This window comes from Bacillus sp. CBEL-1, assembly GCF_004348885.1.
GTDB classification, from domain to species: Bacteria; Bacillota; Bacilli; order Bacillales; family Bacillaceae_H; genus Priestia; species Priestia aryabhattai_A.
Genome location: NZ_SBIM01000006.1, coordinates 172214 through 276348 on the forward strand (window position 1 = coordinate 172214; position 104135 = coordinate 276348).

Sequence of the window (104135 nt, forward strand, 5' to 3'; positions counted from 1 at the left end):
GGTTTTGTGATATGATTCAATGTGTGGATTCATTTAGAAACACGAAGTAGTTAGTAAATAGAAGTGCTTCGTAGATATACTTACTAAAATGATCGGGGAACGATATTATGTGGAAAAATCGCAATGTATGGATTTTACTGTCGGGTGAGCTAATCGCTGGATTAGGTTTATGGATGGGGATTATCGGCAACCTAGAGTTTATGCAAGCTAAAATCCCTTCCGATTTTATGAAATCAATTATCTTAGCCATCGGAATTGTCATTGGGGTGGCTCTAGGCCCTCTTGCTGGAAAGCTTACTGACCAAATACATAAAAAGAAAGTAATGCTAGCAGCAGGATTGCTTCGAACAATCAGCGTCTTATTTATGTTCCTTGCATTGGCAACTGGTTCGATTGGTTGGATGATTGTTTTCCTTATTTTAATTCAAATTTCTGCTGCGTTCTACTTTCCTGCTCTGCAGGCTACGCTTCCTCTTGTTGTGGATGAGAAAGAATTACTTCAGCTAAATGGCGTATATATGAATGTTTCTACGCTGTCTAGAATTTTAGGTACAGCATTGGGCGGTGCTCTTTTAGTTGTCTTACCCTTACACATGCTTTACCTTTTTTCATTCGCTGCTTATCTCGCTCTATTTCTATTAACTATGTTATTAAAAGTTGAAGATGATAGCGTGTCTAAGGTTGCAGATCGCGTTAAAGAAAAGCGGAATTTCAGCACTTTATTCCCAATAATTAAGCAAGAGCCACTTGTTTCAATTACGCTTATCATGCTGTTAATTCCTTTGTTATTTATTGGTGGATTTAACTTAATCGTTATTAATATTAGCGAGCTACAAGATAGTGCTGCAATTAAAGGTTGGATTTACACAGCAGAAGGCATCGCTTTTATGCTTGGTGCATTTACAGTTAAACCGCTCACTAAATATATGAGCCAAGTACACATTTTGTTTGTGTTTTCATTTTTTGTGGGCGTGTCGCAGCTCATGCTTTACATGGCCACAAGCTCTGTTATCACAATTACCGCCTTTACTATCTTTGGATTTGCCGTCGGCTGTTTCTTCCCAGTAGCAGCAACAATTTTTCAAACAACGGTCCCAAAAGATTTTCATGGCCGCTTTTTTTCGTTCCGTAATATGCTTGAGCGTATCGTCTTTCAAGTTGTGCTTTTAACAACAGGGTTCTTGCTAGATAGCATTGGTTTTCAGTTAATGACGGTTGCTTTTGGGATCGTGTCTATTGTTCTTACTATCCTATTTTACATTTGGTATCAACAAACGCGGCAAAAAGTCACCTTAAACAAGAAAAAAGCGCTCAGCTGAGCGCTTTTTATTTTTACGATAATACATTTACTGATTCACGAATAAATGCAGGTAGATCATCAGGCGTACGGCTTGTAACTAGTTGGTTTTGGCATACAACAACTTCTTTATCATGGAAGTTTGCGCCTGCGTTTTTCAAGTCAATTGCAATTGACTTATAGCCTGTAATATCGCGACCTTTTAACGTATCCGCATTAATTAAAAGTTGAGGGCCATGACAAATCGCCATTACTGGCTTCTTTTCATCCATAAATGCTTTTGTAAATGCAACAACATCATCGTTAGCACGCAGAATATCAGGTGAAAAGCCTCCTGGTAAGAATAAAGCATCAAATTCCTCAGGCTTTACCTCTTTAATGCCTTTATCAATGCTTACCGTTGCTTCCCCTTGCTTACCTTTTACCGTTTTTCCACCTTCAACATCAATCGTTGTTAACTCATGACCTGCTTCTTTTAATGCTTTTGCAGGATCTGTGTATTCCACATCTTCAAATAAATCTGTTACTAATACTGCGATTTTTTTACTCATCTCAACAAGCAACTCCTTTATTTCTATGTGTAATATCTTTTGTTCTATAAATAATGTACCCCTGTCCTTTCACCTTAAACATGGAATTTAAGAACGATATGTATAAAAAAAGCTTTGCTGATCGCAAAGCTTTACCATTTTGTCTTATATTCTTTATAAATTTTAACTACAACAGGGCTCAAAATGAAGAGCGCAATTACGTTTGGAAGAACCATTAATGCATTAAATGTATCAGCCAAGTCCCATACAAGCGTAACGTTTAAAGTAGATCCTAAAACGATAAAAAGTAGTACAAGCACACGATAAACGCTAATTCCTTTTTTTCCAAACAGATAATTGATATTATTTTCTCCAAAGTAATACCAACCTAAAATGGTTGTAAAAGCAAAGAAGAATAGACAAATTGCAATAAACGGATGGCCAAACTCGCCGAGACCTCTTGTGAAGCTTTCCTGAGTTAACTGGATACCATTTAAGCCCGTTTCATAGGATTTAGTCATAATAATAACGAAAGCCGTTAGGGTACAAATAATGACTGTATCGATTACAACGGCCATGATTGCCACTAATCCCTGTTGGGCAGGATGTTTTACGTTTGCCGCAGCGTGAGCATGAGGCGTTGAACCCATCCCTGCTTCGTTCGAAAATAGACCTCTTGAAACCCCATAGCGAATCGCTTCTTTAATCGTTGCCCCGATAACACCGCCAGTGGCAGCAGTGGGGTTAAACGCTGATTCTACGATTAATACAAATGCATCCACGATTCCAGAGAAATTTGCAAATACGATAACTAAGCTTCCTCCTATATAGAAGAGCGCCATAAACGGCACAACAAACTCAGCAATTTTTGCGATCCGCTGAATTCCACCAAAAATAATAAAGCCAATTAGCACTGCAACAACAATTCCTACAGCGACGCGTGGAATATTGAACGTATCAAATGATGCCGCAATGGAGTTTGACTGCACCATATTTCCGATAAACCCGAGCGCAATAATAATGGACACGGCAAAAAAGCCTGCTAACCATTTGCTCCCTACGCCCTTTCGGATATAATAAGCCGGTCCTCCAACAATCTGGCCATCTTTTTCTTCTTTATATTTTTGCGCAAGAACCGCCTCTGCAAAAATCGTGGCCATGCCGAAAAATGAGCTAATCCACATCCAAAAGATGGCCCCAGGCCCTCCAAGAGCAATGGCTGTTGCCACACCTGCTAAATTCCCTGTTCCAACTTGAGCAGCAACTGATGTTGCCAACGCTTGAAAGGGAGATATTCCATCTTTATTATCAGGGTTCTTTTTAAACATTCCGCCAAACGTTTGAACAAATGCTTGCTTGAGCATTGTTACTTGGATAAACCCTAAACGAAACGTATAAAGAATACCAATCCCCAATAAAAATGTAATCATAAATGGCCCCCATAAAAAACCATTTATGCTGTTTACAAATTCTGATATGTTCACTTTTTCTACTCACCTCAAATACTATAATGGTTAAATCAACATGTATGTTTTATCCACACTTCTACCTTCTACTTTGACATGACAAAGTAGAAGGTAGAAGTGTCGATGCGATAGACACCGAACCATATCCTTTGACAATACTGAGACAAAACTCCTGATTTATTGAACACAATTATGTCATTATACCGAAAAAAGATAAAAAGACAAAGTAAGTTTTTAACTGTAAACACTTACATTTTTCATAAAAATGAGGCTGGTTCATAGGTCTTTCATTCAATCATATATCTAAACGATTGAGAGTTATCTCTTTTTTTATAATTCCATTATTTGTTGACTTGGAAAACAAGTTTAAGAAAAGAGCGGAATACAGCGTAGGACATGCGACTTCTACGGGAACTAGAGGAAAAACTGAGACCCCGCATCAAAGCGAGGAGGATAAGGTTCCTCCCCGCGGAAAACGAGTGCCTGTAGTAAAATGAAACGAACGTGTTCTAACAACTTAACTTATTTAAAACAGTCCCGATCCTTCTTTAGAGAAGCATTGATGTAGTTAGGTCACACTCTCACTCAGGTAAATTGAATTGTTGAAAGGTCGTGTTAAAGGAAACAGGATAAATTTCTTTCCCCGCAATTGTATTAATGATACATTGATTGCGCTGAACAGATAACCCTAAGTTTGTTGCGCTTGAACCATGGGAGTGTTCAATATTTGTTAATGTAAATATGTGATGGTCACGAGGAGTTTTGAACTGCAAACGATAGTCTTTCATTACCTTAAAGAGCTTATCATCTTCCCACTCAATTTCATGATGAAATCTATCCATCCACTTTGGTACATGTGGCTTATAACCCGTTGCAAGAACCACTCGATCAGCTTCGTAAGAGAATTCTTTATTCGTTTGCTTTTGGCGGCAATGTAAGTGATAGCCACCTTTATTTGTTATTCCTTTTACTTCGATTGAAGCTCGGATCGTAACTGGAACCTCACCTTGAATTGAGCGATGATACATTAAATCATAAATGTGCTGAAGAGTGGAGGCTTCAATCCCATTTCGTAAAGGATTTAAATCTTCTAATGCTTGCATTCTTTCTTTAAAAGGTAGACTGTGAAAATGCTGAACATAATCTGGTGAGAATAGCTCTTGAGCAAGCTTTGACTGATCCAATTGCTGAAAGTTTGAAGAGCGGGTAAACCAGCTCAAATGATAGCCATATGTAGGCTGATTTTCTAAAAGATCATAAAAAATCTCTGCTGCACTCTGACCAGAACCAACGACGGTAATATGATGCCCTTCTTGCAAATGTTTTTTGTGTTGTAAATATGAACTGCTATGTACAACATCATTTCCCAAGGAATACTTAAGGCCTTTTGGTACGAACGGGACTGCACCTGTTCCTAGCACCACATGCTTCGCATAAAATAGCTCTTCTTTATTGCTCTTCGTCTGCTTCACCGTTACTTCATATCCATATTCGTGATCCTTTACATCAACAACTTCGTGTTGAAAATGGCACGAATTAAGCTGAGCTTCTACCCACTTAGCATACTCATTATATTCCTGCCTTGGAATATCAAATCGATTAAAATAGAAAAATGGATACATCCGCTTTTGCTTATGGATATAATTTAAGAACGTGTAGGGACTAGTCGGATCAGCAAACGTAACTAAATCTGCTAAAAATGGTACTTGCAAATCTGTTCCGTTGATTAACATACCTGGATGCCATTCAAAGTTCTCCTCTTTATCAAAAAACACTGCACTTATTTCTTCAACCGGCTCGATTAACGCAGCAAGTCCTAAATTAAATGGACCAATACCAATTCCAATCACATCATATACTTGTTCATTCATTCAAAAACTCCCTTTCACCAAAAAAGCTAACAGTTTATAGTCCTGTTAGCTTTTTACCCGTTCTACATAAATTTATTCAGCTATCGCTACGCTCATTTTAGGGGTAAAGGCTTCAAAATGAATGTTTTTCCTTTTCACTCCTATTATCTTTAAGCTTTTAATCATTTCTTCCATAAAGAATGGTGAGCCACAAATATAAAAAGAAGCTTCTGGGTCTTTGCACCACTTTTGTAAATCCTTTTGAGTAATACGTCCAACTTTTTGGTCATACGTTTTGTCAGCATCTACATCCCCACCACTATATGCTACATGGTAGCTAAACGGATGCTTAGCGAAAAGCTCCTGTAGCTCCTCTTTAAAAATATGCTGTTCTTTCGTTCTAGCTGCATGAATAAACGTAACATCTTGATGCTCTTCAATAGCTTTTTTCAGCATTGACATTGTTGGCGTTATGCCAACTCCTCCGCTAATTAAGACGATTGGCTGTCCTGCACTGCCTTCTAAAACAAAGTCACCAGCAGGCGCGCTCACTTCAATTTGGCCACCTACTTCTAAGTGATCATGTAAGTAAGCTGAAACCTTTCCTTCTTCTACGTGCAGCTCTCTTTTTACCGTAATGCGATAGTACGATTGCTCCCAAGTATGAGATAAACTATATTGACGAATAGACGTATATTCTTCTGAAGGTACTTGAACACGAATACTTACATATTGTCCTGGTACAAAGGAAGGTAACGGATTTTGATCCACTGGTTTTAAATAAAAAGAATACACATCACTCGACTCTTTAACTTTCTTAGCAACCTCAAACGGTTTATAATCACCCCATCCACCATCAGTTTGCTCAGCTTGTTTGTACATCTCTTTTTCAACAGTGATAAAAATAGCAGCAATTTCTCCGTATGCTTCTTTCCAAGCTTCCAAAATATCATCAGTTGCGTTGTCTCCAAGGACCTCTTTAATAGCACCAAGTAAAAACTCACCTACAATTGGATAATGCTCAGCTTTCACCCCAATGCTTCGGTGTTTATGTGCAATTTGCTTCACAACCGGAACCAATACGTGGAGCTGATCAATATGCTGTGCGGCTGCATACACCGTGTTAGCAAGAGCAGTTTGTTGACGCCCTGTTCTTTGATTTGTACGATTAAATACGTTTAATAACTCAGGATGAGCTTCAAATAAATTGCGATAAAAACAGGTTGTAATTTGTTCACCATACTGAGCTAAAATAGGAGCCGTACTTTTCACAATATCAATTTCATGCTGATTCATTTTGTTGTCCCCCTAAAAGATATATTTAATATATATGTTTTAAATTATAAAGATATATCAAAAATACATCTTTATAATAACCTAAAATTTTTGAAAAAAATAGCTATTTCTGAAAAGCGTAATAAATAATTCACAAATTAGTGATGTGTATAAAAAAGAGCAACTTGCTATTCCTCTCGCAACCAGGCATGATATGATTACTACAGTTGGTGAAGAAAGAAGCGTGAGACTATGAGGCTAACACAGTATACAGACTATTCATTACGTGTGCTGCTTTACTTAGCTGTTCGAGATCGTCAAAGCTTAAGCAATATTAAAGAAATTGCCGATGCTTATCAAATATCAAAAAATCACCTTATGAAGGTAACTCATGAACTAGGAAAGCTTGGATTAATAGAGACGATTCGCGGACGTAAAGGCGGCATTCGATTGGCAAAAAACCCTAAAGAAATTAATATTGGCGCCGTCGTGCGCCAAACTGAAGAAGACTTTCATATTGTTGAATGTTTTAACAATGAACTCAATAAATGCACCATTTCTCCTTCATGTAAGCTTAAACATGTGCTTTACGAGGCTATGCAGGCTTTTATTAAAGTACTTGATAGTTATACGCTTGAAGACTTAATCACAAATAAAGATGAACTAAATTTCTTATTGTTATCCCGTCAGCAGCTCGATTAAAAAATTGATTTCACCCCCTTTTTTCTTATTTTAAAAGATGTTACAATGGCACACAGATTGGAAAGACAAAGCTCTTCCATTCAAGCAGACAATGAACCTCATTCTGTTCAGCTGTGTAACTACAAATGAGAAGAAAGGGTGTTATAGGATGCACGTAGGAAGTAAAGGTTGGTACGTTGAACAATTAAAACGAAATGGTGTACGACACCATGAAGGACGTAAAATTGAAAAGTACAAAACGTATGTACTTGCTAATCTACTTGATAAGCACAAAAGATAAATATAACAATTAATTAAATATCTAAGGGTTTGTTTCATTCGCTAAAAATGAAACAAACCCTTTTTAATTTCTTGAATTTACTTTGGAATAAGATTATAATTACAAACTTGTGCCCTCGTTTTATGGTAAAACGAGGAATATTCTACTCGGAGGTATAACTCACCATGGAAAATTTCACTTATCACAACCCCACAAAATTAATCTTCGGAAAAGGCCAAGTACAAGCTTTGACAGAGGAAATCCCACACTATTGTAAAAATATCTTACTTGTATACGGTGGCGGCAGCATCACACGCAACGGATTATATGATCAAGTAATGACATTCTTAAAAAGTTTAAAAGTAAATGTACACGAGCTAGCTGGCGTTGAACCGAACCCTCGCTTATCAACCGTGCAAAAAGGTATTGAGATTTGCCGCAGCGAAAAGATTGATTTTTTACTAGCAGTTGGTGGCGGTAGCGTCATCGACTGCACAAAAGCAATCGCAGCTGGGGCAAAATATGATGGAAATGTTTGGGATATCATTAATAAACAAGTCGTAGCAGAAGAAGCACTTCCATTCGGTACGATTCTAACACTAGCGGCTACTGGATCAGAGATGAATCCAGATTCTGTAATTACAAATTGGGAAACGAATGAAAAATATGTATGGGGAAGCCCTGGCGTTACAAATCCAGTATTCTCTATTTTAGATCCAGTGAATACAATGAGTGTTCCACGTGATCAAACAGTTTATGGAATGGTAGATATGATGAGTCACGTATTTGAACAATACTTTCATAACGTGACAAATACGCCGCTCCAAGATCGTATTTGTTATTCTGTTTTACAAACTGTTATTGCAACAGCACCTCAGTTGTTAGAAAATCTTGAAAGTTATGATCATCGTGAAACGATTTTATATTCAGGCACAATTGCCCTAAACGGTACGCTTCAAATGGGGTACTTTGGTGACTGGGCATCTCATACGATTGAGCACGCTGTATCAGCTGTTTATGATATCCCTCATGCAGGTGGTTTAGCAATACTATTCCCGAACTGGATGCGCCACGTTGTTGATCACGATACAAAACGTATGACAGGCTTAATGCTAAACATGTTTGATATCGAGACAGAAGGAAAGACAGACAAAGAAATTGCTTTAGAAGGGATCAATAAACTAAGTGAATTCTGGTCAAGCCTTGGTGCACCATCTAGATTAGCTGATTATGAGATTGGAGAAGACCGCATAGATGAAATCGCTGAAATTGCAGCAAAAGAAATGAAGCATGGTGGATTTGGTAACTTCAAACCGCTGAACAAAGAAGACATTCTTTCTATCTTAAAAGCATCCCTATGAGAAAAATAAAAACCACGAGAAATCATACTCTCGTGGTTTTTAATATGGTTTTTTCTGATAAAAATAATTTGGTGACAGCACCTTGTTTTTATAAGGCTTGTGAAAAATATGTGTAGTTGCTGGTGAAACGGGTGGGATGAGCCACGTCCAGTTCCCCGTTACTTCTCGTCCATTTTTCTCTTCACGCTCTTCAAATAAGCGAAACTGCTGAGCAGCTGTATGATGGTCAACAATGCTGACCCCTTGCTCTTTAAAAGAAGACAAGACGGCCACATTTAGTTCAACAAGCGCTTTGTCTTTCCATAACGTTGCATTATAGCGAGTATCTAGATCCATAATAGAAGCCACTTTAGGAAGCATATTATAACGATCTGTATCCGCTAAGTTACGTGCACCAATTTCTGTACCCATATACCAGCCGTTAAACGGTGCTGCAACATATTCAATTCCACCAATTTCTAGCTTCATATCAGAAATCATTGGCACTCCATACCATTTAAGCTGTAGGTCAGCAAATTCTGCTATCTCTGGGTGTGTAATAATGACTTCCTTGACAAGTTCTTTAGGAATCGAGAACCATTGTGGCTTCTTCTCATCCACTTGAATAACTAAAGGAAGTAAATCAAAGTGCGTACCTGCCCCTTCCCAACCTAACTCTTGGCACACTTTTGTAAACTCATTGGATGCCGCATCACCAAGCTGGCCGTATTCCATTTCATAGCCCGCGTACCTCAGAAGCTGGTGATTCCAGATTCGTACCGGCTCTTTCTCACCTATTTTTGGTTTGAAAACTGTAATTGTTGAGCGAATTTTCCCATCGTTAGTTGCATACTCAATATGCTTAAAAAGAGCATCGCGTACTTCTTCAACAGTTGATGCTTCACGCTCATCAAACACATGAAGAGACTGCCAAAACAAGCGCCCAATACACTTATTACTGTTTCTCCAAGCCATTCGGGCACCATGTTCAAGCTCATCAAATGTATGAGTATACGTTCCTGTTTCTTCAATTTCTCTTTGAATCTGCGCTAAACGCTCAGCAGTTTCGTGGGTTCTATCAAGCTCTGTATAACAAAGGTGAATAAATTCACTCGCTTTTATCATCAAGTCTTGTTTGTTCAATTTTGTTCACTCCTAGAAGAACAACTTCTTGCTTTTGTTAAACCGTAAGCATTCTTCAGTATACCATTACCTTGAATTAAAAGCTTTTTACAATGTTTATTTTATACGTTAATATCCTCGATTAAGGTCTACTTTATTTTCTAAAGGTTTGTCCGCTTCAATTCTGTCTAAGGTGTCTAAGAAACAAGCAACTGCTTCTTCAGGCGTTGTAACAGCTGAAATATGAGGCGTGATTACGATGTTTTTATGCTCCCATAGCATATCAGATTCAGGTAGCGGTTCTACTTCAAATACGTCTAAAAAGGCCTTTTTAATTTTTCTCTTATTGATCGCTTCTATAAGTGCTACCGCATCAACTGTTGCGCCCCTTCCTACATTAATAAAGTATGCACTTTGTAAAATATTCATCCACTCCGCATTAAACATATGATTCGTTTCAGGCGTTAGCGGCAGTGTGTTAATAATCCAATCGGCTTCTTGTAAATACGATGCTTCATCACCAGCTGTCACAACTTGATGAAAGCGTTGATTTCTTGTGCCGCTTCGAGAAACTCCCGTTACGTGGACTCCAAACTGTTTTAACATCTCTGCAATAGCCTGTCCAATTTCACCAGTTCCATAAATAACAACTTTTTGGGTTGATAATAAAATGGGTTCCAATGGTTGCCATTTCTTTTTATTCTGCGCTTTTTGAAAAGCAGCATGGTACTGAAGTTCACTCAGCATATAGCTTAAACAATACTCGCTCATTCTCTCTCCAAATGAACAAACAGTGCGTGTCAAAAGTACATCTTCTTTCCAGCTATCTAATTGAACATAGCGATCCACACCTGCCCCTAGAGAATGAACCCACTTTAACTGATGAAAAGCAAAGTTTTCAACAGGATAAAAACTAACATAAGCATCTGCCCACCTTAAGTCCTCATCCTTTATATGTTTTTCATCAACATATCGAAAAGCTTTTCCTCGCTTATCTTCTTTTTCAATGATACTCTCTAATTCTTTATACATGCGGCTTGTGACCAAAATATTTTGAAGCTCCACTGTCCTCTCCCCTTTGCGTTAACCTATATTCATGCTTCTTATTATGAAGGATGAAATAGAAACAATCGAGTCCAAACCATTTATCTATTCTATTTTTCTAAAACAAGCATTTAAACACCGCATGTTACTGGATGTCATAATATTAGCATAGATTTCTCGCTCTAATTTCGCTATAATCGGGGGTGGATTACTGATAGATAAACAATCATCGATTGATTTTAAATAGAAAAGGTGTGTAAACATGAGCGTACTAACGGTTAAAAATTTAAGTCATGGCTTTGGTGATCGCGCAATTTTTAATGATGTTTCGTTTCGGCTGTTAAAAGGTGAACACGTAGGTTTAATCGGAGCAAATGGCGAAGGTAAATCAACATTTATGAACATTATTACAGGAAAACTCGAGCCGGATGCTGGGAAAGTTGAATGGTCTAGAAAAGTTCGCGTTGGTTACCTCGACCAGCACACTTCTCTTGAAAAGGGATTAACGATTCGTGATGTTTTAAAAGGCGCGTTTCAATACCTATTCGACTTAGAAGCACAAATGAACGGATTATATGAAAAAATGGCTGACGTCTCTCCTGAAGAACTAGAGAAGCTTCTTGAAGAAGTAGGCACAATTCAAGATTTGTTAACGAATAATGATTTCTATGTCATTGATGCTAAGGTTGAAGAAATTGCTAGAGGATTAGGTTTAGAAGATATCGGATTAGAGCGTGATGTGCAAGATTTAAGTGGTGGACAGCGTACAAAAGTCCTTCTTGCGAAGCTCTTGTTAGAAAAGCCAGAAATTCTTTTACTCGATGAGCCTACCAACTATTTAGATGAGCAACACATTGAATGGTTGAAACGTTACCTACAGGAATACGAAAATGCATTTATTTTAATCTCGCATGATATTCCATTTTTAAATAGCGTTATTAATCTTATTTATCATATGGAAAATCAAGAGTTGAATCGCTATGTAGGTGACTACGATGATTTTATGAAAATCTATGAAATGAAAAAGCAGCAGCTAGAAGCGGCTTACAAAAAGCAACAGCAAGAAATGGCTGATTTAAAAGATTTTGTTGCTCGCAACAAAGCTCGTGTATCGACACGAAACATGGCTATGTCTCGACAAAAGAAGCTTGATAAAATGGAGGTTATTGAGCTTGCTCAAGAGCGTCCGAAACCAGAATTCAACTTCAAACCTGCACGTACATCCAGCAAGCTAATTTTTGAAACAACTGATTTAGTCATCGGATATGACGAGCCTCTATCAAAACCACTGAGCCTTCGCATGGAGCGTGGTCAGAAAATCGCATTATCTGGTGCCAACGGAATTGGTAAAACAACACTCTTAAAGAGTATCTTAGGTGAAATCAAACCGTTGTCTGGTTCTGTTGAAAAAGGAGACTACCAGCACATTGGCTACTTTGAACAAGAAATCAAAACAGCCAACTATAACACATGTATTGAAGAAGTCTGGAACGAGTTTCCCCACTTTACGCAGTATGAAATTCGCGCCGCGCTTGCAAAATGCGGTTTAACAACGAAGCATATCGAAAGTAAAGTTGAGGTATTAAGTGGTGGAGAGAAAGCAAAGGTTCGCCTCTGTAAGCTTATTAACAATGAAACCAACATTCTTGTTCTTGATGAGCCTACCAACCACTTAGACGTAGATGCTAAGGAAGAATTAAAACGTGCTTTAAAAGAATACAAAGGAAGTATTCTGCTTATTTGTCACGAACCTGAGTTTTATGAAGACGTTGTAACGGACGTATGGAACTGTGAAACGTGGACAACAAAATTATTTTAATTTTTTCATCACCATGTGCATATAAAGGACAAAAGCGGGAATGCTATTAGTAAGTTCCCCCCCCTTTGTATCGAGTAACCATTTTCGGATGGTTACTTTTTTTAGTTTTTATGAATAAGCTATGTATAAATTTCTCTACATCCGACCATACTAGAATCATATTCTCCCCTAATTGGACAAGCCGGTTAGCTTTAATAGCTAGCCGGCTTATTTTTTCATATTCACCCAACTGTCAAAATGATGAATGCTGAAACGAGTGGATTTATCACCTACTATAGAGATCATTTCTTGAATTTCTTGCATCATAGTTGACTCGCCTTTAGAAGCAAACGAAATAAACTTCCCTTCTTTTGAAGGCATGGTTTCCAATCCAATTTCAATAGAAGTTGAAAGCAATGAGCCCCACCTACGCTCATTTTTTGTAAGCTCAATAAACCCATTTTCCCCTTTTGCTTTATTGCGGTAAGCCATTATTGTTACTTCATCAACCATCTTAATAACGGAGTAAGCAAGGCTATCTGATTCAGTGATTGAATCGATTTCATCAAACCAAAATGGAATATCAGCTCCTATTGTCATCTGAAGCGCTTTAGATCGATCAGCAGCGTCTTTTATCATGTCTTCGTATGCACGAACAATTTTCGTCTGATTCTCTTTCCAATTTGACAATAAATACGGCTCAACATCTAGATGAACGCCTTTAAAGCGTTCATCAACTGCTACTTCTTCTTGGTAGCGTCCAACCCAGTCCCAAAAAGCTTCATAATCTAACTGACCTGATGTTGCCCATGTACGACCACCATCTAAAGCGTAAATAGTTATTCCGCTACTGCTTGCGGCTTTTATAAAGCGTTGATAGGCCAAGATAGGTACCTCAGGGTTAATTTGCAGATATACACGATTTACTCGCTTTTCTTGAATATCTTTTACTAGCTGCGCTGGATCCTGTTCAATCCGTGTCGTATCCCACAGCCATGTTGAAAAAGAGGAATCATATATTTCTTCATCACTACTAGCAGCACAACTCATTGAACTCAATAAAGCGAACATTCCTACAAGTAAACCAACAACTTTTCACTTCACACTTATTCCTCCCTTTTATGATCTTCTATTAAGTAAGCCTGCTTTGGATGGTTAGGCTGTTCAGGATATTTAAGCTGAAGTTTACCTTTGCGCAACATTTTAGATAAGTAATTGTTTCTTACTCCATCAGGCGTTCGATCTAGTAAATGAGCCAAATCTTTCAGCATAAGAGGCTGTTGTTCACAAAGAGAAACAATTACTTCTTCCATTTTGACTGGGCTTAGACGCTTTTTACGCCTTGCTATTTCAGCTAGATTCCATAAAACACTATTTTCATCTTCTAAACTTGAAATTGAAACCTCTTCTTTATTATAGGAGTATTTGTTTTTATTATAGGACTTAAACTCTTTGTTATAGGGGTTATCTCCTTTAATAACAGGACTAACTCCTCTATTTATTCTTTCTGACTCCTCTATTAAAGGCGTTATATCTTTATTATAGGAGTTTTCAACTTTATTATAGGAGCTTCTTTTTTCAACAAATTCCACGGTCGATTCGACATCTTCTGTTTTATTTCCCGAATTGCTATTAAACGATAGAGTTGAATTCTTTAGATTTTTAATCTCTTTTTGTCCTTCCAGAAAAGACATAGGTAAAGTAAGTGTTGTCCTCTTTAGATAGACATCTTGATCAATGGTTGGAAGCTTGTAGCCATATGATTTCCATTTATCGTGAAGAACCGTTAAACCACTGCCAGAACGTTCACATAAATTTAGTAGACGAAAGAGCTTAAATAAATGTGGGTTTCTTAAATTACTCATCTTGGTTATAAACACTTTATCCACAGGGATTCGAAATAAGCCTGGATTAGAGAATACACAGCTATGCTGATTGTATTCGAATGTTAATCCACCTTCTCCATTATAGTCTGCATGCAGTAACATATTCGTCACTACCTCAACTAATGAGGAAGCGATCTCACTATTTTGCTGGTGTTTATGAATCTGCTCTGTAACATAAAAGTAGAAGTCATATAGATTTCCAGACCACGTACCGTCTTGGGACGTAAATCGCTCATTCCATCCACCTTGTGCATCGCTTTCTCGATACTCTAAAAAGTATTGTGGTAAAACTTCTGTGATCATTCTTTCTTCACTAAACATAAGCAGCCCCGCAAGCGTTACACCTTCTTTATGAGTGTCTCTCGCTTTCCCCCATGCCCCTATCTTATAAAGAAACTCTTTAGTCTCAAGGACGTTCCAAGGATGATTCGGCTTTACTGCTGCAAACTTATCTCGATAGTTTTTAATTGTTTCAAAGTTCAGCTCATTTAATCCATAATGCTCTAGGATGAGGTTATCTTGTATCATTTTTTACTCTCCTATTGTATATTTATTCATATTCATCCACTTCTTTTGTGGATAACTAGGCACTTATTCAGTTTATACTTCTTATGTGACTTATAAAAACGAATTTAGTACGATTGTGATTATGCATAAACTGACTACTAGCAGTTATATAAGTTAGGCACATATCCTTTTTATTTTATCACTTTTTTCTTCTTTACTCTTCCGCATTCTCAACTATTCATAGCTAACTGTTGTTTGCTACATAAATTCTTCCTCTCCAACAACCTATTAGGTAAATTAATTATTCGCTCTATGAGCTCCGTTTTGTTATAATACAGAACATAATTATAAAGAGAATGAGGGATTTATATGGAAAAAGCAACATTTGCAGGTGGATGCTTTTGGTGTATGGTTACACCCTTTGATGAACTAGAAGGCATTCATGGTATTGTATCAGGATACACAGGTGGTACCGTAGATAACCCAACTTATGAGCAGGTAAAATCAGGTACTTCCGGCCATTATGAGGCTGTACAAATCACTTTTGATCCGAACGTATTTCCTTATAAGCGCTTATTAGATCTTTATTGGCCACAAATCGATCCTACTGATACAGACGGTCAGTTCCAAGATCGTGGTCCTCAGTATCGAACAGCAATTTTTTACCATACTGAACAACAACGCATTGAAGCAGAAGAATCAAAGCAAGCCGTTGCTAACAGCGGTCGCTTTAAAGATCCTATCGTGACAGCGATTCTTCCTGCCTCTGAATTCTACGCAGCGGAAGATTATCACCAGGATTTTCATAAGAAAAACCCTAAACACTATAAAGAAGATCGTGCTAAATCTGGCCGCGATGAGTTTATTAAAGAGAATTGGAAATAAAATCAAAGCACCCACGTTAAAGCGTGGGTGCTTTGATTTTTACCAGTTATTCGTATATGTTGTAGATGTTCCTGGGACATTCCAATACTGCTGGGTTGGTTGCCATGATTTTACTGAGCCATCTGATCGCTTGATAATCGCTTTGAACTGAACGCTTCGATCGGCTGGGAAATTAACAGTTCCTCTCCAATCTCCGTACGTTGAGTTGTAAGAGAGCTTAATTGGATAAGCAGTTGTGTCCCACTGTCCAAGTTCAGGACGATCTCCGACGATGTAAACACTCTCTCCAGGCGCTGTAGGTGCATTTTTAACAACCATGGTCTGTGCAATCGGTTTTATATTTAAATACTGATTAAACTGACTCATACGTGTTGAGTTATTAATAACATCATAGAATCTTAAAAGCGTAAAGCCCGCAAAGTTATAGTTAAATGTCATTTCAGCTGCGCGTTTATACTGCTCTTCACTTCCGATACTTAAAGCATTTTCACCATTTAACACAATCCCTTTTGCATTTGCTAGGCTTGCAACTTCTTTTACCAACGTTTTTGGCATTGAATATTCAGGATATGTGCCGCTATCGACCATTTCTAAGCATGTAAACGTTAAATCTAGCTTGGCTGTTTTAAATGAGTCTAATAATGTACTGTAGTTATTATAACCCGCTGGCTTTTCAGCAGCATGAGGCATTGTTGGGTTATTATATTGCCAGTGTATTCCTGCTATTTTAGCTCCTACAGGTACATTAAACACCGGATCAAATGCTTGATGAGCTAATGCTCCAATACGCTTTGCATGGTCTTGCAGAACTCCTTGATACCATTCTAGAAAATCTTTTCCATAGTTTGTGCTATATCCATCCTTTAAAAACTGATTTCCATCTGAAGGCGGTAAAATTTGCGATATAGATGTTAAATTTAACCCCCATGCTTGGTTTACACCTGCTAACGAACCATACTTGTTAACAGCCCACGTTTGGAATTTTGATTTTGCAAAATTAGTATATGCTTGAAATTTCCCTCTAGAAGGATAGCCTGTGCCATCAGCAGCTGTGTATGAAGGGTAGCGAAGCTCACCAGCTGGTCCCCCTGATAAATAAATCTTTGGAATAACGTCTTTATACGGTGCTAACGCTTGCGCAAACGCTGTGTATAGCTCCCCGTACTGTTTTGTAATCACATCTGTCGCTAATGGATTTACTGTTTCTTTGTTTACTGTACCTGTCTCTGATTTGAAATATAGGCTATCATCCGTTTTGGTATTCCAAATCCATGAAGGAAGAGGTGTGTTACAGTCATCTCCTACATTTCCACCACATTGGTGTGTCGAGATAATCGGCACCATTTTTATTCCAGCATTTCGAGCTGCCTGTGCAAATCTCTGTGCATAAGAGAAGTCAAACTGCTGGTCACCGTTTTTCTCCATATCTCCCCACCAAAAATCTACTGTCACGGCGTAAAACCCATTTTGCTTTGCCTTGCGAAGGTCATTTTCAAAAGCTTCCCACGTAGTAAACTCCGTTACTTTCTTTAGCGGTGCCATCAAGTAGGTCTTGTAATTCGAGTTAAACGACTGTCCATTTACCGCCGCTTGGCTATTGGTTGGCGCTAATATGAAAGCGGTAACAAAACTTAACAAAACAATAAGTGATGCAAACTTTTTAATTGGCTTGTACATACAATTCCCCCTATTTTTTAAATCCAATAGGTTATATTCGGCTTCTTTTTTTTAAATCCTGTTGCTAAGAAAAATAAAATCAGTGCATGAAGAGTCATGCACTGATTTCTTATCTTGTTAGTTCCAAATAGCGCTTACCCATTCAGGATGGTCAATAAATGGATTTCGATTATGCTGATAATCTGAGTAGATAATCTCATTACGACGGCGCTCTGAAGCATCTACAGGATCCTGCTGATGCCACTGTAACAACACTGATAGCTTCCCATGATACGGAGCACTTCCATTGTTCACTAAGTTGTTTAACTCTAAATCTGGTTCGTCGCTTATATCCCCTTCATAACGGACAGCCATATAAAATAGCATACGTGCCACGTCACCTTTTACTGCATCGCGGGGCTCCCATGAATCGCTGTCATAATAGTTGCCTAGCGCTTCAGTATGCTCTTTGCCGCCATTATCAAAGTCTAAATTGTTACGCGTGCTGTTAACCGTAACATCTGTTGGACGTAGATGATGAATGTCTGTTCCTGCTCCCATCGTTGTCCCAAAGTCACCATGTGATTTTGCCCACACATGCTCGCGGTTCCAATCATTTATCCCTGTACCATTTGTAAACTTCCCTTGAGAACGCCCAGTATAAAGTAAGATTACATTATTTGAGTTATTAGGATCTTCATCTGTTTTGCGAAGTGCATCCCATACTGCTGAATATGAGATTTCTGTATGGTCATCAATGATATTATGTAATGCTGATTTCAATGCAGTACCCGTCTTTCCTTCAGCAGATGAATAGTATTCTTCAACCGACGAAGCAGGTGGATTGGTTGGTTCCGTTGGATTAGTCGTACCGCTTGTTTCCTTTGACATCATCGTTACATTTTTTAAGCCTGGATGTGAAAAATAAGCTGTTAAATTCCCAGTTGCTGAAATTTTCTTTCCCTTTAGCGTTGGATTCGTTTGGAGTCCAAAGCCTGAACGAAACGTAGAAGGAATTTGAACATAAAGCATTTTAGCTGGATTGGTTTCAGTTGGTGTATCCGCAATTGCTAGTGCATAGTCGTTTGGATAATTACTAGTTAAAACTGTGGTTGTACTAGTTGGTTGCCCGACAACGTATCCTTCTACTGTTTGAATTGCGTTATTTTGTAATGAGACAGCTTGTGAGACGCTAATCGCAGTAGCAGCCTTTGAATGCTGCAGTGGCAGACCGCTAATAACTAGTGCTACTAATAGAGTAACTAGAAACAGTACCTTGTATAAAGGAGCTGAACTTTTTTTCAACATTTTTTCCCCCTATAGAGTTATTATTTGACTCTTTTTATTATAAATTTCAAACGTTAAAATTTTTGTAGGAATTTGTTAAATTTTCTAGGGAAAAGGAATCAATCTTCTTTACAAGTCTTTCTTCTCATAGAAAAGGTCTGCGTCTTTCAAATGAAGTATGATATAATCAACCGAATGTAGAAATTATAGACTAGACAGTCTAATTTGAAATGAGGTTAATGAATGCTTACTTTTGACGAAAAACTATCCGTTATTACGTCTTTCTCTGAACTAGAGCGTAAAGATGTTTCGCTTGGACGCGTAAATTTTCAATACAATGAAAGTGTTTATGATAAAAAGAATGTCGTGTATCACTTGCATCCAAACGGAAACGGATTTGTATATGCTGGTCACCTTTCTGACTACGACACAAATGATAAAGGGCTTGTAAACATCCGTGATTTTTCACAAGAAGAGCTACGTACAATTATCGAGCAGTCAATTAATAGTCTTTCACACCGTCCTGAGCAGGAAATGATTGAAGAGGCGGTAATCGGAGATGGGCGCGAACAACGCTGGCACGGTCCTGAAGGAGCTACATTATTACTTGTACATGAAGATTCATTATGGAATATTTATGCAGGCTTGAATTTAGAAGCTGCGTTTGAGTCATATGAAGAAGCAGAAGACTATTTAATGGATGAAGGATTTAGCCGCTTACGAGGTTAATTTATAAATAAAAGACGCCACGTTCTTTTGATAGAGAACGTGGCGTCTTTTATTTATTCTTCCCATTTATCTGAGCTGGTTTTAATTTTGGAATAAGCACTGTAAATAATAAAACCAATCCAATTCCAATCAATAATAGATATACCCACTGTAGTTTTAATCCTGTTTCCTGCGGTACATCTTGTACTGGTGAAGACCGAACAGGTGACTCAGGTGACGCAAACAAACCATATTTATCAACTTGAGATTGAATGGAGTGATTTGTTGTTGAATCATTTAAAAATAAAGAGCTCTTTAGAGAAGGCTTTTTCTCTTCATTCGTAAATGGAATTCCCATTATTTCCTCAGGAATGTTTTCTACTTCTCTTTTAGTTTGACCAAGAGAATCCGGATTAAGTTTTATCTTCTCATCTTGAAAGATATTCGGTGCTACATCTTGAACTTGTGTTTGCGTATCATCCGCTGCGTATGCACTTGACGTAGATAGAAAGAGAAGAATCGCTATAAATGCGATTCTTCCGATTATATTATGCTTCATACGTTTCATCACTCTCTGCTTGTTTATCCTTGGATGTGAGCATGCGAATGATAAACGGGATAACTGTTAATACAGCAGTTAGTCCAAGCAGAATAATAGTCGCTTCTGCAAATAGAGAAGTCGTTTCGTACTGGATTGACATATATACTTTTGAAGCCGGATCTTCATAATTAAAATTCGGCATTGCTAGATTTAATAGCGGCGTGATAAAGAATAAAATCATCAGCACTGTTATAATCCAACCTACGAAATTACCAATTAGGAAAGCTCCTCTTACAAGAGTTGAAGCTAATAGTAACAGTACAATCGTGAAGATAGACCATTCCATTGCCCTTTCTCCTGACAGTGAGTAAATATTTAAACTAAACGTACTAATCATTAAACCAACAATCATCACCAGTAGCCCAAAGAGTGATCCTCTTACTAAAAGGGGTGCATTTTTGTAGTAATGACTGAAGTAACCTATTAATAAACTGCTGATAAGAATAATAACAAGAAGCACAACCGGTGGAACAGTCTTTGTTTTTTCTGCTGGTACTTCACCGCTTACCTGTAGCGGATTTGCTAAGTAGTCATAAACATAGTCATTGTTTTGACCATCTACTAATGTATTATTCAATAGGCGATATACTTGGCCACGCACAAGCTTCGTTGAATCTACGTTTTGTGACCATTTATTATTAAGCGTATCTGCTTGATCTTGTACTTCATTAACCTTCTCTTGCAGTTCACCCGTATACTCCACAACGCTTGATTGACGTTCACCAAGAGTTGAAATCAAATCATTCATTCCTTTTAACTCTTGACCCATACTCTTTTGAAGAGTCACAAGACTCGAAACATCTGCATTCTCTTGTGTTGGAGCTTCAACTGCACTTTCAGAAGCTACGCTTTGAATCGTCTCATTCATCGATCCTGCCTTTTCTTGAAGCGCTGATAAGCTTTCAACAATAGATGCTTGCTCTCTTTCAATAAGCTGGCCATAAGAATCCGTAAACTCTTGCATAGATGAAGAGAATGAATCTAGTCCTTCTGCTGTTGATAATAAGTTATTTTGTAGCTGCTTACGGATAACGCTTGGTTGCTCATCTCCATACAAAATTGCTTGAATGCGCTGACGGGTACCTTCATCTTGTAACACAGCGTCTTGAAGATCTCCGTTATTACCTCGATTTAAGGCTAGTTCATACTGTGAAAGGTCTCCATAATATTGGAAAAGCTTTGACATATTCTCTGTTTGAATACCTGGAGCAAACAGCTCAGCCAACCTTTGTTTTCTACTTTCGGATAGTTGACTTGACGATAAAATCTTGGCTTCCTTATTAGTAATCATGCTAACAACAGTTTGCACATCACCATTAGGCTGATTGTTTATTTCTTCTAACTGCGCAACTCTTTCTCTTAGCGCTTCATTGACAGCTAACAGCTCTTTGATTTGCTTTTGCAGTTCTTCTTTTCCATTATTGTCATTGTCTGCTTTCGGAACTTCAACCGTGACGTTTTCCAACTGGTCACTTACGCCCTGTAAGCGTGTAGAGAAGTCTGCAATTTTTCGTTGTGTGTCGGCCACACGTTCATTTTGCTCCTCTTCCGGTAACGCAGCAAGATTTTCATTCCACGCTTGAAGGTCGTCTTTTATTCCTTGAAGTTGTTGACGTTGATTCTCTAAATCAACAGGAACCGTTGTATAAGAGTCTTCGCTATCTTCTGGGGGCGCCTCACCCTCTTCATCTTCAGGAACGACCGGATTATCTTCTATCGGCGGTAGGGTCTCACCCTCTTCCCCTTTTGAAGGTGGTATCTCTAGATCTTTTCGAAGCGTAGACAGCTTACTTTGCACTTCATTTAGCGTTGTTTGCTCAGTCACTTGGCTGTATTGGCTGAGTAAATCCTGATTTAAACGATTAAGTTCATCTTGCTGTCCAGACGTTTTATCTTCTGTCGCTTCCTGCAAGTTATCAACCATTTCTTTGTTCTCATCAATTTGCTGCTGCACGGTTGAAAGCTTCCCAAAGACTTTTCCTGCTTCACTCTCAAACTGCTCGCGATCACCATTTTGCCCTTCAGAAATTGTTGCAATTCCTTCTTGAATATCGCCCACACTTTCCGTTTGAGCTTTTAACAACATTTCTTTTTGTTTTTCTTGATACACTTTGTATTCTTCAACGTATTCAATGAAATTTGTTAAGTTTTCTTCAACCTGCTGTACATCATTTTTACGTTCACTTGAGCCTTCTTGCGCACTTTTTACGTTTGTTTGAATTTGCTCAAGAATTTTCTTTTGATCATCAATTTCACCAGCTAGATTTTTAGAATTAGGTTTATAGAAAGCTACCATGGTGTTTTGGAAAGCAATCTCTTTTTCTAAAATTTTATCGAATTGGCCTCTAACCTTTTCTACTTCTTGCGATACGTAACTCCAATACAGAGAAGACATATCATTATTTACTTTGGCCGTCGCATCCTCTAGTTCACGAACAACTTTTTCTTTATTAACTGCATTTAATTGATTTTGAACTTTGTATTGGAATGTGGCTTTCTTCGGCTTCTCTTGATCATACGTTAAAATATTCTCTGAGAAGTTCGATGGAATATAAATTACCGCATCATATTTACCACTTTGTAATCCATTTGCAGCTGCGCTTCGACTTAGGACTGTCCAATCGTAATCTGAGTCCTTATCTAATATGGCTGCTACTCGTTGTCCAAAACGAATAGGCTCTTCACCTTTTTCTTCCTCCACACCAATATCCTCATTTACAACAGCTATGGCTCTTGTTGCGTTTTCAGTTACTTTCAGCGGGTTATCACCAATATATTGAAAGAAAAGGGAAGGAAACCCTAAGATGAAAATGACAGCTACGATCACTTTAAGCATATATTTTCGCTGTTCCGTCATATTAGAACCTTCCTTTCACTCATACATAAGGGAATTTGAATACGTGTTGCTTTATTGTCTTTTACATAGTATCCAAAACCTGGGTTTACATCTGCTTCTTTACGGTCATAGTTTAGGTTAATCAGGTTTTGCTCTGACTTTTTCATTAGTAACACAGCTTGACGTATTTGCTTCATTTCAGTCGTTAATACATCAAATCCTTTAGAGAAGTCATTTTGACTTCCTGATGCAACGATATTAAAGCCAACATGGCTGTAATTTTTAATAAGCTTTGTAATACGATCTTGCATCAAGGTATCAATGGTTTGCTGGAACCGTCCAAATCCATCAATTACAAGAAGTATCGGTGTAAACGTTAGCTCACCAACGGTTCCATCATGAATCGCTTCCAAGTAGCGCTCTTCTCGTTTTTTGAGCCGTACTTCTGCTCCTTCTATCCACTGCATAATCTGCTCTTTCGTCTCAATGTATGCAATTTCATCTTCCGTAGCATAAGAAGAAAGGCCACGGTCAATTGCGTCAAATAAACCAATTTGATGAATTCCTTGTGCAAGGGACGTTTGTAGCATCACTTTAAGCACGTTTGTTTTGCCTTTTTGTGTCGGCCCCAGAATGAGACAATGTTTATTCTTGACTAGGTTTAAGTGAACTGGACGAACAAATTCTTCATCTAACCCAAGCGGTATAACACCGCTTTCTCGTACGATACGACGATCGGTCATGAACTCATGCAGTACAAGCTTAGGTTGTAACATTGGCACTTGTTCTGGTGGTGCAATATCTGCATATTTCTCTTTCAGAACCTGAACTTGATTTTTAATGTTATCAAGAATCGTGAAGTCATCTTCACCTTCAGCTGGCAAGAACATTTGTGAGAAATAAGACGTATCTGTTTTAATAACCGCACGCCCAGGTATCGCTTCTAGCGCATAAGGAATGCGCCCTAAAATCGTATAGGATTCCGAACTATCCATTAGATAATGAACAACCTTTGTTTTTAAGTTATTCATAAGCGACTGACGAACTGAGTTGATTCGTGTGGCTGTAAAAATCATGTAGACGCCAAGCGACTGGCCGTCGCGTACAAGCTGGGTAAACTGCATTTCTAAATCTTGCATTTCTTCCTTTACAAGATCAAAGTTATCAATTGTTATAAAGATAAGCGGCAGCTTCTCCTGACTAATTCGGTTATACATTTTTATATTGCTTACTTCTCTGTTTTGGAATAGCTGCTTGCGCTCGGCCAGCTCTTGCTTAATAATCTTCATGAACTTTTCAATTTTGCGTCCTTCGTCCATTAAGAAATAATCAGCCGTGTGTGGAAGCTGGCGTAATGGAAGCAGCGTACCATTTCCAAAGTCAAAGATATAGTAGTGTAGCTCATCTGGCTGATAACACTCTGCAAAGCTAAGCATAAGCGTCATCGCAGTGAATGATTTCCCATAACCTGATGAACCGAAGACGCCGATATTGCCGTCTTCCATCATTTCGTATGCATATGGCGTTTGGCTCTGTTTTTCAGGCTCATCTACTAAGCCAATATAGAATTTCTCTCTCTCTTCTATTTTGAAAGCAGAGCGATATAAACGATTCTCTAACGGTGGTAGCCATGGGCTTCTTAATCGATTAATCCCTAAGTTATGCTGGACTTCTTCGATTCTTTCTACGATTACGTCAATCTCTGGCTGAGCGCTTTTCTTTTTCGTTTGCTGTGATGATACGTCAGAGAGTGGAATTAATCCTAAGTCTGTTACAATGGCCACTTCATCTTCCGTTCCATATACATCATCTTGCTGATAAGGTGCCCCGCTCCAAGCAGATTGGAATAGCTCATATACTTCGTTATTACCAACCTGTAAATAACCTCGACCTGTCACAGTAATTGAAGCCGCATCAGCATTTTTTAAGATTTCTTTACTATCTGTTGCGTCCTGTACTTTTAAAGCCACTTTAAACCTTGCGTTACTCCAAATTTGCTCATCGATGACTCCACCTGGCTTCTGTGTGGCCAAGATTAAGTGAACGCCTAAACTACGGCCAATACGAGCAGCACTGACGAGTTCTCGAATAAATTCTGGCTCTTCACTTTTTAGCTCAGCAAACTCATCCGATATCAAGAATAGATGTGGCAGCGGCTCTTCCGCATCGCCTTGCTTATACAGGTCTGTATAGTCGTTTATGTGATTGACTTCATACTGATCAAATAAACGCTGGCGCCTTTTAAGTTCACTTTTTATAGACGCCAAAGCACGCGTACTAAAGTTTTTACTACCTTCTATATTCGTGATAGTTCCAAGTAAATGTGGCATGTTTTTAAACGGCTGCGCCATTCCTCCACCCTTATAATCGATTAGTAGAAATGCGACTTCATGAGGATGAAAATTGACTGCTAACGATAGGATATATGTTTGTAAAAATTCACTTTTACCTGAACCTGTTGTTCCAGCTAGTAGCCCGTGTGGACCGTGTGCTTTCTCATGTAGGTTCAGCTCCACAAGATCCTCTTTGCCTTTTAAACCGATTGGTACAGCCAAAGACTTGGCCGACTCATTCGTATACCAGTTCTTCTCAATCGGCAGATCATCCACTTCCTTTGCTTGGAATAGCTCAAGAAAGGACACACTGTCTGGAATAGAATTAGTCATTCCTATTTGATGATCTAACGTCCGCAGCATGCGAGCAAATGCTTCATTATCTTCGTTGCGGTGTTCATCAAGCTGAAATGGAATATTAACGGCCTTTTTCTTTTGAATTAAAATGTCTCCCTCTTGTTCATTAATATAGCGAATAAGAGTGTGAACATTATCAGATAAACTTTCCTTTGTTTCGGCTCCAAAGATTGTAGAGAAACCAAGGTGCGGATGCTCTCCTTCGAGATATTCTAAAATCACATGATCTGCAATAAGCTGCTGATTCGTAACAATGAATACTAAGTGAGGTAAAAACGCACCAGTTCCTTTCTCTTCATCCAAATCTCGCTCACGCAATAATTCATAAATAGACGATAAAAGCTGGTCTCTTGTTTTTTCATTATAAATAAAGCCTTTCGCAAACGAATGAGGCAGCTGAAAATGTGGAAGCCACTTCATCCATTCCCAATCCTTATACTCGCTTTCATCAAAGATAAAGATAAAGCGAACATCATGATAGCTATGAGCAAAGGACAGCTGACCAATTAACTGATGAAGCTCACGCTTAACTGTTTTTGATTTACCAATTAAGCCAATAGCTCCGTTTTCTAATTTCGCAGTGATTGGAGCCTGAGAAACTTCGCGGTATACCTTTTCCATGTGCTGAGACTGTTCAAGTAAATCGTCAATTTCTCTATTAGCCATATCTCCTGTATTTAAGGAAATTTCATAGCTAGAAGGTACTGTACCGGTACCAAGACGCATTTGAAGAAAATCGCCACTATCTAGCGTTCGTTCCCAAATACGATCAGAAATATGATTAGTTAGATACTTCATTCGCTCAAATGTTGGAAAGTGATAATGAAGAACTCTTCCCTGTGATTCAGCTAGCTCTTGAAGCTCCGTACGTTTATTTTCTAAATACTGCGTGTAAATACGGCGACGACGTTCTTGACGCTTTTTACGCTGCTTTTTATCTCTGAAATACTGCACCGTTGAGACAACAAGCGTCGTCGTAAACATCATCACGGAAATAATAATAAAGATTCCACGTGGCTGAATAAGGGCTACAGTCCCCATAACGAGGAGCATAACAAGTGGTGGTAAGATTGTAAGCCATAGGCTCCTATTATTATCATCGGTATCCTGTGCTGGAAACGATAAGTGGACTTTTTCATCGGGAAGTTCATAAATCATCCGCGGTGTGCGACGATAAATAGGATATTTCTTTTTCATTTCGGAAATAGGCTGTTTTGACTTAGAAAGTTTCGTGAAAAATTCAGTAAAGCTATGAACCTTTAATAAATCATGTTCTATTAATTCAATTGTAACAGCTCCCCACATAATCACATCACCAAGTTTTAGCTTGGTCACACTTGAAATATGCTGGCCGTTTACAAATACGTCACCGCCTTTTGGAATGATTCGCCACATTGCTTTAGTTTTTAGTAAAGAAAATTCCTTGCTGTTATGTACAATTAGATTTTCGTTAGGCTGATAGATATCGGCTGTATCGTCAACGGTGGAAAAGTTAATCTCATGATAATAATCTATATAGTACGTATCTTCGTGCAACTTTTCCGGACTTAGTACAAACCGAAGATTTTGATCGCTTTCTTGGAGCGTAATCGAGTCGTAATAACTCAGTTGACTCAGTTCGTTATTACCTTGGGAAATAACTATTTTTCGATCTTTTGTTGTTGATATAGTAATGACACCTTTTTCAAATGGATAGGAGAAAAAAGTCACCGTCTCTTTCGAACTATTACCTACAGTTGCTTGGCGAAAATTACCCCAGTTAATCGGCAACTGCTGATAAGTGGTTCCACTAAAAATCCATAAAATACTCATCTGTCCACCTCCTAGGATGCCGGTTTATCCGACGAATCTGAGTTAGGAGCAGGGGTTTCATCTGATTTGTCATCTTTATTTTGCTCAGCTTCCTTTTCGGACTGCTTCTTATCTACAGGCTCAGGCTGCTTTTCGCTCTCCTGCTGCTCCTCTTTGGCTGACTCTTCTGCTTGCTTCTTCTCTTCTTCAATCTGTGATTCAAGTTCTTCAATTTCACTTTGAACCGGGTCTAGCTTCTCTTTTCTTTTATCGCTCGCAAGATTTTCATCTGCTTTTAACTGATTTTCATATTTATAAAGGCCATATAAAATTAAGCTTCGATCTTCTAATAAGCGTGCTTCTTCTAAAGCCTGTTCATTTTCACCTCGACCGATATGAATCCAATAGCTTAAATATTTATCGTCTGATTGAAGCGTAACTGTATTTTGAATCACTTCTTTTTGTTCTTCACTTAATGATTCATTCGTTAAGTAAGCTAAAGCCAGTTCGTACTGAACAACCTTTGGCATTTCTTTTACTTTATAATCTTCCAACTGCTCAATGACCCCGCTATACTCCTGCTGTAAAAAAGCTTCATTACTACTTACAAAAGCCTCTTGCTTTGGCTGCAAGAAAAATGTGGAGTAAAATGTATAAATTAAAGCGGGAATTAAGAGCACTGTGACACCAATTGATGCAAAGCGAAAAATAGTCCACTTTTTCTTTGGAACGGTGATAACGGTTTTTCGCGCTTCTTCTACTGTTTTTAGCTGTTCTCGAATAATCGTTAAAAGTTCACTTAAGTCGTTAGCCTTCATTAGTTTGGAAGCAACTTCTGATAGCTGAATTGTTTCGTGCAATTTTAAATACTGAATAAAGCTATATTTCGAATCAACAAGTGAAGCAATTGTCGCTTTTACTTCTGATAGCTCACGAGCCGAGTCATATTCGTATGGTGGAATGCTTTCTTTAATTCCATAGTGTAAAAAAGCAGGTGTTAAGCTTGCATCAAACATTAAATTTTCCGGACAAATTACAAGGTGAAATCTTGTAAAAGCATGATTTTGTACAGATTTTACAAGCTGATACGCAAACTGCCACTTTTGCTCTTCCGTCTTTTTCTTAAAAAAGGAAAATGGAACGAAAGCTTGGGACGGCTGAATTTTCACATGGAGCTCATCTTCATTTACGATGATTTCACGAGTGAAATCTGGATGCATCTCCTTTAACATATCGACTTCTATGCCATCATTTAGCTTTATCTTTTCCTTTTGAAAAATAAACGTATAGCCTTCTTCTTTATCACGAATAATAGACGCTTCTAATAAGCTTTCTAAGTAAGTCGGTTTCTTTTCTGCCATTTTAGTAAGCTCCTTCAAAGAATTTCAATGCAATCACCGCTTGAAATACCACATTCATTTAATTTTTGATGGCCTGCAAATACTACGTTTTTATTCGGAACGCGAACCCAGTATCCTTCTTTTGGTGTACTTGAAATTCTTTTAGCTTGCCATGCAATTTCAATCACTTTTTTTACAGAATGATAGTCTGATAGTCTTAAATCAAACCGCTCACCCGTATAGTGTTTTAGATCGATGGTCACTTCAATATACATATGATCTCACCTCAAAACATAGAAAAAGCGCCGTCATCTAAAAAAATGGGGCGCTCTTTTTATCTTATCACTCTTTGTATGAGCAAATTAACCGCGAATTTGGCTAGCGATTTGGTTGTCTGTATCTTCAAGAACGGTTGCAGAATCATCAAGCTGTTTAGCAATTTTGTTTAACAGATTCGACATTTCTACGAAAGATGGCTTTAGCTCTTCATATTGAGCGATAAATGCTTGGCTAGAAGCACCTTCCCACATATCTTGTAATTGATTTCTCATCATATCAAGGCGGCCAACTAGGTCTTGAACTTGCCCACTTTCATTATTATAGCGAGCAGCCATTTCACGAAGTTCTGCTGGAGTAACACGAATGATTCCTGACATCGATTTCTCTCCTTATGTATCGTTATAGATTTACTTTAATTGTAAGAAAGAATAGGGTTGAAGGTCAAAGAGAACTTGTAAGAACCAGAAAAAATAAGAATATATATCTACATATACCCCTAAAAAATTACAAAAAACCCTATAAAACAATGATTTTTATCACAGTAAATATGGCATAAACAGAGACAATTATACCTGCATAATCGAAATATGTTCATTTATCATACAAAAAAAGCTAACAATTGTTATAAAGTTTGTTAGCTTCTATTTAAGATGAAAAATAATTAAAAAGATTTTTATTTTCTTTTAGCATTTTTAATTCTTCTGGAATAAGAAGTTTTGAAAGCGGGGTATCTGGATTTAGTAAAATTGCCGTATTCTCGTTTATCTCTTGCAATAAATCAGAGAATTTAATCACTGCAGCTCTTTCTTCTTTTAGCATCTTCTCAAATGGATAATTAGATGAAAAGGCAGGTAAATATATTTTCTGATTCTTTTCCATTACTCGTACACGCTTGTAAAAGTCAGCAGACTTTTCATTACCTGATACTTCGATACATAACAGGTTGCTTTTCATTAGTTCTTCATAGAAATGTCCAATTTCTCGATTATCTTTCATTGCTTCAATTAAAGCTTTTTCTAGTGAATTAAAAGAACTACCCATATTTTTCAATTCCATGCTGTATATTTTTTGAGTCGTTAAACGGCTGTAAGAAAGAAACTTGTTGATTAGTTAACAGTTTTTTGTACAGACCGCCTTTTTCTCGTTTATTCATCTGATCTTATTACACCTCAAACTTCATAAATTTTCAATCAATTACATCACGCTTTCTTTGCATGGAGCGCAGTAACTATTCTTCTTCGCTCCAAGTTTTCATAAAGGAATTCTCACTCTCTCTTTTATTCCCCTGCAAAATCTAGATTTTGAGCTGAATTTGTTCTTTCTTCTATTTTTTGAAGGCCTTTACCACCCAATATGCCTAAACCCATTTGGATAACACCGTATGTGAAAAACTCTGTGCGAGTATGCAAATCACCGCTTGCTACTTTTTCTTCCCATGAATTCGAAAGTGATGCCCACATCATGTCTAGCGTCTCTAAAGGTTGCGTAATTTCAGCTCGCATCGTTTCAAAAGTTCCCCATTCCGAAAGAGACTTAATCCCTTCCCATGTATCCTTAACCCCCGTTGTGGCACCGTCCCACACGCTGCTCCAAAACTCTGTCCAACCACCGGATAGCTCATCTGCTTCTTTTAGTTTTTCAGCTGTTTCGCTAACGAGGAGATAAGCACTTTCAGTTAACGATTCAATTTTCCCAATAATTTGCTGAATTTCCTCTTGTAAATTTAGAATAGACTCAACGTTTGCCACGGATAAAAAGTGCAGATTCGTGGATTCCCAGCTTAAACGCTGCAACGCATCTTCTGCTTCTCCTCTCGAGTGCTTAATGCGCTCTGAAAACCGCTCCAAGTCTTCAAAATTCACTTTAATTTCCATGTATACACCCTCTTTCCTATCGATATGTTTCATTTACATATATTAAAAGCCTACTAGATAGCCTCTGCTTCTTCTCTTAGCCTCAACATTTCGTGATGCAATGAGCGGTATAGCTCGTCTCGAACGTCATATAACCGATAAGCTGTCTGTAAGATTTCATTATTAACATTCTCATAAGAGTCTTTCGAACGGCCAGACCATTCAGAAGTATACTGTTGATGAGCATTTTGAAGGGCATATAGCATTTCTTCAAAACGATTAATAATTTGTTGGACCGTCTCTAAATACAGCTCAAGCTTTTCAACATCTCGATTATATTCCATTCGCTTCCTGTTGCGATCCATATCGTCAAAGAAGTCATCCATCGCATCAATCAAAATATCCCACGTCCTTATTCCTTTATTATTAGAAGTCTCTTAAAGTAATGTTAAAATAAGGTTATCCAAAACAAAATGCATCGTTTAAACTATTTTCAATAATAGGATAATATATCTATATGATTTTTTACCCAAAAGAAAGCAACGCCCTTTAGCTTATAGACGTTGCTTTTTAAACTCTTATTACTTTATCACAATCAAAATTCTTTTGAAAAGCAAATAAAGAGATTATTTCTTTTTACTATGTTTATGAGAAGATGTTTTGTTATTTGTCTTTTTTCTAGGCTTGTAACTTTGCCTTTTTTCTTGCTTTGTACCTTCTTCTACAACTTCACCCATATACAGTTCTTTCTTTGCTAGTTCAATTTTCAACTCGCGTGCAATTTGCTTTAGCTCTCTCTCTTCACGCTCTGTTACAAGTGAAATGACCGTTCCCTCAGCCCCAGATCTTCCCGTACGTCCTGATCTGTGCACATATTGTTCAACACTTTGAGGAACATCTACATGAATAACGTGTGACAGCTCTTTAATATCAAGGCCACGTGCCGCTACATCCGTCGCTAATAAGATTGGAAACTCGCCTTTACGAAATGACGTTAAAACCTTTGAGCGATCAAGCTTTCGCGTTTCGCTATGAAGCGACCCTACGTTAAGCTTCTTAAACTTCAGCTTTTCTTCAAAAGTAGATAACGTTTCAATCCCTTTGAAAAAGGCTAGAGCTTTCATTGGTCCCTGATGCGCAAGCTTACGAAGTACTTCTACCTTATCTCTACCTTCACTTACGATATACATATGCTCAACTTTTGGAGCAGGAAGTTCATCTCTATTTACTTGAACGAAAAGAGGGTCATTCATTAATTCCTTAGCTAATATTTGCGTATGCTCAGATAGCGTGGCTGAAAACACAAGAAGCTGACGGTCACTTGGAGCCATTTTAACAATACCTTGTACCGTTTGAATATGTTCAGACACAAACAACTGGTCGGCTTCGTCAATAACGATTGTTTTCACTTCATGCATCTTCACTTTTTTCATTTTAATCAGCTCTTGAATGCGGCCAGGTGTTCCAACGATTAGGTTAGGACGTTTTTTCAACTTTTCCACTTGACGCTTAATGTTTGCTCCACCAATAAGCGCTGCGCTAGAAATTCCGCTTCCTTGCCCCCATGTTTGAATTTCACTATGAATCTGCATAACAAGCTCATGAGAAGAAGCTAAAATCACAGCTTGAATGTGAGATGGTCCCGGCTTAATGTCATGTAAAATTGGTAGTAGATAAGCAAGAGTCTTACCTGTACCTGTTGGTGATTCTCCCATTACATCTCTTTTATTTAAAATTTCTGGTATAGCTTTTGTTTGAATAGCCATTGGTTGTTCAAAGCCTGCCTTCTTCCACGCTTCTTGCAAGAACGGCTGTAGTTGTTCGATAAATTGACTCATATCTTTTCTCCTTTGTCGTTCATCTATTATAAATGCCTAAAGCATCCGTTTCATCTTCAATAGAAGTCCCACCTATGATACACTATTGATTCGTTGAAATACAATGCTTCGTGTGAGTATTCATAAGAAAAGCATTGAAAACGCGTCAAAACAATGCATTTTCAATGCTCTTTTCTTGGGACTATCTTAAAATTGGAAGCCTCATTGTAATGGTAGTTCCTACACCAGGGGCGGACCTTACAACAATATGGCCACCATGGAGCTCACAAATGGCTTTGGCAATGTTCATTCCAAGACCCGATCCCTCTTTTTTTTCACTTGTATTTGTTCCCCGGTAATAACGCTCAAAAAGATTTTCTAGTACGGATTTATCCATACCTACTCCATCATCCTTCACTTCTATAGAAATAAATTCTGTTTCTACAGAAATTGATAGGTGAATAGTTATGTGAGGCGGATTATGCTTGATTGCATTAAAAATGATGTTATCAAGCATTCTCTCAAACCAACGCTTATCTACTTCGACTAAAACCTTCTTATTTAAAGGTTGATAAACAAAGTGAACATCTTGAATCGTTCGGTCATTTACAAACTTCAATACTACATTTTGAAGAAATTGATTGATTTCTAAAGGTTTCGTCTCTAAAGGAATAGCCTGATTTTTCAATTTGAAGGCTAACGAAAAATCCTCTACCAGCTCAACCATATACTCTCCTTTTTGACGGAGCGTCTCACCGATTTCTTTCAGCTCTGCTTCTGTCCACTTATATTGGCCACTTTCAAGCATATGCCCATAACCTTGAATGGTAGAAATTGGAGTTCTCAAATCATGGGAGATGCCTGTCATCCACTCTTCTCGCGTCAATTCAAGCTTTGTTCGCTCTTTTTCGGTGGCGCTGAGTTTTTCTGCCATCTTATAGAAAGCCTTTATGACTTCTTCATATAACCGGTATTGGAATCGAACCTTTCCATTTTTACGAAATACGCGCTTTTTTTCTTTATCTGTTAACACTTCAGAATAGTTACCATTCCCCATTCTTTCAAGCCAGCTGGTAAACAATAAAAGCGGACCCCCGTATCGAAAAGCGTTCCATACAGCAAACGAAATGGTGGCCAACAATACAGTGACTGCAATGACAATAACTACAATAATAATTTGTTTAATAACAGATGCATTCACAATATCCGTATGCTGGCGGTTAGGAGTATGAAAAACCCACGTGCACCCCGTCTTTTTATCATAAAAATTAGTGGTGGTTGTATCATATTTACCTGGTTCAAACTTACGATCGATTAACTCTAAAGGACGATATCTTGCTTCTCGTTCTTCTCTAAATGAAACAACGATATGGCCTGTTGAATTTAAAATTTGCAGACTCGCATTGTTTTTCACTATTTCCTGCGTAATATCCTTTTGTTCTTTTTCATTCGGCAACTTTCCTTGATACTTTTCATAGATATTCTGTAATTCATCCCGTAAGTCATTTTCATAACCTAGAACATAGTAAGAAGGTACATCAAAGAGTTTCTCAAACGAAGTAACAAGATGATACTCTTTTATTTTCTTTGTTTCTTCCATTTGTACAAGTTCAGCTAATGAGTATCTATCTGGAAAACCTTCCGGAGTATTCACTTCACCAATGACCTTCCCACTTTCATTAATAACTTGATACCACATATTTTCTTTTACAATTTGCTTTTGAATCTTTTCTGGTATCACTGCATGATCTTCTGTAACTTCGGTATCTGTCACCAGAAGGCTAAGAGTACCTGAAGGAAAGTCATGTTTAACTTCTTCGTTTGAAAGATAAAAAGCAAGGATAAAAAACACTGCACATAGTAGCAGTAATATGCAAATAAACAGGGAAATAAACTGAAAAGAGAAATGGAAGGTTAGTCTTCTTTTAATCGATTTCACGATGTTTTTCCACGGACCAGCTTATACCCAAGACCTCGTACGGTAAGAAGATGCTTTGGGTTTCCTGGATTCTCTTCAATTCGCTCTCGAATCCTACGAATATGAACAGTGACTGTGTTTTCATCAACAAACTGATTGTATCCCCAAACTGCTTCTAAAAGCTGTGACTTAGATAATACAATGTTGACGTTTTTACAAAAATGAAGCAGCAACAAAAAGACTTGAGCTGGACAAGCTACAACCTTTCCATTGACAATTAATTCTCCTGCTGTTTCATCTACTATAAAGTGATCAAACGTATAGCGCTTCACCATTGAAACAGATTGACCATGGTTTGGTTGTTCGAGAAGTGCTTCTTTCCGCCTTAATCTTGCTTTTATTCGAGCTGCAATTTCTAATGGGTTGAACGGCTTCGTCACATAATCATCTCCGCCAATCGCAAATCCAGTTAGTACATCTAAATCCGATACTTTTGCTGTTACAAATAAAATATAGGCGTTTGATAACTCTCGAATTTTAGGACAAATATCAAAACCACTTTTATCAGGCAACATGACGTCTAATAAAATAATATCAATTAAATGCTTCTGTAATAAGTCTAGCGCTTCTTTAGCAGTATGGGCTGTATATATATGTTGAAAACCCTCTTTACGTAGTACCGTTTCCATCATTTTCACAATGGCCACCTCATCATCTACTAATAAAATAGATGCTTCATTCATCTTAGTCACCTCTTTACCTTGTCATCCGCTTTCGATTTTATCATAGCAACATTACGAAAAGATTAACATTATTGGAAAATATTAATGAAATGATAATCTGGCGTTTACGTTCTTGAAAATATGCCTACATATACTAAATACATAGATTAACAGAAAAGGGGCTTTTGATATGAACACAAACCGCGTAACGCTAATCGATAGCATGAGAGGCTTTAGTTTATTTGGCATCTTACTCGCCAATATGCTCATTTTCCAGTACGGAATTTATGGAAAAGATGCGATTCACTTATTTTCTTTATCGGAAAGCGATATGGGTGGATATTACTTTTTAAAAGTAGCTGTTGAAGGCAGCTTCATGCCAATTTTCACTTTTTTATTTGGGTATTCAATGGTCAAAATGCAAGAGGGCTTAAAGCGAAAACAGCTGAGTGTGAAACGTCACTTTTCTCGACGTTTTATCTTGCTTTTGGCAATGGGTATGTGCCATGGAATTTTCCTTTGGGAAGGTGATATTCTTGCTTTTTACGGGATGATTGGCTTCTTTTTATTATTTTTCTTTTTAAACCGTAAGCCAAAAACGCTGCTACTATGGGCTGCACTGTTATTTCTTTTAGTTGGGGCATCAAGTTACGGATCGTTAAATGAAACAACTGAATTCTTAATGGATAAGGATAATTTAGCAACTTACGTCAAAGAATCTATTTCAATCTATGGTTCTGGAACCTATACAGAAATTAGCGATTATCGTAATAACTCCGATGAGCCGTTAAACATTGACGGAACCAAACTGGCATTGATCTTTTTACTAGCTCCATTTGCTACAGCACCTTTATTTCTACTCGGTATGTATGCAGGAAAGAAAGGTTGGTTTCAAAGTCCAGCACTGCATCAAAAGCGTTATGGACGCCTGGCCGTCATTTTAATCCCTATCAGTTTACTTTTTAAAGCTACTGCGCATGTGTGGCCAGATGCTAGCTGGGCAGGTATTCCAAGTGCTTTTGGATTAAATCTGCTATCGCTCGGCTATATGTTTGGGTTTGCATGGGTTTATTGCAAGCTTGAGAAATCCACTCTGATGAAGGCTTTTGAAAGCGTTGGCCGCCTTTCACTAAGCAACTACTTGTTCCAAACGGTGATCTGCACCACTATTTTTTATGGATATGGCCTAGGGCAGTTCGGAACATTTGGCATGATTAATGGCATTGCACTATGTACAACAATCTATTTCATTCAGCTCGTTTTCAGTTTGCTTTATTTACGTAAGCTTAAAGTTGGCCCTGTCGAACAGCTGCTTCGTATGTGGACGAATTTATCATGGAGTGGCAAAGCAACCATGAAGAAAACATTTATAGATAATAGTAACAAATCTGTGATTTAATCGATTTTCATAGGAGGATTTATTGATGTGGGCTATTAGTACAAAAGAGTTTCAAGGGTTATTTAAAAGTATTCGATCTATTATTATTATTCTATCTATTCTTGGAGTATCCTACGGATTAGCTCATCTCATGGAGCAATTTGAAACCCAATTAACGCAGACACAGTTTAAGGATGGCGCCAATAGCGGGATTATCATAATGCTATTAGTATTCGGCCCGCTTTTTGTTTCAAGCCTCTCTCACGGCTTAATAAATCAGGAAGTAAAATCCCGAACAATGAGATTTTTAGCTACAAAAGCCTCTAGAGAACACATTATTTTAGGAAAGTTTTTAGGGGTTTGTCTCTTTTGGTTTACGTGTATTACGGCATCATTTTTCTTAATTGCGCTTGTTTCACACAGCTTTTCTTTGTCCATATTTTTCGAGTGTATCTTGTTTTCCACTTGTATCATCTCATTAGTTCTCATGATTTCAACATTAATTTCTAATCCAGCTCATACGATGTTTTTTACAATAGTTTTATCTGTCGCTTTACCAGCAATAAGCATTTGGAGCATATTTTCATCTAAGCTATATATTACATGGTTTAAATATATAACCCCATACTATTATATCTATCTAGGAAAGGGCTATATACTGATACTCTTAGCATTTGTCGGCTTGTTTATAACAATCAGCTTGCTTCATTTTAAAAGGAGAGAACTATGATGTATGCAATTGAAACATATAACCTAACTAAGCAATATGGTGATAAAATCGCTGTTAATCATATTAGTTTAAAAGTTTCTTCAGGAGAAATCTTTGGATTTCTAGGTCGAAATGGAGCTGGTAAATCTACTTTTATTAACATGTTAACAGGTATTTCTTTACCTTCTCAAGGAGAGTTTAAACTTCTAGGCAAGCCAATGAGCCAAAAACAAAGAAAGCAAATTGGGGTACTCCCTGACTATTCAACTTTTTATAACCATATGACAGCTTTACAACACTTGCGTTACTTCTCAAAAGTACAAGGAATTAAGCTATCTATAGAAGAAGCTTCTACCTTTCTAAAAAAGGTCGGCCTTTTAGGCTCCCAACATCAAAAGGTAAAGAATTTTTCATTTGGAATGAAAAAGAAATTAGGTATTGCTCAGGCCATTTGTTCCAACCCTACGCTCATTTTTCTGGATGAACCAACTTCAGGAGTCGATATGGAATCCGCACTTTCTATTCATGCACTTATTAAAGAGCTACAGGCAGAAGGAAAAACTATCTTTATGACCTCACATAATTTACATGAAGTAGAAAAGATTTGTACTCGCATAGCCATTATGAAGGACGGCGAGATTGTAACAGAGGGGACCATGGAAGACCTTCGCTCTCAACATCAAAAAAAGAAAAGGGTTGTAATTAAGCATGACCCTTACCCAACAAATCAATCTAAGTCAATTAAGCAACTGTTTCGTACTCTAAGCCCTAAGTTTGAATGTGGACATACGGAGACAACGGTTATGTTAACAAGCAGAAAGAATATTCCGTTTCTCATTCGTGAGCTTACACAATTAGATGTCAATCTTTATAAAGTAGAAGTGGAGGAACCTTCTTTAGAAAATATATTCTTGCAAGAAAACACCTCACCAACTTTACATGTAAACAATTAATAAAAAGCCCCCGCCTTTATCAAAGCGGGGGCTTTACAAGTACTATTCATTAGCTAAAGGCAATGATACTGTTACCAATGTTCCTTTTCCTTTTTCACTCTCAAATTCAATTTCACCTTGGTGACGTTCAATAATTTTAAAACAAACGGCTAGCCCCAGTCCTGTACCTGCTTCTTTGGTTGAATAAAAAGGTGTACCAACTTGTTCAACTCTCTCTTCACTCATGCCAATTCCTGTATCCCTAAACTGAATAACGGCAAAACCTTCTTCTTCAGCTAACGTTACAATAATCTCACCTTGATTAATTATTGCTTCAATACTATTTTTAATAATATTAATAAATACTTGTTTTAGCTGATTAGGATCTGACATAACGTACAGGTCTCTCTTTGAGTCATAATGAGCAATTAAAGAAATGTTATTAAAATTTGCTTGAGCTTCCATTAAGATTAACACTTGCTTTAACACTTCGTTTAAGTTGGTTACCTCAAAAGCTACATGCTGTTTTTTACCTAAAATAAGCATCTCACTAGAAATTAAATTAATTCGATCAATTTCAGCCATCATGATGTCCAGGTAACGTTCATCTACTTGCTTTGTAGCCTGCATGACTTGTACAAACCCTTTTAATGAAGTAAGCGGATTTCTTACTTCATGAGCAACGGCGGCTGCCAGCTGACCGATTACGGACATTTTCTCAGAAGCAATCATAAGCTCTTCATCTCGACGATAATTCGTAATATCCCTGGCAATCATAAATACACCGACAACTTGACTATTAACGACGATTGGTAAAAGTGAACTTCTTAATAAGCGTACTTGGCCTTTTTGATTAATAATCTTTAATTCATACTTAGCACTCTCACCTTTTAAAACATTACGAAAATGTTCATGGCAAATATTTTTATTTTCTTCAGCAATTAATTCTGAGGTTTTCATCCCTTTTAGCTGTAATCTTGAATAACCTGTTATTTTTTCACCTTGAGGGTTAGTAGAGAGAACTTGACCTTCTTTACTAATCTCAAATACTGCATCCGGGTTATGTTTAAATAACGATTGATAGTGTTCATGGCTAGTTAGAAGTTCATAATCCTTTTTGGATAACTCATCCTGTGATTGAAGCAAATGATATGCATGACGATAGACTAACCCGTATAGAATAATACCTGTCGCCAACATGAAGAACCAGCCTTTATACTGTTGAAAAAAGATATATAATTCAAACTTATCTTGAGCAAGGATACGAGAAAACTTATCAGAAATAAGAATCCATAAGGCTCCCGTTATAACGTACATTACTGCAATCTTCAGTGCTGCTTTACGAGCATCTTTTATCAATGTTTATCCACCTATTATTTTTTATAGTTTTTGATGTCAGAGCAAAAAAGTAATTTACTTTTCATTAAACCCACTTCTTTATCCTTTATGTTAAACGTTTGCAACTAAAAAAACACCTGTTTTTTAGTTACAAAGTGAAAATACCAGACAATGGCTCCTGGACTACTATGATAGGTAATTACTTAATATATGTTTTTGCTTTTCATTATAAATGTAAGCATAAACAGGACGGCCAATCGTTCCATAGGTCATTCGTTCTCCAAGAACACCAATATCGGTCAAAAATTTTAAATATTTGCGAACCGATACTCTAGAAATGCCTGATTTTTCAGCAATATCATCCGTTGAAAAAGCCTCACCACTAAATTCTTCTATTTTCTGAATAACAACTTCAAGGGTACCCGTTGTAAGCCCTTTTGGTAGGGTTTCTGCTTCAACTTCATCTGCACTATGTGAAGTGAACAACTCGTCCACTTCCTGTTGGTTCATCCTAGACTGCGATTTCATTGTATAGAATTTATTTTTATATGCGACTAATGCTTGTTGAAAACGGCTGAACGTAAACGGCTTAATTAAGTATTCAATTGCGCCATTTCGCAACACTTGTTGAATTGTTTTCATGTCGGAAGCAGCTGTTATAGCAATAACGTCCACTTCTTTCTGTTCTTTCCGAATATATGTCAACAGCTCTAACCCATTTTGGCCTGGCATAAAAATATCAAGCAAAATCAAGTCAACGTGCACTTCTTCTAATTGACTGATTGCATCCTTCACGGAATGAGCGACACCCGCTACTGAAAATCCATCAATATCTTCAATATACTTTTGATTAAACTGCGCTACCATCGGATCGTCTTCTACAATTAAAATGTTAATCATGTTGCTCTACCCTTCCTTTATATATAAGGTTTATTGAAAATGTTGTTCCGCTATTAACAAATGAGTCAATCATTAGCTCACCTTGTAAGGCATCAATGCTTTGTTTCACTAGATATAATCCAAAGCCTCGATTAGCACCTTTTGTTGAAAAACCTTTTTCAAATATCTGAGTGAGCTTATCTGATGACATTCCATAGCCATTATCTGAAACCTCAATTACCAAACGTTCATTTTCATACTTTAATACTACGCCTACTTTTTTTGATTTTTTATTATCTTTAACGGCATCAATTCCGTTATCCACTAAGTTGCCAATAATGGTAATAAGATGATGTGTAAGCTGTGAATCTTGGGGCTCTGGAATTTGATTAATCACTTCCATGCTTAACTGCACTTGTTCTTCCCTAGCATAGCTCATTTTCCCCATTAAAAAGCCAGCTAATGCTAGATCTTTTATTTGTTTCGTTACCGAATTTACTTCCCCGTACCTGTGATCAACAAGTTCATGAATATATTTTGAAAGTTCATCATGATACCCCATTTGTACCATTCCTAAGATAACATGTAGCTTATTCATAAACTCATGGGACTGAGCACGTAACGCTTCAACATACGTTTTAACACCTGTAAGCTGCTCAGCTAGCACATTCACTTCCGTTTTATCACGAAATGTTGATAAAGCTCCTACCCCTTCACCATCTACAAGCAGCGGTACGCGGTTTACAACGATTGAAATACCATTGACTACTTGCTCTTCGTCATAATGAGATTCGCCTGTTGACAATACTTCCTCCAATCGTGAGCCTGGCATATAATCAGCAATCTTTAAGCCGATTGGCCGCCCCGATAAGCCCGCTTTTTTAAATAAGCGTACGGCCGATTTATTGGCTAGAGTAATCGTTCCTTCCTTATCAATCGCAAGAACACCCTCTCGAACGGACTGTAACATCATGCTTCTTTCCTCAAGGATTTTAGCAATGTTTGATGGTTCTAAACCGAATAACGTTCGCTTAATATAGGTTGCTAATAGGACAGCACCGATAATTCCAACTAATAATCCGAAAAGAGAACCAATTAAAATGCGTCGATGGTCTTCCTGAACAGCTTGCTCGACCTGAGCTAGCGAAATTCCTACAGCCACCGCACCAATTTGTTCACTGCGTTCATTATAAACAGGTACAAATGCTCTTAACGATTCATCTAACGTTCCTTTTGCAACTGATGTATACCGTTCACCTTGTAAGACCTTTTTCTCATCTCCACCTTCAAAGTGCTTTCCAATTTTAGCTTCATTGGGGTGAGACTGACGAATTCCATCCATATTCATGACTACAATAAACAACACACCTAGCTCTTCTTGAATGGAATTAGTATATGCTTGAATGTCTTCTGAATTTTTTTCTGCTAATCCTTTTCTTACCTCACTGGAGTTTGCAACAATTTTAGCCACATCGGTCGCTTTTTCTGCTTTTTGATTCCGAACGTTTTCCTCCGTTGAGTTACTGACTAACAAATCGGTTAATAATAATGACATTAAAACAACGATACATACAAGTAAAATGATGACTGATCGCAGCTTCATTCTTAATCCTTTGACCATTCGCATCAACCCTTTCTCTTTTTATAGTACACCAAAAAAGCCTTATCCACATGTGGATAAGGCTTTTTTGAGCAATTTGATGTTTATAACTTAGGACCTTTTCGATATTTAAACCAGCCCATTTTGTAAAAGGCAAAAACCATAACGCCTACCAGACCAACCATAATTCCAAGTACAATAAAGTAATTATATTTACCAGCGAGCTCTGGCATATATGAGAAATTCATTCCATACAAACCTGCGATAAACGTAAGAGGCAAGAAGATAGCTGACATCAGCGTCAGCGTAAACATAATGGAATTCATTCTGTCTGAGTTAATTGACATAAAGCTTTCTCGAATATCATTTGATAAATCTCTACTGGCATTCATGATTTCAATCATATTTAACAAGTGATCATAAATATCGTTAAAATAACGCACCTGTTCTTTTTCTTTTAAAGCATTTGTGGACATAATGCGGTAAATTAAATCACGCATTGGATTTAAAATTCTGCGCATTCGCGATAAATCACTGCGAATGTCATATAGATTTCTCATCAGTTCATCCATTGTTTCATTCTTTGCATTGTCTTCGATATCATCAATTTGATCTTCTAATCGGTAAAGTGTGGGGAAGTATTCATCTACTGTATGATCAAGCAGCTCATAAATAATTTCCCACGGATCATTCTCTACAACGTTTGGGTCCTTCTCTACAAGGTTTGTCACCCTAGCTACGCTTTTTAGCTTATCGACATGATACGTAACGACAAAATTATCTCCAATAAACGCTGACACCTCTAGGTTTTCTAATTCTTCTTTATGTAGCGCATAATATACTAAGAAATAGTGCTCATCATAAATTTCAAATTTTGCTCTTTGACCTTGATTTAAACAATCTTCAACGGCAAGTGGATGAAAATCAAACTTCTCTTCAAGAGCTTGCTGCTCTTGTTCTGTTGGATTATAAAAGTCAATCCAGTACCAGTCAATTGAAGGGTGAGCCTGCAATTCGTCAATTGTTAAATTGGTCAAAAGCTCTTCTTTTGTTTTGGCTAAAATTTTAATCATATGAAAACCTCTATTAGTTCTTTGTGAACATTACTCATTACTTTTTACCTTCAGTACTGATATTACCCTGCTTTTATTGCATTCAAACATGCTAGCACCTTCCAAATAATTCAATTAAAAAAGTGGCACCCATTGAATGGTACCACTTTTCTGCATCACATCATTTAGAGAATTCATCTTTGACTTTTTGCAAGAGCTCTTTATTTGTTAGCAAGTCATATCCTGTTAACGCCATGGTTTTTGCCCCTAGAATAAGCGCTTCTTGTCCTTGTGGACTAAGAGCCGCTTCTCTAAATTCATGAGTATGACAAACAAAATATTCGTCACATATCTTAATGTATGGATGAATTGAAGGCACCACTTGGCTCACATTCCCCATGTCTAGTGAACCATGATCGCCTTGATCTTCAAAAATTTCTTCCGTTGACACGCCTAGCATCTGTAGATTTTGTGTATAAGCTGTTGATAATACTTCATTTGTCACCATATCATCATATGAAAATTCATAGTTTGAAATTTCCAATCGTGCTCCTGTGGATAAAGCTGCACCTTGTGCACAAGCTTTTACTCGCTCTGTTACCTCATTAACATACTTTCTATTAGATGCTCGCACATAGAATTGCGCTGTAGCATAGTCGGGTACAATATTAGCAGCCTTGCCTCCTTCAGGGATAACACCATGGATTCTGACATCTGGCTTCACATGCTGACGAAGAGCATTGATTCCATTAAATGTTTGAATAACTGCATCTAGCGCATTGATTCCTTCATGAGGTGCTGCTGCTGCATGTGCTGATTTTCCAAAAAATTCGAATTGAATAGCGTCCATTGCTAGTGATCTACCGCTTTTTTGGTGGCAATAATATGGATGAACCATCATAGCTGCGTCTAGATGGTTAAAAACACCCGCATCTGCCATCGTTACTTTACCACCCGTTGTTTCTTCTGCAGGTGTCCCGTATACATATACTTTACCGCCTGTCTCACTCAAAACTTTGCTCAATCCAATCGCTGCTGCAATGGCCATTGTACCAATCAAGTTATGGCCACAAGCATGTCCTAGTCCCGGTAGCGCATCGTATTCTGCCATAAAGCCAATTGACGGTCCTGGCTTATGACTATCATACACAGCCGTAAAAGCAGTAGCTAAATCACACGTCCCTATTTCCACCTCAAAATTATGCTTAGCTAACTCATTTGTGAGTGCTGTACAAGCTTTTACTTCTTCATGGCCAAGTTCCGGGTTATTTCCAATATATTGACTAATATCATAAAATGTTTGCTGTAACTCATCGATTGCTGAAATAATATTTTCCTTCATCACGCATTCCTCTTTCCTTTAGCCTCATTAAATATAAATACATACGATTTTATTATACATGTCATTCTAATGAAAAAAGCTCACTTTTTCAAAGATTGAAAAAGTGAGCTTGAAATTATGAAACTTGATTTTCATCTTTTTTGTATTCAGTTTCCCAGTAGTCTGCATTTTTGATTCCAAGCTTAACCGGATCAAATACCGGATCTAGCCCTTGCTTTTTCTGAGCTTCATAGTCTTTTAACGCCACAAGCGCTGGTTTTGCTAAAATTAAAATAGCTATTAAATTCAACCATACCATGATTCCTAGACCTGCGTCGCCAAGAGCCCAAGCAATATCAGCTGTTTTAACTGCTCCGTAAAATGTTGCACCTAATAATACAAACTTTAATACCAACATAGCCCACTTACCATTTTTTCCTCTTGTTAAATATGCAATGTTTGTTTCAGCGATATAGTAGTACGCCATAATCGTTGTAAATGCAAAGAAAAATAGTGCGATTGCTACAAACCCAGCTCCAAATCCAGGAATAAAGGAATCAATTGCTGCCTGTGTATATCCAGGACCTGCTTCTACACCTTCTAAATTTGAAACGATAAATGCACCATCGGGTGATTGTGTGTTATACATCCCCGTAAATAAAATCATAAACGCTGTTGCTGAACAAACTAGTAATGTATCGATATAAACGGAAAACGCTTGAACAAGACCTTGTTTCACTGGGTGAGATACCTCAGCTGCAGCTGCAGCGTGAGGGCCTGTTCCTTGCCCTGCTTCGTTGGAATAAATTCCACGCTTAACTCCCCATGAAACAGCTAAACCAACAATTCCACCAAAAGCTGACTCTAGTGCAAAAGCACTCTTGAAGATTAACGAAAGAACTGCTGGTAATTCAGTAATATTAATTGCAATAATAACTAAAGAAAGTGCGATATAAGCTAAAGCCATAAACGGCACAATAATTTGAGCTACTCCCGCGATGCGCTTAACTCCACCAAAGATAATCCCAGCTAATAAAATAATTAAGCCGATAGCTGTTACCGTTGGGCTAATGCTAAATGCATTATCTAAGCCTGCTGCGATAGAGTTAGATTGAACTCCAGGCATTAAGATGCTCATCGCTACCAGTGCTGCAATCGCAAAGATAACACCATACCATTTCATTCCAGTTCCTTTTTCAATATAGTAAGCTGGCCCCCCTCGATATTGGCCATCTTGCTTTACCTTATAAATTTGTGCCAGTGTTGATTCGATAAATGCACTTGAAGCACCAATGAAAGCTACGGCCCACATCCAAAACACTGCGCCCGGTCCACCGAACGTAATGGCTGTTGCTACCCCTGCAATGTTACCTGTACCCACACGCCCAGATAATGCTAATGCCAGTGCTTGAAAAGATGATACCCCTGCTTTTGAACTCTTCCCTTCAAACATGAGCTTAACCATTTCCTTTAGATGTCTAACCTGTAAAAAGCGAGTGAGAATGGAAAACAAAAGCCCGATCGCAAGACAACTATAGATAACCGGTGTACTCCATAGTACGTTATTTAAGCTTGCAACAAACTGTTCCAATAAAAATCCCCCTTATAACTTGCTAATTTTCTGTTTTTTTAAAATTATAAGTTATATTGTTTATTTTAACAATATAACTTTGATTATTTATTTTAAATTTAGTTATTTTATACAAAAATAAATAGTTTTTATAGATTCTATAACTATCTTTCATAAAAAAAGAGCGATATCATTCTTTTATAACTCTACGCATATTTTTATTCTCACGCCAATTCTCTAAGAGAAACAAGCACCAAAGTTCCATTTTTTCATAAGTTGAGAGAAAAACGTTTATTAGAGAAAGTGGGCTTAAATATGAAAATTGAACCTTTGTTTTATCGACCGCTTGCCCTAGACCTTCTTTATATGTGTGTACTAAGCTATCAACAATATCAGCAAGCAGGTACGTTCGAGGTCCCAAAAGGGTATCAATTTATTAAAGCATTCCAAGCATCTGTCCTTGGAAAAAAAGAATGGTTTGGGTTTATTTTAGAATCAGATGAGGCAATTGTTATTGCGTTTCGAGGAACCCAATCAGAAGCAAATTGGATTGCAGATGCTCAAATCCACCAGCGGCCTTACCCTTATACACAAAATGCCGGCCTTGTTCATGAAGGATTTTTAAAGATTTATGAATCATGTCGAGATGAGATACTATCCACGTACGCTACCTTACCAGCCAAGCCTCTTTATATTACCGGGCACAGTCTTGGGGCTGCCCTCGCTACGCTGCATGCTCTTGACGTTGTGACCAACACAAATTTCCCAGGCGTCACCATGTACAACTACGCATCTCCACGAGTTGGAGATTTAAACTTTGTTCGTACTTATACAAGCTTAGTACCTGAGAGCCGATCGTTTATTAATACAACGGATATCGTCCCAAAACTTCCTCCTAAAGTATTTTATAACCCGTATACAAAAGAAACGATGTACTATGCAGATGACCCTTTAAAATTGTTATTTACGATTCAAGGGGGAAGTACGGTAGAAAATCATAGTCCTAAAACCTATAGCGTGGGTATCTGGACGATGTCTGATTATCCGATTCTTTCTCCAAATTAAAAAAGCAGGTGGAAGCACCTGCTTTTAGTTCATTTCTGCCTTTAACTCTTCAATCTGTAAAAGATGTCTCTTTTCATGATAACCTACAAACTCAATCCACTGAGCTAAATCCATATCACCAAAGATTGGATGAGGGAACGACTTTTTCTGTAGTTCCTCTGTCGCTACACGTTTAGTAATATCTTCTAGCTTCGTACGCGATGTTGCAAGCTTCATCTTCATTTCCTCTAACGTCTGTGGTTCTTCTGAAGGAGTGACCTGTGGAGGTGCAGGTACTTTCCGAGAACGATCCGTCGTTAAATGAAACGGCTTCTTTTGTGCTGGCTTGTCCTCTCCATTTTGCAACTGATAATACACGCGAGCTACAATCATCTCTTCCATTAGATACAAGTGTTCCAATACCTGCATAATACTCCATTTTTCTTCTGATACTTTTTGGTTTAATTCTTCATATGACAAAGTTGAAACAGTTTCTAGTAGTTCTTCACGAAAGGCTTGATTCGTATTCATAATGTCACTCCTTTATTATCTTTTTTTTATCGTATCAAATATTACTTTGTTCGAAAAATAATATCCTTTACCACAAAAATATTTTTAAAATCAAAAACATATCCTTGACTTTTAAACTAACATTGCGTAGAATTATGATTCTAACTTCAAAAAGAAGTAACTTGAGAGGATGTATTGTAAAATGCAAGGTAAAAATACTGGCATTCTACACATGTTTTTAAAAACAACTTACTCACACTGGATCGGCTTCGGAGCCGTAAGGATGCAAGAGAGGTAGGGCTTGCGTCGTTTAGGTTAAACGATCGTGTGGAATTGATGAACCGCGGCAATGGATAAATCCATATGAGCAGACACAATCAATGCTAATTGTGTCCACAACAGCAGAGAAAATTTAAATCCTTATTAGTATGGGTTTAATCATAAAATGAATTTGTTTTTACACTTGCACAAAGGCAAGTTACTTAATATGAAAGCTAAAAAAGCGAGCAGGGATTTCCTTGCTCGCTTTTTTCATTTGAATAAATAGTTTTTACTTACCTCTTATTTCTCCGCTAAAACGTCCGCAAATGCTTTTGCATACGGTGGTAAATCTGGTGGACGACGACTTGAGATAATGTGGCCATCAACTACAACTGCTTCGTCGTGCCAGATAGCACCAGCATTCTCCATATCATCTTTAATACCAGGCGTACTTGTAACGTTACGGCCTTTTAAAATCTTTGCTGAAATCAATACCCAGCCAGCATGACAAATTTGGCCAATTGGCTTCTTGTGCTCGTCCATATGTTGAACCATTTCAATAACTTCTGGATAGCGGCGCAGTTTATCTGGCGCCCATCCTCCTGGTACTAAGATGGCATCATAATCGTTTGCTTTCACATCGGAAAACGCATAGTCGGACATAGCGGGCACTCCGTATTTTCCTTTATATGTTTCCTTAGCCTTTTCACCAACTAAATGCACCTCAGCTCCTTCTTCACGAAGTCGCATGACAGGATACCATAACTCTAAATCTTCAAAGTCTTCGCTTACAAGCGCAATTACTTTTTTATTTTCTAAACGCATCTCGACACCTCCACTGTTCAGTATAGCATGTTCCGATTATCCCTTGAAAATGTAAGCTTCTAGTGTGAAAGTGTATTCGACGTGGATTGATTCTTTCTTTTCGATAAAATCCAAACTGTTAGAGCCATCAATACAATTGCAAGTAAGAGCGTTGCAACATGACCGAAAATACCAGCAATTAAAAAAGCTATAAATGCTGAACCTGCATTTACTAGTGCATATGGAAGCTGTGTTTTGACATGATCAATATGGTCACAGCCCGCTCCAGTAGAAGAAAGCACAGTTGTATCTGAAATTGGGGAACAGTGATCTCCAAACATACCTCCCGATAGAACAGCACCAATGCAAACAAGCAGTGAAGCATCAAGCTGAACGGCCATCGGAATTGCTAGCGGCATCATAATCGCAAACGTTCCCCATGATGTTCCAGAAGCAAGTGACATGACTGCCCCAATGGCAAATAGTAAAGCTGGAATTAGAAAAACTGGCAAATTGCCATCAATAACTTCCACTATATAATTAGCTGTTCCCATTTCCTTCATTACCGTTCCAAGCGCCCAAGCTAATACTAACGTCGCTGCCACAACCATCATTTTTTGCATACCGTGAAAATAAATGTCCATCGTTTCAGCAAATTTTTTCACTTTTGAAATGACCAAAAATCCAATTAGCGTAACAGAAGCAAATAAGTACCCCGTCGTTAACGCTATACGAAACGCACTACCCTCCACTTGTTTAAAAGGAAAGCCTAACGAAATCAAAATTCCAAACAGCGTGATAAACAAAACTAGCAAAGGAACAATAATAAAACTCGCCTTGCTCTTTGTCTGCTGAATTTCGTTCATTGCTTCTGATTTTCGCAGTGGAATCGATGTATCCCAATATAGCTTGCCGGTTGTTTGTACTCTCTCTTCTGCTTTCTTCATTGGTCCAATATCAAGCTTTGTCATAACTACCAAAGGTACCATAATAACCGTTAAGATTGAATAAAATTGGAATGGAATAGCTCCCACAAAAGCTTCCCAGTCTGTCATATTTGTTACGTTTGAAGCGTCAAATTCTTTTTGAATAAGTCCCATAATATACACGCCCCAACCGATAAACGGAATTAAAACAGCAACCGGGGACGACGTTGAATCAATAATCCATGCAAGTTTCTCACGTGAAATCTTCATCTTATCAAATACTTTTTCAAAAACTGGGCCTACAATTAAAGGTGTGCCCAAATCTGAGAAAAAGATTAAAATACCGCCTAGCCAAGCGGACACTTGGGTCTTCACACGCGTATTTAACACATGTATGACCTTTTCTGCAAAAGCACCTGCTCCTCCAGATTTCTCTACAAGCGCTACAAATCCACCGATAAACACAAGTAATACTAACACCCCAGCGTTATAACTATCCGTTAACTGAACGAATAAGTAATCACCAATGAATGTTTGAACTGATGCAATTGGTGCTCCTTTTTGTAAAATAACAATCCCGGATAAGGCACCCATGAATAAAGATAAAATAACATTTTTACTAATAAGTGCAAGAACAACAGCTATAAAAGCTGGTATTAACGAAATCCAACCCATGTGTTCCATAAAAAATCCTCCTATATTAATGAATAAATATATAATTATATTAATTATTATTCATTAATAAAAGATATAAATCAACCTTTATTTGAAAATCTATTACTATTTTATTAAAAACAGCTTGCCACTTCTTTTCATGCTATAATGTACGCAATTACATACTACTGTTAAGGAGGCCTATCGTGAGCAAAGGAAAGATTTTAATTGTTGAAGATGAAAAGAAAATTGCAAGACTTATTCAACTTGAACTGGAATATGAAGGATACGAAACTGCCACTGCTCATACCGGTGCAGACGGGCTGTCGTTATTTCAAGGTCAACAATTTGACTTACTTATCCTTGACGTCATGCTTCCAGGATTAAGTGGGCTTGAAGTATTAAGAAGAATACGAGCGAACAACCAGTTCATCCCAGTTATTTTACTAACAGCTCGCGATTCACTTCCTGATAAAATTAGCGGACTTGATTTAGGAGCAAACGATTATATGACAAAGCCATTTGAAATTGAAGAATTGCTCGCCCGAATTCGCGTCTGGCTTCGTCATCAGTCTACTACCGTTGAAGAAAATTCAATTCTTCAAATTGGCGACTTAACCGTTGACGAAAAAACACGGATAGTCATAAGAGAAGGAAATACCATTGAACTCACGCCAAGGGAATACGATTTACTTGTTTACTTATTAAAAAATAAAAATCAAGTTCTTAGTCGAGAGCAACTTCTGACAAATGTGTGGGGATTTGATTATTATGGAGATACAAACGTAGTAGATGTGTATATTCGCTATCTTCGCAAAAAAATTGATGCACCTTATTCAAACCCTTACCTTCATACGGTACGTGGCGTTGGCTACATGCTAAAGGAATAAATAAGATGAAGCTAAAAACGAAAATTACGTTATTTACAACGCTCCTTCTTATCCTGTTGCTTCTTGTAACCAATAGCTCAATCTATTTTATCTTTAAAAAAACCATGACAGACCATGCCATAGAACGCTTAGATAGCCAAGTTAATGATATTGCAGAAGGCTTTAACAGAAGTGGCTCAACCGCTGTTGAACCTCGAAATTTATTCAATGCTTATGTTCCTTTAAACGGGATGATTCGCATTATTGATGAAAATAACAAAACCTTACTAACAACTTTAAAGGATGAGCTATCGCTTCGTAGTTTAAACGCAACCTATCGAACAAACGAACACACTGATGTTACACAGAAATCAGGCGCCATTTATGCAAGTGCATCAATGCCTATTATCTGGACAAACGGTAATGTTGTGAGCCTGGAACTTACCGAGCGATTAGTGGATGTTGAGCAGTCTTTAAGTATTTTACGTATCATTCTAATTGTCGCTTCTTTTATCATTTTAGTTCCAACCGTTATTGGTGGTCGCTTTTTAAGCAAAGTGGTTTTACAGCCAATTCAATCACTTATTTATACAATGGAAGATATTCAGACCTCACGTACCTTTAAACGAATTGCAACGAAGTCATCCTCTAAAGATGAACTTGATCAAATGGCTAGTACGTTTAACAATATGATGGATTTACTTGAAGAAAACTATAAAAAGCAGGAGCAGTTCGTATCCGATGCTTCTCATGAGTTAAAAACACCGCTTACAGTCATTGAAAGCTATGCCAATATGCTCAAGCGCTGGGGAATGAAGCGGCCTGATATACTGGAAGAAGCCGTTGAATCTATTCACTCAGAGTCAATGCGGATGAAAGCTTTAACCGAGCAAATGCTTGTCTTAGCAAAAGATGACTCCCAGCTGGAATTACACATACAGCCCACTGATATTAACACCCTATGTATTGAAACCGGTCGTAGTCTGCAGCAAGCATTCCAGCGAACGATTCATGTAAAGCCTTCAATGCATTCGATTCAAGTTAGTAGTGATGAACAAAAGCTTAAGCAGCTTCTTTATATTTTATTAGATAATGCAATTAAATATAGTGAAGAGTCAGTAGAATTAATCGTCAATGCAGTAGATAAAACATGCCTTATTACCATAATAGATCATGGAATTGGCATTCCAAAAGAGGACTTGACACACGTTTATGAACGCTTTTTTCGTGTTGATAAAGCAAGAAGTCGAGAAACTGGCGGTTCTGGTCTAGGTCTAGCTATTGCATCAAAAATTGTTAAAGCACACCAAGGTACCATTGAGATTGAAAGTGAAGAAGAAAAAGGCACAACTGTACAAATCCGCTTACCAATTCATTTCTCATGAAATTTTAATCTTATTTTAACTTCATTATCATAAACCAATGAGATAATCAGCTGGAGGTGATACTATGAAACGAACACTGATTATGGTTTTAAGCGCGCTTGCTGTGGCCATCGGAATTTGGTACTGGGTAACAGCTTTAAACAATACCAGTGCTTCTTCTTTATCAGAAAGCGACGTACAAAGCCTCGTTAAGCAAAAATACGAAGGTCAGATTGATCGAATACAAAAAGTAGACAATCAGTTTCACGTACAGCTTACCAATCAAAACAATACGTATGAAATCATGGTTGATAGAGCTTCTGGTGACATTATCGATTTTTCAAAAGTCAGTGAATCAACGAACGAAGAGAAACCTCGTGCACAGCTCACTCAGGAGCAAGCAAAAAAGAAAGCAGCGGAACGTGTACAAGGTACTGTGGAAAACGTAAAAGAAAGCAATGACCACTATGATATAACAATTAAGAATAATGGCGGCACTCATATTGTGAAAGTCAATCGTTCAGATGGTTCAATCGCAAACGTCTCTACTGCTCAGGAAAATGAACAGTTAACCACTCTTATCAGCAAAGAAGGAGCCAAAAAAATTGCGCTAGAAAAAGTAAAGGGCACCATTTCATCGGTGGAGCTAGAAGATGATGACGATGAGCTTTTATATGAAGTAGAAATTGATCAAAGCCCAAGTGAAGAAGCAACTGTACTTATCGATGCCTATTCTGGTGAAATCGTATCAATTCAGTTTGAGACAGACGATGATTAAAGGCTTATCCTGCTAGTTTTGTAGCACGGATAAGCTTTTTTCTATGAATTATGAGAGCATTTCCTCAAAAACTATCCGATTTCTCATCAAATTCTAATCTTTCTCTCCTTTTCCTTTAATCTTCGCTGGATAAGATAAGGATGTAAACAAAACAAGGAGGTTATTGATTATGAAACTTGCGGCAACGTTATTAACGGGAACTTTAGTTTTAGGTGGATTAGGCGCTGGTGCTTACGCTATGACAGATAAACAGCCTTTACAATCCGTATCGGCCAACTCAACAACGATTTCAGAAGAGCAAGCAAAAGAAATTGCGCTAGAACAAACAAATGGTGGTAACATTACAAAGATGAGCGTGGATACAGATGATAGAACGAAAAAATATGAATTTGAAATTATAAATGGTGAGTTGGAATACGATGTGGACGTTGATTTTAACTCTGGAAAAGTAGTAGAGTTTGATCAAGAACGCTTAGATAGCGATGATGACGATGACCGTGATGGCGAGATAAGCATTGAAGAAGCTAAATTTTCATTAGAGGAAGCAACAAAAGTAGCACTAAAAGAGCAAGCTGGAACCATTGTTGAAACAGAGTTAGACCGCGACGATCATCAGCTGCACTATGAGATTGAAATTCACACTGACGATAACCGTGAAGTCAATGTTGATATTGACGCTATTAACGGAAACATATTAAAGGTTGAGTGGGACGATTAATCCCTCTTTTATATAGAAGCGCGCTTAGTTTTATTCTAAGCGCGTTATTTTATATCTTCAGGCCTTAATTGAAAATGAGGATAATCCTTAAATCCTTGCCAGTCTCCTCCCCACTCAAAGCCAAGTTTTTTACCAATTTCAGCTACTTCCATCCAGTCAGATTTACCATTACCATTGCCGTCATACTCCATGTCCCAAATAATATCGCCATTATCGACTCGCAACGCAAAATCAATCGCTAAACCGTAGTTATGATAAGATTCGCCACCTTTTGAGTACGTGACAATCTGCCCTTCGGTCGTTCGGCCACGGGCATAAAGTTCGTCTTGTTCTTCAAATGAGCGAAAGCCATCCGTAATGACAACATCTATTCCCTGTGCTTTTGCTTTTTCGATAAGCTGATCTCTTTTTTCGGCTACATCGGGATGAAGGTCTGTTGCGTCTTTAAACTCACTTAAACTGGGACCAAAAGGAGAAATAGGCCAATTTTTTTGAACAAAAAAGATTAATCCATACGCAATAATGCCGATTAATAGCAACTTAAGAATTGTCTCTACCGCATTCATGTTTTTATTTATGCTCCTTGCCTATACATGTAATAAATTAAGAATAAGCATAGTATACTCAGCAACGAATGAAAAGAAATTCACTCTTGGAAATATGCTCCTCTCATCTTTTTTAAATCTTTTTGCTACTTTCACCATTTTTTCACTATTGCTGGTTACATTATCAAATGTGAACAACATACTTCTCATATGTTGTTCCTTCATCGGGGAACTTAACATAAAAAGGAGTGAAAAAAATGAACAAGAAGTGGCTTGGCTATGTGTTGGCCAGCAGTTTAACTCTCGGCGCAGTAGCAGCGGTAAACACACCTGTGTTTGCGGCAACAAAAGACAATGTGGGCGAAAATACAATCGTTCAGCGAACAAATCACTATAAAGAAGACGTTCAGCTAGATGCCGAAACGCAAGAAAAAGTCGATGTAGTTATGAACGAGGCAAAAACAAAATTAGAAAAGCTCGGTGTGGTATTTCCCGAGAAAAAAGATCACCCTTTCCACAACTTAACGAAAGAGCAAAAAGAACAGTTTCACAACATTATGGAACAAGTAAAAGATGGTTCTTTAACAAAAGAAGAAGCCTATACTAAGTTAAAAGAGCAAGGTATTAACCTACCTAAAAAAATGCATAAACACCCGCTTTCTAATTTAACTGAAGAGCAAAAAGAGCAAGCGAAAAAGATTATGAATCAAATTAAAGAAGGTTCCATTACGAAAAAAGGAGGTATTGAAAAGCTTAAAGAGCTTGGAATCACTTTCCCAGAACGTGAAGGGCATCTATTACAAGGATTAACAGATGAACAGAAAGTAGAAGCAAGAGCAATTTTACAAGAAACAAAAGAGAAAGTAGAAGATTTAGGTGGAAACTTTCATCATGAAAAGCATAAGCATTTTGTCCAATCGTAAAAACAGAGGCTGATCAAGCCTCTGTTTTTTACATCATTAAGGACCGTACGACCTCTTGGGCTGAGCACTCTTTTACTTTATTGTGACCAATACCCGCCCAAAGGGAAAGATAATTTGCCTCCCCTTGCTTAGCAGCCTTTTTCCGAAGCGGCTGGGTCATATAGTGAACGTGCGGATAGGCTGCTGGAGCGGAGTCAGTATGGGAAAGCAAAAATGTATTTGCCAAACCTCTAGCACGCCTGCCTGTAAAAGCTCGGGTAATGGCCGTCTCTTTGTACGTTTTATTTAATAATGCTTTCTTATAGGTAGAGTTCGCCCCACTTTCCTTACAACAAAGAAAAGCTGTTCCTACTTGAACGGCACTAGCCCCAGCATTCAATACTACCTCTACACCATCTTTGTCCATAATTCCACCGGCAGCAATAAGCGGCAAGCTAGACTGCTTTTTTACAAGATCTATGAGCTCTAAAATTCCATAGTCTTCTTCTTTCCCTTCTTGATTGTTAAAGCTTCCGCGATGGCCACCCGCTTCAATTCCCTGCAAGCAAAGTGCATCCGCCCCTGCTTCAGCTGCCAGCTTCGCTTCTTTTGGTGTTGTTATCGTTACGATAACGACGGTTCCTTTCGTCTGCAATGTTCGAATAACATTTTTTTCTGGACAGCCAAACGTAAAACTAACTAATGGAACAGGATGATTTGCTAAGAGCATAAGTTTATCCTTCCATTCATCGTCATGGTATCTTGGAACACCTATTTCTTCCTGCAACGTAACTGCCGTACTTTTTATACGCTCTTCATACTGTTTGAGGTCATAGTTTCCTTCTTCTTCTGGTACAAATAAATTAACGCCAAATACACCGGGTTGTTGCTTTTGCAGCTGTTCTATTTCTTCTTTTAAAGCAGATGTTGTTTTATAACCTCCGGCAAGAAAGCCCACTCCTCCAGCTTTGCAAACAGCAGCAGCCAGCTTAGGTGTAGATACTCCTCCTGCCATCGGTGCCTGAATTAATGGATATTTGCTGTTAAACATTAATCATTTCACCCTCTCTCTAACGTTACACTCTCCATGTTCTTTACTATCCTCTACGTTTCCTGTTGATAAGCAGAAAAACCTATCTGCTTAAGCAGATAGGTTTTTCAAAAAACAAGTTAATTTATACATTTAAAAACTTTACGCAAACCGCGTATGGTACATCAACAATTGAGTCTACGAACGTTAACTTGCCAGTTTCTTCATTTCGTTCAAACAACACTAAGTTTCCAGTCTCTTGATTAGATGCCACAATAAATTGTTCCGTTGGATCTAATACGAAATCACGTGGCCAGTCTCCTTTTGTATCCGTCCACTCAACAAACGTAAGTTCATGGCCGTCGTTACTAACAGCAAACGTTGCAATAGTATTATGCCCACGGTTTCCAGCATAGACGAAACGGCCATCTGATGAGATATGAACCGCACTTCCTTGGCTATTTTCAGTAAAATCTGCTGGTAAGGTTGCAATTGCTTGTAGTTGTGTAAAGCTCCCATCTTGCGCGTTATATTCTAACACTAACACTTCATTGCTTAGCTCTGTCATCACATACGCATACTTGCCATTTGGATGGAACGTTAAATGTCTTGGTCCAGCGCCAGGTGACGTGTTAAACGTTTGAGCTTTTGTTAATTTCCCTTCTTCTCCAACAGCATACGTGATGATTTCATCTGTGCCAAGATCCACCGCTACAGCGTACTTACCGTCTGGCGTAAAGTCTGAATAGTGAGCGTGTGGCTTTTCTTGACGATCTTTGTTCGGGCCTTCTCCTTCATGTTGCATAACTGAAGCAGCTGGCCACACTTCTCCGCTTTGAGAAGAAGTTACGTATGATTCAATACTTCCTCGATGATAATTAGCAGTTAACACCTGGTCATTGTTATCGTTAACTGCCACATAACACGGTGAAGGTCCTTCAAGCATTTGGTTATTAACAAACGTTAAATCGCCGTTTTCAGGATTGATTTTGTAAGAAGCTACGCCTCCTTTATCTCCCTCTTTTACAACAGCATATAAGTATTCATTGTTCTTGCTAATATTCACATATGTAGGGTTATCAATTTTAGCTACTGCTCGTACATCTCTTAATTCCTTTTTCTCTGCATCAAATGTAAATGTGTAAACTCCTTCACTTGAACCTTTTGTATACGTTCCAACGTAACCGGTAAACGTTTTTCCTCGAGTCATCGCTGCATACCCTCCTAAATTATTGATTCTATCTTTTAACTATATCATAACTATAGCGCAAGTCTCATTTTTACTCTCCCCTGAATGATCTTTTTACAAACATGAAAATCAAGCGGGTTTCTTGCTTTTTTAGTTTAGGGAGCGTTATCATAAAATTTGGATTAAACTTAGTTTGGATTTTTAAATCCATTTTAGATATAGAGAATGTACACTCAAAAGGAGGAGTTTACTTGATTTCATTAAAAAGTGAACGCGAAATCAACTTAATGCATGAAGCAGGTAAGTTATTAGCTCAATGTCATAAAGAGATTGAACAAATGATTAAACCAGGTATTACAACGCATCAAATTGATCAATTTGTTGAAAGCTTTTTAGAAAAACACGCTGCTACGCCAGAGCAAAAGGGATATAAAGGATACCAGTTCGCCACATGTGCATCGCTGAACGATGAGATTTGTCACGGCTTTCCAACGAAGCAACCTCTAAAAAGTGGAGATATTGTGACTATCGATATGGTGGTTAACTTAAATGGTGCTTTAGCCGATTCAGCATGGACTCATAAAGTCGGGGAAATCTCTGATGAAGCAAAGCGCTTGATGGATGTAACGTACAACGCATTATATAAAGGTATAGAGCAAGCACAGGTAGGAAATCGCACAGGTGATATTGGGTATGCTATCCAATCTTATGTGGAAGGAGAAGGCTTTTCCGTTGTTCGTGACTTTACTGGACACGGCATTGGTAACACAATGCATGAGGAACCAACCATTTTTCACTATGGCAAACCTGGGAAAGGACCTCGTTTAAAAGAAGGAATGGTTATTACAATTGAACCAATGGTAAACGTAGGAACTTGGCAATCCAAAATGGATAAAAACGGATGGACAGCGCGTACAACAGATGGAAAACTATCTGCGCAGTACGAGCATACCATTGCAATTACGAAAGAGGGGCCGGTTATTTTAACCGAACAATAAATTAAAAGACTGCCTGAACATCAGGCAGTCTTTTAATTTATTGGCAACGTCAGCATAAACGTTGTTCCTTTTTCAGATGTTTCCACTAATTCAATATCTCCACCGTGATTTTGAAGAATTGTCTTTACAATGGTCAAACCTAATCCCGTGCCGTTTTCCTTCGATGTATTAAACGGATGAAAGATATTCTTTTGAACCTCTTCTGGGATGCCCGTGCCACTATCTTTTAGATAAATGCAGTATTGATTTCTCTTCACCATTCCGGTGATTTCCATCCTACCGGCCCCGTTCATAGCTTCTAAGCTATTTCGTAGCAAATTATGAACCACTTGCTTTATTTGTTTATCATCAATCCAAACCATTGCTTTTTCCATCTGTACTTGAACCATAAAGGATTGATTATTAGCGGTAATGAACGAAATAATCTCTTCTAATACATAATCAATTCTCTTTGCTTTCATAACGGGTGCTCCTGGTTTTGCAAGCATCAGCATTTCTTCTACAATTGAATTAATTCGCTCAAGCTCTTTAAGCAATAGCTCAACCTGAAACGACTTTCGATCCTCTATAGAAAGTCCGTGGTTCATAAGTGATAAAAAGCCATGAATAACCGCTAGTGGATTACGAATTTCATGAGCTGCTCCTGCAGCTAATTCTCCTACTAATGCTAGTTTCTCTGATTGATGCATTCGACGTTCTAACTGCTGCGTATCAGTGATATCAATGAAATGAAAAATCCGACCGACCACATTGTTTTCATCATTCACTAGCTGTGATTGAGAAACCAGCAGGCAGCGTTCTTCTTGGTTTAGCTGGTACGTTACTTTTTGATGTCTTTTTACTTTTTTCTCACGTAAAATACGCCAAAATGCTTCGTTCTCGTTTCCTTCATGATATAAAGCATGCTGAACATCGCTTAAGCTAATCATTAACATCTTTTTTACTGCTCCATTTAAGAAAAGATGATTATTGTAATGATCAACTGTAATAATACCAACAGGCAATGAGTTTAATATTTGCTCACGGTATGTCTTCTCTGACGTTATCTTATGAAAAGACTCAGAAAGATTTTGAGACATCTTGTTGATTGATTTGCTTAGTCTAAGAAACTCGACTTGCTGCTCTTCTTCTAGTCGTAATCCGTATTCACCATCAGCAATCCGATTGACTCGTGCAGCCATGCTTTCCACAGGTTTGGTCAACATTCTGCTCATACGGTAGGAAATAAAAATTGACAAGAATACAATGACAACCATTGAAATTAATAATCCAATTAGTGCATTCCGAATAATAAGCGGCAAATCACTGGACAGTTCACCTAAGGAATTTGATACATCTTTCTTTTGATCATGAATCTCACCTTGTACTTTATATAGCTGAGGCAAATAAACCTCTTCAAGATAAGTGGAAACTGCTTCTTGATCTCCGTAATCAATTAACCCTGCAACATTATTATTCATTTGAAAATCAAGCAGTTCAATTTGCTCTTTCAATTGTTGGAGCGATGCTGGAAAAGCCAATTTATCATTTTCTACTTTTCTTATTGCGTGATTACCATATTGCTTATATTCTGTTACTACGCTTGCACAGCAATTATCTCTTTCTAGATTGTTTGAAACAATATATTGCTTAACATGAAGCTCTTCGTCCCAATGAGAAAGCCAAACTAACTCTGGAATTTCTTCATTTTTTAATCTTTGGCTAACATGACTCAAATCATCGATTGAATATACAAAAATAAACGACAGGCTGCTCAACAACAAGGCAATAACCAAGAGTGAACTCAGGATTTTACTCCGAAACGAAAGCTTACTTATCACATTCTTCATAATCATCTCTTTCTTTGTATACTTTCTATATTGCTAGCTTCCTGCTACTATTCTTCTATGCTATTCTCGATTGCTCTCTTCTCTTTTTCTGTGTACATAGGACCAAAAGGAGCAAGTCGGTACACACCATCATTCTCATCTAATACGACCGTGCCTGATGGTAAACCGCTTTCGCTAAAATAATCCTCCATAATGGAGCTATAAGACTCTGGTACATCATTAATAACGCTTGTTAGTACTTGATTCTCTCCCATATACGATTGATCATCAAGATAACCTATAACATAAATTCCTTTTTCTTTAGCTGTACTAATAATATCTCGATTATATGAATTTCCTTTAGCATAAATGACGTCGACTCCTTGGTCTACTAATTCATTCATTAACTCAACAGCCTTTTTACTATCATCTCGGCTATTTACCACTCGGTAAAAGAATTCAATATCCTCATCCGCCGTCATCAATCCATTTTCAAAGCCTTTGTTTTTCTCACGAGCTTCAAATGCATCGATAAGGCCTACCTTGTTACTACTTGTTTTAAAACTAGCCGCAACTCCTGCTCCATATTCAGTTTGATATTGATCAAACGTATAGACTGTTTGGTTGGAATGTTCAGCGGTACCGTGTATTGTAACGAAGTGAACATGTGGATAAGAGGTTGCTAATTTATTAAAAAAAGGAGAGAACTCTCTTCCATGACCAATAATGACTTCGGCTTTTTCTTCAACTGCAGCCTGAACAGCATTTTCTACCTTTTGTTTACTATCAAGCTGACTGTAAACATTTGCAATGACGGGGAATTCATTCTCAATTTTCACTTTCCCTTTATAGGCTAAACTTCCCCAGCTCTGATCTATAATAGCATCACTAGTTAAAATCGCCACATGTTTTTTTTCAGCTGGTTCTGCACCTTGATTATGTAAAATCCCTTGTGCTTTTAGCATAATAACAGCAAAAAGAATGAAAAAGAACAGCACCGCAATAAAGATAATTATTTTTGATTGTTTTGCTTGTTCCAATATAATTCTCCTTTTTCAACTTCTTCCTTTATTATACAAAAAATAAACCCTTAAAAACTACATTTTCAGTCATTTTTTTTCTTTTTTCGACATTTTTTGCGCATATCAGTACTAAAATGCTCCTTTTTAGTAGCTGAAACGTATTTAATCATCTTTGAAAAGAGTGAGGACTAATCTTCGTCTTTTACATCCATGTCTTCTGGAATAGGCTCACTTAAATATTCTTCCATCTGCTTTTTATATTTTTCAAGCTGTTCAAAATGCGTATTAAATTGTTCTTTGTTTATTACGTATTGTTCACCGTCAAAAACAGTACGAATCTTCCCCTGCTGAATAAGACTTTCAATATATTGCTCAGGTAAGGATAAATATTCAGCTGCTTCTGTTATTGTTAAATACATTTTTTATTCCTTCTTTCAAATAATAACTTACTTCTAGAATACCACGTTTAAAAGGAAAGAGCTTCAATAAGTCATTGAAGCTCTTTCAATAGTTCATTTAATTCTTGCTGGGACAGCTCTCTCCAAACCCCCGCTTCTAAATTTCCTAGGTGAATATTCATAATACGAATCCGCTGCAGACGCTCAACTCGGTAACCTAATGCTTTACACATTCTTCTAATCTGTCGATTAAGTCCTTGAGTTAAAATAATTTTAAACACATTGTCACTTATTTTTTCGATTTTGCACGGCTTAGTTATGGTATTTAAAATCTCAACACCGCTTTCCATTTGTAACACGAACTGCTCTGTAATTATTTTATCCACTGTAACAACATACTCTTTTTCATGACCATGCTCTGATCGAAGAATCTTGTTGAAAATATCACCGTCATTTGTCATTAAAATAAGCCCTTCGGAAGCTTTATCCAGGCGGCCAACAGGAAAGATTCGCGTTGGATAATTTACAAAATCAATAATATTTCCTTCTACTTCTTTAGCTGCTGTACACGTAATACCCACCGGCTTATGAAGCGCTAAATAAACCGACTGTTCCTTACAAGGAATAGGTCTTCCATCAATCAAAACTTCATCATGCTCTGCTACCATTGTATTCTTATCACTCACGGTTCCGTTAACCGTTACTCTACCTTCTATGAGTAAGCGATTTGTTTGCCTTCTCGAACAAAAACCTGTTTCGCTAATATACTTTTGAATTCTCATCTTCTACTCGCTTTCTCTACCTTTTTCTTTATTTTAGAGAATTTCTCGATGGAAATCACCAATCTTTCAACAAAAAAATCCCGGGAAATAAATTCCCTAGGATTTTTCCACGTGTATAATTAGCCGAATCGACCAGTAATATAATCTTCCGTTCGTTTATCTTCAGGAATTGAAAAAAGTTTATCTGTAGAGCTGTATTCAACTACCTCACCATTTAAGAAAAAGGCGGTTTTATCTGAGATACGAGCAGCTTGTTGCATGTTATGAGTAACAATGATAATTGTATAATCTTTTTTCATCTGAGCAATTAGCTCTTCTACTTTTAAAGTAGAAATTGGATCTAAAGCTGAAGTTGGTTCATCCATTAAGATTACATCCGGCTTCATAGCGATAGCACGCGCAATACAAACACGCTGTTGCTGCCCGCCTGATAAACCAAGTGCTGAAGTCTTTAAGCGATCTTTTACCTCATCCCAAATTGCAGCGCCGCGCAAGCTCTCTTCCACTATTTTGTTTAGCTCTTTTTTATTTTTAATCCCGTGCATTCTTGGCCCATACGCCACATTATCATAAATGCTCATTGGAAATAGGTTTGCTTTTTGAAACACCATTCCTACTTTTGTTCTTAGCTTAATTACGTCGCTTGACTCATAAATGTTTTCGTTATCAATAATTACTTCTCCGTTAATTTTTACGCTGTCTATTAAGTCATTCATCCGATTTAATGTACGCAAAAACGTTGACTTTCCGCACCCAGATGGACCGATAAATGCGGTAACTTCTTTTTCTTTAATATCAAGAGAAACAGAGTAAAGTGCTTGTTTTTCTCCATAAAACAAATTTAAATCCCTTACGCTAATCTTTGTCTTCTTATCAGAATGACCCTCGTTTCCTAACACCTTTGTTTTGCTATCCTTCTGACGATCAATAGTTATATTCATCATTCGACTCCTCTCTTAATAGTCGGCTTTATTTAGCTTTTTAGATATAAAAGTCGTTGCAAAGTTCAACACTAAAATGACCACAATCAATACAATTCCAATTGCTGCGGCAAGCTCAATATCTCCAGATTCTTGCGTAACTAAGTACGAGTGAACGGTTAATGTTCTAGCTGAAGAAAATATACTCTCTGGCAGTGCAGCTACCGTTCCTGCTGTTAAGAAAATTGCTGCTGACTCACCAACGATACGACCGATCGAAAGGATGATACCAGATAGTATACCGGGCATAGCGCTCGGTAAAATTACTTTATATAAAGTTTGTAACTTTGTTGTACCTAGAGCTAATGATCCTTCGCGATATGAGCGTGGCACAACTTTTAATGCTTCTTCCGTTGTTCGAATAATAACTGGTAAAACAATAATGGTAAGCGTTAAAGAAGCCGAAATAATCGACATACCTAGCTTTAACGTCGTCACAAAGAATACTGCACCAAACAAACCGTAAATAATGGACGGGATTCCCGTTAAGCTTTCCGTAGCAAAGCGAATGACTCTAACTAGCTTTCCTTGTTTTGCGTATTCCTGTAAATATACAGCAGCCAAGATTCCAATTGGTGTTGCAATTAGTAATGAAATAACAATTGTATAAATTGTTGCGACAACCATTGGCCAAATCCCACCGTCATGTCCTGAAGGTGAATAATCGCCAAAGATAAAATCAATGCTAATTAAGCGATAGCCTTTATAAAAAATATATCCAACGATAGTAACTAGGACGGCAACCGTTAAAAAAGCTGAAAACCAAAGCAGTCCATTTAGTAGATTATCTTTAAACTTCCTCAACTTAGTTACCTCCTTTTGAGCTGATCTTCGCTAATACAAAATTTAATAGTAAAATAAACGAAAACAACACAATCCCTGTAGCAAACAACATCTCTTGATGTGTACCTGCTGCATATCCCATCTCTAGCGCAATGTTAGTTGTTAACGGGCGCACGCTGTCTGTTAAGCTTGATGGAATGATTAAGCTGTTCCCTGCAACTAGTATAACGGCCATTGTTTCTCCGATTGCTCTCCCCATTCCTAGTACGACAGCCGTCATAATACCTGACTTCGCTGCTGGTACTACCACTTTAAAAATCGTGCCAATCTTAGAAACTCCCAGAGCTAGCGACCCTTCACGATACGTTTTTGGCACTGCACGGATTGCCGTTTCAGCTACTGTAACAACCGTTGGTAACATCATAATAGCTAAAACTAAAATGACCGCCAATAAGCTTTGACCTCGAGCTAGCCCCAAATTATTTTGTAAAAAAGGCACAATGACGGCTAATCCAAATACTCCATATAACACAGACGGAATACCTGCTAGGAGCTGAACAGCAGGCGAAACAATTTTCGCTAAGTTTTTAGGTGCAATTTCAGCTAAAAAGATAGCGGTAAATAAAGCAATTGGTACACCAATAATGAGGGCTCCAATCGTAGCAAATACAGATGCTACAATCATAGGAAAGATTCCAAACTTATCTTCACTAGGTACCCAATCTACTCCAAAGAGAAAGTCAATAAAACTGTATCCTTGTGTAAAGAAAGGATGAAACCCTTTATAAAACACAAATCCTATAATTAACACTAGACTGGCTACTGAAAGGAGGGCACAGAGCATAAATAGCCTTCCCGACAACTTCTCTAGCATATACTTCATTCGATTCGATTTTTCAACTTCTTGATTTTGCTTTTTAATAGGTAGCGTTGACATACTTCATTCCTCCAAAATTGCTTAAACGTACCGTTTTATTTTAATGGTATTACGCCCGCATCCGATGCAATTTTCTGACCTTCTGGACTTAAGATATAATCAATAAATTTCTGACCTTCTTCACTTAAGTTTTCTGGTTTGTTCACAAACAAAAAAGGTCTTGATAAGCTGTATTTTTGCTGTAACACATTATCTGCTGTTGGCTTTACTCCATTAATATTTAAAGTAGCAACAGACTCATCAATATACTCAAACGAAACAAAGCCTACAGCGTGCTCATTTGTAGCAACTGTCGTTTTAATGTTTCCATTTCCACTCGCAACAATGGCATTTTTGATTAGCTCTCCAGAAGAGTAGCCCACAATTTCTTGAAACGCATCCCTTGAACCTGATCCATCTTCTCGAGAGACAACAACAATTTCCATATCATCTCCACCAAGCTCTTTCCAATTAGTAATTTCACCTGTGAAGATTTTCTTTACTTGTTCCATTGAAAGGTTCTTGACTTTATTTGTAGGATGCGTAATTACCACAATCCCATCGTAAGCAATGATATGTTCTTTTAAGCCGGTTGCTTTTTCTTCTTCTTTTAAGTCACGTGAAGACATCCCAACCTCCGAAACACCGCTTGTTGCGTTGGTAATTCCCGCGGAAGAACCAATTTGATTTATCTCTATGTTAATATTATTTTTCTCTTCATATTTAGCTGCTAGCTTCTCAGCTAAAGGACCAACGGACGTTGAGCCGGAAATTGCTAGTGTGTAATTGCTACCTCCAGATGAATTCTCTGAACTAGTATCAGAAGAACCACACGCTGCCAAAGTAGTAACAAAAGATAGAACAAGTAATCCTATCGCTGTCTTTCTTATAAGCTTCATCTCTAAACCTCCAAGACACTCTATTCGTATTTCTTATAGAGTAAACTGCGCTTGTAAATTTTTATTTCGATTTTTGTAAACGTTTTGTAAATCCTTTAATTAGGTGTAAAAAGTCTAAAAAAATTGTTAATTTTACATTGAAAAATTAACAATAGATATACAAAATATCCATATATTTGATTTTTATTTTAAAGATGAAAAGATTTTCTTATGTCTATCTTTTTTACGAGGTAGATTTTTTATATTATTATCTGTGATGCGGAAAATGTTCATATAAAGTCTTAGAGAAACGGTCTATAAAAAAAGCTCAACATCTGTCTTTATTAAATCAGATGTTGAGCTTTCTACTTTATATGAGTTTATTAGTGACTGAGAGACTTTGGAGTCTTGAATTGATGGTGAATCATACGATAGTAGACCCCTTCTTTATTCATCAACTCATCATGATTACCTTTTTCTTTAATGTTGCCATTTTCAATAAACATAATTGTATCTGCATGACGAATAGTGTTTAATCTATGGGCGATAATAAAGCTAGTTTTCCCTTGTAAGATGGTGCGTAGTGCCTCCTGAATGTACAATTCGGTTCGCGTATCAATATTACTGGTTGCTTCGTCCAGTATAAGCATTGATGGATTTGAAAGCAGCACTCTGGATATAGCAAGCAGCTGCTTTTGCCCTTGGCTCAGATTATCACCGTTTTCCGCTAGCTTAGTCTCATACCCTTTTGGCAGTTGATTAATGAAGTAATCTGCATTCGCTACTTTAGCCGCTTCTTTTACTTCTTGTTCACTTGCTTCTGAATTTCCGTATCGAATGTTGTCCATAATGGTTCCTGAAAATAAATATGTATCTTGAAGCACGATACCAAAGCATTTTCTCAGACTTTCTCTCGTGTAGTTCCGAATATCGATTCCATCAATTAAAATTTGCCCTTCAGAAATCTCATAGAACCTTGTGAGTAAATTAATAATAGTTGTTTTTCCAGCTCCAGTTGTTCCAACTAAAGCCGTGCTACTGCCTGCTTCTGCCCTAAAGCTAATATTTTTTAAAATAAATGCATCATCGCTGTAACCAAAGCTCACATTTTTAAATTCCACAATCCCTTTTGGGTTTGTTAAATCAATGGCATTCTTAGGGTCTGCATCTTCTTCTTTGCTATCTAACACGTCAAATACTCGTTCAGCACCGGCCACGCCAGACTGGAGAGTGTTAAAGATATTCGCAAGATCATTTAACGGACGTACAAATTGGCGCGAGTAGGTGATAAAACTTGCAATTAAGCCTACTGTAATGAGCTCATTAATAGCTAAATATCCCCCCACAACAGCAATAACCATAAAGCCAAAATTATTAATTACGTTCATCATCGGCATTAAAAATCCTGACCATATTTGTGCCTTTATACCAACTTCTCTCAGTCTCGTATTCACTTCTTCAAAGCGATGAATGGACTTTTCTTCATAATTATAGGCTTTAACAACCTCCAAACCAGTGATCATCTCTTCAACATGCCCATTAAGCATGCCTAGCTCTTTTTGTTGCTCTTTAAATAACACTTTCGTTTTTCTAGCAATCGACTTTGTTAAAAGAAACATTAAAGGAATAGTAATAAGACTTGCTAGCGTGAGTAACGGACTTAAGACTAACATCATCACTAATGACCCTATTAAAATAATTACACCAGACATGAGCTGCGTAATAGACTGAGAAATTGACGTGCTGACGTTATCAATATCGTTTGCTAATCGGCTCATCATTTCTCCATGTGTGCGTGAGTCAAAAAAGGCCACAGGTAGACTTTGCAGCTTACCAAACAAATGCTGTCTTAATCTTTTAACCATTCGTCCAATAATTCCGGCCATCATCCAGCCCTGTGAAAAATTTAATAGAGAGCTTGTGATGTACGCAACCAAAAGCGTCACTATCATGGTATTGAGCACGCTAAACGAAACAGATTCCGTCAGCGCCATCGTATCTACCGCTTTCCCAATTAAAAATGGAACGAACAGCACGATGATGGAGTCCATCATCGTCAACAGAAAAACAGTCGCCAAAAGCCCTTTATCTTCTCCAAAATAAGACCAGAGCCTCTTCATCGTTCCTTTAAAATCTTTCGGTTTTATCACTGGCCGTTGAAAGCGAGCCGCTCCTCCGCCACCCTGGCGGCCAGGCATAAGAGGTGCGCTATCCTTTTTCACTTCTTGATTGGTTCTTTGCGCCAAGTTAACGCACCTCCTTTTCAAACTGTGATTCGTAGATCTCTTTATAAGCTTGACACGTTTGTAATAGCTCCTCATGCTTGCCGTTTCCAACAATCTCACCGTTATCAACTACAAGAATTCGGTCTGCATCTGCTACCGTTGAAATTCGCTGTGAAACAAGAATGCACGTGATGTCATTAGCATATCTCTCCAACGATTGTTTAATCTTTGCTTCAGTCGCCATATCCACCGCGCTGGTGCTATCATCTAAGATTAAGATTTCAGGCTGTTTAATTAGCGCTCGAGCAATCGAAACTCGCTGCTTCTGGCCACCCGATAAGTTAACTCCACCCTGTCCAATTTCCGTTTCATAGCCCGCTTTTGACCTTTGAATAAACCCATTTGCATCAGCCATTTCAGCTGCTAGCTGTACTTCTTCTTCAGACGCATCTTCTCGTCCCCAGCGGATATTATCACCAATCGTCCCCGTGAATAACATCGCTTTTTGAGCAACAATCGCAATTCTTTCACGTATGGCTTTTGGCTCAATCTCCCGAATGTCGCTATCGTTTAGTTTAATTGTTCCGCTCGTTGCATCATATAAGCGTGGAATTAAACTCACAAGACTGCTTTTTCCCGCACCCGTTTTTCCGATAATACCAAGAGTTTCTCCAGGCATACACGTAAACGTAACGTTTTTTAAGACCGGTTCTTGCGATGTTGCATTATATGAAAAAGACACATTTTCAAACTCGATTTTTCCTCCTTGATTAGAAACAAACTGTTCCTCTGTCCACGTCATATCGTTTTTTTCGCCTAGCACTTCACCAATGCGGCCAGCTGACGTTCTCGCTCGGACAAACATATTAAATACCATAGAAATCATCATAAGTGAAAAGAGAATTTGCGTCATATAGTTCGTAAATGCCACGACGTGTCCCACTTGAATTGTGCCGCTTTCTACTCCATGACCGCCAATCCAAAGGACGGCCACAATTCCTACGTTCATCACAAGCATAATAATTGGACTAAAAATAGCAATGACTCTTGTGGCCGCAACCGATTTATCCTGAAGCTCATCGTTAAACCTGCTAAATTTTGCTGTTTCATAATTGAATCGATTGAATGCTTTTACTACGCGAACACCTGATAAATAGTCTCGCATCGATCCATTGACTCGGTCGAGTGCATTCTGAAGCTTTGCAAAGCGCGGAATACTGAGTTTAATATTCGTAATAAGCAGAACCACAATTATCGGTACCACTACTATAAGTACCACAGATAAATGAATATTTAACGTGGTTGCCATAATGAGGCCACCAATTGCTAGTAAAGGCGCTTTAATATAAATCCTCATCAAACCGTTCACAAATAGCTGCACCTGTGTCACGTCATTTGTTAGTCTCGTAATTAACGACGCTCGGTCATAGTTATTAATTCGTTTAAAAGAAAGAGTTTGAATTCTTCTAAACAAATCAAGGCGCAGCTCAGCCCCAAAATTTTGAGACGTGATGCTTGCTAAAATGCTACGTGTCGAAGCTGCTACTCCTCCAAGCAGCGTCACGCCAAGCATCACCGCTCCCATCCGAAGCACATAGTCTAAATCCCGATTGGCTATTCCAACATCAATAATTTTTGCCATAATCGTTGGTTGCATCAAGTCACAAATCGCTTCTAGCATTAGGAACAAAAGTGCAATGCTAAAAGGCTTATAGTATTTTTTTATGTATCCTCTGTAGTTATCCATACATCACCCCACACTTAGTTAATAGACCACCAACGAACAGCTCGTATAGTTTTATTATATTTAAATGATTAAACAATTTACCATCTTTTTACGTAGAAAGCAGTTTTGAGAAGATAAAAAAAGCTCAATTCCGTTTGGATTTGAGCTTTTTGTGTACTTTGAACTCTAGTTTAGCCAGCCTGAGCAACATATCTATACTGATACACCTTTACTAAGTGACGATGAGTCAAAGCTAAGGATAACATAAATATAACTTCAAACAGGTTTATCACAGCTGTACTTGGAAGAGAAAAAGGAATTGCGCTTCCTACAATCATCACTGCTACGCCAATCATCATGATTCTCCAATTCATGTGCTTGAAGATTGAGATACCGATAAAAAGTAAGATAAGCGCTACAACTATTACCATAATAGGTGGACCAGATGTTCCTACAATTCCATAGCGAATAATGCCATACTCACTTATAGCTGCCACATCATGACTAATTGTCTTTACTACTTCATAACTAATAAGGATTGCTGTGCTTATCAGAAACAACACCTTAACAATTGGCTTATTAGCCCAGCTAATATTGGCATGTTTTGCGATTCCATATCCAAACAGAATAAGTGTTGGCGTAAACAAAGCATGGAGCCAAAAGCGGAGCAAGCTAAGAGCAAAGAGTGTATTCCCCTCGCCAATAAATGAACCTATAAAGATAATTAAATTATCATAGATTAAGCCTATGATTACTAAAGGAAAGGAAAGCATATAAAACGATAATGCTTTTTTCTTAATTAATTTAATACTGAATATAAACAATGCTACGTAGAAAATAGTAAATAGTAGATAGAGAATGGTATCAATCATTTTTGCTCCTTTTGATAAAAACAATTCTTTTAAACATAGTGGCTATCACGGTTTGTTCGAATTTCTAATCATTTCTTTTAATTTTGCTTGATTACGATGTTTGGCTTTTCTAATGCCTGTGAAAGTGACCATTCGGCACGGTCATCCTTTTTTACTCGTACTTTTTCAACCCTAATATTTTGCTTTTTTAATGCTTTAATGATCATATCAATTGAATTCATACGACTCACTCTCCAAAGAAATGCTTAGTATTTGTTTCCTTTTATCCATGTCAGTGTAGTCTGTGCCATTTCATCCTGCTGCTTTTTAACGGGGATAGATGCTTTCATATCTCCTTTTTGCGGTCCATAAATTCCAAATTGAGCATGATTTCCACCTTTTATTTCATGCATTGTTGCATTCTTGGAAAGAAGCTGCTGCGTGTCTTGAATCTTATCTTTTGTAGATAGGCCGTCTTTTTCACCATATATAGACAAAATAGGAAGGTTAGTGTTTGAGAAATCAGATGCTTCATCCGGATAAGAACCTAAGAAAAACAAACCAACCACTTCTTTTGGATGAGAATGAGCAAATTTAGATGCCGCAACGCCACCTAAAGAATGTCCACCTACGATCCACTTGTTTACTGATGAATAACTATCCATTACCTCTTGCGCTTTATTTGAGTCAAACAAGGCAAAGTTAAGGTTTACATTGGGTATTGCAACCAGATAACCTTCGTCTGCTAATTGTTTACCGTAGTAACTGTAAGCTTCAGGTTCTACTTTTGCACCTGGATACAACACGATCCCGATTTGGTTATTCTCTTTAGGATTAAAGATAACCCAATCTTCTTCTTGCTTAATTTCTTTTTTATCTATGAGCGTATAAAGCTTTTCAGATGGTTCATATGTTTGCTGTGACCATATAAAAAAGCCTAGAAACCCCAATACTAGTAGAACGACAATACTAGCCAAAAGGTAGCCTATTTTTTTCTTCATCTATAAACCCTCTTTTCCTTGTAATTAAATTTGTTTGATTTACTTAAATCCATTAAACTAATATTAGATCCTTTAAATAATTATATATACCAAAAGGTTAATTAATCAACTAAATTAATATGTCTATTTTTTGAACTAGGAGGCTCCCTATGAGTGATAACATACCGAAGAAAAAGCCTGGAAGACCGAAAATAACAATTGAAAAGAATGTAACGAGGGAGCAAATCTTGAAAACTTCAGCTCATCTCTTTATGACATATGGATATGAAAGTGTCTCAATGGAACAAGTCGCAGAAGCAAGTGACGTAACAAAAGCAAGCGTGTACTATTACTTTAAAAATAAAGCAAATTTATTTACGGTATCCGTATCAAGTATGTTTGAGCGTATTACAATCCAAACAGAGCGACTGTTACAAAGTTCAAAAGGATTAAAAACTCGATTGTATGAAGTCACGTTAAATCATCTTCAAACACCGCATATCGACTTTGAAACACTATTAAACGAGGCTACTTCTTCACTTACAGAAGATCATATAAAAAAAATCCGTGGAGCAGAGAAAGAAGTTCATCAAGCACTGGAAGATATTTTCAAACAAGCGATGGAAGACGGTGATATCGTTCAGAGTAATCCCCTTCTCCTTGCCCATGCATTTTCAACAGTAACTATGATTCGAAATAAAAAAGAATTAATCAATGAACTCGGAGGGCCCGAAAAAACTGCTCAGTCGTTAGTAGATCTTTTTTGGGAAGGCATTAGTCTCAAGTGAAGGAACTATCCTTTTTAATAAAAAAGACAACTAACCTTATAAGGTTAGTTGTCTTCTTTTAAAATAAGCTTTGCCACTGATTCCACATGCGTCGTATGCGGAAACATATCAACGGGCTGCACTTCCACCGTTTGATAGCCGCCTTCTTCAAGAATCTTGAGATCACGCGCCAGGGTTGCCGGGCCACATGATACGTAGACGACTTTCTTTGGCTTCATTTTAAGAATCGTTTTTAATAATGCTTCGTCACAGCCTTTTCTTGGCGGATCAACGACGATGACATCCGCTTTAATACCTTGCTTGTACCAGTTAGGAATGACAACTTCAGCCTCTCCTACTTCAAACTCAGCGTTATCTATATTATTCAGCTTAGCGTTGCGCTTAGCGTCTTCAATCGCTTCAGGAACAATTTCTACTCCGTATACCTTCTTGGCTTTTTGCGCTAAAAACAGAGAGATTGTCCCAATTCCGCAATATGCGTCAATGACCGTTTCTTCTCCTGTTAAATCTGCATACTCAAGCGCTTTGTCATAAAGTACTTTCGTTTGCTCTGGGTTTACCTGATAAAATGACTTGGCTGAAATAGCAAACTTAACGTCGCCGATATAGTCATAGATATACTCTTCACCCCAAAGTACGTTGGTTTGATCACCCAAAATAACGTTTGTGCGCTTTGTATTGACGTTTTGAACAATTGATTTCACGTTTGGTACGGCTTTAACGATTTCTTCAATGATGTGCTTTTTGTTTGGAAGCTCGCTTGTGCGAGTAACAAGCACAACCATAATTTCTCCCGTCGTTAAGCCGTAGCGAGCCATGATATGGCGAATCGTTCCTTTGTGCTTTTGTTCATGATAAGCGGGAACATTGTACTTTTCAAGAATGCTTTTAACAACTTGAACAACGTCATCGTTTTCTTGCTGTTGAATCAGGCACATGTCCATATCAATGATGTCATGGCTGCGTTGCTGATAGAAGCCAGCCACTAAGCCACCTTCTCGACTTGCAACAGGAACCTGAGCTTTGTTACGGTAGCGCCAAGGATCTGTCATACCTATTGTTGGTAGCACCGGAACGTTTGGCAGGTTACCAATTCTTTCCATTACCCCTTGAACCTGCTTTTGCTTGAACGACAGCTGACCTTCGTAACTTACGTGCTGCAGCTGACAGCCGCCGCACTGCTTATACACAGGACAGGGAGGTTCTACGCGCGCTTCGCTCACCGTACTGTGATTCATAAGTTTTCCAAACGCATAGCCTTTTTTTACTTTTATTACTTTTACTTGGCCGCTTTCGCCAGGCAATGTGTTCTGAACAAAAATTGGAAAGCCGTTTACTTTGGCTACGCCTGAACCATCATGTGTTAAATCTTCAAACGTAACATCTATATAATCATTTTTTTCAACTGGTGGTGTTAACTTTTCCATTTATCGTACATCCTTTGTATTTAAAAATGCTGAACTGATTGTACCACATCAATTCTCTTTACACAAAAGTCGGTCACATGAAAAAAGATCGCAGTTAGGCGATCTCATTTTTCTCCATTAATTTTGCTGTCTCTTTTGGGACAAAAACTTCTACATGTCGATATAAATTGACAAATTCCCCAGGCAATAATCCACCGTATTCTCCATCAAGATTCAGCTGCATCTTATCGCTTGTATGAATCTTAACGCGATTTGCTTTTGTATAAATAATGTGAGGGTCATTGATGTGCTCTCCGCGTAGCGCTAATGTTGCAATACGAATAAACTCAGCTAAGTTAGCTTTTTTCAAGATAATTAAATCAAACATCCCATCATCTAAAGAGGAATCTGGCGCTAGCTTCTCAAAGCCTCCAACAGAATTTGTTAAAGATACTAAAAACATCATAATATCTCCGCTAAAAAACTTACCATCATACTCAATTTCCACCGTGGTTGGCTTAATTGAAGGCAGCATTTCCATTCCTTTTAAGTAGTAAGCTAGCTGACCCAGCATAGTTTTTAATTTACTAGGCACTTCGTACGTCAACTCTGTTAAGCGGCCACCACCTGCAATATTCACAAAGTGATGCGTTTCCCCTTCATTGGTAACTGCACCTAGATCTATCGCTTTTGGTACACCGTTAATGATAACATCAACCGCTCCTTCAATCGTACGAGGAACGTTAATTGCACGAGCAAAGTCATTGGTTGTTCCTACTGGAATAATCCCTAGCTGCGGACGATAGTCTTGTCCAGCAATGCCATTTATAACTTCATTAATCGTTCCATCACCGCCAGCAGCAATGACGATATCAAATTTGCGCTCCACTGCTATCTTGGCAGCTTCTGTCGCATCACCAGCACAGGTAGTCGCATGACAAGACGTCTCATAACCAGCTTGCTCTAGCTTTTGAAGTACCTCTGGTAAATTCTTTTTAAAAATTTCACGCCCCGATGTCGGGTTATAAATGATTCTCGCTCTTTTCATTTTCATCATCCTAATAATGATAATTTATCAAAATCCAAACCAATTCAATATCTACATTATATACATATGCATAATCTCTATTCCAAAATAAGACCCCCTCTTAAAATAGCAGCTACAATTTTACGAGGGGGCAATCATCACATGATGTAAAGAAATTAACTTACGCTAATTAGCGCTTTTTAATTTCTTCTAATAAAATTTTGTTAACCATTGGAGGGTTGGCTTGACCTTTTGACGCTTTCATAATTTGCCCTACTAAGAATCCAATTGCACGATCTTTACCGTTTTTGAAATCTTCAATTGATTGAGGATTTGCATCTAACGCATCCGTTACGAACTTGCGTAGCGTTGCATCGTCAGAAATTTGCACAAGGCCTTTTTCTTTTACGATTTTTTCTGCGCTTCCACCATTTTCAATTAACTCTTTGAAGACTTTTTTCGCAATTTTAGATGAAATTGTGCCTTCTTGAATTAATTTAATCATGCCAGCTAAGCCTTCTGGAGTTAATGCCACGTCGGCTAACTCTTTTTGGTTTGAGTTTAAGTATGCTGATACTTCACCCATTAACCAGTTAGAAGATAATTTTGCGTCTCCACCAGCTTCAATCGTTGCTTCAAAGAAGTCAGACATTTCTTTTGTTAGCGTTAATACCATTGCATCATAAGCCGGTAACCCAAGCTCTTCAACATAACGTTTCTTACGAGCATCTGGAAGCTCTGGAATTGACGCACGGATGCGCTCTTTCCACTCATCATCAATATGAAGTGCTACAAGATCTGGCTCTGGGAAGTAACGATAATCATCCGATCCTTCTTTTACACGCATTAAGAGTGTTTCACCTGTTGATTCATCAAAGCGACGTGTTTCTTGCTCAATGATTCCACCAGCTAGTAATACTTTCTCTTGGCGCTTTTCTTCATGCTCCAGACCACGACGTACGAAGTTGAAAGAGTTTAAGTTCTTTAGCTCTGTTTTTGTACCGAACTTCTCTTGTCCAACTGGACGTAGAGAAATATTGGCATCACAACGAAGTGAACCTTCCTCCATCTTACAATCAGATACGCCTGTGTATTGGATGATAGATTTTAATTTTTCTAAATATGCGTAAGCTTCTTCCGGAGAACGCATATCTGCTTCTGATACGATTTCAATTAAAGGCGTACCTTGACGGTTAAAGTCTACTAGAGAGTAACCATCACCTGTATGCGTTAATTTACCCGCATCTTCTTCTAAGTGAAGTCGGTTAATACGAATACGCTTTGTTTCACCGTTTACTTCAACTTCAATCCAACCGTTTTCACCAATTGGTTTATCAAATTGAGAGATTTGATAAGCTTTTGGGTTATCCGGATAGAAATAGTTTTTACGGTCAAACTTTGTATCTGTTGCGATTTCACAGTTTAATGCAAGAGCTGCTTTCATCGCGAAGTTAACCGCTTCTTTATTTAGAACTGGCAGTACGCCAGGATATCCCAAGTCGATAACGCTTGTGTTCGCATTTGGCGCTGCTCCGAACGCGTTTGGACTTGCTGAGAAAATTTTAGATTGTGTCTTAAGCTCAACGTGTACTTCAAGACCGATAATCGTTTCAAAGTTCATCTTCTTCTCACCCCTTACAGTGCTGGTTTCGCTTTATGATGCTCAGTTGCTTGTTCGAATGCATGAGCGACGCGATAAATTGTGCTTTCATCAAAATGCTTACCGATAATTTGCAACCCTAATGGTAATCCGTTCGCAAGGCCACAAGGCACAGAGATACCTGGTACACCTGCAAGGTTTACTGGGATTGTTAAAATATCATTTGCATACATTGTTAACGGATCATCTGTCTTTTCACCAATTTTAAACGCTGGTGTTGGCGTTGTAGGACCAATGATAACGTCATAGTTTTCAAATACAGATTCGAAATCTTCCTTAATAAGCGTACGTACTTGCTGCGCTTTTTTATAATAAGCATCATAATAACCTGAGCTTAACGCAAATGTACCAAGCATGATACGACGCTTCACTTCGTTACCAAAGCCTTCGCTACGCGTTTGCTTGTACATTTCAAGTAAGTTTTCAGCATTATCTGTGCGGTATCCATAACGTACACCGTCAAAGCGAGATAAGTTTGCAGAAGCTTCTGAAGAAGACAGTAAGTAGTATGTTGCTAAGGCATACTTAGAGTGTGGTAATGAAACCTCTTCCCAAGTTGCGCCAAGGCTTTCTAATACTTTTAATGCATCTAGTACTGATTGACGAGCTTCTTCGCCAACGCCTTCACCTAGATACTCTTTTGGTACAGCAATTTTAAGACCTTTAATATCACCAGTTAAAGCAGATACATAGTCCGGAACATCTACGTTTGCAGAAGTTGAATCCATTGGGTCAACACCTGAAATTGCTTGAAGTAAATATGCATTATCTTCAACTGAGTTTGTGATTGGTCCGATTTGATCTAAAGAAGATGCAAATGCAACAAGACCGTAACGAGACACGCGTCCGTATGTAGGTTTTAATCCAACAACACCGCAATAAGCCGCAGGTTGACGGATTGAACCACCCGTATCAGAACCCAGTGAGAATGGTACTTCTCCAGCTGCAACAGCCGCTGCTGAACCACCGCTAGATCCACCTGGTACATAGTCTAAATTCCATGGATTGCGAGTTAATTGTAGGCCAGAGTTTTCAGTCGAAGAACCCATTGCGAACTCATCCATGTTTAATTTACCAATCGTTACTGCTTCAGCTGATTGTAGCTTTTGAACAACCGTTGCGTCATAGATTGGATCAAAGTTTGCTAGAATTTTACTTGAACACGTTGTGCGTAAGTCTTTTGTTACGATGTTATCTTTTACACCGATAGGCATACCAAATAACAAACCAAACTCATCTTTCGTTTGTAGCGCTTCGTCTAGTTGTTTTGCGTAAGCACGAGCGTTGTCCTCGTTCAGTGCTAGGAAAGCACCCACTTTATCATCTACTGCGTTAATACGCTTATACGATTCTTCTACTAGGTCTTGTACACTTACTTCTTTGCTATGAAGAAGCTTATGTAATTCTGAAAGTTTACGATTAAATAATGACATCGTAAAGCCTCCTTTCTTATTCTAAAATAGTTGGTACGCGTACGTATCCATCTTTATGGTCTGGCGCGTTTTTCGTTACGTCTTCAACAGGTAATCCTTTTGCTGGCTTGTCCTCACGCATTACGTTTTTCACGTCTAATACGTGTGAAGTTGGCTTTACATTTGTAGTATCCAATTCGTCTAATTGCTCAGCGTATGTAATGATTGCATCTAATTGCTTTGTAAATAAAGCTGCTTCTTCATCTGTTACAGCTAATCTAGCTAAATGTGCAACATGTTTTACTTGTTCAACAGAAATTCTTGACATGTTCGTTCACCTCCGAATATTCGTCCCACTACAATATACTGATAATACCAAACTTCACTAGCATCAAGCAACATTTCTGAGAGTAGTTCCATAAATATAAAATCTTCCTTTTAAAATGATAGGGGTTACACTCTATATTCCTCTAGAAAAGGGATTTTTCTCCTGGATTTATTTAGAGTTTTACTCTTTTCTTCTAAATGAATAGCTCTTTGACATATATATTAATAACCTCTTCATAAGCTTCTTAATCAGAAGTATAAGGGTAAATAAAAAGGTCGAAAATGAATATGACCGCTAGTAAGGAGTGTGAACACATTATGAATCCATTACTCATTTACTCGACTATTCATAAGCGTCCTGTCTACCAAGAGTGTCTAAACTGGTTTGTTCTCGATGACGAATTTTCATTTAACTTGCATCAGCTGCAAAAGGAAGTTTTCTCTTGTCTAAACCGCCAATTCACAACCCCCGTTGTGTTTTGTGACTCTTGTGAAGCAAATAAAATTGTGTCTGAACTTGAAGAAGAAGAAGCAGAATTTCTTCAATATGCTTCCGCCGTCTATTGGAGAGAAGTTGGAATTATTTTCATATTTAAATTCGAGGATTATTTACCTTTGGTTGAAACGCTGTTTCACGAGTTGCGTCATGTCATGCAAGAGGATATTCCTTTTTTCAAAAAGCAATTTGAGTTTGATAAAAAGCTTCCATATGAAGAGCGAAAAACTGAAAAAGATGCATTTCAGTATGCCAAAAGCCACCTGCAAAAATTTATGAAATCTCATCAAAACACACCCTTTGTCTCACAATGAAAAAGCCGCTCATCTGAGCGGCTTTTAACTTAGTTTTCGTAAATATGCACGGTTGGCGTTTCTTGATCAGGTTTACGGATAATTAATGCTTCCGGACCGTTTACAGACGTGATGGAAATACTTGTTTCCATATAGTCTGGGAAATGATCAAGCATTAATCCAGCAACGTACTGAGTAAACCCAACAATTTCACCTTTTCCGTAAAATTGAATTGGAATTTCAATGGACATTCTCTGCATCTGACCATCGATATAATGACCTTTCCCTACTACGCTTGTAAAGTTCGGGAAGTAATCTTCAATTTGTGCTTTGAATTCATTAAACTTCATTGCATCATCGCGATAGTCTTTATCGGCAGCAGATGACGGGAATAGGTAATACTTCTCATCAACTTTATCCCACCCGTTCACTGAGTTACGCCCTTTGCCAGCTTGGCCAACGCTAATAAAGTTACCAGGTGTTAAAGAAGATTTTGGATTTTGCTTAAAGATTGCCACTGTGATTGGTACTTGTTCTAGTCCCTTCTTTTTACGCATACGATCCACGATGGTATTTGCTATCTCTTTGCCTCGCTCTTCAATTTCTTTATCATCGAGCTTAACTTCACGAGCGTATCCATCTTCTTGCGTATAGTAGTGGACAGAGTTCATGGCCAGACCAATAACTACCCCGCCAAGCGCAACTTTATCGTCACCGTCTTGAACTAAGTAGTTTTGCTCCGTAATATGGGCCAAATACATTGGGCTTCTTTCATTTCGTGCTTTTAAGTCTCCATCACCTGTATCGGCTGGATTGAGACCTTCATTCTTTAATGAATCACGATCATTTTCCTTTGTCTTATCCTTTAGTTCTTTAAACTGCGCGTCTGTTTTCTTACGGCTTAACCATGAACGAATCGTCTCTTTGTCTAGATATTGTCCTTCTTGGAACACATATTTGTCAGGTGAAAAATCATCTTGTGCTAGACGCATTAATCCTGTTTCAAACTCTTGAATATCAAGGCGATTATTCATATTCGCTGCTACAAGGCCTCTCGCTACTCCCGGTTTATAAGGAAGAATTGTTCGGTAATATTCATCTGAAATGCTGTATTTTGGGATAACAGCTTTTTCATTTTTATCATCTGTTTGTTGAACAATCTCTTCCTCTTTCGAAAAATTAGGTGCACATGCTGAGGTTATAAGCATGACCATAAGAGACAGTAAAAATATCTTTTTCAACTATACACACCTCTTATTTGTTTAATTCAATAAGTAACCTCGCTTCGTCCCATACTTCAATGCCAAGCTCATTTGCTTTAGCAAGTTTAGAACCTGCGTCTTCCCCCGCAATGACAAGGTCTGTTTTCTTACTTACACTACCTGTTACTTTTCCGCCTAAAGCTTCAATCTCCGCCTTTGCTTCGTTTCTGCCTAGCTCTTCTAATTTACCAGTTAACACAATCGTTTTACCAGCAAAAACAGAATCAGAATCTCCTACATTGACGGGTTTTGGACCTTTATAGGTCATGTTAACGCCGGCTTCTTGAAGCTCGCGCAACAGCTCTTGCACTTCCTCTTGTGAAAAGTATGTAACGATTGCATCGGCCATCTTGTCACCGATCTCATTAATTGTCACTAACTCATCATACGTTGCTTTTTGCAACTTGTCCATCGTATCAAATTGCTGTGCTAGAGTTTTTGCTGCTTTAGCACCTACGTGACGAATACCTAAGCCGAATAACAATCTTTCAAGAGAATTTTCTTTAGAAGCTTCAATCGCTTTTAAAAGATTATCTGCTGATTTTTCACCCATTCGCTCAAGCTCAATTAGCTGCTCTTTTGTTAGTTCGTAAAGATCTGCTACGTCTGTGATTAACTCTTCTTTAAAAAGTTGAGTAATTACTTTCTCTCCAAGACCATCAATATTCATGGCATTGCGAGACACAAAATGAATAAGACCTTCACGAATTTGAGCAGGACAGCTCGGGTTAATACAGCGAAGCGCTACTTCCCCTTCTAAGCGGACAAGCTCACTCTCACATTCCGGACAGTGGGTTGGCATCGTAAACTCTTGCTCGTTGCCTGTTCGCTTTTCAGTAATGACATTCACAACTTCTGGAATAATATCACCGGCTTTTTTAATAACTACTTGGTCGCCGATGCGAATGTCTTTTTCACGAATCAGGTCTTCATTGTGTAAAGATGCGCGCTGTACGGTCGTACCTGCAACCTGCACTGGTTCCAAAATGGCCGTCGGCGTAATAACACCTGTACGTCCAACCGTTAGCTCAATATTTTTTAGAGTTGTTACAACTTCTTCTGCCGGAAACTTATAAGCTATTGCCCAACGCGGGCTTTTTGCTGTTGTACCGAGCTCAACCTGCTGCTCAAACGCATCGACTTTAATAACAATCCCATCGATATCATAGGCAAGAGATGGGCGTTTTTCCTGCCAGTTTTCAATGTAAGCAAGAACTTCTTCAATGGTAGCACACTTTTGACGCTCTTTATTTGTTTTAAAACCAAGATGGTCTAAAAGGTCTAAACTTTCACTATGAGCTTCTACATCCTGTTCTCCAACATCCGTCATTGCATACACAAAAATATCAAGATTTCGTTTCGCTGCAATTTTAGGATCTAATTGACGCAGTGAACCAGCAGCAGCATTACGAGGGTTTGCAAACGGAAGCTCTTCATTTTGAATCTTAGCTTCATTTAACTTCTCAAATGACTTTCTCGGCATGAATGCTTCTCCGCGCACTTCCATCGTAACAGGCTCTTTTACACGAAGAGGAATTGAGCGGATAGTTTTTAGATTCTCGGTAATATCTTCACCAATCGTTCCGTCTCCGCGCGTAGCTCCGCGTACTAGGTAGCCATCCTCATAAAGTAAAGAGATTGCTAAGCCATCAATTTTCAACTCGCATACATAGGAAAAATCATCTCCTACCGCTTGGCGAATACGCCGATCAAAATCACGCAAATCCTGCTCATTAAATGCATTTCCTAAGCTTAGCATCGGCGTGCGGTGCTCAACCTTTTGAAAAGCATCAAGCACCTGGCCGCCAACGCGCTGAGTAGGAGAATCCTGCGTTTTTAACTCTGGAAATGCTTCTTCTATTTTAATCAGCTCATTCATTAAGCGGTCGTATTCCGCATCGGGAACGGTTGGCTGATCTAATACGTGATACTCATAGTTATAGCGGTTTAACAGCTCATGCAATTCTTGAATTCTTTGTTTGCTCGTTTCAAGATCCATATCCTTACTCCTTCTTCACACATTATACTTTTGTTACGGGTGCAAATTTAGCTAACAGACGCTTTACTCCCACTGGGCTTGGAAACGCAATGTCCAATTCTTTTGAGTCGCCTTCTCCTTTAACGCTAACGACTGTCCCGATACCCCATTTTTTATGCTCCGCTTTGTCGCCAACACCCCAACCAATCGATTCGCCACCGGTAGAAGTGAGCGTTGTTTTCGCAACGGCAGCTTGTCTGCGAGCAGCATACGGTGATGTGCTTCTTCCACTTGGCTGCATCGGCGATTTCTTCGCTTCGTTCAACGACTCGATTAGCTCTGATGGAATTTCGCTAATAAAGCGCGATGCCGGATTAACGTTTGTCTTACCGAATAGTGTACGCATTTGTGCATTTAATAAGTAAAGTTCTTGTTCCGCACGCGTAATTCCAACGTATGCTAAGCGACGCTCTTCTTCCATTTCCATATCTTCAAAGAGCGAGCGACTGTGTGGAAATACGCCTTCTTCCATACCAAGTAAGAAAACAACTGGGAACTCAAGCCCTTTTGCAGAGTGAAGAGTCATTAAAATCACTTGTTCATTCTCATCTTCCTCTTCATCAAGCTGGTCGATATCGGCCACAAGCGCCAAGTCCGTTAAGAATGCGACTAGGCTCTTGTCCTCACTTGCTTCTTCAAAGGTTTTCGTAACAGATAAAAACTCATCAATGTTTTCTAAGCGACTTTGAGCTTCAATTGTTTTTTCCGTTTTGAGCGCTTCTCGGTAGCCCGTTCGCTCTAGCACTTCTTCTACAAGCTCTGTTACGGACATGTAATCCTGCATTTGAGCTAGGTTGTCAATCATTGCTTGAAAATCTCGCAGCGTACTCGTTGCTTTACCGGTTACGCCAATTAACTCCACTTCATCAAGTGCTTTAAAGATTGAAATATCATGGGTTAGTGCATAGTTTGCCACCTTATCAACAGACGTTGCTCCTACGCCTCTCTTTGGTACGTTCACAATGCGCGTTAAGCTGATGTCATCATCTTGGTTTGCAATTAAGCGTAAATAAGCCAGGATATCTTTAATCTCTTTACGATCATAGAACTTAATTCCGCCAACGATTGTATAATTAATATTTGATTTTAGTAAGACTTCCTCCATCACACGCGACTGGGCGTTCGTACGATATAGAATGGCAAAATCGCTATATTTACGTTTACCAGAATCTATGGCTTCTTTAATTTTACGCGCTACGAATTGAGCTTCATCATGCTCACTCATTGCCTGATAGCGATAAAGCTTTTGGCCATCCACGTTTTCTGTCCATAAGTTTTTCGCTTTTCGATTCATGTTGTTGGCAATGACTTCGTTTGCTGCTGCTAAAATATTTTTTGTTGAACGATAGTTTTGTTCTAATAAAATAACCGATGCTTTTGGATAATCTTTTTCAAAGGAAAGGATATTGGTAATATCCGCGCCACGCCAGCGATAAATCGATTGATCTGAGTCCCCAACTACGCACACATTTTCAAAGCGCGCTGCTAGCAATCGAACAAGCATATATTGCGCATGATTTGTATCTTGATACTCGTCAACATGAATGTATTGAAACTTACGCTGATAGTAAGTGAGCACTTCTGGTACTCGCTTAAAGAGCTGAATCGTCGTCATAATTAAGTCATCAAAGTCCAGCGCTTGATTTTTCTTAAGGCGCTTTTCATACTTTGTGTAAACCGTGCTTACGACTTCTTCATACGGACCCGCAGCCGTTTTTGCGAAATCATCCGCTGTTTTTAGCTCATTTTTCGCTGAACTGATGCTTCCTAGCAACGATCGTGGGTCAAACTTTTTCGGATCCAGGTTTTCTTCTTTTAAGATGTTTTTAATAACCGATAACTGATCCGTTGAATCGAGAATAGTAAAGTTTCGATTATAGCCAATTCTGTCAATGTCGCGGCGTAAAATACGCACACACATGGAGTGGAACGTCGAAATCCAAATATCTTCTGCTACTCCACCAACGATTGCGCTAACACGTTCTCTCATCTCGCGAGCCGCTTTGTTTGTAAACGTAATTGCAAGGATATTCCAAGGCGCCACTTCTTTTTCAGCCATTAGATACGCGATGCGATGCGTGAGCACACGCGTCTTTCCACTTCCTGCACCAGCCATAATTAGCAACGGCCCGTCTGTTGTTTTTACCGCTTCTTTTTGCTGAGGGTTTAACCCTGTTAATAATTTTTCACTTAGAAAATTCATCATTTCACCGCCTAATCAAACATATGTTCTATTTTACTTCACTTTATTTTCCGTTCGCAACATTCTTTTTCACTGCATCTACTGTTTTTAATGCTGTTGATAAATCGTCATAGATTATGTTCCCAACAACTACTGTGTCTGCTATTCTTCCCATCTCAGCAGCCTGCTCTTTCGTTCTAATACCGCCACCGTAGAAAAGATTGGTATTGGTTAACGATTTTTTTACTTTTTCAACGATATCTGGATTTCCGTACATACCGCTATACTCTAGGTAAAAGATTGGTAAATTAAACATTCTTTCTGCCATTTGTGCGTACGCTACAATATCGTCAGCGTCTAAATCCGTTTTGGCACTCGTTAAAGTTGCTACTTTGGCTTCTGAATTTAGCACGCAGTACCCTTCTACAAAGATTTCATCCCAATCCATAATTTCTCCATACTCTTTCATTGCGTGATGGTGTAAGCCAGAAATCCACTTGGGGTCACTGCTGTTTAATACAGTTGGAATAAAGTAAGAGTCAAAGCCAGGAGTAACTGATTCAATTGTTGATACTTCTAAAGCACACGGCACCGTATAGCGACGAATACGCATTAAAAGCTGCAGTACATTATCTAACGTAACGCCATCTGAGCCACCTACGATTACCGCGTCTGTACCGGACTCGCATACTTTTTCTAGCGCTTCATCTGAAATTTCCTTGTTTGGATCTAATTTAAATACGTGTTTCCATTTTTTTACGTCGTACATTGTATGAACCTCCATCTATTTATCCAGCAACTCTTCACTATGCGTTAACTTAACGGACTACTTTCCATTTGTTCATTATAACAAAACTAAGATTGGGAGACGAAACGAAAACCAATCTTTTTTGTCTACATCAATTAAAGTGAAAAAGGCATTTTGTTATAACGGTTATTGTATCCCTGCATAGGATATGCTAATATATAGCTACAAAATTGTATAGCCATACTTTGAAGGATTAATAGTACTTAAACCCTCTGCAGTATAATAGCGATTTAGGGATAGTGAAAGCCTAAAGCAAGATTTAAGGAAAAGGCAATCTGGAGTATATACATGTTTAAGGTGGATACATTACGTATCAACCAGGGTGGAACCGCGGGAAAATCTCTCGTCCCTGGGCATATGAAAGCATATGCCCAGGGACGAGAGATTTTTTTATTACATCATTTATTATTGGAGGAATTACTATGACAAAATCAATGGATCAAATTGTATCTCACGCGAAGCATCGTGGCTTTGTTTTTCAAGGCTCTGAGATTTATGGAGGCTTAGCAAACACTTGGGACTACGGTCCGCTTGGTGTAGAACTTAAAAATAATATCAAAAAAGCTTGGTGGAAAAAATTCATTCAGCAGTCTCCTTACAACGTAGGCTTAGATGCTGCTATTTTAATGAACCCAAAAACATGGGAAGCTTCTGGTCACTTAGGAAACTTCAACGATCCAATGATTGATTGTAAAGATTGTAAAGCGCGCCATCGTGCTGATAAATTAATTGAAGAAAAGCTTCAAGAAAAAGATATTGAAATGATTGTAGACGGTCTTTCTTTTGATGAAATGAAAAAGTTAATTGCCGATCATGAAATCACTTGTCCAGAGTGTGGTTCTGCCAACTTTACAGAAATTCGTCAATTTAACCTAATGTTTAAAACACACCAAGGTGTAACAGAAAGCTCTACAAACGAAATCTACCTTCGTCCTGAAACAGCTCAAGGTATCTTTGTAAACTTCAAAAATGTTCAGCGCTCTATGCGTAAGAAACTTCCATTTGGTATCGGACAAATCGGTAAAAGTTTCCGTAACGAAATTACACCGGGTAACTTTACGTTCCGTACACGTGAGTTTGAACAAATGGAACTTGAGTTCTTCTGTAAGCCAGGAACTGAACTAGAGTGGTTCGATTACTGGAAGAAAACATGTGAACAGTGGCTGCTATCTCTAGGTATGAAAGAAGAAAACATTCGTCTTCGTGACCATGATTCAGATGAGCTGTCTCACTACAGTAACGCAACGACTGACTTTGAATACAAATTCCCATTTGGCTGGGGTGAACTATGGGGCGTAGCATCTCGTACAGACTATGATTTAAAACAACACATGGAGCACTCAGGTGAAGACTTCCAATATATCGACCAAGAAACAAACGAACGCTACGTGCCTTATTGCATCGAACCTTCTTTAGGTGCAGACCGCGTAACGTTAGCATACATGATTGATGCATACGAAGAAGAGGAACTAGAAGATGGTTCATCTCGTACGGTAATGCGCCTACATCCAGCTTTAGCACCAGTTAAAGCTGCAGTATTACCACTTTCTAAAAAGCTTTCAGCTGAAGCTCAGGCTGTATTTGCTGAGTTAGCAAGCGACTTTATGGTTGACTACGATGATGCAGGCTCAATCGGTAAACGTTACCGTCGTCACGATGAGATCGGTACGCCATTCTGTATCACATTTGACTTTGATTCATTAGAAGATAACCAAGTAACGGTTCGTGATCGCGACACAATGGAGCAAAAACGTGTGCCAATCAGCGAGTTAAAAGCTCTTCTAGAAGAAGCAGTTAAGTTTTAATAAAGAAAAAAGCGTGAGACAGATGTCTCACGCTTTTTCTTTATCATGTTGCAGACGCTCTAACACCATTTGATAGGCATCGCTGCCGTAATTTAAGCAGCGTTTGACGCGTGAAATCGTCGCTGTACTTGCACCTGTTTCTGTTTCAATTTTATGGTACGTATTTCCTTCACGAAGCATACGTGCTACTTCTAAGCGCTGTGCTAATGACTGAATTTCATTAACCGTACACAAATCATCAAAGAATTGATAGCACTCTTCCATGTTTTCTAAAGATAAAATTGCTTCAAATAATTGGTCTAATTCTTTGCCACGAAGTTTGTTAATTTGCATGTGCTGAAAACTCCTTTACACTAAACTTTCTATTCATCATCATTTATTCATGTTGTGTTTCACAAACAAAATTCCTACCTTATAAATGCTCTTTTACAAAACGCTTTTACACTTTTATATTTTAACGCATTATTGACGGAAAAAGTACCTTTTTATTCATTACGTCATAAATTCCTGCTGGTGTTACGCGAATATAAGGTAAATGTGTAGATGAGAAAAAAAGAAGTGAATAAATTGGGTCTTCATGTTGATAGCCTCTTATTTTCAATTCTTGTTTTAAGCACTCTTCTTGCGTCATCAAGACTTCCATTCTTTCAGTCGACATGCTTCCATTCAAAGTAAGTGGGAGCTCCGCCACAATTTTCTCATCCTCTGCAAGAGCAATGCCTCCGCCCATTTCTTTCATTTTATGATAGGCATACAGCATATCTTTTTTTGATTTTCCAATAAGAATGAAATCACCGGTACTAGAAAACGAACTAGCTAATCCTTTAACATGCGTTGCAAAGCCTTTCAAAAGCGTGTTAATCCGCCATTTACCGTATCGGTCAATGAGCATGAAGAAGCATTCATCATGGTTTGTATCTAAACATTCATCTCCTACATTTAGTTGAATTGAGTAAGGTTCCATAATAACTGCGTTTTTCATATAAACACCCATAGGCATTGAAAATTGAAAATCATCCATTTTAAGATCCCAGTTGCAATCAAGCGGTTGAAATCGATACGAAGCCCACGGGAAACATGTTTCGTTTTCTTTCTGTTCTTCTCCTTGCTTTAAAATCCATTTTCCGCTTGCAAGAACACTTATGGGTGTCGGGCATTCAGGACTAGTGAGTAGATTAAGGTTAGCTATACATCCAACGCCAATGTGACCATGTAAGTGTTCAATATTGTAGTATCGGGCAATATTTGTAGAAACCATCTTATAGGCATCAATGATTGGTACATGATGCTCAAGTGCTACTTTCACTAGCATATCTGAAACTCCATCTGTATAAAAAGATGGTGGGGAACCATCGGTATTCATAGTCAAATGTTCATAATAATTGAGATCTTCTTCATGTAGTTCATCCAAGATTCTGGGTAGATCCGGGCGAATAGACGAATAGCGTAGCGATACATCGTACCCTAATGACAGCCTTGAAAGAACATCTTTTCCGCTCATAGCCTCGTGATCAGCATCTGCTCCAAGCAATTTCATTTTAACAAGCGTACGTTCTGAAGCTCCTGGAAAATGTCCTTCAACATGCTTTCCTAATCGCTTTGTTTCCTGAATCCAATGGAGCATAAGATCATCTCCATTTAGCAAGCGAGGCCAACTCGTAAGCTCTCCTCCTTGTATAACTGAATCATGATTTAACCATTTTTTGATATGGGCATGAGAGAAAACCTCAGATTCGTTTTCAAACTTCGTTTGAGAATCGAAGCGGCACCACCAATACATCGAATATGGTAGCGTTTTCATTTCTTCAATTAATGAAAATGCTGTTTCTGTATCTGTTTGCAGCATGAGCACTAAGTTATCGTTAATTAAGGTCGTGGTGCCGTGCTTAGCCGCATACTGTGCAAAAGTATGGGGATTATATAACTGAAACGGATGCACATGAGGTTCAATATAGCCGGGCACAATGTATTGATCGCGGCAGTCAAAGACTTCCGTAGATGAATTCAGCACAGCTGGCATTGCTTCACCAACGTAAACAATGCGGTCGTTAGCAATCCAAATGTTAGCTTTCATCCACTTATTCAAACGGGCATTTAAGTAAGTTGTTCCTTTTAACACAATTGTCGGGGATGTTTGTTCACTTACAACTGAAAGCTGATTTCGAATCTGTCTATTTCTCCAACGATACATTCCTATCGACATACGCTGTGCCTCCTTTTGGTTATAATGAATAAATTCCATTTACAAAATAACTTTTATTAATTTATGAGAAAAGGTGATAAAACATGAGACCAAATATTGGCATCGTTAATGCTTTAATTCGACTTACAGTTGGCTTTACCCTTCTTTCTTGGGCAACCTCTCGCTTAACAAGACGTCCTTACCGAGATTCTTATCTATGGTTAGCCTTTTTAGCTGCAATGAAAATTGGTGAAGGAATTACGCGCTTTTGCCCTTTAGTATTTGCTTACGACAAATACCAAGAAGGGGACCAGGGCTATACAGAAGATCCAACGATTAACCCAAGTTAATATTGCCTAAATAAAAAGAAGAGCAAATGCTCTTCTTTTAGTTTTTTGATGCTTTTTCAAGGGCACGATATCCAATATCTTTTCGATAGAAGAAACCTTTTGATACATCAATGTGATTCATTTGTTTATATACTTCTTCTTGTGCTTGCGAAAGCGTATCTCCCTTAGCACCAACTAAAAGAACACGCCCTCCATTTGATACATATGTTTCATCTTCTAAAGTTGTTCCTGCGTGGAAAACAAGCGCTTCTTTATTAATCTTATCTAATCCATAAATTGGATTTCCCTTTTCATAAGCTTCAGGGTAACCAGCAGCTGCTAACACAATCCCCATAACAGCTTGATTATCCCACTCAATCTCAACGTCTTCGTTGTTTAAGATGCGAAGTAAAACATCAACTAAATCGCTTTTCATTCGCGGTAATACAACCTGTGTTTCAGGGTCACCAAATCGAGCATTAAATTCAATAACCTTCGGACCTTGCGCTGTTTGAATGAGTCCAGCATATAAAATACCCGTATACTCACAGCCTTCTTTAGCTAGCCCTTCTGCCATTGGTAATAGAATTGTTTGAACCGCTTTTTCTACTTCAGCGTCACTGATTTGAGGAACTGGAGAATAAGCACCCATCCCACCAGTATTCGGACCTTTATCTCCGTCAAACGCACGCTTATGATCTTGTGCAATGACCATTGGATATACCTTTGTACCACGCACAAATGCCATTAACGAAAATTCTTCACCGTCTAAAAATTCTTCAACTACAACAGTAGCACTAGCTTCCTGGAACTTTTGATCAACCAAGAAATCATGAAGTGTTTCTACTGCTTCTTCAACAGTTAAAGCGACCGTTACACCCTTACCAGCAGCTAGACCATCTGCTTTAATAACAATCGGTGCACCTTGTTTTTCTACATACGCTTTTGCCTCTTCATAAGACGTAAATGTTTCATATGCAGCGGTAGGAATCTCATACTTTTTCATTAACTCTTTCGCAAAGCTTTTGCTTCCTTCAATCATAGCTGCTTTTTTACGAGGTCCAAATACCGGCAGACCCTCAGCTTCAAAGCGATCTACAACCCCTTCAATCAATGGGTTTTCAGGACCTACAATTGTTAGTTTGATATCTTGTTGTTTCGCAAAAGCCACTAGCTCATCATGATTACTTTCATCGATTGAGACAAGCGTTGCCACGTCACTCATACCTGGATTACCAGGAGCTACAAACACTTCATTTACAAGTGGGCTTTTGGACGCTTTCCATGCAATTGTATGTTCTCTTCCACCTTTTCCGATAACTAAAACATTCACGTTCTTCACCTCATTAATGTTTAAAATGTCTTAAGCCTGTAAATACCATTGTAATGCCGTACTCATCTGCTTTTGCAATTGACTCTTCGTCACGGATTGAACCACCTGGTTGAATAATGGCTGTAACACCAGCTTTAGCTGCTGCTTCAACTGTATCTCCCATTGGGAAGAAAGCATCTGAACCTAAAGCTGATCCTTGTGCTTTTTCACCCGCTTGTTCAATCGCAATTTTCGCTGCACCAACGCGGTTCATTTGTCCAGCACCTACTCCGACTGTCATATCGTCTTTTGCAAGTACAATCGCATTTGACTTTACATTTTTCACAACTTTCCACGCTAATTTTAAATCTGCCCATTCTTTTTCTGTTGGCTCGCGCTTTGTTGGAACAGAAACCGTAGCATTGTCAAAACCAAATACATCTTCGTCTTGAACAAGTACGCCGCCTTTTACAGATGTTAAGAAGGATTCTTTTTGTGCATTTTCATCAAGTTCTACTGTTAGTAGACGTAAATTTTTCTTCGCTGTTAATACATCAATTGCCTCTTGATCAAATGAAGGAGCAATAATGATTTCTAAGAAAATTTCTTTTAATTGAATAGCTGTTTCACGATCGATTGGGCGGTTTGCTGCTACAATACCACCGAATATTGATGTTGGGTCTGCTTCGTAAGCTTTCTGATAAGCTTGAGCAATCGTTTCACCCACACCTACTCCACATGGGTTCATATGTTTGATGGCTACAACAGCCGGCTCTGAAAATTCTTTTACAATCTGAAGCGCTGCGTTTGCATCATTAATATTGTTATAAGATAACTCTTTTCCATGCAGCTGTGTAGCCGTTGCAATCGAACCTTTTTGCGTTAATGGTTTTTTATAGAAAGCCGCTTCCTGATGTGGGTTTTCTCCGTAGCGTAATCCTTGAACACGCTCATACGTTACCGTTAGCTTTTCAGGCGTCTTCTCACCCGTAATATTTGTTAGGTATTCAGCAATTAATGCATCATAAGCCGCCGTATGACGGAATACTTTCGCTGCTAGGCGTTGGTTTGTTTCAAACGAAACGTTTCCGTTTGACTTTAATTCGCTTACTACGGTCGCATAATCAGTTGGATCGACAACAACTGATACCGAACGATAGTTTTTAGCAGCTGAACGAAGCATTGTTGGTCCACCAATATCAATGTTCTCAATTGCTTCAGCAAGCGTTACATCGTCTTGTTCAATTGTCTTTTTAAACGGGTATAAGTTTACAACTACAAAGTCGATTGGTGAGATATTGTGCTCTTTCATTTGTGTTTGGTGCTCTTCGTTATCGCGTAACGCTAATAAAGCTCCGTGAACATTAGGATGTAGCGTTTTTAAACGGCCATCTAAAATCTCAGGAAAACCTGTCACTTCAGAGATACCAATTACATCAATGCCGTTTTCTTCTAGCGTACGCTTTGTACCGCCAGTCGAGATAATTTCTACTCCTAACTCCTTCAGTTCTTTAGCAAATGAAACAATACCTTCTTTGTCAGATACGCTAATAAGTGCGCGTTTTGCTGTCATTTTGTAAACTCCTCCTGATTCGATCTCTCTTTTTATAACTTTCTTACACTATCACTCTACCATAGTAAAGTATTAAAACTTTTTTGACAACCCAGTCTATTATTTAACCACAAGCTGCTGAAACAGTTTGTTGAGCACTTGAGGATAAAACTTATGCTCAATCTCATGTATGCGAGTTTCAACGATGTCTCTTGTATCTTCCTCATTTACACGAATTGCCTGCTGATCAATAATCGGCCCCGTATCCATTCCTTCATCTACAAAATGTACGGTAATACCAATAATCTTTACACCAGCATCAAATGCTTGGCCAATTGCATCCATGCCTGGGAACGCTGGTAATAAAGAGGGATGGATATTAACAATTCGATTTTTATATGGTTGAAGTAATGTTGGACCAACTAAGCGCATGTAGCCTGCCAATACTAGAAAATCTATGTTATTAGCCTGTAATTCGTTTAGAATTGCTTGTTCGTAAGCTGCTTTATCAGGGAAGTCTTTAGGTGAGCAAACAAAGCACGGAATACCACATGCTTTTGCTCGCTCAATTACATACGCTTGTGGCTTATTACAAACCACAAGCTTAATTGCTGCCTTTAATTGACCCGATTGCGTTGCTTCGTATAGAGATTGAAAGTTGCTGCCATTTCCTGAAGCAAAGACTGCAATATTCATCATCCAAGCACGCCTCCACTAAACTCTACCCCAGTGCCTTCTGTCACACGTCCAATCACAAATGCTTTTTCCCCTTTGCTTTCAATTGCATTGATAACCGCATTCATTTCTTCTGGCTCTACCGCTAACACAAACCCAATCCCCATATTAAAGACTTCAAACATTTCTTTACGTTCTAAGCCGCCATGCTCTTGAAGGAAATCAAAGATTTTTGGAATCGGCCAAGAACCGTAGTCAATTTCTACTCCTAAACCGTCTGGAAGCATACGGGGAATGTTTTCAATAAACCCTCCGCCTGTAATATGCGCCATTCCAGCTATCTTGGCTGCCTCTAATGCTTGCAACACAGGCTTCACATAAATTTTAGTTGGTGTTAAAAGCTCAAGGCCAAGAGTTTGATCAAATCCTCCATAAACCTTTTGAAGATCAAGCTTTTGATCATCAACAATTTTTCTCACCAGTGAATAGCCATTGCTATGAATACCGCTTGATGAAATACCTACTAGTAGCTGCCCTGGCTTTACGCTTTCTCCAGTGATAATTTCTGATTTCTCAACTGCTCCAACTGTAAATCCAGCTAAGTCATATTCATCTTCCTCATATAACCCAGGCATTTCTGCTGTTTCACCGCCGATTAATGCACAATTTGACTGCTCGCATCCATCTGCAATTCCTTTTACAATCGCTTCGATTTTTTCTGGGACTGCTTTCCCACATGCAATATAATCCAGGAAATAAAGAGGCTCTGCACCTTGTACAACCACATCGTTTACACACATCGCTACAGCATCAATCCCGATAGTGTCGTGCTTATCCATTTGAAAAGCTAATTTTAATTTTGTACCAACACCGTCTGTTCCTGATACTAAAACAGGCTCTTTTAAACCTAAGGAAGATAAATCAAACATTCCTCCGAAACCACCAACTGTGCCCATAATACCTTTACGCTCTGTTCGTGCAACGTGTTTTTTAATACGTGAAACGGCCTCGTAGCCTGCTTCTAAGTCAACTCCAGCTTGCTTATATGAATATGACATATTGTCACTCCTTTTTTACATTGAAACTAACAAGTTACCTTTTCATGTGGGTGTACGGTATCCGGATAAATTTCTGTTGGATATTTTCCTGTGAAACAAGCCATACACTGCCCACCATTTTCATAATCTCGACCTATTGCTTCAATTAATCCTTCATTGCTTAAGAACTCCAAAGAGTCCGCTTCGATTAATTCACAAATCTCTTGTACAGAGCGAGTAGCTGCAATGAGCTCTGATGAAGAAGATGTATCAATTCCATAGAAGCATGGATTTTTTATTGGAGGTGCGCTAATACGAACGTGAACTTCTTTCGCTCCTGCTTCTCGTAGCATGCGGACGATACGACGACTTGTTGTTCCTCGAACAATCGAGTCATCAACCATTACAACACGCTTACCTTCTACAATCTTACGCACTGGAGACAACTTCATTTTCACACCTTGTTCGCGAAGCTCCTGTGATGGTTGAATAAACGTACGTCCAACATAGCGGTTCTTAATTAATCCTAACTCATATGGAATACCTGATTGTTCGGCAAATCCAATGGCCGCTGAAATACTAGAATCTGGAACACCAGTTACGACATCTGCTTCGATTGGAGATTCCATCGCTAGCTGTTTCCCTAAATTTTTACGTGCTGAATGAACGTTAATCCCATCAATGTTGCTGTCTGGACGTGAGAAATAAATGTATTCCATGCTGCAAATTGCACGATTTACATTTAATGTAAAGCGCTCAGATTTTATTCCTTCATCATTGATGATTAACAGTTCTCCCGGTTCTACATCACGTTCATGAACTGCTCCTACAATATCAAATGCACATGTTTCTGATGCCACAACATACGCATCGCCTAGACGACCAAGTGATAGTGGACGTAAGCCATTTGGATCTAAAGCAACCATCATGGCATCTTCAGTTAAAATAACAAACGCATATGCACCTTTTACCATAGAAAGTGCATTTTTTACTTTGTCCTTCATATCACTATAGCCACTACGTTTAATTAAATGAGCCAATACCTCTGTATCAGAAGTTGATTGAAAAATGCTGCCTTGGTTTTCAAGCTGATGCTTCAGCGCATTGGCATTTACTAAGTTACCGTTGTGAGCCAGTGCGATACTTCCGCTATGAGAGCGGAAGTGAAGGGGTTGAACATTTTCAAACCCTCCACCCCCTGCTGTTGCATAGCGAACGTGACCAATTGCTGCTGTTCCTTGAAGCTGATCAAGCTCACCGTGGCCGAATACTTCGTTTACAAGACCCACGCCTTTTGCCACGCTGACTTTTTCACCATTTGTAACAGCAATTCCAGCTCCTTCTTGACCGCGATGCTGAAGGCTGTGAAGGCCATAATAAGCAATTTGACTTGCATTTTCATGACCCCATATGCCGAATACGCCGCATTCTTCGTTTAAACCTTTTATTTCAGCAAGCATGGAATAGCTCCTTTCCAAGCTTTCGTTAAGTCTCGAACAGATTGTTGTACAATTGCATTTCCTTCATGCTTAATTGTTAATTCTCCGTTTTCAGTTACGCGTCCCACTAGCTTAGCATCTGCAACAATACTCTCGAAAGCCTGTTGATTTTCTGGTGCCACTGTTATGATAAAACGTGATTGTGTTTCACTAAATAACTCTGCTGTTACGTCGCCGTTCACCGTAACATCTACTCCAAGACCGCTATCGTTCATTACTTTCTCTGCTAGGGCTACAGCAAAACCACCTTCTGCAATATCATGTGCAGATTGTACAGTTCCTTGACGGATTGCTTGAAGAAGCTGATCTTGACGTGCTTTTTCTACCGATAAGTCTAAAGCAGGTGATTGACCAAATACCTTACCGCTTTCAAGTACTTTTTGAAGCTCAGTTCCGGCAAATTCTGCTTTCGCTTCGCCAATTACATAAATTAAATCTTCTGCTTGTTTCGCATGCTGAGTTGTAATATGCTTCACATCGTCAATTAGTCCAACCATCCCGATAACAGGTGTTGGATAAATTGCTTCACCTTTTGTTTCGTTATAAAGAGATACGTTACCACCGATTACTGGTGTTGAAAGTTGACGACAAGCGTCGCTCATTCCGTCCGTTGCTTTTTCAATTTGCCAGAAAATTTCTGGTTTTTCTGGATTTCCAAAGTTTAAGCAGTCGGTAATTGCTAAAGGTTGTGCACCTGAACACACAAGGTTACGAGCTGCTTCAGCTACGGCAATGCGGCCACCTACTTCAGGATCTAGATAAAGATAGCGAGAGTTACAGTCCGTTGTCATTGCTAATGCTTTATTTGTTCCTCGCACGCGTACAACGGCTGCATCAGAGCCTGGTGATACAACTGTATTTGTACGAACTTGATAGTCATATTGATTGTAAACCCATTCTTTGTTTGCAATCGTTGGTTGTTGTAAAAGCTTCACTAGCATATCACTGTGATTGTCTACTGCTGGTGCGTAAGATGGCTGAGACTGAAACTCACGGTAATAAGCTGGCTCTGCTGATGGTTTGTGATACACAGGTGCATCTTCTGCTAACGCATCAACCGGTACATCTGCTACCACTTCACCTTTATGAGTTAAACGCAGGCGCTTGTCATCCGTTACGTGACCAACTGATACTGCTTCTAGACCGTAGCGCTCTACGATATCTACAATCTCTTGCTCACGGCCTTTTTCAACAACGATTAGCATACGTTCTTGTGATTCAGAAAGCATCATCTCGTACGGAGTCATGCCTGTTTCACGCTGAGGTACAAGATCAAGATTCATTTCGATACCAGAACCTGCTTTACTCGCCATCTCTGCTGATGAACTCGTTAAACCAGCCGCTCCCATATCTTGAATACCAACTAATGCATCACATTTAATTAATTCTAAGCATGCTTCAAGAAGAAGCTTTTCCATAAATGGATCTCCAACTTGAACTGCTGGACGTTTTTCATCTGATTGATCTGAAAGTTCCTCTGATGCAAATGTTGCACCGTGGATACCATCGCGTCCTGTTTTAGCACCGACATACATCACCGTGTTGCCAACGCCTTTTGCTTGTCCTTTTTGGATGTCTTCGTGATTAATTAAACCTACACACATTGCGTTAACTAGTGGATTGCCTTCGTAAGAATCTTCAAACTGAATCTCTCCACCCACTGTTGGAATTCCAACGCAGTTACCGTAACCTGCAATTCCTGCTACTACTTCCTCAAACAAATGACGAACTTTTGGAGATGTTAACTCTCCGAATCGTAAAGAGTTTAACAGCGCAATTGGTCTTGCTCCCATTGAAAAGACGTCACGGATAATTCCACCTACACCAGTTGCTGCTCCTTGATAAGGTTCAATGGCTGATGGATGATTGTGACTTTCAATTTTAAATACAACTGCTTGATTATCGCCGATATCAACAATTCCTGCGCCTTCACCTGGTCCTTGAAGCACCTTTTCACCAGTGACAGGGAATTTCTTCAAAACAGGCTTTGAGTTTTTGTAGCTGCAGTGCTCTGACCACATAACAGAGAATAACCCTGTTTCTGTATAGTTAGGCATACGGCCTAATAGTTGCTCTACATTTGCAAACTCTTCATCTGTTAATCCCATATCTCGATATAGCTTTTGCTCTTTAATTTGCTCTACATTTGGTTCAAGAAGTAACGACATTTTGTTCCCTCCACTGCTTTACGATTGATTGAAATAATTTTAGTCCATCTGCGCTACCTAGAATGTCACTGACTGCTCTTTCTGGGTGTGGCATCATTCCTAATACATTTCCTGCTTCGTTTGAAATTCCTGCGATGTTTTGAAGACTACCATTTGGATTATCTTCGTATTGGAAAAGGATTTGATTGTTTTCAACCAATTGTTGTAACGTTTGTTCATCGCAATAGTAATTACCTTCACCATGTGCTACTGGAATTGCAATGATTTCGTCTTTGCCATAAGCATTTGTAAACATAGTTTCATTGTTAGCTACTTTTAAATTAACTGTTTTACAGATGAATTTTAAATTTTCATTACGACGCATGGCTCCTGGTAAAAGACCTGCTTCTAAAAGGATTTGGAAGCCATTGCAAACACCTAATACAGGCTTTCCAGCTGCTGCTGCCTTTTTCACTTCATCCATTACGTTTGAAAAGCGTGCAATGGCACCTGAACGTAAGTAATCTCCGTATGAGAAGCCACCTGGTAACAGGATACCGTCATATTCGTCTAAAGACTTAGCATCGTGCCATACGTATTCTACTTCCTCACCAAGCTCATCTTTAATTGCATGATACATATCTACGTCACAGTTTGACCCTGGGAACACAATTACAGCAAATTTCACTGTACGACAACCTCCTCAACCTCGTAACAATAGTCTTCAATTACTGTATTCACTAAAAGCTTTTCGCACATTTCTTTTACTCGCTCATCCAATGCATCTGTGCTATCGATTGTTAGCTCTAAGAACTTACCAATACGAACTTCTTGTACTTCTTCATAAGACATACGGTGTAATGAATTTTTAACGGCTACGCCTTGTGGATCTAATACGCTTTCTCTTAATGTGACAAATACTTTTACTTTATACATGGTTGGGTTATCCTCCGATTCGCTGTAAGATTTTTTCGTATGCTTGTGTTAAACCGCCTAAATCTCTGCGGAAAACATCTTTATCTAATTTTTCGTTTGTATGAACATCCCAGAAACGGCAAGTATCAGGTGAGATTTCATCAGCCAAAATGATATTTCCTTGAGACGTACGACCAAACTCTAATTTAAAATCAACTAAGAAAATGTCTCTCTCTTTAAAGAAAGAAGATAATACTTCATTAATTTGAAGTGCTTGTGCTTTTAAGCTATCAATCTCTTCTTGAGTTGCAGCTTGTAGGAAAACAGCATGTTCATCAAGGATTAACGGGTCTCCTAGCGCATCATCTTTGTAATAAAGCTCCACAATTGGCTTTTTAAATCGGATACCTTCTTCAACGCCAATTCGCTTAGCTAAACTACCGGCTGTTGCGTTTCGAACCACGACTTCAAGCGGAACGATTTTGACCTGTTTCACTGCTTGCTCATAGTCAGATAGTTGTTTTACAAAATGTGTTTGAATTCCTTTTTCATGAAGCATTGAAAATAGCAAACTACTAATTTGGTTATTTAGCTTTGCTTTCCCTTCAATTTCAGCTTTCTTTTCACCATTAAATGCTGTTGCCTCGTTTTTGTAAGCAACCCACAGTACATCTTGTTCATTTGTTGCATAAATTTTCTTTGCTTTTCCTTCGTAAAGTAGCCCTTGCTTTTCCATGCTGACACCTCTATATCCAGAATATTCTGATACCCACTTTTGCAGAAAGGCAAGGACTTACCTTGCCTTCTTTATTAAAGACCTAAGCGTTCAAAAATCATATCTACACTTTTCAGGTGATGTGTATGATCGAAGCAGTCATCAATTTCTTCTGCTGTTAAATGTTGTGTAATGCGCTCTTCTCCTTCGATTAGAGAGCGGAACGGAACTTGTGTTTCCCATGCTTCCATTGCTTTAGGCTGAACTAAATCATATGCTTCTTCACGAACCATACCTTTGTTAATTAACGTTAGTAACACGCGCTGTGAATAAATCAAGCCTAACGTGCGATCCATATTGCGCTTCATGTTGTCTGGGAATACCGTTAAGTTTTTCACGATGTTTGCAAAACGATTTAACATGTAGTTCAATGCAATTGTTGCATCTGGTAAGATAACGCGCTCTGCGGAAGAATGTGAGATATCACGTTCGTGCCAAAGTGGTACGTTATCATAAGCTGTTACCATATATCCTCGAATTAGTCGTGCTAGCCCTGTCACATTTTCTGAACCGATTGGATTACGCTTATGTGGCATAGCTGATGATCCCTTTTGACCTTTTGCAAAGTACTCTTCTACTTCACGTGTTTCACTCTTCTGAAGGCCACGAACTTCTACTGCAAACTTCTCAATTGACGTTGCAATTAAGGCTAGTACGGACATATAGTGTGCGTGACGGTCACGTTGTAGAGTTTGTGTAGAGATAGGAGCTGGAGAGATACCAAGTTTTTCACACACATACTTTTCAACAAATGGATCAATATTAGCAAACGTTCCAACTGCTCCAGACATTTTTCCAAACTCTACTTCAGCAGCTGCTCGCTTCAAACGCTCTAAGTTACGCTTCATTTCTTCATACCATAGTCCCATCTTTAAGCCAAATGTTGTTGGCTCTGCGTGGACACCGTGTGTACGACCCATCATAACTGTATATTTATGTTCTTGTGCTTTTTCTTTTAACACTTCAATAAAGCGCTCAACGTCGTTTACTAAAATATCGTTTGCTTGTTTAAGTAGATAAGATAATGCTGTGTCTACAACATCTGTAGAAGTTAAACCGTAATGTACCCACTTACGCTCTTCACCAAGTGTTTCTGATACTGCACGAGTAAAAGCAACAACGTCATGTCGTGTTTCAAGTTCAATTTCATTGATTCGATTGATATCAAAAGATGCATTTTCACGGATTAGCTTTACATCTTCTTTTGGGATATGCCCTAATTCAGACCATGCTTCACAAGCTAAAATTTCAACTTCTAGCCAAGCTTTAAATTTATTTTCTTCAGTCCAAATGGCTGCCATCTCTGGTCTTGTATAACGTTCAATCATGTTGTTAATTCCTCCGTTCTTTCCCATATTCCTAATGATTCGGCTTTTTCTACCGCCTCATCTATCTTATCAGCTAATACAGTAATATGTCCCATTTTTCGTTTATGTTTTGGAACTTTTTTTCCGTACAAATGAAGATGCATATCGTCTAAATATTCGATTTTTGCCATCGTTTCTTCAATATGCTCTCCTAATAGGTTAACCATAACAGCAGGTTTTAACAATGTTGATTGAACTAAAGGCCAGTTACAGATTGCTCGAACATGCTGCTGAAATTGCGATAAGCTACAAGCATTAATTGAATAATGTCCTGAATTATGTGGTCTTGGTGCTAATTCATTAATATAAAGATTGCCTTCTTTCGTTAAGAACATCTCAACAGCAAGAGTCCCAACCAAGTTTAGACCTTTTGCAATTTCTTTTGCATATTCAACTGCCGTTTGCTCTTGGCTAGCTGTAATACGTGCTGGCACAATGGTTTGGTGTAAAATATGATCTTTATGAATATTCTCAGCAACTGGTAAGCATACAATGTCGCCTCTCATGTTTCGGTGAACAATGACAGAAACCTCTTTATCTAAGTTCATCCATTGCTCTACGATACATTCAGACTGTGATAGTAATCCTTCTGCCTCAGCTACGTCATGACTGCTTTTTAAAAGAACTTGCCCTTTGCCGTCATAGCCCCCTCTACACGTTTTGACTACGCAAGGATAGCTAATCGTCTCGACAGCCTTTAACAGCTCTTCTTTATTCTTTACAATGGCATACTGAGGTACGTTTAGATTTAGATTAGTAATCATTTCTTTTTCTAAACGACGATTTTGAGTAACTGCTAATAAGTGACTTCCTTGTGGCACGTAACATTTCGTTTCTAACCACTTCATCATTTCAACATCAACATTCTCAAATTCATATGTGATTACATCTGAAACTTCTGCAAGTCGTTCAATTGCCTTTCGGTCATCATAGGCACCAACCACTTTAATATCAGCTACTTGACCACAAGGCGAGTCTTCTGTAGGCTCTAAAACAGCAATATAGTAACCCATTTCTTTAGCAGATAGGGCAATCATTCTCCCTAGTTGGCCTCCGCCAACAATTCCTATTGTTTTCCCTGGACGTATAAGAACATTAGACAAGTTGATCACTACTTTCTAACACGGATAGTCGAATTGATTCTCTTCTCTCATCTAGCTGTTTACTAACGATAGAATCTGATGTACCCAAAATTTGAGCTGCAAGCAAGCCGGCATTTGTTGCTCCTGCTTTTCCGATTGCTACTGTTGCGACCGGAACACCTCCGGGCATTTGAACGATAGACAGCAATGAATCTAAGCCATTCAAGTTACTTGATTTAACCGGTACACCAATGACAGGCAAAACTGTTTTCGCAGCAATCATACCTGGTAAATGTGCTGCTCCTCCTGCTCCTGCAATAATAACTTGAATTCCTCTTTCCTTTGCTGTTTCGGCGTATTCAAACATATAATCTGGAGTTCTATGTGCCGATACAACTTTTTTTTCGTAAGCAATATCTAATTCCTCTAAGATGTCACAAGCATGTTGCATTGTAGACCAATCTGATTGACTTCCCATGACAACAGCAACTTTTACATTCATAGATAAAAGCTCCTTTTTTAATTTATAAAAAAAGCCTAGAATGATGTGATTTCCAAAAGGAAAGTCACAATCACTCTAGGCTTTATTAATCCGTACCTTTACCATAAGCTGCAGGATACGAATAGTTAATCCTAATTGATTGTTCTTTCCTCATAGTCCAATAATTTACGGTTATTGGGTAGAAACTCTCAGGCCATATTCCTGAATATTATATGAGGTTTCGTTTCTCTTATTTGCAACTTAATGATAACAGCCAACCATGAAAAAAGTCAACTCAAAAATCGAATATTTAACTTTTAAATTTTAATAATGTTCGTGTTTAAAGTAGTTTTCCTTCAAATATGATTTGTTGCTTTATCGGAACATGTTCTTTAACCCCATTCGTGACCCTTTCTTCAAATACAGGCTTTTCCATTCTTCTCACAGGCATATAACCGTCCTTTTTCATACGATCTAGACAATCAGCAATTGTTTCGTTTTCAGCTACTTCATACATTACTTTTTTCTTTTTTTTCTCACTCATAGTAAATCTCCTTTTTATTCATTACTTTTTATCGAAAGGAATAACAAAAAAGGCTAGTCTACTGACTAGCCTTTTTTGCGCTGTTGCCTGGCAACGTCCTACTCTCACAGGGACAAAGTCCCAACTACCATCGGCGCTAGAGAACTTAACTTCCGTGTTCGGCATGGGAACGGGTGTGACCTCTCTGCTATCGCCACCAGACATGAATTGAGATTATTCTCTCAAAACTAGATAACATGTTTGCTGAGTACTAAGTTTACTGTCTAGCTACGGCTCCTAATTGTTCGGTCGTTTCACTTCTGTTATTGAAACCAAAGAGCGGTTTCCCTATCAGAAGCTCCAACGCCTTTCACAATTGAACAGTCGCCTTCGCTTTTCTAATTTGGTTAAGTCCTCGATCGATTAGTATCAGTCAGCTACACACGTCGCCGTGCTTCCACCTCTGACCTATCAACCTGATCATCTTTCAGGGATCTTACTAGCTTGCGCTATGGGAAATCTCATCTTGAGGGGGGCTTCATGCTTAGATGCTTTCAGCACTTATCCCGTCCACAC

At 38.4% G+C, this 104135-nt stretch carries 92 protein-coding genes, 2 rRNA genes and 1 riboswitch; of the genes, 21 read left to right on the top strand and 73 right to left on the bottom strand.

Annotation, left to right across the window (positions count from 1 at the left end; all coding sequences use genetic code 11):
- Positions 1 to 107: 107 nt before the first annotated feature.
- A complete protein-coding gene (locus EPL02_RS05555) occupies positions 108 to 1319 on the top strand; it encodes an MFS transporter (protein WP_131887217.1) in 1212 nt (403 codons plus the stop codon).
- A 13-nt stretch (positions 1320 to 1332) separates the two neighbouring features.
- On the opposite strand, the gene EPL02_RS05560 is transcribed toward EPL02_RS05555, so the two are convergent.
- The 4 genes from EPL02_RS05560 to hmpA all read right to left on the bottom strand — a co-directional run bounded on the left by EPL02_RS05560 (position 1333) and on the right by hmpA (position 6439).
- Entirely contained in the window at positions 1333 to 1848 is a 516-nt protein-coding gene (locus EPL02_RS05560; protein ID WP_094911323.1) for a type 1 glutamine amidotransferase domain-containing protein, read from the bottom strand.
- Between the two features lie 131 nt (positions 1849 to 1979).
- The gene (locus tag EPL02_RS05565) at positions 1980 to 3311 is read right to left on the bottom strand and encodes an alanine/glycine:cation symporter family protein (RefSeq protein ID WP_222582521.1); all 1332 of its coding nucleotides are present in this window, start codon (positions 3309 to 3311) and stop codon (positions 1980 to 1982) included.
- 563 nt (positions 3312 to 3874) lie between these two features.
- Complete coding sequence (locus tag EPL02_RS05570; RefSeq protein WP_094911321.1) at positions 3875 to 5164, bottom strand: lysine N(6)-hydroxylase/L-ornithine N(5)-oxygenase family protein; 1290 nt, start codon at positions 5162 to 5164, stop codon at positions 3875 to 3877.
- Positions 5165 to 5236: 72 nt separating this feature from the next.
- Entirely contained in the window at positions 5237 to 6439 is a 1203-nt protein-coding gene (gene hmpA, locus EPL02_RS05575) for an NO-inducible flavohemoprotein (protein ID WP_094911320.1), read from the bottom strand.
- A 231-nt stretch (positions 6440 to 6670) separates the two neighbouring features.
- Between hmpA and EPL02_RS05580 the strand changes: the two genes are divergently transcribed.
- From EPL02_RS05580 to EPL02_RS05590, 3 genes are all read left to right on the top strand, one after another.
- Positions 6671 to 7120, top strand: coding sequence for an RrF2 family transcriptional regulator (locus tag EPL02_RS05580; protein ID WP_094911319.1), 450 nt, complete (start codon positions 6671 to 6673; stop codon positions 7118 to 7120).
- A gap of 148 nt (positions 7121 to 7268) precedes the next feature.
- Complete coding sequence (locus tag EPL02_RS05585) at positions 7269 to 7400, top strand: YflJ family protein (RefSeq protein WP_094911318.1); 132 nt, start codon at positions 7269 to 7271, stop codon at positions 7398 to 7400.
- Positions 7401 to 7564: 164 nt separating this feature from the next.
- Positions 7565 to 8740, top strand: a complete 1176-nt coding sequence (locus EPL02_RS05590; RefSeq protein ID WP_094911317.1) for an iron-containing alcohol dehydrogenase — start codon at positions 7565 to 7567, stop codon at positions 8738 to 8740.
- Between the two features lie 39 nt (positions 8741 to 8779).
- Here the strand turns inward: EPL02_RS05590 and EPL02_RS05595 are convergent, their stop codons facing one another.
- Together EPL02_RS05595 and EPL02_RS05600 are read right to left on the bottom strand one after the other, a co-directional pair.
- Positions 8780 to 9844, bottom strand: coding sequence for a nitric oxide synthase oxygenase (locus EPL02_RS05595; RefSeq protein WP_094911483.1), 1065 nt, complete (start codon positions 9842 to 9844; stop codon positions 8780 to 8782).
- A gap of 126 nt (positions 9845 to 9970) precedes the next feature.
- On the bottom strand, positions 9971 to 10906 hold the full coding sequence (locus EPL02_RS05600; protein ID WP_094911316.1) for a D-2-hydroxyacid dehydrogenase: 936 nt from the start codon (positions 10904 to 10906) through the stop codon (positions 9971 to 9973).
- Between the two features lie 241 nt (positions 10907 to 11147).
- On the opposite strand from EPL02_RS05600, the gene EPL02_RS05605 reads away from it, so the two are divergent.
- Positions 11148 to 12704 carry an ABC-F family ATP-binding cassette domain-containing protein gene (locus tag EPL02_RS05605; protein ID WP_094911315.1) on the top strand — a complete coding sequence of 519 codons (1557 nt, stop codon included), beginning with the start codon at positions 11148 to 11150 and terminating at the stop codon, positions 12702 to 12704.
- A 207-nt stretch (positions 12705 to 12911) separates the two neighbouring features.
- Here EPL02_RS05605 and EPL02_RS05610 read toward each other — a convergent pair whose 3' ends face one another.
- Both EPL02_RS05610 and EPL02_RS05615 read right to left on the bottom strand, forming a co-directional pair.
- Positions 12912 to 13742, bottom strand: a complete 831-nt coding sequence (locus tag EPL02_RS05610) for a hypothetical protein (protein WP_094911314.1) — start codon at positions 13740 to 13742, stop codon at positions 12912 to 12914.
- Positions 13743 to 13789: 47 nt separating this feature from the next.
- Positions 13790 to 15097, bottom strand: coding sequence for an ATP-binding protein (locus tag EPL02_RS05615; protein ID WP_131887218.1), 1308 nt, complete (start codon positions 15095 to 15097; stop codon positions 13790 to 13792).
- Positions 15098 to 15445: 348 nt separating this feature from the next.
- Between EPL02_RS05615 and msrA the strand changes: the two genes are divergently transcribed.
- A complete protein-coding gene (gene msrA, locus EPL02_RS05620; protein ID WP_094911312.1) occupies positions 15446 to 15961 on the top strand; it encodes a peptide-methionine (S)-S-oxide reductase MsrA in 516 nt (171 codons plus the stop codon).
- Positions 15962 to 16000: 39 nt separating this feature from the next.
- Here the strand turns inward: msrA and EPL02_RS05625 are convergent, their stop codons facing one another.
- Both EPL02_RS05625 and EPL02_RS05630 read right to left on the bottom strand, forming a co-directional pair.
- A complete protein-coding gene (locus EPL02_RS05625; protein ID WP_094911311.1) occupies positions 16001 to 17638 on the bottom strand; it encodes a family 14 glycosylhydrolase in 1638 nt (545 codons plus the stop codon).
- Between the two features lie 117 nt (positions 17639 to 17755).
- Positions 17756 to 18925: an endonuclease gene (locus EPL02_RS05630; protein WP_094911310.1), complete on the bottom strand. Its 1170-nt coding sequence runs from the start codon at positions 18923 to 18925 to the stop codon at positions 17756 to 17758.
- 222 nt (positions 18926 to 19147) lie between these two features.
- Here EPL02_RS05630 and EPL02_RS05635 point away from each other — a divergent pair, with 222 nt between their 5' ends.
- Positions 19148 to 19633, top strand: coding sequence for a hypothetical protein (locus EPL02_RS05635; RefSeq protein WP_094911309.1), 486 nt, complete (start codon positions 19148 to 19150; stop codon positions 19631 to 19633).
- A gap of 49 nt (positions 19634 to 19682) precedes the next feature.
- On the opposite strand, the gene essA is transcribed toward EPL02_RS05635, so the two are convergent.
- The 12 genes from essA to EPL02_RS05695 all read right to left on the bottom strand — a co-directional run bounded on the left by essA (position 19683) and on the right by EPL02_RS05695 (position 35480).
- The gene (gene essA / locus EPL02_RS05640) at positions 19683 to 20171 is read right to left on the bottom strand and encodes a type VII secretion protein EssA (protein ID WP_094911308.1); all 489 of its coding nucleotides are present in this window, start codon (positions 20169 to 20171) and stop codon (positions 19683 to 19685) included.
- Positions 20161 to 23070 (bottom strand): type VII secretion protein EsaA, encoded by a 2910-nt coding sequence (gene esaA / locus EPL02_RS05645; protein ID WP_131887220.1) that lies wholly within the window; start codon positions 23068 to 23070, stop codon positions 20161 to 20163. The genes essA and esaA overlap by 11 nt, the downstream gene beginning before the upstream one ends.
- A complete protein-coding gene (gene essC / locus EPL02_RS05650) occupies positions 23067 to 27551 on the bottom strand; it encodes a type VII secretion protein EssC (protein ID WP_094911306.1) in 4485 nt (1494 codons plus the stop codon). Before essC ends, esaA begins: the two co-directional genes overlap by 4 nt.
- Positions 27552 to 27562: 11 nt before the next feature.
- Positions 27563 to 28891, bottom strand: a complete 1329-nt coding sequence (gene essB / locus EPL02_RS05655; protein WP_094911305.1) for a type VII secretion protein EssB — start codon at positions 28889 to 28891, stop codon at positions 27563 to 27565.
- A gap of 14 nt (positions 28892 to 28905) precedes the next feature.
- Complete coding sequence (gene yukD, locus EPL02_RS05660) at positions 28906 to 29145, bottom strand: ESX secretion system protein YukD (RefSeq protein WP_094911304.1); 240 nt, start codon at positions 29143 to 29145, stop codon at positions 28906 to 28908.
- Between the two features lie 87 nt (positions 29146 to 29232).
- Positions 29233 to 29526: a WXG100 family type VII secretion target gene (locus EPL02_RS05665; protein ID WP_094911303.1), complete on the bottom strand. Its 294-nt coding sequence runs from the start codon at positions 29524 to 29526 to the stop codon at positions 29233 to 29235.
- 268 nt (positions 29527 to 29794) lie between these two features.
- Positions 29795 to 30190, bottom strand: a complete 396-nt coding sequence (locus EPL02_RS05670) for an SseB family protein (RefSeq protein ID WP_131887221.1) — start codon at positions 30188 to 30190, stop codon at positions 29795 to 29797.
- A 236-nt stretch (positions 30191 to 30426) separates the two neighbouring features.
- Positions 30427 to 31023: a hypothetical protein gene (locus EPL02_RS05675; RefSeq protein ID WP_094911301.1), complete on the bottom strand. Its 597-nt coding sequence runs from the start codon at positions 31021 to 31023 to the stop codon at positions 30427 to 30429.
- A gap of 53 nt (positions 31024 to 31076) precedes the next feature.
- Entirely contained in the window at positions 31077 to 31400 is a 324-nt protein-coding gene (locus EPL02_RS05680) for a hypothetical protein (RefSeq protein WP_222582512.1), read from the bottom strand.
- Between the two features lie 228 nt (positions 31401 to 31628).
- Positions 31629 to 32840, bottom strand: a complete 1212-nt coding sequence (locus EPL02_RS05685; RefSeq protein ID WP_131887222.1) for a DEAD/DEAH box helicase — start codon at positions 32838 to 32840, stop codon at positions 31629 to 31631.
- Positions 32841 to 33021: 181 nt separating this feature from the next.
- Positions 33022 to 34560 (bottom strand): sensor histidine kinase, encoded by a 1539-nt coding sequence (locus tag EPL02_RS05690; protein ID WP_286175246.1) that lies wholly within the window; start codon positions 34558 to 34560, stop codon positions 33022 to 33024.
- 194 nt (positions 34561 to 34754) lie between these two features.
- Entirely contained in the window at positions 34755 to 35480 is a 726-nt protein-coding gene (locus EPL02_RS05695; protein ID WP_094911298.1) for a response regulator transcription factor, read from the bottom strand.
- A 169-nt stretch (positions 35481 to 35649) separates the two neighbouring features.
- Between EPL02_RS05695 and EPL02_RS05700 the strand changes: the two genes are divergently transcribed.
- The 3 genes from EPL02_RS05700 to EPL02_RS05710 are packed head-to-tail and all read left to right on the top strand — an operon-like array spanning position 35650 to position 38499.
- Positions 35650 to 36858: a DUF418 domain-containing protein gene (locus tag EPL02_RS05700; RefSeq protein WP_094911297.1), complete on the top strand. Its 1209-nt coding sequence runs from the start codon at positions 35650 to 35652 to the stop codon at positions 36856 to 36858.
- A gap of 25 nt (positions 36859 to 36883) precedes the next feature.
- Positions 36884 to 37567, top strand: coding sequence for an ABC transporter permease (locus EPL02_RS05705; protein WP_094911296.1), 684 nt, complete (start codon positions 36884 to 36886; stop codon positions 37565 to 37567).
- A complete protein-coding gene (locus tag EPL02_RS05710; protein ID WP_131887253.1) occupies positions 37567 to 38499 on the top strand; it encodes an ABC transporter ATP-binding protein in 933 nt (310 codons plus the stop codon). The genes EPL02_RS05705 and EPL02_RS05710 overlap by 1 nt, the downstream gene beginning before the upstream one ends.
- Before the next feature lie 42 nt (positions 38500 to 38541).
- On the opposite strand, the gene EPL02_RS05715 is transcribed toward EPL02_RS05710, so the two are convergent.
- The 6 genes from EPL02_RS05715 to EPL02_RS05740 all read right to left on the bottom strand — a co-directional run bounded on the left by EPL02_RS05715 (position 38542) and on the right by EPL02_RS05740 (position 46259).
- Positions 38542 to 39837 carry an ATP-binding protein gene (locus tag EPL02_RS05715; protein WP_131887224.1) on the bottom strand — a complete coding sequence of 432 codons (1296 nt, stop codon included), beginning with the start codon at positions 39835 to 39837 and terminating at the stop codon, positions 38542 to 38544.
- A 165-nt stretch (positions 39838 to 40002) separates the two neighbouring features.
- Positions 40003 to 40716, bottom strand: coding sequence for a response regulator (locus EPL02_RS05720; protein ID WP_094911293.1), 714 nt, complete (start codon positions 40714 to 40716; stop codon positions 40003 to 40005).
- Positions 40709 to 42316 (bottom strand): DcuS/MalK family sensor histidine kinase, encoded by a 1608-nt coding sequence (dcuS, locus tag EPL02_RS05725; protein WP_286175258.1) that lies wholly within the window; start codon positions 42314 to 42316, stop codon positions 40709 to 40711. The genes EPL02_RS05720 and dcuS overlap by 8 nt, the downstream gene beginning before the upstream one ends.
- An 83-nt stretch (positions 42317 to 42399) precedes the next feature.
- On the bottom strand, positions 42400 to 43368 hold the full coding sequence (gene corA, locus EPL02_RS05730) for a magnesium/cobalt transporter CorA (RefSeq protein WP_131887225.1): 969 nt from the start codon (positions 43366 to 43368) through the stop codon (positions 42400 to 42402).
- Positions 43369 to 43528: 160 nt separating this feature from the next.
- Positions 43529 to 44689, bottom strand: a complete 1161-nt coding sequence (locus EPL02_RS05735; RefSeq protein WP_131887226.1) for a M20 family metallopeptidase — start codon at positions 44687 to 44689, stop codon at positions 43529 to 43531.
- 115 nt (positions 44690 to 44804) lie between these two features.
- Positions 44805 to 46259: an alanine/glycine:cation symporter family protein gene (locus EPL02_RS05740; protein WP_131887227.1), complete on the bottom strand. Its 1455-nt coding sequence runs from the start codon at positions 46257 to 46259 to the stop codon at positions 44805 to 44807.
- 294 nt (positions 46260 to 46553) lie between these two features.
- Here EPL02_RS05740 and EPL02_RS05745 point away from each other — a divergent pair, with 294 nt between their 5' ends.
- Complete coding sequence (locus tag EPL02_RS05745; protein WP_094911289.1) at positions 46554 to 47303, top strand: lipase family protein; 750 nt, start codon at positions 46554 to 46556, stop codon at positions 47301 to 47303.
- Positions 47304 to 47327: 24 nt separating this feature from the next.
- Here EPL02_RS05745 and EPL02_RS05750 read toward each other — a convergent pair whose 3' ends face one another.
- The 3 genes from EPL02_RS05750 to EPL02_RS05760 form a co-directional block, all read right to left on the bottom strand.
- Positions 47328 to 47813 (bottom strand): DinB family protein, encoded by a 486-nt coding sequence (locus tag EPL02_RS05750; protein ID WP_094911288.1) that lies wholly within the window; start codon positions 47811 to 47813, stop codon positions 47328 to 47330.
- 540 nt (positions 47814 to 48353) lie between these two features.
- Positions 48354 to 48878, bottom strand: a complete 525-nt coding sequence (locus EPL02_RS05755) for a type 1 glutamine amidotransferase domain-containing protein (RefSeq protein ID WP_094911287.1) — start codon at positions 48876 to 48878, stop codon at positions 48354 to 48356.
- 59 nt (positions 48879 to 48937) lie between these two features.
- Complete coding sequence (locus EPL02_RS05760; RefSeq protein ID WP_094911286.1) at positions 48938 to 50467, bottom strand: Na+/H+ antiporter NhaC family protein; 1530 nt, start codon at positions 50465 to 50467, stop codon at positions 48938 to 48940.
- 176 nt (positions 50468 to 50643) lie between these two features.
- On the opposite strand from EPL02_RS05760, the gene EPL02_RS05765 reads away from it, so the two are divergent.
- The 4 genes from EPL02_RS05765 (at position 50644) to EPL02_RS05780 (ending at position 54166) form a co-directional block, all read left to right on the top strand.
- A complete protein-coding gene (locus EPL02_RS05765; protein ID WP_094911285.1) occupies positions 50644 to 51327 on the top strand; it encodes a response regulator transcription factor in 684 nt (227 codons plus the stop codon).
- Between the two features lie 5 nt (positions 51328 to 51332).
- Positions 51333 to 52691, top strand: coding sequence for a sensor histidine kinase (locus EPL02_RS05770; protein WP_094911284.1), 1359 nt, complete (start codon positions 51333 to 51335; stop codon positions 52689 to 52691).
- Between the two features lie 64 nt (positions 52692 to 52755).
- A complete protein-coding gene (locus EPL02_RS05775; protein WP_094911283.1) occupies positions 52756 to 53448 on the top strand; it encodes a PepSY domain-containing protein in 693 nt (230 codons plus the stop codon).
- 169 nt (positions 53449 to 53617) lie between these two features.
- Positions 53618 to 54166, top strand: a complete 549-nt coding sequence (locus tag EPL02_RS05780) for a PepSY domain-containing protein (protein ID WP_094911282.1) — start codon at positions 53618 to 53620, stop codon at positions 54164 to 54166.
- Between the two features lie 44 nt (positions 54167 to 54210).
- Here the strand turns inward: EPL02_RS05780 and EPL02_RS05785 are convergent, their stop codons facing one another.
- Positions 54211 to 54732, bottom strand: a complete 522-nt coding sequence (locus EPL02_RS05785) for a M15 family metallopeptidase (RefSeq protein ID WP_094911281.1) — start codon at positions 54730 to 54732, stop codon at positions 54211 to 54213.
- Between the two features lie 236 nt (positions 54733 to 54968).
- On the opposite strand from EPL02_RS05785, the gene EPL02_RS05790 reads away from it, so the two are divergent.
- Complete coding sequence (locus tag EPL02_RS05790; RefSeq protein ID WP_131887228.1) at positions 54969 to 55634, top strand: hypothetical protein; 666 nt, start codon at positions 54969 to 54971, stop codon at positions 55632 to 55634.
- 28 nt (positions 55635 to 55662) lie between these two features.
- On the opposite strand, the gene EPL02_RS05795 is transcribed toward EPL02_RS05790, so the two are convergent.
- Complete coding sequence (locus EPL02_RS05795) at positions 55663 to 56664, bottom strand: NAD(P)H-dependent flavin oxidoreductase (protein WP_094911279.1); 1002 nt, start codon at positions 56662 to 56664, stop codon at positions 55663 to 55665.
- 124 nt (positions 56665 to 56788) lie between these two features.
- The gene (locus EPL02_RS05800; RefSeq protein ID WP_131887229.1) at positions 56789 to 57853 is read right to left on the bottom strand and encodes a lactonase family protein; all 1065 of its coding nucleotides are present in this window, start codon (positions 57851 to 57853) and stop codon (positions 56789 to 56791) included.
- Between the two features lie 230 nt (positions 57854 to 58083).
- Here EPL02_RS05800 and map point away from each other — a divergent pair, with 230 nt between their 5' ends.
- A complete protein-coding gene (gene map / locus EPL02_RS05805) occupies positions 58084 to 58830 on the top strand; it encodes a type I methionyl aminopeptidase (protein ID WP_094911277.1) in 747 nt (248 codons plus the stop codon).
- A gap of 32 nt (positions 58831 to 58862) precedes the next feature.
- On the opposite strand, the gene EPL02_RS05810 is transcribed toward map, so the two are convergent.
- The 13 genes from EPL02_RS05810 to EPL02_RS05865 form a co-directional block, all read right to left on the bottom strand.
- Entirely contained in the window at positions 58863 to 60659 is a 1797-nt protein-coding gene (locus EPL02_RS05810) for a sensor histidine kinase (protein WP_165932520.1), read from the bottom strand.
- A gap of 47 nt (positions 60660 to 60706) precedes the next feature.
- Entirely contained in the window at positions 60707 to 61678 is a 972-nt protein-coding gene (locus EPL02_RS05815) for a BMP family ABC transporter substrate-binding protein (protein WP_094911275.1), read from the bottom strand.
- Between the two features lie 170 nt (positions 61679 to 61848).
- A complete protein-coding gene (locus EPL02_RS05820) occupies positions 61849 to 62079 on the bottom strand; it encodes an excisionase family DNA-binding protein (protein WP_094911274.1) in 231 nt (76 codons plus the stop codon).
- A gap of 71 nt (positions 62080 to 62150) precedes the next feature.
- Positions 62151 to 62840, bottom strand: coding sequence for a pseudouridine synthase (locus EPL02_RS05825; protein WP_094911273.1), 690 nt, complete (start codon positions 62838 to 62840; stop codon positions 62151 to 62153).
- Between the two features lie 119 nt (positions 62841 to 62959).
- Positions 62960 to 63781 (bottom strand): phosphate ABC transporter ATP-binding protein PstB, encoded by an 822-nt coding sequence (gene pstB, locus EPL02_RS05830; RefSeq protein ID WP_094911272.1) that lies wholly within the window; start codon positions 63779 to 63781, stop codon positions 62960 to 62962.
- A gap of 15 nt (positions 63782 to 63796) precedes the next feature.
- Positions 63797 to 64624 (bottom strand): phosphate ABC transporter permease PstA, encoded by an 828-nt coding sequence (gene pstA, locus EPL02_RS05835; RefSeq protein WP_094911271.1) that lies wholly within the window; start codon positions 64622 to 64624, stop codon positions 63797 to 63799.
- Position 64625: 1 nt separating this feature from the next.
- On the bottom strand, positions 64626 to 65540 hold the full coding sequence (pstC, locus tag EPL02_RS05840) for a phosphate ABC transporter permease subunit PstC (RefSeq protein ID WP_094911270.1): 915 nt from the start codon (positions 65538 to 65540) through the stop codon (positions 64626 to 64628).
- 35 nt (positions 65541 to 65575) lie between these two features.
- The gene (locus EPL02_RS05845; protein WP_131887230.1) at positions 65576 to 66418 is read right to left on the bottom strand and encodes a phosphate ABC transporter substrate-binding protein; all 843 of its coding nucleotides are present in this window, start codon (positions 66416 to 66418) and stop codon (positions 65576 to 65578) included.
- A gap of 362 nt (positions 66419 to 66780) precedes the next feature.
- On the bottom strand, positions 66781 to 68595 hold the full coding sequence (locus tag EPL02_RS05850) for an ABC transporter ATP-binding protein (RefSeq protein ID WP_131887255.1): 1815 nt from the start codon (positions 68593 to 68595) through the stop codon (positions 66781 to 66783).
- Between the two features lie 49 nt (positions 68596 to 68644).
- Positions 68645 to 70369 (bottom strand): ABC transporter ATP-binding protein, encoded by a 1725-nt coding sequence (locus EPL02_RS05855; RefSeq protein WP_131887231.1) that lies wholly within the window; start codon positions 70367 to 70369, stop codon positions 68645 to 68647.
- Positions 70370 to 70539: 170 nt separating this feature from the next.
- Entirely contained in the window at positions 70540 to 71220 is a 681-nt protein-coding gene (locus EPL02_RS05860; protein WP_131887232.1) for a hypothetical protein, read from the bottom strand.
- A gap of 77 nt (positions 71221 to 71297) precedes the next feature.
- Positions 71298 to 71441, bottom strand: coding sequence for a hypothetical protein (locus EPL02_RS20790; RefSeq protein ID WP_165932521.1), 144 nt, complete (start codon positions 71439 to 71441; stop codon positions 71298 to 71300).
- A gap of 24 nt (positions 71442 to 71465) precedes the next feature.
- On the bottom strand, positions 71466 to 72200 hold the full coding sequence (locus tag EPL02_RS05865; RefSeq protein ID WP_131887233.1) for an alpha/beta family hydrolase: 735 nt from the start codon (positions 72198 to 72200) through the stop codon (positions 71466 to 71468).
- Positions 72201 to 72349: 149 nt separating this feature from the next.
- Here EPL02_RS05865 and EPL02_RS05870 point away from each other — a divergent pair, with 149 nt between their 5' ends.
- Positions 72350 to 72967 (top strand): TetR/AcrR family transcriptional regulator, encoded by a 618-nt coding sequence (locus tag EPL02_RS05870; protein ID WP_131887234.1) that lies wholly within the window; start codon positions 72350 to 72352, stop codon positions 72965 to 72967.
- A gap of 44 nt (positions 72968 to 73011) precedes the next feature.
- On the opposite strand, the gene rlmD is transcribed toward EPL02_RS05870, so the two are convergent.
- The 5 genes from rlmD to gatC form a co-directional block, all read right to left on the bottom strand.
- Positions 73012 to 74394 carry a 23S rRNA (uracil(1939)-C(5))-methyltransferase RlmD gene (gene rlmD, locus EPL02_RS05875; protein WP_131887235.1) on the bottom strand — a complete coding sequence of 461 codons (1383 nt, stop codon included), beginning with the start codon at positions 74392 to 74394 and terminating at the stop codon, positions 73012 to 73014.
- Positions 74395 to 74488: 94 nt separating this feature from the next.
- A complete protein-coding gene (locus tag EPL02_RS05880) occupies positions 74489 to 75421 on the bottom strand; it encodes a diacylglycerol kinase (protein ID WP_131887236.1) in 933 nt (310 codons plus the stop codon).
- 169 nt (positions 75422 to 75590) lie between these two features.
- The gene (gatB, locus tag EPL02_RS05885; protein ID WP_094911262.1) at positions 75591 to 77021 is read right to left on the bottom strand and encodes an Asp-tRNA(Asn)/Glu-tRNA(Gln) amidotransferase subunit GatB; all 1431 of its coding nucleotides are present in this window, start codon (positions 77019 to 77021) and stop codon (positions 75591 to 75593) included.
- A gap of 14 nt (positions 77022 to 77035) precedes the next feature.
- Positions 77036 to 78493, bottom strand: coding sequence for an Asp-tRNA(Asn)/Glu-tRNA(Gln) amidotransferase subunit GatA (gene gatA / locus EPL02_RS05890; protein ID WP_094911261.1), 1458 nt, complete (start codon positions 78491 to 78493; stop codon positions 77036 to 77038).
- Positions 78494 to 78509: 16 nt separating this feature from the next.
- The gene (gene gatC / locus EPL02_RS05895) at positions 78510 to 78800 is read right to left on the bottom strand and encodes an Asp-tRNA(Asn)/Glu-tRNA(Gln) amidotransferase subunit GatC (protein WP_094911260.1); all 291 of its coding nucleotides are present in this window, start codon (positions 78798 to 78800) and stop codon (positions 78510 to 78512) included.
- Between the two features lie 317 nt (positions 78801 to 79117).
- Here gatC and EPL02_RS05900 point away from each other — a divergent pair, with 317 nt between their 5' ends.
- Positions 79118 to 79609 carry a DUF3920 family protein gene (locus EPL02_RS05900; protein ID WP_131887237.1) on the top strand — a complete coding sequence of 164 codons (492 nt, stop codon included), beginning with the start codon at positions 79118 to 79120 and terminating at the stop codon, positions 79607 to 79609.
- A gap of 29 nt (positions 79610 to 79638) precedes the next feature.
- On the opposite strand, the gene EPL02_RS05905 is transcribed toward EPL02_RS05900, so the two are convergent.
- The 4 genes from EPL02_RS05905 to pcrB are packed head-to-tail and all read right to left on the bottom strand — an operon-like array spanning position 79639 to position 85839.
- Positions 79639 to 80829, bottom strand: a complete 1191-nt coding sequence (locus tag EPL02_RS05905; protein ID WP_094911258.1) for a CamS family sex pheromone protein — start codon at positions 80827 to 80829, stop codon at positions 79639 to 79641.
- 13 nt (positions 80830 to 80842) lie between these two features.
- A complete protein-coding gene (gene ligA, locus EPL02_RS05910) occupies positions 80843 to 82849 on the bottom strand; it encodes an NAD-dependent DNA ligase LigA (RefSeq protein WP_131887238.1) in 2007 nt (668 codons plus the stop codon).
- 22 nt (positions 82850 to 82871) lie between these two features.
- A complete protein-coding gene (pcrA, locus tag EPL02_RS05915) occupies positions 82872 to 85091 on the bottom strand; it encodes a DNA helicase PcrA (RefSeq protein ID WP_094911256.1) in 2220 nt (739 codons plus the stop codon).
- A 43-nt stretch (positions 85092 to 85134) separates the two neighbouring features.
- Entirely contained in the window at positions 85135 to 85839 is a 705-nt protein-coding gene (gene pcrB, locus EPL02_RS05920; protein ID WP_131887239.1) for a heptaprenylglyceryl phosphate synthase, read from the bottom strand.
- Positions 85840 to 86300: 461 nt separating this feature from the next.
- Here pcrB and EPL02_RS05925 point away from each other — a divergent pair, with 461 nt between their 5' ends.
- Positions 86301 to 87683 (top strand): glycine--tRNA ligase, encoded by a 1383-nt coding sequence (locus EPL02_RS05925; protein ID WP_094911254.1) that lies wholly within the window; start codon positions 86301 to 86303, stop codon positions 87681 to 87683.
- Between the two features lie 27 nt (positions 87684 to 87710).
- On the opposite strand, the gene EPL02_RS05930 is transcribed toward EPL02_RS05925, so the two are convergent.
- Complete coding sequence (locus tag EPL02_RS05930; protein WP_094911253.1) at positions 87711 to 88016, bottom strand: YerC/YecD family TrpR-related protein; 306 nt, start codon at positions 88014 to 88016, stop codon at positions 87711 to 87713.
- A 121-nt stretch (positions 88017 to 88137) separates the two neighbouring features.
- Entirely contained in the window at positions 88138 to 89886 is a 1749-nt protein-coding gene (locus EPL02_RS05935; RefSeq protein WP_131887240.1) for an adenine deaminase C-terminal domain-containing protein, read from the bottom strand.
- An 83-nt stretch (positions 89887 to 89969) separates the two neighbouring features.
- Here EPL02_RS05935 and EPL02_RS05940 point away from each other — a divergent pair, with 83 nt between their 5' ends.
- Positions 89970 to 90215 (top strand): YgaP family membrane protein, encoded by a 246-nt coding sequence (locus EPL02_RS05940; RefSeq protein ID WP_131887241.1) that lies wholly within the window; start codon positions 89970 to 89972, stop codon positions 90213 to 90215.
- Positions 90216 to 90252: 37 nt separating this feature from the next.
- Here EPL02_RS05940 and purD read toward each other — a convergent pair whose 3' ends face one another.
- From purD to EPL02_RS06015, 15 genes are all read right to left on the bottom strand, one after another.
- Complete coding sequence (gene purD / locus EPL02_RS05945; protein WP_094911250.1) at positions 90253 to 91527, bottom strand: phosphoribosylamine--glycine ligase; 1275 nt, start codon at positions 91525 to 91527, stop codon at positions 90253 to 90255.
- A gap of 13 nt (positions 91528 to 91540) precedes the next feature.
- The gene (gene purH, locus EPL02_RS05950) at positions 91541 to 93079 is read right to left on the bottom strand and encodes a bifunctional phosphoribosylaminoimidazolecarboxamide formyltransferase/IMP cyclohydrolase (RefSeq protein WP_131887242.1); all 1539 of its coding nucleotides are present in this window, start codon (positions 93077 to 93079) and stop codon (positions 91541 to 91543) included.
- 99 nt (positions 93080 to 93178) lie between these two features.
- Entirely contained in the window at positions 93179 to 93757 is a 579-nt protein-coding gene (gene purN, locus EPL02_RS05955; protein WP_094911248.1) for a phosphoribosylglycinamide formyltransferase, read from the bottom strand.
- Positions 93754 to 94791, bottom strand: coding sequence for a phosphoribosylformylglycinamidine cyclo-ligase (gene purM, locus EPL02_RS05960; protein ID WP_094911247.1), 1038 nt, complete (start codon positions 94789 to 94791; stop codon positions 93754 to 93756). Before purM ends, purN begins: the two co-directional genes overlap by 4 nt.
- A gap of 26 nt (positions 94792 to 94817) precedes the next feature.
- Positions 94818 to 96230, bottom strand: coding sequence for an amidophosphoribosyltransferase (gene purF / locus EPL02_RS05965; protein WP_094911246.1), 1413 nt, complete (start codon positions 96228 to 96230; stop codon positions 94818 to 94820).
- A complete protein-coding gene (gene purL, locus EPL02_RS05970) occupies positions 96215 to 98437 on the bottom strand; it encodes a phosphoribosylformylglycinamidine synthase subunit PurL (RefSeq protein WP_131887243.1) in 2223 nt (740 codons plus the stop codon). The genes purF and purL overlap by 16 nt, the downstream gene beginning before the upstream one ends.
- Positions 98421 to 99104 carry a phosphoribosylformylglycinamidine synthase subunit PurQ gene (gene purQ, locus EPL02_RS05975; RefSeq protein WP_076513836.1) on the bottom strand — a complete coding sequence of 228 codons (684 nt, stop codon included), beginning with the start codon at positions 99102 to 99104 and terminating at the stop codon, positions 98421 to 98423. Before purQ ends, purL begins: the two co-directional genes overlap by 17 nt.
- Positions 99101 to 99352 carry a phosphoribosylformylglycinamidine synthase subunit PurS gene (purS, locus tag EPL02_RS05980; protein ID WP_094911244.1) on the bottom strand — a complete coding sequence of 84 codons (252 nt, stop codon included), beginning with the start codon at positions 99350 to 99352 and terminating at the stop codon, positions 99101 to 99103. Before purS ends, purQ begins: the two co-directional genes overlap by 4 nt.
- A 7-nt stretch (positions 99353 to 99359) precedes the next feature.
- A complete protein-coding gene (gene purC / locus EPL02_RS05985; protein WP_131887244.1) occupies positions 99360 to 100067 on the bottom strand; it encodes a phosphoribosylaminoimidazolesuccinocarboxamide synthase in 708 nt (235 codons plus the stop codon).
- 74 nt (positions 100068 to 100141) lie between these two features.
- A complete protein-coding gene (gene purB / locus EPL02_RS05990) occupies positions 100142 to 101434 on the bottom strand; it encodes an adenylosuccinate lyase (protein ID WP_094911242.1) in 1293 nt (430 codons plus the stop codon).
- Positions 101431 to 102576 carry a 5-(carboxyamino)imidazole ribonucleotide synthase gene (gene purK, locus EPL02_RS05995; RefSeq protein WP_131887245.1) on the bottom strand — a complete coding sequence of 382 codons (1146 nt, stop codon included), beginning with the start codon at positions 102574 to 102576 and terminating at the stop codon, positions 101431 to 101433. Before purK ends, purB begins: the two co-directional genes overlap by 4 nt.
- A complete protein-coding gene (purE, locus tag EPL02_RS06000) occupies positions 102569 to 103057 on the bottom strand; it encodes a 5-(carboxyamino)imidazole ribonucleotide mutase (RefSeq protein ID WP_094911240.1) in 489 nt (162 codons plus the stop codon). Before purE ends, purK begins: the two co-directional genes overlap by 8 nt.
- A 133-nt stretch (positions 103058 to 103190) precedes the next feature.
- A riboswitch (purine riboswitch) is annotated at positions 103191 to 103293 on the bottom strand.
- A gap of 83 nt (positions 103294 to 103376) precedes the next feature.
- Positions 103377 to 103580 carry an NETI motif-containing protein gene (locus tag EPL02_RS06005; RefSeq protein ID WP_131887246.1) on the bottom strand — a complete coding sequence of 68 codons (204 nt, stop codon included), beginning with the start codon at positions 103578 to 103580 and terminating at the stop codon, positions 103377 to 103379.
- 85 nt (positions 103581 to 103665) lie between these two features.
- A 5S ribosomal RNA gene (rrf, locus tag EPL02_RS06010) occupies positions 103666 to 103781 on the bottom strand.
- A gap of 181 nt (positions 103782 to 103962) precedes the next feature.
- A 23S ribosomal RNA gene (locus EPL02_RS06015) occupies positions 103963 to 104135 on the bottom strand; the annotation flags it as partial.

What these genes read in the sequence shown, in the direction of transcription:
- EPL02_RS05555 (WP_131887217.1), top strand. Translation starts at nt 108, where the DNA reads ATGTGGAAAAATCGCAATGTATGGATTTTACTGTCGGGTGAGCTAATC.
- EPL02_RS05560 (WP_094911323.1), bottom strand. Translation starts at nt 1,848, where the DNA reads ATGAGTAAAAAAATCGCAGTATTAGTAACAGATTTATTTGAAGATGTG.
- EPL02_RS05570 (WP_094911321.1), bottom strand. Translation starts at nt 5,164, where the DNA reads ATGAATGAACAAGTATATGATGTGATTGGAATTGGTATTGGTCCATTT.
- hmpA (WP_094911320.1), bottom strand. Translation starts at nt 6,439, where the DNA reads ATGAATCAGCATGAAATTGATATTGTGAAAAGTACGGCTCCTATTTTA.
- EPL02_RS05580 (WP_094911319.1), top strand. Translation starts at nt 6,671, where the DNA reads ATGAGGCTAACACAGTATACAGACTATTCATTACGTGTGCTGCTTTAC.
- EPL02_RS05585 (WP_094911318.1), top strand. Translation starts at nt 7,269, where the DNA reads ATGCACGTAGGAAGTAAAGGTTGGTACGTTGAACAATTAAAACGAAAT.
- EPL02_RS05590 (WP_094911317.1), top strand. Translation starts at nt 7,565, where the DNA reads ATGGAAAATTTCACTTATCACAACCCCACAAAATTAATCTTCGGAAAA.
- EPL02_RS05595 (WP_094911483.1), bottom strand. Translation starts at nt 9,844, where the DNA reads ATGATAAAAGCGAGTGAATTTATTCACCTTTGTTATACAGAGCTTGAT.
- EPL02_RS05605 (WP_094911315.1), top strand. Translation starts at nt 11,148, where the DNA reads ATGAGCGTACTAACGGTTAAAAATTTAAGTCATGGCTTTGGTGATCGC.
- EPL02_RS05615 (WP_131887218.1), bottom strand. Translation starts at nt 15,097, where the DNA reads ATGATACAAGATAACCTCATCCTAGAGCATTATGGATTAAATGAGCTG.
- msrA (WP_094911312.1), top strand. Translation starts at nt 15,446, where the DNA reads ATGGAAAAAGCAACATTTGCAGGTGGATGCTTTTGGTGTATGGTTACA.
- EPL02_RS05625 (WP_094911311.1), bottom strand. Translation starts at nt 17,638, where the DNA reads ATGTACAAGCCAATTAAAAAGTTTGCATCACTTATTGTTTTGTTAAGT.
- EPL02_RS05630 (WP_094911310.1), bottom strand. Translation starts at nt 18,925, where the DNA reads ATGTTGAAAAAAAGTTCAGCTCCTTTATACAAGGTACTGTTTCTAGTT.
- EPL02_RS05635 (WP_094911309.1), top strand. Translation starts at nt 19,148, where the DNA reads ATGCTTACTTTTGACGAAAAACTATCCGTTATTACGTCTTTCTCTGAA.
- essA (WP_094911308.1), bottom strand. Translation starts at nt 20,171, where the DNA reads ATGAAGCATAATATAATCGGAAGAATCGCATTTATAGCGATTCTTCTC.
- esaA (WP_131887220.1), bottom strand. Translation starts at nt 23,070, where the DNA reads ATGACGGAACAGCGAAAATATATGCTTAAAGTGATCGTAGCTGTCATT.
- essC (WP_094911306.1), bottom strand. Translation starts at nt 27,551, where the DNA reads ATGAGTATTTTATGGATTTTTAGTGGAACCACTTATCAGCAGTTGCCG.
- essB (WP_094911305.1), bottom strand. Translation starts at nt 28,891, where the DNA reads ATGGCAGAAAAGAAACCGACTTACTTAGAAAGCTTATTAGAAGCGTCT.
- yukD (WP_094911304.1), bottom strand. Translation starts at nt 29,145, where the DNA reads ATGTATATTGAAGTGACCATCGATCTAAAACACTATACGGGTGAGCGG.
- EPL02_RS05665 (WP_094911303.1), bottom strand. Translation starts at nt 29,526, where the DNA reads ATGTCAGGAATCATTCGTGTTACTCCAGCAGAACTTCGTGAAATGGCT.
- EPL02_RS05670 (WP_131887221.1), bottom strand. Translation starts at nt 30,190, where the DNA reads ATGGGTAGTTCTTTTAATTCACTAGAAAAAGCTTTAATTGAAGCAATG.
- EPL02_RS05675 (WP_094911301.1), bottom strand. Translation starts at nt 31,023, where the DNA reads ATGGAAATTAAAGTGAATTTTGAAGACTTGGAGCGGTTTTCAGAGCGC.
- EPL02_RS05685 (WP_131887222.1), bottom strand. Translation starts at nt 32,840, where the DNA reads ATGAGTCAATTTATCGAACAACTACAGCCGTTCTTGCAAGAAGCGTGG.
- EPL02_RS05695 (WP_094911298.1), bottom strand. Translation starts at nt 35,480, where the DNA reads ATGAATGAAGCATCTATTTTATTAGTAGATGATGAGGTGGCCATTGTG.
- EPL02_RS05700 (WP_094911297.1), top strand. Translation starts at nt 35,650, where the DNA reads ATGAACACAAACCGCGTAACGCTAATCGATAGCATGAGAGGCTTTAGT.
- EPL02_RS05705 (WP_094911296.1), top strand. Translation starts at nt 36,884, where the DNA reads ATGTGGGCTATTAGTACAAAAGAGTTTCAAGGGTTATTTAAAAGTATT.
- EPL02_RS05710 (WP_131887253.1), top strand. Translation starts at nt 37,567, where the DNA reads ATGTATGCAATTGAAACATATAACCTAACTAAGCAATATGGTGATAAA.
- EPL02_RS05720 (WP_094911293.1), bottom strand. Translation starts at nt 40,716, where the DNA reads ATGATTAACATTTTAATTGTAGAAGACGATCCGATGGTAGCGCAGTTT.
- dcuS (WP_286175258.1), bottom strand. Translation starts at nt 42,316, where the DNA reads ATGGTCAAAGGATTAAGAATGAAGCTGCGATCAGTCATCATTTTACTT.
- corA (WP_131887225.1), bottom strand. Translation starts at nt 43,368, where the DNA reads ATGATTAAAATTTTAGCCAAAACAAAAGAAGAGCTTTTGACCAATTTA.
- EPL02_RS05735 (WP_131887226.1), bottom strand. Translation starts at nt 44,689, where the DNA reads ATGAAGGAAAATATTATTTCAGCAATCGATGAGTTACAGCAAACATTT.
- EPL02_RS05745 (WP_094911289.1), top strand. Translation starts at nt 46,554, where the DNA reads ATGAAAATTGAACCTTTGTTTTATCGACCGCTTGCCCTAGACCTTCTT.
- EPL02_RS05750 (WP_094911288.1), bottom strand. Translation starts at nt 47,813, where the DNA reads ATGAATACGAATCAAGCCTTTCGTGAAGAACTACTAGAAACTGTTTCA.
- EPL02_RS05755 (WP_094911287.1), bottom strand. Translation starts at nt 48,878, where the DNA reads ATGCGTTTAGAAAATAAAAAAGTAATTGCGCTTGTAAGCGAAGACTTT.
- EPL02_RS05760 (WP_094911286.1), bottom strand. Translation starts at nt 50,467, where the DNA reads ATGGAACACATGGGTTGGATTTCGTTAATACCAGCTTTTATAGCTGTT.
- EPL02_RS05770 (WP_094911284.1), top strand. Translation starts at nt 51,333, where the DNA reads ATGAAGCTAAAAACGAAAATTACGTTATTTACAACGCTCCTTCTTATC.
- EPL02_RS05775 (WP_094911283.1), top strand. Translation starts at nt 52,756, where the DNA reads ATGAAACGAACACTGATTATGGTTTTAAGCGCGCTTGCTGTGGCCATC.
- EPL02_RS05780 (WP_094911282.1), top strand. Translation starts at nt 53,618, where the DNA reads ATGAAACTTGCGGCAACGTTATTAACGGGAACTTTAGTTTTAGGTGGA.
- EPL02_RS05785 (WP_094911281.1), bottom strand. Translation starts at nt 54,732, where the DNA reads ATGAATGCGGTAGAGACAATTCTTAAGTTGCTATTAATCGGCATTATT.
- EPL02_RS05790 (WP_131887228.1), top strand. Translation starts at nt 54,969, where the DNA reads ATGAACAAGAAGTGGCTTGGCTATGTGTTGGCCAGCAGTTTAACTCTC.
- EPL02_RS05795 (WP_094911279.1), bottom strand. Translation starts at nt 56,664, where the DNA reads ATGTTTAACAGCAAATATCCATTAATTCAGGCACCGATGGCAGGAGGA.
- EPL02_RS05800 (WP_131887229.1), bottom strand. Translation starts at nt 57,853, where the DNA reads ATGACTCGAGGAAAAACGTTTACCGGTTACGTTGGAACGTATACAAAA.
- EPL02_RS05810 (WP_165932520.1), bottom strand. Translation starts at nt 60,659, where the DNA reads ATGAAGAATGTGATAAGTAAGCTTTCGTTTCGGAGTAAAATCCTGAGT.
- EPL02_RS05820 (WP_094911274.1), bottom strand. Translation starts at nt 62,079, where the DNA reads ATGTATTTAACAATAACAGAAGCAGCTGAATATTTATCCTTACCTGAG.
- EPL02_RS05825 (WP_094911273.1), bottom strand. Translation starts at nt 62,840, where the DNA reads ATGAGAATTCAAAAGTATATTAGCGAAACAGGTTTTTGTTCGAGAAGG.
- pstB (WP_094911272.1), bottom strand. Translation starts at nt 63,781, where the DNA reads ATGAATATAACTATTGATCGTCAGAAGGATAGCAAAACAAAGGTGTTA.
- pstC (WP_094911270.1), bottom strand. Translation starts at nt 65,540, where the DNA reads ATGTCAACGCTACCTATTAAAAAGCAAAATCAAGAAGTTGAAAAATCG.
- EPL02_RS05845 (WP_131887230.1), bottom strand. Translation starts at nt 66,418, where the DNA reads ATGAAGCTTATAAGAAAGACAGCGATAGGATTACTTGTTCTATCTTTT.
- EPL02_RS05850 (WP_131887255.1), bottom strand. Translation starts at nt 68,595, where the DNA reads ATGCCTGGCCGCCAGGGTGGCGGAGGAGCGGCTCGCTTTCAACGGCCA.
- EPL02_RS05855 (WP_131887231.1), bottom strand. Translation starts at nt 70,369, where the DNA reads ATGGATAACTACAGAGGATACATAAAAAAATACTATAAGCCTTTTAGC.
- EPL02_RS05860 (WP_131887232.1), bottom strand. Translation starts at nt 71,220, where the DNA reads ATGATTGATACCATTCTCTATCTACTATTTACTATTTTCTACGTAGCA.
- EPL02_RS20790 (WP_165932521.1), bottom strand. Translation starts at nt 71,441, where the DNA reads ATGAATTCAATTGATATGATCATTAAAGCATTAAAAAAGCAAAATATT.
- EPL02_RS05865 (WP_131887233.1), bottom strand. Translation starts at nt 72,200, where the DNA reads ATGAAGAAAAAAATAGGCTACCTTTTGGCTAGTATTGTCGTTCTACTA.
- EPL02_RS05870 (WP_131887234.1), top strand. Translation starts at nt 72,350, where the DNA reads ATGAGTGATAACATACCGAAGAAAAAGCCTGGAAGACCGAAAATAACA.
- rlmD (WP_131887235.1), bottom strand. Translation starts at nt 74,394, where the DNA reads ATGGAAAAGTTAACACCACCAGTTGAAAAAAATGATTATATAGATGTT.
- EPL02_RS05880 (WP_131887236.1), bottom strand. Translation starts at nt 75,421, where the DNA reads ATGAAAAGAGCGAGAATCATTTATAACCCGACATCGGGGCGTGAAATT.
- gatB (WP_094911262.1), bottom strand. Translation starts at nt 77,021, where the DNA reads ATGAACTTTGAAACGATTATCGGTCTTGAAGTACACGTTGAGCTTAAG.
- gatA (WP_094911261.1), bottom strand. Translation starts at nt 78,493, where the DNA reads ATGTCATTATTTAATCGTAAACTTTCAGAATTACATAAGCTTCTTCAT.
- gatC (WP_094911260.1), bottom strand. Translation starts at nt 78,800, where the DNA reads ATGTCAAGAATTTCTGTTGAACAAGTAAAACATGTTGCACATTTAGCT.
- EPL02_RS05900 (WP_131887237.1), top strand. Translation starts at nt 79,118, where the DNA reads ATGAATCCATTACTCATTTACTCGACTATTCATAAGCGTCCTGTCTAC.
- ligA (WP_131887238.1), bottom strand. Translation starts at nt 82,849, where the DNA reads ATGGATCTTGAAACGAGCAAACAAAGAATTCAAGAATTGCATGAGCTG.
- pcrA (WP_094911256.1), bottom strand. Translation starts at nt 85,091, where the DNA reads ATGAATTTTCTAAGTGAAAAATTATTAACAGGGTTAAACCCTCAGCAA.
- pcrB (WP_131887239.1), bottom strand. Translation starts at nt 85,839, where the DNA reads ATGTACGACGTAAAAAAATGGAAACACGTATTTAAATTAGATCCAAAC.
- EPL02_RS05925 (WP_094911254.1), top strand. Translation starts at nt 86,301, where the DNA reads ATGACAAAATCAATGGATCAAATTGTATCTCACGCGAAGCATCGTGGC.
- EPL02_RS05930 (WP_094911253.1), bottom strand. Translation starts at nt 88,016, where the DNA reads ATGCAAATTAACAAACTTCGTGGCAAAGAATTAGACCAATTATTTGAA.
- EPL02_RS05935 (WP_131887240.1), bottom strand. Translation starts at nt 89,886, where the DNA reads ATGTCGATAGGAATGTATCGTTGGAGAAATAGACAGATTCGAAATCAG.
- EPL02_RS05940 (WP_131887241.1), top strand. Translation starts at nt 89,970, where the DNA reads ATGAGACCAAATATTGGCATCGTTAATGCTTTAATTCGACTTACAGTT.
- purH (WP_131887242.1), bottom strand. Translation starts at nt 93,079, where the DNA reads ATGACAGCAAAACGCGCACTTATTAGCGTATCTGACAAAGAAGGTATT.
- purN (WP_094911248.1), bottom strand. Translation starts at nt 93,757, where the DNA reads ATGATGAATATTGCAGTCTTTGCTTCAGGAAATGGCAGCAACTTTCAA.
- purM (WP_094911247.1), bottom strand. Translation starts at nt 94,791, where the DNA reads ATGTCATATTCATATAAGCAAGCTGGAGTTGACTTAGAAGCAGGCTAC.
- purF (WP_094911246.1), bottom strand. Translation starts at nt 96,230, where the DNA reads ATGCTTGCTGAAATAAAAGGTTTAAACGAAGAATGCGGCGTATTCGGC.
- purL (WP_131887243.1), bottom strand. Translation starts at nt 98,437, where the DNA reads ATGTCGTTACTTCTTGAACCAAATGTAGAGCAAATTAAAGAGCAAAAG.
- purS (WP_094911244.1), bottom strand. Translation starts at nt 99,352, where the DNA reads ATGTATAAAGTAAAAGTATTTGTCACATTAAGAGAAAGCGTATTAGAT.
- purC (WP_131887244.1), bottom strand. Translation starts at nt 100,067, where the DNA reads ATGGAAAAGCAAGGGCTACTTTACGAAGGAAAAGCAAAGAAAATTTAT.
- purB (WP_094911242.1), bottom strand. Translation starts at nt 101,434, where the DNA reads ATGATTGAACGTTATACAAGACCAGAGATGGCAGCCATTTGGACTGAA.
- purE (WP_094911240.1), bottom strand. Translation starts at nt 103,057, where the DNA reads ATGAATGTAAAAGTTGCTGTTGTCATGGGAAGTCAATCAGATTGGTCT.
- EPL02_RS06005 (WP_131887246.1), bottom strand. Translation starts at nt 103,580, where the DNA reads ATGAGTGAGAAAAAAAAGAAAAAAGTAATGTATGAAGTAGCTGAAAAC.